The 113801-nt window shown below is 53.6% G+C and carries 118 protein-coding genes and 1 pseudogene (2 of these 119 cut by a window edge); 54 read left to right on the top strand and 65 right to left on the bottom strand.

Annotated elements, in window-relative coordinates:
* Positions 1-223, bottom strand: the 5' end (the start) of a protein-coding gene (locus HG66A1_RS31015) for a family 16 glycoside hydrolase (protein WP_145193340.1). It extends 2321 nt beyond the left edge of the window; the window shows 223 of its 2544 coding nt (coding positions 1-223); its start codon is at positions 221-223; its stop codon lies beyond the left edge, outside the window.
* A gap of 75 nt (positions 224-298) precedes the next feature.
* Positions 299-1591 carry a Gfo/Idh/MocA family protein gene (locus HG66A1_RS31020; RefSeq protein ID WP_145193342.1) on the bottom strand — a complete coding sequence of 431 codons (1293 nt, stop codon included), beginning with the start codon at positions 1589-1591 and terminating at the stop codon, positions 299-301.
* A 301-nt stretch (positions 1592-1892) separates the two neighbouring features.
* Between HG66A1_RS31020 and HG66A1_RS31025 the strand changes: the two genes are divergently transcribed.
* The 7 genes from HG66A1_RS31025 (at position 1893) to HG66A1_RS31055 (ending at position 7717) form a co-directional block, all read left to right on the top strand.
* Positions 1893-2441 carry a pyridoxamine 5'-phosphate oxidase family protein gene (locus HG66A1_RS31025; protein WP_145193344.1) on the top strand — a complete coding sequence of 183 codons (549 nt, stop codon included), beginning with the start codon at positions 1893-1895 and terminating at the stop codon, positions 2439-2441.
* Positions 2441-2995, top strand: coding sequence for a hypothetical protein (locus HG66A1_RS31030; RefSeq protein WP_197996896.1), 555 nt, complete (start codon positions 2441-2443; stop codon positions 2993-2995). The genes HG66A1_RS31025 and HG66A1_RS31030 overlap by 1 nt, the downstream gene beginning before the upstream one ends.
* Positions 2996-3184: 189 nt before the next feature.
* The gene (locus tag HG66A1_RS31035) at positions 3185-4168 is read left to right on the top strand and encodes a hypothetical protein (protein ID WP_145193346.1); all 984 of its coding nucleotides are present in this window, start codon (positions 3185-3187) and stop codon (positions 4166-4168) included.
* A 41-nt stretch (positions 4169-4209) separates the two neighbouring features.
* On the top strand, positions 4210-5520 hold the full coding sequence (locus HG66A1_RS31040) for an EDR1-related protein (RefSeq protein WP_145193348.1): 1311 nt from the start codon (positions 4210-4212) through the stop codon (positions 5518-5520).
* 655 nt (positions 5521-6175) lie between these two features.
* Complete coding sequence (locus tag HG66A1_RS31045; protein WP_145193350.1) at positions 6176-6907, top strand: TIGR04255 family protein; 732 nt, start codon at positions 6176-6178, stop codon at positions 6905-6907.
* Positions 6907-7188, top strand: coding sequence for a hypothetical protein (locus tag HG66A1_RS31050; protein ID WP_145193352.1), 282 nt, complete (start codon positions 6907-6909; stop codon positions 7186-7188). The genes HG66A1_RS31045 and HG66A1_RS31050 overlap by 1 nt, the downstream gene beginning before the upstream one ends.
* A 4-nt stretch (positions 7189-7192) precedes the next feature.
* Positions 7193-7717 carry a hypothetical protein gene (locus tag HG66A1_RS31055; RefSeq protein WP_145193354.1) on the top strand — a complete coding sequence of 175 codons (525 nt, stop codon included), beginning with the start codon at positions 7193-7195 and terminating at the stop codon, positions 7715-7717.
* Between the two features lie 257 nt (positions 7718-7974).
* Here HG66A1_RS31055 and HG66A1_RS31060 read toward each other — a convergent pair whose 3' ends face one another.
* Positions 7975-8724 (bottom strand): anthrax toxin lethal factor-related metalloendopeptidase, encoded by a 750-nt coding sequence (locus HG66A1_RS31060; RefSeq protein ID WP_197996897.1) that lies wholly within the window; start codon positions 8722-8724, stop codon positions 7975-7977.
* 175 nt (positions 8725-8899) lie between these two features.
* On the opposite strand from HG66A1_RS31060, the gene HG66A1_RS31065 reads away from it, so the two are divergent.
* Positions 8900-9916 (top strand): alpha/beta hydrolase, encoded by a 1017-nt coding sequence (locus HG66A1_RS31065; RefSeq protein ID WP_145193356.1) that lies wholly within the window; start codon positions 8900-8902, stop codon positions 9914-9916.
* Position 9917: 1 nt separating this feature from the next.
* Here the strand turns inward: HG66A1_RS31065 and HG66A1_RS31070 are convergent, their stop codons facing one another.
* Positions 9918-10898 carry an AraC family transcriptional regulator gene (locus HG66A1_RS31070; protein ID WP_145193358.1) on the bottom strand — a complete coding sequence of 327 codons (981 nt, stop codon included), beginning with the start codon at positions 10896-10898 and terminating at the stop codon, positions 9918-9920.
* A 549-nt stretch (positions 10899-11447) separates the two neighbouring features.
* Here HG66A1_RS31070 and HG66A1_RS31075 point away from each other — a divergent pair.
* The 4 genes from HG66A1_RS31075 (at position 11448) to HG66A1_RS31090 (ending at position 16205) form a co-directional block, all read left to right on the top strand.
* Positions 11448-12437, top strand: a complete 990-nt coding sequence (locus HG66A1_RS31075) for a DUF1559 domain-containing protein (protein WP_145193360.1) — start codon at positions 11448-11450, stop codon at positions 12435-12437.
* A 79-nt stretch (positions 12438-12516) separates the two neighbouring features.
* Positions 12517-12948 (top strand): hypothetical protein, encoded by a 432-nt coding sequence (locus tag HG66A1_RS31080; protein WP_145193363.1) that lies wholly within the window; start codon positions 12517-12519, stop codon positions 12946-12948.
* Positions 12949-13098: 150 nt separating this feature from the next.
* Positions 13099-14649 carry a hypothetical protein gene (locus tag HG66A1_RS31085; protein WP_145193365.1) on the top strand — a complete coding sequence of 517 codons (1551 nt, stop codon included), beginning with the start codon at positions 13099-13101 and terminating at the stop codon, positions 14647-14649.
* A gap of 257 nt (positions 14650-14906) precedes the next feature.
* A complete protein-coding gene (locus tag HG66A1_RS31090) occupies positions 14907-16205 on the top strand; it encodes a DUF1573 domain-containing protein (protein ID WP_145193367.1) in 1299 nt (432 codons plus the stop codon).
* Positions 16206-16335: 130 nt separating this feature from the next.
* Here the strand turns inward: HG66A1_RS31090 and HG66A1_RS31095 are convergent, their stop codons facing one another.
* The 6 genes from HG66A1_RS31095 to HG66A1_RS31120 all read right to left on the bottom strand — a co-directional run bounded on the left by HG66A1_RS31095 (position 16336) and on the right by HG66A1_RS31120 (position 24534).
* Positions 16336-17298 (bottom strand): hypothetical protein, encoded by a 963-nt coding sequence (locus tag HG66A1_RS31095; RefSeq protein WP_145193369.1) that lies wholly within the window; start codon positions 17296-17298, stop codon positions 16336-16338.
* Between the two features lie 51 nt (positions 17299-17349).
* On the bottom strand, positions 17350-17763 hold the full coding sequence (locus tag HG66A1_RS31100) for a hypothetical protein (protein WP_145193371.1): 414 nt from the start codon (positions 17761-17763) through the stop codon (positions 17350-17352).
* Positions 17764-18094: 331 nt separating this feature from the next.
* The gene (locus tag HG66A1_RS31105; RefSeq protein WP_197996899.1) at positions 18095-19786 is read right to left on the bottom strand and encodes a PPC domain-containing protein; all 1692 of its coding nucleotides are present in this window, start codon (positions 19784-19786) and stop codon (positions 18095-18097) included.
* 36 nt (positions 19787-19822) lie between these two features.
* Complete coding sequence (locus HG66A1_RS31110; RefSeq protein WP_197996900.1) at positions 19823-21160, bottom strand: DUF1501 domain-containing protein; 1338 nt, start codon at positions 21158-21160, stop codon at positions 19823-19825.
* A gap of 55 nt (positions 21161-21215) precedes the next feature.
* On the bottom strand, positions 21216-23672 hold the full coding sequence (locus HG66A1_RS31115) for a DUF1549 domain-containing protein (RefSeq protein WP_145193375.1): 2457 nt from the start codon (positions 23670-23672) through the stop codon (positions 21216-21218).
* A gap of 319 nt (positions 23673-23991) precedes the next feature.
* The gene (locus tag HG66A1_RS31120) at positions 23992-24534 is read right to left on the bottom strand and encodes a 5' nucleotidase, NT5C type (protein WP_145045675.1); all 543 of its coding nucleotides are present in this window, start codon (positions 24532-24534) and stop codon (positions 23992-23994) included.
* 122 nt (positions 24535-24656) lie between these two features.
* On the opposite strand from HG66A1_RS31120, the gene HG66A1_RS31125 reads away from it, so the two are divergent.
* Genes HG66A1_RS31125 through HG66A1_RS31135 form a run of 3 tightly spaced genes read left to right on the top strand, consistent with a single transcriptional unit; the run spans position 24657 to position 27688 of the window.
* The gene (locus tag HG66A1_RS31125) at positions 24657-25490 is read left to right on the top strand and encodes a Rieske 2Fe-2S domain-containing protein (protein WP_145193377.1); all 834 of its coding nucleotides are present in this window, start codon (positions 24657-24659) and stop codon (positions 25488-25490) included.
* Between the two features lie 58 nt (positions 25491-25548).
* Positions 25549-26883 (top strand): dipeptidase, encoded by a 1335-nt coding sequence (locus tag HG66A1_RS31130; RefSeq protein WP_197996901.1) that lies wholly within the window; start codon positions 25549-25551, stop codon positions 26881-26883.
* 37 nt (positions 26884-26920) lie between these two features.
* Positions 26921-27688, top strand: a complete 768-nt coding sequence (locus HG66A1_RS31135; RefSeq protein WP_145193379.1) for an NAD-dependent epimerase/dehydratase family protein — start codon at positions 26921-26923, stop codon at positions 27686-27688.
* Positions 27689-27694: 6 nt separating this feature from the next.
* Here the strand turns inward: HG66A1_RS31135 and HG66A1_RS31140 are convergent, their stop codons facing one another.
* From HG66A1_RS31140 to HG66A1_RS31165, 6 genes are all read right to left on the bottom strand, one after another.
* The gene (locus HG66A1_RS31140) at positions 27695-28624 is read right to left on the bottom strand and encodes a leucine-rich repeat domain-containing protein (RefSeq protein ID WP_145193381.1); all 930 of its coding nucleotides are present in this window, start codon (positions 28622-28624) and stop codon (positions 27695-27697) included.
* A gap of 237 nt (positions 28625-28861) precedes the next feature.
* On the bottom strand, positions 28862-31150 hold the full coding sequence (locus tag HG66A1_RS31145; protein WP_145193383.1) for an alpha/beta hydrolase family protein: 2289 nt from the start codon (positions 31148-31150) through the stop codon (positions 28862-28864).
* Positions 31151-31224: 74 nt separating this feature from the next.
* A complete protein-coding gene (locus HG66A1_RS31150; RefSeq protein ID WP_145193385.1) occupies positions 31225-31959 on the bottom strand; it encodes a hypothetical protein in 735 nt (244 codons plus the stop codon).
* A gap of 129 nt (positions 31960-32088) precedes the next feature.
* Complete coding sequence (locus HG66A1_RS31155) at positions 32089-33417, bottom strand: hypothetical protein (protein ID WP_145193387.1); 1329 nt, start codon at positions 33415-33417, stop codon at positions 32089-32091.
* The gene (locus HG66A1_RS31160) at positions 33398-33919 is read right to left on the bottom strand and encodes an anti-sigma factor family protein (protein ID WP_145193389.1); all 522 of its coding nucleotides are present in this window, start codon (positions 33917-33919) and stop codon (positions 33398-33400) included. Before HG66A1_RS31160 ends, HG66A1_RS31155 begins: the two co-directional genes overlap by 20 nt.
* A gap of 8 nt (positions 33920-33927) precedes the next feature.
* Positions 33928-34488 (bottom strand): RNA polymerase sigma factor, encoded by a 561-nt coding sequence (locus HG66A1_RS31165; protein ID WP_145193391.1) that lies wholly within the window; start codon positions 34486-34488, stop codon positions 33928-33930.
* Positions 34489-34875: 387 nt separating this feature from the next.
* Between HG66A1_RS31165 and eboE the strand changes: the two genes are divergently transcribed.
* Together eboE and HG66A1_RS31175 are read left to right on the top strand one after the other, a co-directional pair.
* Entirely contained in the window at positions 34876-36042 is a 1167-nt protein-coding gene (gene eboE, locus HG66A1_RS31170) for a metabolite traffic protein EboE (protein WP_145193393.1), read from the top strand.
* Positions 36043-36061: 19 nt separating this feature from the next.
* On the top strand, positions 36062-37159 hold the full coding sequence (locus tag HG66A1_RS31175; protein WP_145193395.1) for an XdhC family protein: 1098 nt from the start codon (positions 36062-36064) through the stop codon (positions 37157-37159).
* 31 nt (positions 37160-37190) lie between these two features.
* Here HG66A1_RS31175 and HG66A1_RS31180 read toward each other — a convergent pair whose 3' ends face one another.
* The gene (locus HG66A1_RS31180) at positions 37191-37550 is read right to left on the bottom strand and encodes a co-chaperone GroES (protein WP_145193397.1); all 360 of its coding nucleotides are present in this window, start codon (positions 37548-37550) and stop codon (positions 37191-37193) included.
* Between the two features lie 408 nt (positions 37551-37958).
* Between HG66A1_RS31180 and HG66A1_RS31185 the strand changes: the two genes are divergently transcribed.
* Positions 37959-38384 (top strand): bacterioferritin, encoded by a 426-nt coding sequence (locus HG66A1_RS31185; protein WP_145193399.1) that lies wholly within the window; start codon positions 37959-37961, stop codon positions 38382-38384.
* 75 nt (positions 38385-38459) lie between these two features.
* Here HG66A1_RS31185 and HG66A1_RS31190 read toward each other — a convergent pair whose 3' ends face one another.
* The 3 genes from HG66A1_RS31190 to HG66A1_RS31200 form a co-directional block, all read right to left on the bottom strand.
* On the bottom strand, positions 38460-39674 hold the full coding sequence (locus tag HG66A1_RS31190; RefSeq protein ID WP_145193401.1) for a cofactor-independent phosphoglycerate mutase: 1215 nt from the start codon (positions 39672-39674) through the stop codon (positions 38460-38462).
* 169 nt (positions 39675-39843) lie between these two features.
* A complete protein-coding gene (locus tag HG66A1_RS31195; RefSeq protein ID WP_145193404.1) occupies positions 39844-41211 on the bottom strand; it encodes a hypothetical protein in 1368 nt (455 codons plus the stop codon).
* 185 nt (positions 41212-41396) lie between these two features.
* Entirely contained in the window at positions 41397-42764 is a 1368-nt protein-coding gene (locus HG66A1_RS31200) for a hypothetical protein (RefSeq protein ID WP_145193406.1), read from the bottom strand.
* Positions 42765-42926: 162 nt separating this feature from the next.
* Between HG66A1_RS31200 and HG66A1_RS31205 the strand changes: the two genes are divergently transcribed.
* Positions 42927-43475, top strand: a complete 549-nt coding sequence (locus tag HG66A1_RS31205) for a hypothetical protein (RefSeq protein WP_145193408.1) — start codon at positions 42927-42929, stop codon at positions 43473-43475.
* Positions 43476-43533: 58 nt separating this feature from the next.
* On the opposite strand, the gene HG66A1_RS31210 is transcribed toward HG66A1_RS31205, so the two are convergent.
* The 5 genes from HG66A1_RS31210 to HG66A1_RS31230 all read right to left on the bottom strand — a co-directional run bounded on the left by HG66A1_RS31210 (position 43534) and on the right by HG66A1_RS31230 (position 47456).
* Positions 43534-43926: a hypothetical protein gene (locus HG66A1_RS31210; RefSeq protein WP_145193411.1), complete on the bottom strand. Its 393-nt coding sequence runs from the start codon at positions 43924-43926 to the stop codon at positions 43534-43536.
* A gap of 66 nt (positions 43927-43992) precedes the next feature.
* Positions 43993-44787, bottom strand: a complete 795-nt coding sequence (locus HG66A1_RS31215) for a hypothetical protein (protein ID WP_145193413.1) — start codon at positions 44785-44787, stop codon at positions 43993-43995.
* 64 nt (positions 44788-44851) lie between these two features.
* Complete coding sequence (locus tag HG66A1_RS31220) at positions 44852-45319, bottom strand: hypothetical protein (RefSeq protein ID WP_145193415.1); 468 nt, start codon at positions 45317-45319, stop codon at positions 44852-44854.
* A gap of 180 nt (positions 45320-45499) precedes the next feature.
* Entirely contained in the window at positions 45500-46411 is a 912-nt protein-coding gene (locus HG66A1_RS31225; RefSeq protein WP_145193417.1) for a formylglycine-generating enzyme family protein, read from the bottom strand.
* A 214-nt stretch (positions 46412-46625) separates the two neighbouring features.
* Positions 46626-47456, bottom strand: a complete 831-nt coding sequence (locus tag HG66A1_RS31230) for a hypothetical protein (protein WP_145193419.1) — start codon at positions 47454-47456, stop codon at positions 46626-46628.
* 561 nt (positions 47457-48017) lie between these two features.
* Between HG66A1_RS31230 and HG66A1_RS31235 the strand changes: the two genes are divergently transcribed.
* Positions 48018-48392: a hypothetical protein gene (locus tag HG66A1_RS31235; protein ID WP_145193421.1), complete on the top strand. Its 375-nt coding sequence runs from the start codon at positions 48018-48020 to the stop codon at positions 48390-48392.
* 123 nt (positions 48393-48515) lie between these two features.
* Here the strand turns inward: HG66A1_RS31235 and HG66A1_RS31240 are convergent, their stop codons facing one another.
* The 3 genes from HG66A1_RS31240 to HG66A1_RS31250 all read right to left on the bottom strand — a co-directional run bounded on the left by HG66A1_RS31240 (position 48516) and on the right by HG66A1_RS31250 (position 51822).
* Complete coding sequence (locus tag HG66A1_RS31240; RefSeq protein ID WP_145193423.1) at positions 48516-49616, bottom strand: hypothetical protein; 1101 nt, start codon at positions 49614-49616, stop codon at positions 48516-48518.
* A gap of 248 nt (positions 49617-49864) precedes the next feature.
* Positions 49865-51232, bottom strand: coding sequence for a PQQ-binding-like beta-propeller repeat protein (locus HG66A1_RS31245; protein WP_145193426.1), 1368 nt, complete (start codon positions 51230-51232; stop codon positions 49865-49867).
* A gap of 308 nt (positions 51233-51540) precedes the next feature.
* On the bottom strand, positions 51541-51822 hold the full coding sequence (locus tag HG66A1_RS31250) for a hypothetical protein (RefSeq protein WP_145045726.1): 282 nt from the start codon (positions 51820-51822) through the stop codon (positions 51541-51543).
* 215 nt (positions 51823-52037) lie between these two features.
* Between HG66A1_RS31250 and HG66A1_RS31255 the strand changes: the two genes are divergently transcribed.
* From HG66A1_RS31255 to HG66A1_RS31275, 5 genes are all read left to right on the top strand, one after another.
* Positions 52038-52811, top strand: a complete 774-nt coding sequence (locus tag HG66A1_RS31255; RefSeq protein ID WP_145193428.1) for an SdiA-regulated domain-containing protein — start codon at positions 52038-52040, stop codon at positions 52809-52811.
* 402 nt (positions 52812-53213) lie between these two features.
* Positions 53214-54533 (top strand): DUF1552 domain-containing protein, encoded by a 1320-nt coding sequence (locus HG66A1_RS31260; protein ID WP_145193430.1) that lies wholly within the window; start codon positions 53214-53216, stop codon positions 54531-54533.
* Positions 54530-57001 (top strand): DUF1588 domain-containing protein, encoded by a 2472-nt coding sequence (locus tag HG66A1_RS31265; protein WP_145193432.1) that lies wholly within the window; start codon positions 54530-54532, stop codon positions 56999-57001. Before HG66A1_RS31260 ends, HG66A1_RS31265 begins: the two co-directional genes overlap by 4 nt.
* Positions 57002-57106: 105 nt before the next feature.
* Complete coding sequence (locus tag HG66A1_RS31270; protein ID WP_145193435.1) at positions 57107-57550, top strand: hypothetical protein; 444 nt, start codon at positions 57107-57109, stop codon at positions 57548-57550.
* A 114-nt stretch (positions 57551-57664) separates the two neighbouring features.
* A complete protein-coding gene (locus HG66A1_RS31275) occupies positions 57665-58414 on the top strand; it encodes a hypothetical protein (protein WP_145193437.1) in 750 nt (249 codons plus the stop codon).
* 48 nt (positions 58415-58462) lie between these two features.
* On the opposite strand, the gene HG66A1_RS31280 is transcribed toward HG66A1_RS31275, so the two are convergent.
* The 3 genes and pseudogenes from HG66A1_RS31280 to HG66A1_RS32970 form a co-directional block, all read right to left on the bottom strand.
* Positions 58463-59896 (bottom strand): arylsulfatase, encoded by a 1434-nt coding sequence (locus HG66A1_RS31280; RefSeq protein ID WP_197996902.1) that lies wholly within the window; start codon positions 59894-59896, stop codon positions 58463-58465.
* Positions 59862-61223, bottom strand: a complete 1362-nt coding sequence (locus HG66A1_RS31285) for a sulfatase (protein WP_145193439.1) — start codon at positions 61221-61223, stop codon at positions 59862-59864. Before HG66A1_RS31285 ends, HG66A1_RS31280 begins: the two co-directional genes overlap by 35 nt.
* A 139-nt stretch (positions 61224-61362) precedes the next feature.
* A pseudogene (locus tag HG66A1_RS32970) lies at positions 61363-62230 on the bottom strand (cyclase family protein).
* A 261-nt stretch (positions 62231-62491) separates the two neighbouring features.
* On the opposite strand from HG66A1_RS32970, the gene HG66A1_RS31295 reads away from it, so the two are divergent.
* The 4 genes from HG66A1_RS31295 to HG66A1_RS31310 all read left to right on the top strand — a co-directional run bounded on the left by HG66A1_RS31295 (position 62492) and on the right by HG66A1_RS31310 (position 65602).
* Complete coding sequence (locus HG66A1_RS31295; protein WP_145193441.1) at positions 62492-63838, top strand: dienelactone hydrolase family protein; 1347 nt, start codon at positions 62492-62494, stop codon at positions 63836-63838.
* Positions 63839-64127: 289 nt separating this feature from the next.
* Positions 64128-64625 carry a hypothetical protein gene (locus HG66A1_RS31300; RefSeq protein WP_145193443.1) on the top strand — a complete coding sequence of 166 codons (498 nt, stop codon included), beginning with the start codon at positions 64128-64130 and terminating at the stop codon, positions 64623-64625.
* A gap of 7 nt (positions 64626-64632) precedes the next feature.
* Entirely contained in the window at positions 64633-64869 is a 237-nt protein-coding gene (locus HG66A1_RS31305) for a hypothetical protein (RefSeq protein ID WP_145193445.1), read from the top strand.
* Positions 64870-64909: 40 nt separating this feature from the next.
* Entirely contained in the window at positions 64910-65602 is a 693-nt protein-coding gene (locus tag HG66A1_RS31310) for a DUF1559 domain-containing protein (RefSeq protein ID WP_145193446.1), read from the top strand.
* A gap of 28 nt (positions 65603-65630) precedes the next feature.
* Here the strand turns inward: HG66A1_RS31310 and HG66A1_RS31315 are convergent, their stop codons facing one another.
* Positions 65631-66230, bottom strand: coding sequence for an SMI1/KNR4 family protein (locus tag HG66A1_RS31315; protein ID WP_145193448.1), 600 nt, complete (start codon positions 66228-66230; stop codon positions 65631-65633).
* 358 nt (positions 66231-66588) lie between these two features.
* On the opposite strand from HG66A1_RS31315, the gene HG66A1_RS31320 reads away from it, so the two are divergent.
* Both HG66A1_RS31320 and HG66A1_RS31325 read left to right on the top strand, forming a co-directional pair.
* Positions 66589-67074: a hypothetical protein gene (locus HG66A1_RS31320; protein WP_145193450.1), complete on the top strand. Its 486-nt coding sequence runs from the start codon at positions 66589-66591 to the stop codon at positions 67072-67074.
* Between the two features lie 220 nt (positions 67075-67294).
* Positions 67295-68227: a DUF1559 domain-containing protein gene (locus HG66A1_RS31325; RefSeq protein WP_145193452.1), complete on the top strand. Its 933-nt coding sequence runs from the start codon at positions 67295-67297 to the stop codon at positions 68225-68227.
* 66 nt (positions 68228-68293) lie between these two features.
* On the opposite strand, the gene HG66A1_RS31330 is transcribed toward HG66A1_RS31325, so the two are convergent.
* From HG66A1_RS31330 to HG66A1_RS31345, 4 genes are all read right to left on the bottom strand, one after another.
* Positions 68294-69118, bottom strand: coding sequence for an SUMF1/EgtB/PvdO family nonheme iron enzyme (locus HG66A1_RS31330; RefSeq protein WP_145193454.1), 825 nt, complete (start codon positions 69116-69118; stop codon positions 68294-68296).
* On the bottom strand, positions 69115-69864 hold the full coding sequence (locus tag HG66A1_RS31335) for a hypothetical protein (RefSeq protein WP_145193456.1): 750 nt from the start codon (positions 69862-69864) through the stop codon (positions 69115-69117). The genes HG66A1_RS31330 and HG66A1_RS31335 overlap by 4 nt, the downstream gene beginning before the upstream one ends.
* A gap of 5 nt (positions 69865-69869) precedes the next feature.
* A complete protein-coding gene (locus HG66A1_RS31340) occupies positions 69870-70214 on the bottom strand; it encodes a hypothetical protein (RefSeq protein ID WP_145193458.1) in 345 nt (114 codons plus the stop codon).
* Positions 70215-70283: 69 nt separating this feature from the next.
* Positions 70284-71351 (bottom strand): alpha/beta hydrolase, encoded by a 1068-nt coding sequence (locus HG66A1_RS31345; protein ID WP_145193460.1) that lies wholly within the window; start codon positions 71349-71351, stop codon positions 70284-70286.
* A gap of 149 nt (positions 71352-71500) precedes the next feature.
* On the opposite strand from HG66A1_RS31345, the gene HG66A1_RS31350 reads away from it, so the two are divergent.
* From HG66A1_RS31350 to HG66A1_RS31360, 3 genes are all read left to right on the top strand, one after another.
* Complete coding sequence (locus tag HG66A1_RS31350; RefSeq protein ID WP_145193462.1) at positions 71501-71746, top strand: hypothetical protein; 246 nt, start codon at positions 71501-71503, stop codon at positions 71744-71746.
* Between the two features lie 6 nt (positions 71747-71752).
* Positions 71753-72205 (top strand): hypothetical protein, encoded by a 453-nt coding sequence (locus HG66A1_RS31355; RefSeq protein WP_145193464.1) that lies wholly within the window; start codon positions 71753-71755, stop codon positions 72203-72205.
* Between the two features lie 129 nt (positions 72206-72334).
* Positions 72335-74014 (top strand): transglutaminase-like domain-containing protein, encoded by a 1680-nt coding sequence (locus HG66A1_RS31360; RefSeq protein WP_145193466.1) that lies wholly within the window; start codon positions 72335-72337, stop codon positions 74012-74014.
* 175 nt (positions 74015-74189) lie between these two features.
* On the opposite strand, the gene HG66A1_RS31365 is transcribed toward HG66A1_RS31360, so the two are convergent.
* Positions 74190-75605 carry a sulfatase gene (locus tag HG66A1_RS31365; protein WP_145193468.1) on the bottom strand — a complete coding sequence of 472 codons (1416 nt, stop codon included), beginning with the start codon at positions 75603-75605 and terminating at the stop codon, positions 74190-74192.
* 299 nt (positions 75606-75904) lie between these two features.
* Between HG66A1_RS31365 and HG66A1_RS31370 the strand changes: the two genes are divergently transcribed.
* Both HG66A1_RS31370 and HG66A1_RS31375 read left to right on the top strand, forming a co-directional pair.
* Positions 75905-76243 (top strand): zinc ribbon domain-containing protein YjdM, encoded by a 339-nt coding sequence (locus HG66A1_RS31370; protein ID WP_145193470.1) that lies wholly within the window; start codon positions 75905-75907, stop codon positions 76241-76243.
* 20 nt (positions 76244-76263) lie between these two features.
* Complete coding sequence (locus HG66A1_RS31375; RefSeq protein ID WP_145193472.1) at positions 76264-76947, top strand: trimeric intracellular cation channel family protein; 684 nt, start codon at positions 76264-76266, stop codon at positions 76945-76947.
* Here HG66A1_RS31375 and HG66A1_RS31380 read toward each other — a convergent pair whose 3' ends face one another.
* The 5 genes from HG66A1_RS31380 to HG66A1_RS31400 all read right to left on the bottom strand — a co-directional run bounded on the left by HG66A1_RS31380 (position 76948) and on the right by HG66A1_RS31400 (position 80696).
* Positions 76948-77976, bottom strand: a complete 1029-nt coding sequence (locus tag HG66A1_RS31380; protein WP_197996903.1) for a phosphotransferase enzyme family protein — start codon at positions 77974-77976, stop codon at positions 76948-76950. It lies immediately after the preceding gene.
* A gap of 90 nt (positions 77977-78066) precedes the next feature.
* Positions 78067-78534 carry a hypothetical protein gene (locus HG66A1_RS31385; RefSeq protein ID WP_145193475.1) on the bottom strand — a complete coding sequence of 156 codons (468 nt, stop codon included), beginning with the start codon at positions 78532-78534 and terminating at the stop codon, positions 78067-78069.
* Between the two features lie 26 nt (positions 78535-78560).
* Positions 78561-79505, bottom strand: coding sequence for a hypothetical protein (locus HG66A1_RS31390; protein ID WP_145193478.1), 945 nt, complete (start codon positions 79503-79505; stop codon positions 78561-78563).
* A gap of 170 nt (positions 79506-79675) precedes the next feature.
* On the bottom strand, positions 79676-79984 hold the full coding sequence (locus HG66A1_RS31395) for a hypothetical protein (RefSeq protein WP_145193481.1): 309 nt from the start codon (positions 79982-79984) through the stop codon (positions 79676-79678).
* Positions 79985-80009: 25 nt separating this feature from the next.
* Positions 80010-80696: an ankyrin repeat domain-containing protein gene (locus HG66A1_RS31400; RefSeq protein WP_145193483.1), complete on the bottom strand. Its 687-nt coding sequence runs from the start codon at positions 80694-80696 to the stop codon at positions 80010-80012.
* 246 nt (positions 80697-80942) lie between these two features.
* Between HG66A1_RS31400 and HG66A1_RS31405 the strand changes: the two genes are divergently transcribed.
* The 3 genes from HG66A1_RS31405 (at position 80943) to HG66A1_RS31415 (ending at position 83059) form a co-directional block, all read left to right on the top strand.
* A complete protein-coding gene (locus tag HG66A1_RS31405; protein WP_145193485.1) occupies positions 80943-81746 on the top strand; it encodes a HEAT repeat domain-containing protein in 804 nt (267 codons plus the stop codon).
* Positions 81747-81846: 100 nt separating this feature from the next.
* Positions 81847-82110 (top strand): hypothetical protein, encoded by a 264-nt coding sequence (locus tag HG66A1_RS31410; RefSeq protein ID WP_145193487.1) that lies wholly within the window; start codon positions 81847-81849, stop codon positions 82108-82110.
* A 115-nt stretch (positions 82111-82225) separates the two neighbouring features.
* Positions 82226-83059 carry an AraC family transcriptional regulator gene (locus tag HG66A1_RS31415; RefSeq protein ID WP_145193489.1) on the top strand — a complete coding sequence of 278 codons (834 nt, stop codon included), beginning with the start codon at positions 82226-82228 and terminating at the stop codon, positions 83057-83059.
* Between the two features lie 172 nt (positions 83060-83231).
* On the opposite strand, the gene HG66A1_RS31420 is transcribed toward HG66A1_RS31415, so the two are convergent.
* Both HG66A1_RS31420 and HG66A1_RS31425 read right to left on the bottom strand, forming a co-directional pair.
* Entirely contained in the window at positions 83232-84563 is a 1332-nt protein-coding gene (locus HG66A1_RS31420; protein WP_145193491.1) for a PQQ-binding-like beta-propeller repeat protein, read from the bottom strand.
* Positions 84564-84731: 168 nt separating this feature from the next.
* Positions 84732-85277, bottom strand: coding sequence for a GNAT family N-acetyltransferase (locus HG66A1_RS31425; protein WP_145193493.1), 546 nt, complete (start codon positions 85275-85277; stop codon positions 84732-84734).
* A gap of 247 nt (positions 85278-85524) precedes the next feature.
* Here HG66A1_RS31425 and HG66A1_RS31430 point away from each other — a divergent pair, with 247 nt between their 5' ends.
* Complete coding sequence (locus HG66A1_RS31430; protein ID WP_145193496.1) at positions 85525-86049, top strand: RNA polymerase sigma factor; 525 nt, start codon at positions 85525-85527, stop codon at positions 86047-86049.
* Entirely contained in the window at positions 86039-87190 is a 1152-nt protein-coding gene (locus tag HG66A1_RS31435; protein WP_145193498.1) for a hypothetical protein, read from the top strand. Before HG66A1_RS31430 ends, HG66A1_RS31435 begins: the two co-directional genes overlap by 11 nt.
* A gap of 65 nt (positions 87191-87255) precedes the next feature.
* Here HG66A1_RS31435 and HG66A1_RS31440 read toward each other — a convergent pair whose 3' ends face one another.
* Entirely contained in the window at positions 87256-87669 is a 414-nt protein-coding gene (locus HG66A1_RS31440) for a hypothetical protein (RefSeq protein ID WP_145193500.1), read from the bottom strand.
* A 35-nt stretch (positions 87670-87704) separates the two neighbouring features.
* On the opposite strand from HG66A1_RS31440, the gene HG66A1_RS31445 reads away from it, so the two are divergent.
* The gene (locus HG66A1_RS31445) at positions 87705-88064 is read left to right on the top strand and encodes an ArsR/SmtB family transcription factor (protein WP_197996904.1); all 360 of its coding nucleotides are present in this window, start codon (positions 87705-87707) and stop codon (positions 88062-88064) included.
* Positions 88065-88092: 28 nt separating this feature from the next.
* Complete coding sequence (locus HG66A1_RS31450) at positions 88093-88491, top strand: rhodanese-like domain-containing protein (RefSeq protein ID WP_145193502.1); 399 nt, start codon at positions 88093-88095, stop codon at positions 88489-88491.
* A gap of 95 nt (positions 88492-88586) precedes the next feature.
* Here the strand turns inward: HG66A1_RS31450 and HG66A1_RS31455 are convergent, their stop codons facing one another.
* On the bottom strand, positions 88587-89918 hold the full coding sequence (locus HG66A1_RS31455) for a PQQ-binding-like beta-propeller repeat protein (protein ID WP_145193504.1): 1332 nt from the start codon (positions 89916-89918) through the stop codon (positions 88587-88589).
* Positions 89919-90421: 503 nt separating this feature from the next.
* On the opposite strand from HG66A1_RS31455, the gene HG66A1_RS31460 reads away from it, so the two are divergent.
* Positions 90422-90736 (top strand): hypothetical protein, encoded by a 315-nt coding sequence (locus tag HG66A1_RS31460; protein ID WP_145193506.1) that lies wholly within the window; start codon positions 90422-90424, stop codon positions 90734-90736.
* A gap of 103 nt (positions 90737-90839) precedes the next feature.
* Here the strand turns inward: HG66A1_RS31460 and HG66A1_RS31465 are convergent, their stop codons facing one another.
* Positions 90840-92012: an isocitrate/isopropylmalate dehydrogenase family protein gene (locus HG66A1_RS31465; protein WP_145193508.1), complete on the bottom strand. Its 1173-nt coding sequence runs from the start codon at positions 92010-92012 to the stop codon at positions 90840-90842.
* A gap of 219 nt (positions 92013-92231) precedes the next feature.
* On the opposite strand from HG66A1_RS31465, the gene HG66A1_RS31470 reads away from it, so the two are divergent.
* From HG66A1_RS31470 to HG66A1_RS31495, 6 genes are all read left to right on the top strand, one after another.
* Positions 92232-92549 carry a DUF962 domain-containing protein gene (locus HG66A1_RS31470; RefSeq protein ID WP_145193510.1) on the top strand — a complete coding sequence of 106 codons (318 nt, stop codon included), beginning with the start codon at positions 92232-92234 and terminating at the stop codon, positions 92547-92549.
* Between the two features lie 193 nt (positions 92550-92742).
* Positions 92743-95079 carry a TolC family protein gene (locus tag HG66A1_RS31475; RefSeq protein ID WP_145193512.1) on the top strand — a complete coding sequence of 779 codons (2337 nt, stop codon included), beginning with the start codon at positions 92743-92745 and terminating at the stop codon, positions 95077-95079.
* A 351-nt stretch (positions 95080-95430) separates the two neighbouring features.
* Positions 95431-96405: a helix-turn-helix transcriptional regulator gene (locus tag HG66A1_RS31480; protein WP_145193514.1), complete on the top strand. Its 975-nt coding sequence runs from the start codon at positions 95431-95433 to the stop codon at positions 96403-96405.
* Positions 96406-96840: 435 nt separating this feature from the next.
* Positions 96841-97326, top strand: a complete 486-nt coding sequence (gene hisI / locus HG66A1_RS31485; protein WP_145045806.1) for a phosphoribosyl-AMP cyclohydrolase — start codon at positions 96841-96843, stop codon at positions 97324-97326.
* Between the two features lie 27 nt (positions 97327-97353).
* Positions 97354-98757 (top strand): hypothetical protein, encoded by a 1404-nt coding sequence (locus HG66A1_RS31490; RefSeq protein WP_145193516.1) that lies wholly within the window; start codon positions 97354-97356, stop codon positions 98755-98757.
* 52 nt (positions 98758-98809) lie between these two features.
* Positions 98810-99310 carry a 6-pyruvoyl trahydropterin synthase family protein gene (locus tag HG66A1_RS31495; protein ID WP_145193518.1) on the top strand — a complete coding sequence of 167 codons (501 nt, stop codon included), beginning with the start codon at positions 98810-98812 and terminating at the stop codon, positions 99308-99310.
* A gap of 99 nt (positions 99311-99409) precedes the next feature.
* On the opposite strand, the gene rpsR is transcribed toward HG66A1_RS31495, so the two are convergent.
* From rpsR to HG66A1_RS31510, 3 genes are all read right to left on the bottom strand, one after another.
* Positions 99410-99691: a 30S ribosomal protein S18 gene (gene rpsR / locus HG66A1_RS31500; RefSeq protein ID WP_044236819.1), complete on the bottom strand. Its 282-nt coding sequence runs from the start codon at positions 99689-99691 to the stop codon at positions 99410-99412.
* Between the two features lie 111 nt (positions 99692-99802).
* Entirely contained in the window at positions 99803-100072 is a 270-nt protein-coding gene (gene rpsN / locus HG66A1_RS31505; RefSeq protein WP_145193520.1) for a 30S ribosomal protein S14, read from the bottom strand.
* Between the two features lie 166 nt (positions 100073-100238).
* Positions 100239-101045 (bottom strand): SDR family NAD(P)-dependent oxidoreductase, encoded by an 807-nt coding sequence (locus HG66A1_RS31510; protein ID WP_228030747.1) that lies wholly within the window; start codon positions 101043-101045, stop codon positions 100239-100241.
* 207 nt (positions 101046-101252) lie between these two features.
* On the opposite strand from HG66A1_RS31510, the gene HG66A1_RS31515 reads away from it, so the two are divergent.
* The 4 genes from HG66A1_RS31515 to HG66A1_RS31530 all read left to right on the top strand — a co-directional run bounded on the left by HG66A1_RS31515 (position 101253) and on the right by HG66A1_RS31530 (position 104342).
* A complete protein-coding gene (locus HG66A1_RS31515) occupies positions 101253-101936 on the top strand; it encodes an NAD(P)H-hydrate epimerase (RefSeq protein ID WP_145193525.1) in 684 nt (227 codons plus the stop codon).
* 212 nt (positions 101937-102148) lie between these two features.
* Positions 102149-102904 (top strand): Crp/Fnr family transcriptional regulator, encoded by a 756-nt coding sequence (locus HG66A1_RS31520; protein WP_145045822.1) that lies wholly within the window; start codon positions 102149-102151, stop codon positions 102902-102904.
* Positions 102905-103062: 158 nt separating this feature from the next.
* On the top strand, positions 103063-103539 hold the full coding sequence (locus tag HG66A1_RS31525; RefSeq protein ID WP_145193527.1) for a zf-HC2 domain-containing protein: 477 nt from the start codon (positions 103063-103065) through the stop codon (positions 103537-103539).
* Positions 103540-103577: 38 nt separating this feature from the next.
* Entirely contained in the window at positions 103578-104342 is a 765-nt protein-coding gene (locus HG66A1_RS31530; protein WP_145193529.1) for an SMC-Scp complex subunit ScpB, read from the top strand.
* A 38-nt stretch (positions 104343-104380) separates the two neighbouring features.
* Here the strand turns inward: HG66A1_RS31530 and HG66A1_RS31535 are convergent, their stop codons facing one another.
* The 15 genes from HG66A1_RS31535 to aroE form a co-directional block, all read right to left on the bottom strand.
* The gene (locus tag HG66A1_RS31535; RefSeq protein WP_145193531.1) at positions 104381-105250 is read right to left on the bottom strand and encodes a hypothetical protein; all 870 of its coding nucleotides are present in this window, start codon (positions 105248-105250) and stop codon (positions 104381-104383) included.
* A complete protein-coding gene (locus HG66A1_RS31540; protein WP_145193533.1) occupies positions 105234-106103 on the bottom strand; it encodes a hypothetical protein in 870 nt (289 codons plus the stop codon). The genes HG66A1_RS31535 and HG66A1_RS31540 overlap by 17 nt, the downstream gene beginning before the upstream one ends.
* Positions 106104-106112: 9 nt before the next feature.
* The gene (locus HG66A1_RS31545) at positions 106113-106979 is read right to left on the bottom strand and encodes a hypothetical protein (RefSeq protein WP_145193535.1); all 867 of its coding nucleotides are present in this window, start codon (positions 106977-106979) and stop codon (positions 106113-106115) included.
* A 136-nt stretch (positions 106980-107115) separates the two neighbouring features.
* Complete coding sequence (locus tag HG66A1_RS31550; protein WP_197996905.1) at positions 107116-107418, bottom strand: hypothetical protein; 303 nt, start codon at positions 107416-107418, stop codon at positions 107116-107118.
* Positions 107419-107427: 9 nt separating this feature from the next.
* Entirely contained in the window at positions 107428-107670 is a 243-nt protein-coding gene (locus tag HG66A1_RS31555) for a hypothetical protein (protein WP_145193537.1), read from the bottom strand.
* Between the two features lie 112 nt (positions 107671-107782).
* On the bottom strand, positions 107783-108496 hold the full coding sequence (locus HG66A1_RS31560) for an alpha-ketoglutarate-dependent dioxygenase AlkB family protein (protein WP_197996906.1): 714 nt from the start codon (positions 108494-108496) through the stop codon (positions 107783-107785).
* Positions 108465-108950, bottom strand: coding sequence for a macro domain-containing protein (locus HG66A1_RS31565; protein ID WP_145193539.1), 486 nt, complete (start codon positions 108948-108950; stop codon positions 108465-108467). Before HG66A1_RS31565 ends, HG66A1_RS31560 begins: the two co-directional genes overlap by 32 nt.
* Positions 108951-109010: 60 nt before the next feature.
* The gene (locus tag HG66A1_RS31570) at positions 109011-109319 is read right to left on the bottom strand and encodes a hypothetical protein (protein ID WP_145193541.1); all 309 of its coding nucleotides are present in this window, start codon (positions 109317-109319) and stop codon (positions 109011-109013) included.
* 96 nt (positions 109320-109415) lie between these two features.
* Entirely contained in the window at positions 109416-109847 is a 432-nt protein-coding gene (locus HG66A1_RS31575; protein ID WP_145193543.1) for an NUDIX hydrolase, read from the bottom strand.
* Between the two features lie 44 nt (positions 109848-109891).
* Positions 109892-110332, bottom strand: coding sequence for a DUF6188 family protein (locus tag HG66A1_RS31580; protein WP_145193545.1), 441 nt, complete (start codon positions 110330-110332; stop codon positions 109892-109894).
* Positions 110329-110778, bottom strand: coding sequence for a hypothetical protein (locus HG66A1_RS32295; RefSeq protein WP_197996907.1), 450 nt, complete (start codon positions 110776-110778; stop codon positions 110329-110331). The genes HG66A1_RS31580 and HG66A1_RS32295 overlap by 4 nt, the downstream gene beginning before the upstream one ends.
* Positions 110759-111580 (bottom strand): ADP-ribosylglycohydrolase family protein, encoded by an 822-nt coding sequence (locus tag HG66A1_RS31590; RefSeq protein WP_145193547.1) that lies wholly within the window; start codon positions 111578-111580, stop codon positions 110759-110761. The genes HG66A1_RS32295 and HG66A1_RS31590 overlap by 20 nt, the downstream gene beginning before the upstream one ends.
* A 94-nt stretch (positions 111581-111674) precedes the next feature.
* Complete coding sequence (locus HG66A1_RS31595) at positions 111675-112112, bottom strand: SMI1/KNR4 family protein (RefSeq protein ID WP_145193550.1); 438 nt, start codon at positions 112110-112112, stop codon at positions 111675-111677.
* 67 nt (positions 112113-112179) lie between these two features.
* Complete coding sequence (locus HG66A1_RS31600; RefSeq protein WP_145193552.1) at positions 112180-112854, bottom strand: SIMPL domain-containing protein; 675 nt, start codon at positions 112852-112854, stop codon at positions 112180-112182.
* Positions 112855-113140: 286 nt separating this feature from the next.
* Positions 113141-113801, bottom strand: partial view of a shikimate dehydrogenase gene (gene aroE / locus HG66A1_RS31605; protein ID WP_145193562.1) — the 3' portion only. Its footprint extends 197 nt past the window's final position; 661 of the gene's 858 nt are visible here — the last part of the coding sequence; its start codon lies off the right edge, out of view; its stop codon occupies positions 113141-113143.

Genomic DNA, 113801 nt, shown 5'->3' on the forward strand with positions numbered 1-113801 from the left:
CATCACCGAGATATTTGGCAATCGCAGGCACCGACTTCGCATCGCCAATCGCCGCCAGTCGGCGACAGGCCATCGCTTTATCGTAAGTGGAAGCATCGGAATTAAGAACGTTGACCAGCCGGGTTGCTTCCGAATCGGATTTCTCCGCGGCGGAAACCAGGTTGGCAGAACAGAACAGACTGACAGAAAGAATTGTGAGCAGACAGAATCTGAACGAGAACATGAGTGAGGATCCCTCAAGTGCTGAAGTAGTTAAAGCTGATTCAGGAAAACGGATGACGACGGTCAGCGGCGTAGACTAAACGGTCCACGGCTCCCGCATGGCGCGGCTCCGCATGCGGTTCGCTTCATCATCATTCACGAATTCTTCTTTGACCGGATCAAATTGGACTTTGCGACCCAGCTTCCAGGCAATCGCAGCCGCGTGGCAGGCGATGTGCGAACGGGCCATCACGTCTTCATTCGCAGCCGGCTGCGAACGGGTTTTCACACAGTTAAAGAAATCACGTACATGGAACTTGGGCGATGTTCCCGGAATCGCACTCGGCGAGGGCAGGGAGGCCCGCAAACGGTTCGAGGAAACCGCCGTCTGTCCCGAGTCACCAGTTTCGACCCAGCCTTCTTCCCCTTCGAAACGGACCGGACAGGTTCCCAGACCCATCCAGCCATTCCGCCGCATGACCAGCTTCACGCCGTTTTCGTAGACGCACTCAATCACATTGTCGTTGGGCACATCCATCGGTTCATAGGTCACGGGCATCGTGTCATCCGCTTCCAGCGCCCACTGGCAGATATCCAGTGTATGCGCGCCCCAGTCGAGCAGCTTGGCCCCGGAATCGAAATCGTAATGACCGCGCCAGGCACCATCTACATACGCATGGTTATACGGACGCCACGGTGCAGGGCCGAGCCACATGTTCCAGTCGACCACTTCCGGATCGGGTTCGGGTTCGGCAGGCAGCCAGTCGTGACGATCGATCAACTGGTAGATCGAAGCATGCACGGTATGAATCTTCCCCAGCTGACCGGACTGTGCCAGATGAGCCGCATGCGCGAAGTTTGACACATTCCGCCGCTGAGTCCCCGCCTGGAATACACGGCCGGTACGCTGAATCGTCTGCTGCAGCTTGCGGGCCAGTTCAATGGAAATCGCACATGGCTTCTCGGAGTAAACGTCTTTCCCCGCTTCCGCAGCCATCATTGAAGCGGTCGCGTGCCAGCGGTCCCCCGTGGCAATCAGCACGGCGTCAATGTCATCCCGCGCGAGCAGCTCGCGAAAATCGCGATAGGTTTCGCATTTCTGATCGCCGTTGGCTTTGTCGGCCATTTCCTTTACGGTCTTCCGCTGATCCGCACGCACATCGGCGATCGCCACAAACTGCACATCGGGCTGTTCGAGCATGTGGCTCAGCACGTAGCCGCCCCGCCGACGAATGCCGATTCCCCCCAGGATAATTCGCTCACTGGGAGCAACGGTGCCGTTCAGGCCCAGCGCGGTGCCGGGAATGATCAGGGGGGCAGAAAAGACCGTGCTGGCGGCAGCAGCGGTTTTAATAAAATCACGACGATTAAGCGCACTGGAATTCGTCATCGGTTTCTCCTCAAAAGCCATCTGAGAACAGGCTGAGTTCGGGTATGTCGTCTCTGTGAGAGTACCAAAGGATGGAAACAGGCGGGATGCTGTTTCATTTATTGTAATGGTCCCGGCGGCGTGCGTCTCTGAAATTGGCCCCATTTTGTGCAGATTTGATGCTTTCCAAACTTAAGGAAACTTATAAATACCACGCTGCGTTCCGCCTCCCGCCGAACCGATTTTGCCCTCGAATTGTCCCTCTGCTATGATGCTCCCGCCCGACGACCGCTGACCTCCTTTTCCCTGTGAAAGACGAACCATGGGACAACGTTTTAACGAACTCTCCGAAAAACTGATCGACTTCATCAACGACCAGCGGCTGTTCTTCGTCGGCACTGCCACCGCCGACAGCCGCATCAATGTCTCCCCCAAAGGGATGGACTCCTTCCGCGTCCTGGGCCCCAACCGCGTGATCTGGCTCAACATGACCGGCAGCGGCAACGAAACCTCGGCCCACATCCAGCAGGACGGCCGCATGACCGTCATGTTCTGTGCCTTCACCGGCAAACCTTTGATCCTCCGGCTCTACGGACAGGCCCGCGTGATCCATCCCTACGACAGCGACTGGACGGAACTCTCCGCCCACTTCCCCCCGATCCCCGGCGCCCGCCAGGTCTTCGATATGCACGTCGATCTGGTCCAGACCTCCTGCGGCATGGCTGTCCCCTATTTCGATTACGTCGAAGAACGCGAACAGCTCAAAACCTGGGCCACCAAACAGGGCACCGCAGGCATCCAGCAATACTGGCACGACAAAAACCAGCAAAGCCTGGACGGCATCCCCACGCACATCCTGCAAGACCAGTAATGCCCGGCATGGTTCCCGCCGGCTATCTGGCCAAACGTGTCGCGACAGAGACCAGTTGGCTCGCCAACACTCAGGTCGAGGACATCTACGCGCTCAGTAACTGCATCTCCGACGACTTCGGCGACTACACTCAATTCTGGAAACACAACAATTACTGGCTCTTCAACTCCCCCGCAGTCCTCCTCGATCTGGCAGAGGAAGCGGGCCTCGATCTGACGGGCACGAAGCTGTTCTACTACGAAGTCTTTGAGCAACAGTACCATGCAACAGGTTCCTGGCAACCCTTCACCGTCGACAACGGACTGCCCACCCGCGTCGAAGTCCCCCCGACAAAACAGCTGGAAGGCTTCGACATCGTGACCTTCTCCCTGGGCCCTGTGCCGGAATGCTCCTGCCTTTCCTGTAACCTCATGGCAGAACTCGTGCCCGTCAATCGCCACTGCCTGCTGCAAACCTTCGAGGAAGCATATACCCTCTTGTCCGCAGACGTTTTCAAAGACTGCGAACCAGGCCCCTATCGCATCTTTGCCGTGTATTCGGTGACAGAACAATAAACGGGGTAACCCCGAATCAAATTCGGGCCGAGCGCCAGCCCCGATTCCTCACTCGGTTCCCTTTCCCAGTCCAACCTCCCCCGAATATGAATTACACGCAAATCACCTTGACCTTCGTCCCTCAACCAGATAAACATTCAGACAGATCAAAGCTCGTTTAGCCCCTGTTCCACGAAAGTTCACAGGTCCATGCAACAACTTAGGCTGATTCTCTTTCTGGTCGTTTCTCAGTTACTCTGGATCCCACTGGCGATGGCGGAGACAGACTCCGCATCGGCACCCCTCACAGCAAAAAAACCGCAGCACATTGAATTCGAGCGTTGGCGGTCGATCCTCAATGACTGGCGGGCGCGCCGCGATCAACTCCGCACCGCCCGGGTAAAGGTCCGCGGTGAAGAACAATGGTCTTACACCGAGAAGTTGGCCGCAGGGAAAACGGAAACACGCATCCTGCGGCAAACTTTTAAACTGGAGGGGCGACTGGATCTGAAAAGTCAAACTCAACGCTGGTCAACAACCCGCTTCGATGCTCAAAACGAAATTCATGTCCAACTTTCAGACTTGGAGCGAATCCGGTATTGGCTCAGAAACGGCGTTGCCAGTACGGTTTCCTTCCCGCTCCGTGTCTGGGATCCCGAGTTAAAAGCGCCCCGTTCGCTCAATTACTGGAATCCACTAGACTCTGGATTCAATCAGTTTGATATCACACAAAACTGGTACGATTCACAGAGAGAAGCAGACCTCTGGTACAAAGGCTTTCTGCTCACAGGTACCACGAATCAGAAAGACTCAATCAAACTCACCAGAGACAAAGCGGCTGGCCTCCTCTATGTCAGACTAAAACGATTTTGCCCAATCAATAGAAAACCCGGAATCGTGGTGAGCGAACTCTGTTTCAATGAACGGCAGGGCTCTACGCTGATCTCGCATAAGCGCTGGATATATCCCGAAAAACAGAAGCAACCCGAACATCCGTTTCGAGAGGTCACTGTCAGCTGGGAACAGGTCGATTCGATCTGGGTCCCCACCTCCGTGACGACCGTCCGCAGCCAGGGCCAAAATATTTCCAACCTCGAACTCGAATGGAGTGATCTCAATCTCCCGCCCAGGCAGAAAGCGCCTCGTGCCATCGACGACACCCCACTGGACTGGTCCAAGATTATGATTCTCTAATAGTCTCTTTTCTCACTCACAACAGCTTCAGCGAAACAACGATGAGCATCATCTCCACACCACACATCCGCCTTCCCCTAACCGGCCTGCTGTTCCTGGTCAGCCTCTGCCTGCAGGCGCTGCCCGTACAGGGGGAAGTCACCTTGATCCCTTCCGGCAAGGCCAGCATCTGGAAATATTACGACGACGCCACTCCGCCCCGGGCCGACTGGATGTTGTCGACTTTCGATGACCAGCCCTGGTCGTCCGGCCCCGCACCACTCGGCTTTGGCGAACCGGGAATCAACACACCGGCAGGCGTGGGCACCGATCCACAGCACCGACAGATCACCGCCTACTTCCGGCACACCTTTACCGTTCCCGCCGACTCCGGCCTCCGCCAGCTGGTCCTGTTGATCCGCAGCGATGGCGGCGTCGTCGTCTACCTCAATGGCACCGAGATCGCCCGCAACAATCTGCCCGCCGGACAGGTCACTCCCCAGACCACCGCCGTCAATGCTCTGGGAGGCGTGCTGGAGCGACTCTATCAACGCTTCACAATCCCGGCTGACAACCTCAAGGCCGGCACCAACCTGCTCGCTGTGGAACTGCATCAGGCGAATCCCCGCAGCACCGATCTGTATCTGGACCTGATGCTCCGCGGCTATCAGAGTGCCGCCGAGCTCCGGCCCATCCTCAAAACCGAACAGCAACAGGCGGCCCGCGATTACCACACGCAACATTACATCGCTCCCCAGCTCAAAATCCTGGACGGCTACATTGACGGCGGTCGAGGCATGCAGGTCGATCCCCGGGGACAGACCCGCTCCCGTCGGGAACTGATCATCGTCGACCGCCAGCGGGATCCCTCTCTGCAGAAACACCTGGAATACGCCCGCTCCCAGGAGGTCATGTCGCTGCCGCCGGAGAAACGGGCACTGAAACTCGCCCAGTACATTGACCAGAGCATGTCACTGGATCAGCAGAACCGTGCCACCATGGCAGCGGTCGTCCTGCTGACAGACGAGTACGCCAACCAGGGCGTCCTGATCGGCGAAGTGACCCAGCTCTGCGGTGCCGGCGTCTGTCGACATCGGGCGCTGCTCTTCAAGATCCTCGCCGATGAAGCGGGCCTCGACGTCGCCCTCGTTCGCGGCAACTACGGAGACGCCACCCGCCACGCCGGACATGCCTGGAACGAACTGCACCTCAAAGACGGCCGACGTCTGATTGTCGATGTGATGCACCGCCGCGTCGAACCACTGACCCCCACCGGCTCCCCGATCACCGCCCGCTACCTGACCATCGACAACAAACCCTGGTACGGCACGAAAGAACCAGAGACAGAGACTCCCCCCACCGAATCAGAATAATACTTCAGAGGAGCCCCCCCAAAGCTCTCCCCCCTCCACCGGGTGGGCTCGAATGCAATTCGAGCCGAGCGCAGCGAGCAAGAGGTCTTAGAGAATGCAATCCTGCACAAAACAATCGCCCCAGTTTTCATGCACGTAGACCGCCGGAAAGCCAAATCAGCCCCAGGACATCAGCCCCGGTTGAAACGATTTTGGTATGCACCGTTCGAAAAAAAGATCGGGTGGCCCCGAATGCAATTCGGGGTTGTCACAGACAACTGGAAACTGTCAGAGCTCGCGCACAACCCGGAAAGCGAACACCGACCTCTGTCGATCCCGTTGTCGCCGTTTCGTTCAATATTAAGCGGTAAGTAAATAGACGCAATCTGAAGTAGGGAAAAGGCTTATGTTTTGATCTATGATCACCGTGAGGCCGTAATGTGCATTGGCATTAATGCGTAAATTTGATTACTATAGTACTCCGCCAAGGCCAAAAATATCCTAAATAAGTTACCTAATGTATATTGATTTGACATATAATGTAGGCAACAATTAAACGTCTTGGTGCGAGATTATACTTAAGCCTTTCCAAAACAACGGCTTACTCTTTGGTGCGGTCTATGGTACAGGTGTACTTAACTTTTCTCTGTTTCGTAGTACGACTTTTGGGAATGAAATGAAAGAACCACCGCATTTTTCGAATGCACCAATTACAGAAGCTATTATCAGCATTAACGTTGAGCCAGCAGATAATATTAGTCTTAAAAAATTGGAAAAGGTTAACTTAGGGGCGTCCTATCCAAATAAACAAGAGCGAATTGAATCAAAGGTAACACTTGAACACACAGCAGATCGGCAAAATACATCAACAACAAGTGATACCCGCGGTTATTTTTTTCTGAGTGAAGATAAAAAAAACGTTTATCAAAGTTGCAAAGGGTTGTATGCATTTAGCCGGCTTAAGCCATATGATTCTTGGCAACCATTTCAAAGCGAGGCTCAAAGAATATGGAATATTTATCGCGAAACAGTCGAGCCTGAAAACATATCAAGGCTGGCTGTACGCTTTATCAATAAAGTTGAAGTACCTCTACCTTGCCCAGATATTAGTAGGTACTTCAATTTTTACCCAGAGTCCCCGGACTCAATAGAACAAATGGTCAAAATATTTATCAAATGTGTAAGCCGTCTTAATGACATCGATGCATTTGCTTCCTTGACTCTCGCTAGGATTGAATCCGAGTCTGTAAATAGCGCAGCGTTCATTCTCGATATCGAGGTTTATAGAGATGATAAAATTCCGCAATCGGAAGAAGAAATCTGGGCATTGTTCAATAAATTCAGAGATAAAAAAAACCAAATCTTTTTAGAGTCATTCAAAGAAGATTATTTGCAGGAGTTTAAATAATGGCACCCTGTGTACCTGTTGACTTGCCTCCATCTACCACATCGTCTGTACGTCGAAGCAGTACTATTCCAGTTGCCGTGAGCCACGAGGCAGGGAAAGAATTGTTCGACCTCGTAAACAGCTTAGAATGCCAACGCAAAAATACTGGAGAAGAACTTGCGCGAACATACACTGGCAATGACGATGAAACTCTGGCTATGCCAGAGGTTGTGGTTGCCAAGTTGGAGGTGGATATTGTGGATGGTGGGGTCGCGGAATTCATCGCAGCAGACGAAGACTAAGCCAATGAATGCTTGGTGGTCTACGCCTGATGGTACTGCACTGGTACAGGGGGAATTGATACGCAATTTTGATTTTCCAAGGCTTGATTCCATTCCCACGGGGAGTGATAGACCTGAGATGAAAATCATTAAGGCTGATTGTATCATCCTTACCCAGAGTTGCGACTTAGAAAATCGTAAGGTAAATGAAGTATTACTTTGTAAATGCTACTCGTTGAGAGCAATATGCGAGATACATCAGCACTATAAAGATATCAAAATGCGTGAAGACATCCGGAAGGGCAATGTCTACGCTTGTTGCATGCTAACCTCTCCAGACAATGATGAAGATCCCGAAGAGAATTTGATTGTAGATTTTAAATCTGTAGTCAGCGTTTCGAGAGAATACTTAATGCAATTCATCGAAATTAATAATGTTGAAAGAGTATGCTTGGTATCTCCCTACACTGAGTACCTGTCACAAGCGTTCGCCAAGTTCTTTATGCGTGTAGCACTTCCAGTTGGCATTGAATCCTTTAAGAAAAAATAAGCCTAAACTCTGCTCATTTTTTCTACTTCCATTCTTAGCAAACTCTGCCCCCAACATAATTCATACACTCAACTGATACTACATAGAGCGTAGCGACTTCGTATCAGATCTGACAACCCGCGAATATGAGCGGATGTCAGTAGCGATATTTCGAGGAATGGTAGGAGAGAACTAAATCTCAAACCCCGGCTCGGCCCGAATTTTATTCGGGGCCACCCTCTGATTCACTTGCTTGTGTTTAAAAGGCCCCCACCCATTCACGGTACCGGGCCCCAGATCTTTTCCAGCAGCGCAAACATCCGCGGGTCGTGCGTCTTCAGTTCCGCGCGGACGAACGGATAAAAATCGTTCACGCCGAAATACGCCTCGGTTGACTCGGCGAAATACTCCTTGTGGTTGTTCATCCCGTAGTGCTGCACCGTCTGACCGGTGTGTGACAGCACTTTTTCATACAGACCGTTTTCCTTCGCAGCATCGTAAACGGCAATCACCTCAGGCTGATCGAAACTCAAGACCTGATCGTGGTAGGCGTGTGCCAGCTCATGCAGGACCACATACGGATGCTGGGCCCACATGTTCCGGGCGAACAACTGTGCGGCCACCGGAATATGCACGTGCTTCGCCAGCCGCGGATCATGTCCGTTCGCCACGAGCCAGGCCCGGTTGGGATGGTACTGCATACGGTCCAGTTGCGGGTGCTTGAGTTCCAGCCAGATCCGCACCTCCTGTAACTGTTTCACCCGTTCCGCAGGCACGATGAACTTCACCCGCTGCAGGTGGTTCCCCAGCGCCGCGAGCGCCTGCGCTCCCACCTGCGCATGCGGCTCGGAAAACAACGCAGGATCGACGTCCACCTGCCAGCCTTCCACTTCCCGTTCCACCGGATCAAACGACGGAGCAGGGGAGTCCGCCAGTAACGGCGGACATACCAGGCTCCAACCGACAGTCACCACAATCAATGTCAGCCAGCCAGCAACCGTCCGCGAGAAAGTTTGACAATGCCGCATCAGAGGGCCCTTTTTTCTAAATGCAGGAATCACAGAGGTTTCGATTTTAATGGCTCCACAGCAGGAACGAAACGCAAAAACCGATTTCCGGTTTTCCCACTGGCATCCCACAGACGAACGTCTAAAATGAGTTCAGACGCGTCCACTTCCTGAAACGTCTTTGAGTTGCCCTGTCATGAATCTTGAAACCCAGACCGAATCGACCCCGAAACCTCCGCGCTCCTGGCGGCAGTCGCTGCCCGGCGGCCTGCTGGATAAACCGCAAAACGGAAAACAGATGCTCGTTTATTATGTCTCACGGGTGCTCGCGTTTTATGTCATCGCGATGCTCATACTCATGCTCGCACAGCGACGGCTCATTTATCAGCCGACCCGCGTCCCTGAACTTTCGACAGATCAGACCGCTGCCCCGTACGGCATCATCCACGAAATCACCACCACGACCGACGACGGCCTGGACCTCAAAGGCTGGCACTACCTCGCGGGACAGGTCGCCTGTACCGACCAGGGGGAGTGCGATGCGGAACTGGCCAAAGGCCGCCCCGTGGTGATTCTGCTCCACGGCAACGGAGGCAATCGTCTGCATCGCGTGGAAACCTGCCGTCTGCTGGCCAGCCTGAACCTGCACGTCTTCGCCTTTGACTATCGGGGCTACGCCGAAAACCCGGGCAGTCCCTCGCAAACCGGGTTACTCAACGATGCTCGTGCCTTCTGGAAATACGCGGTCCGCGAACGCAAGGTCGACCCGGGGCGGATCATCCTCATGGGAGAATCGCTGGGAGGCGGCGTCGCCACCTTACTCGCCAGCGAACTCTGTGAACAGCATACGCCACCGGCCGGGCTGATTCTGCGTTCTACCTTCAGCTCGATGGTCGATGCCGCTTCGCACCACTATCCCTGGGTGCCTGTCTCCTGGCTGCTCTGGGATCAGTACCCCAGCCAGTCAGTCATCCCCAACATCGTCTGCCCGCTGCTGGTCATCCATGGCACCGAAGACGAAATCGTCCCTTACAAGCTCGGCAAAAAACTGTTCGACGCCGCACCGGCTTCCTCGGAGACCGGGATTCCCAAGCAGCTGGTCACCATCGAGCGGGGCAGTCATAACGGGCTGATGTATGAAGCACGCCTCAAACTCAGAGACGCCTACGACGATTTCACCCGCGAACTGTTTCCGGCGCCATCCCTGCCCTGACTCAGGTGCGTTTGCTGCGAAAATCGCTGGGTGTCTCGCCGGTCAGCTTGCGAAACGTACGCGTGAAATAAGCGGGCGAAGAGAAGCCCAGCTTACGGCTGATCTGGTCAATCGTCATCGAAGGATTACAGAGCATCCGCTTCGACTGCCAGATTTTGATTTCGTTGAAGTACGCCATGATGCCGCAGCCGTATGTTTTCCGAAACGCATTTTTCGCAAGCGTCGGACTCACGTGTAACTCCCCGGCGACTTCGGAAATCGTCAGTCGGTCATTCACGCGGTTCAACAGCAGTCGGCGGATCTGCAGCGCGATATCGTCTTCACTGCTGGCAGCAGCTGCCGGTTTTAAGGAGTCGATGACCAGCGACAGAAACGACATCAGACTGCTGGCGACTTCCAGTTTCGAGTGTGAGTGTTCGGCAACCAGTTGATCGGCCATCCGCCAGAACGCATGCTGCAGTTCGGGGTTTCCCGCGGAGCTGAGGGGATGCACACCGGTCACCAGCGTTTGCAGATCATGACAGGCCTCGGCCATTCCCGAATCTTCGGGCCAGTCACCCAGTCGTTCCGGATCGACCAGGAATGCAATTGTAGAAGCGGTATGCGGGCCGCTGTTCATCCAGTGATGATCCACGCCCGGCCCGATCATGCAGAAGTCGCCTGAATCGAGCACCTGTCCGCCATCGGGGGTGAGCAGTGTTAATGGTCCCTGCAGACTCCCATGCATGGCGATCACCGCGTGGTTATGCTTCTGCGTCGTGGTTCCCGCGGGAAAGTGACCGGAGGTGAACCGGGCGAACGGCCCCGGCGTTGGATGATAATAGGCCAGGTAGCTCCAGCTCTGTTTCAGCGATCCCATCCGCTTTGGTCGCGTGGAGGGGAGGTAGTAAGACAGATCCGCCTTTTCGGCGTCCGGAGAGAGTTCACGTTGAATGAAAGGAGACAGTCGCTCCGTTTGATTGATGGAAGATTCCTGACGCATGGGTGCCCGACTCGTCTTCTCTGGTTCGTAATTCTGCGAACGCGATTCAATTTCCCTGAGCTGTTGCTGCACCCGTGGGTGCCTCTGTCAAACCAGTTCAGGGAACCTGATCTTTCAGAATTATGAGCACATTTGATTATAGTCAAATCAGACATAATCCCAACCGGTGTAAACATGTGGCCCACGAGCAATCATCATAAGCCACTATCTATCAGGAAGATAGAACAAATCCATGTCTCAGCATGTGAATGTCCGATAGTGAAATCTTTCGGTCTGATAAGGCATATCAGATTCTTTTTTTCCGAGTAGAGTGGTACGTGGCAAGACTGAGAATTTCGCGCTGACATCCGTTGTCCTGTCAGTTTCTCCCGAAACTGTCAGCAAACAGCAGTCTGCTTCCAACCAGCACCAGGGCCTGAGACAGGTGAGCACCCTCCTTCCTGTGAAACAGTCCCTCCGCGCACACGTTCTCTGCAGCCGCGCTCCATCCAGACGTGAAAGTTCATTTTTTTTAAACCTGTTATATGGTTTATAAACCTTAGAAAAAGGATGAGTCACGTGAAACGCAAAGCATTCACACTGATCGAACTTCTGGTGGTGATCGCGATTATCGCCATTCTGATTGCCCTACTGCTTCCCGCCGTGCAACAGGCCCGTGAAGCGGCTCGCCGCAGCACCTGTAAAAACAATCTCAAACAGATGGGACTCGCTTTCCACAACTATCACGACGCCTTCACGACCTTCCCGATTGGCGCTCAGGTCCCCATCTACCAGGCCAACTGGCGGGCCTCCATCCTGCCTTACATTGACCAGGCACCACTTTACAACCAGACCACCCAGACACCTGCCAACGGTCGCGGCTACAACACCTTCAACGGGTGGACCGGCGACGGTGGATACGGCACCGGAGCCGGATCGAATGAGATCCTCAACAACGCGCTGATTCCTTCCTACAAATGTCCGTCGAGTACCTTGAGCGCCTTCTTCGAAGGGACCGCCAACGGCATCTCACCAGGCCAGTCCAACGGCGACATCGGCATGACCATGGACTACGTCGGGATCGCCGGTGCTTACACCGCCTCAGCCCCCTACAACGCGAATGCTGTCGACAACACTTACTACGGCGTCATGGCACAAAATGGCATGCTGCAGATCGGCAAAGCCATCAAAATGCGTGACTGTACCGACGGAACTTCCAATACCATCATGGTCGGCGAAGACTCCGGTGTGATCGCTGGTGTCGACTACCGCAAGAACCTCTCAGGCGGCTGGTCCGGTCACCGTGGTGTCTCCACCAGTGGCGGTTCCGGATATGGCGGCGGTGGCGTCGTGACGATTCGCTATTCTCCCAATCCGAAAACGAAGCCCGCTTACACGGGTGCCGGTTTTAATAACGGACCGCTGACATCATTCCACACCGGCGGCGTACATGTGCTGCTGGCCGATGGTGCCGCCCGCTTCATCTCCGACAACATCGACTTCAACACGCTCCTCGCTTTGGGCGCGCTGAATGACGGCCAGGTTGTCGGCGAATTCTAATCGAACTTTACAGCATCTTCAGCACACACCTGCATCAGCGCCGCAGGTGTGTGCGCCGCTGATTTGAGGAACAGAGACCATGACTTTTTCACGGTTACAGAACACGATTCAAGCAAACCTGCTCCAACTGGGCGTCGCAGCCTGTCTGATCTGCCTGCTGTCAGGTTGTGGCGGTGCCCGGGCGGAGTCTCAACCTATGGGAACCGTCTCCGGTACGGTCACGCTCAAGGGACAACCACTCACGGACTGTCGCGTGAATTTCATCTCCCAGCAGGGCGGCTCCGGTGCAGGCGGCGATCTGCAGCCCGATGGCAGCTTCAGCTTTGAAGGTCCCATTCCCACCGGCACCTACAGTGTGTTTATCACCCTGCCGGAAATCTTTACACCCGCACAGGCGCAGTCGAAATCCGGTCTGGCGAGTGTTCCGAAAAAATACCACAGCCAGTCGACATCCGATCTGACGGCCACCGTCACAGAAGGCGACAACAATCTGACTCTGGAACTGAAATAGCTTTACCCTCCATGTCGGATGTTACCTGATTTTTTTCCGAAAGTACCGGTGCAGGAACCCCCGCGCACCGGTTACACTATCAGATACACAATACAACTGAGACATTGCCGAATTCCCCCTCTTTCTCACCAGGACAAGAAACCTGACACCATGCATGACACCACCCTTCACGCTCGCATCGTTTATTTTCCCTCACTGGTTCGCTGCTCACTGACACTGCTCGTGCTGTCAGTAGCCGGCATCCTGACACCGCTCAGTGCGTCTGCCGCCGAGTTGATGGCGGGAGCCGCCAAGGTGGATATCACGAACCGCGATGTGCCCCTGGTAAATGATCCGCTGTATGTGAAGGCCCTGGTCATCAAAGAGGGAGACAACACCGCCGCCATCGTCACGGTGGATGCGGTTGCCATCGGCGAAATCGGTTCGATCACCAACGAGTACCTCGACAATGTCCGCGGGCAGATCGAAAAAGATCTCAAGATCAGACCGCAGAACATCATGATCAACGCCAGCCACTGTCACGGCATCGTCTGTAACGACGTCGAACAGCGGACGGTGCAGGCGATTAAAGAGGCCGCGAAGAAACTGGTCCCCGTCAAAGTCGGGGTTGGCACCGGTCACGAAGACCGCGTTATGGAAAACCGCCGGCTGTTTCTTAAGAACGGTAAAGAAGCCGACGTCCGTCACGCCTATTCGCTCCCCCCGGATGAAGAAGTGGCCGGCATCGGTCCTATCGATCCGGAGATCGGCATTCTCAAGCTCGACACACTGGATGGCGAAACCGTGGCCGTCGTGTATAACTTCGCCTGTCACCCCATCCAGGGCGTACCCAACAAAGGGAACACCGCCGACATGAGCGGGCTGGCGTCTCAGGTCATCGAAGACAACCTCAGTAAAGATACCATCGCTCTGTTCGTGCAGGGATGTGGCGGCGACATCAACCCGGTGCAGTACAAAGACGTCGACAATCCCCGCGACGCCGAAGTCCTCGGGAACATGCTCGCGCTGAGTGCCCTGAAGGCAATCCGCAAAATCCAATGCACCGAGAACAGCGGCCTCAAAGTCATCAACGAAACTCTGACACTCCCACGTTCCAACAATGAAAAACGGATCGCGGAACTCAAGCAGGAACAGGAGCAGCTGCTCAACTCCCTGCAGGGAACCAGTCTGAACCTCAAAACATTTCTGCCGTTGATCGTGAAGTATAAGCTGTATGAAGAGAGTCCGTCCTACTATTCGCACCGTTACATGCTGGAACAGAAGCTGGGACGAGATGGCCTGAAAAAGCTGGACGCCGAGAACCGCGCCAACATGGAACGCTACATCAACAACATCTACAAGATGGAAAAGATGAGCCGCAACAAAGCGAACCTGGCACTGCTCACCAAGCACCAGACCCGCAACCAGGCCGCAGGCAAAACCATCGACGTGGAAGTGGTCGCCTTCAAGCTCGGCGACTTCCGCATGATCACCTTCCCCGCCGAACTGACGGTCAACATCGGTCTCAACATCAAGCAGAAGTCACCGTTTGAAAACACATTCGTCGCCGGCTACACCAACGGCTACAACTACTACGCCCCCACCGCGGATCAGCTGAAGAACGTCGGCAACGCCCAGGAAGACAGCGACTGCCTCTTCGCCCCCGAATGGCAAGCCATCTTCGAAGCCAAAGCCCACGAACTGATTCAGCAGCTGAAGTAAGACCAGCAAAGCATTAAATGGGTGGGCCCGAATGTAATTCGAGCCGAGCGCAGCGAGCAGGAAACTGACGGTAGGGCCTCACGTATTCAGAGCATGCTTGCGCTACTGAAATCACCTGTAAAACGTCAGAAGGCATCAGATCCGCGTCCACCTTTGCTGTGGTTTATTAGATTTTCGATAATCAAATAAACAAACTATCCTCAAACTGATTTCCTTACTCCTGTCTGAAACATTCTTGATTCGAGGAGCACGGGAATATGTCATCAGGGAAACAGTTGGGGATTGCTTTTGTGATCCGAATTGTCCTGCTTTCGGGAATTGCATCAGCAGACGCGGCTGACCCGCAGCAATCTGCACCCCGGTCGATCTCAGAGCGTGAATTTCGTGCTGCCTACGTCGACGCGGCGAAAAAATTCAACGCCGCTTACCAGAACATCCAGTGCAAGGCCCGGTGCCGTTATCGATTGGATGATCCCAATAATCTGTCCCATAAGAGACGCTATGACTTTACCGCCCATCTGCTGATGAAAGGGGACTCTGCGGTTACCATTCAGGATTACGCGCAAGAGACGCCGCGGGGAGGAACCGATACCAGCCAGGTGGCCTGCGCCACCTCGCACTACGCGTTTGAGCTTCATAAGACCAGGCGAAACCACCCCTATCAGCTGAATTATTTCACGCGCACACCAGACCGGGTTGCACGGACTCGACTGATCCTGGGGAATGATGTTGACGTCTATCTGTGTGCCGGCAGCTTTATGTACCATAATCCCTTTGAAGCGATTATCAATAAGCCATCCTTCACCGTTGTAAAACTGGAACGCCTGGCAGCAAATCCAAGCGGCACAGACAATCGCGTCACCCTGGATTTCAAACTGACCAACGACCCCTGGTCAATTTCTGGTGGTCATATCGTCTTTGCCCCGCAGTTGAACTGGGCCGTGCTGGAATACCGTTACCGCTGCGATTACTCGGACACGGATTATTCGATCTTCACAGGCAGGAACTCCTTTTCTTCACCCCGCAAGAATACGATTCTATTTCCAATGAGCTGCGAGCTTGAGGCGGTACACCATCACTCCGGCATGCAGCCCATCCGCGAACAGCACACTGCACAGCTCACCGACTTTTCGCTGGGCACGGTAGACGATGCCGTCTTCCGCTTGTCAAACTTCGGTTTATCAGACATCCCACTCGCGAAACCCACTTCAACAACAGGTAAGCAAATCATCGCGCCCCGTTGTGAATTTAAAGACATTCCCGCCAACAAAACAGCGCGGCAGAAGGTCACCATTCAAAACACCTCCAGCCTGCCAATCCAGTTACTCGGAGCTATGGTTCCCTGCACGCCCAGTGGATGCGCGTACGCCGAAGGGCTCCCCTTGCGCATTCCTGCAGGCCAGCAAGGCAGTTTTACCATCCTGTTCAAAGCCACTACTCCGGGAAAATTCAACACCGAAATCGAGCTCTATACCGACCAACCAGGGCAGACAAAAATTAGAATGCCACTCTACGGTACTGTAAAAGAGAACGCAAAAGTGCAACAGAAGAAGTGACCGATCTCAGTTCCGACATCTGCAGTTGTGTGGGCCCGAATGCAATTCGAGCCGAGCGCCGGTGCAGGAAACTGGCGGAGAGACCTCACGTGTTCAGAGTATGCTTTAGCTACTGAAATCATACCAGGTCCTATTCTCCCGCCTGGTACAGATCAGCTAATTCAAGAGCCTCGAGATAAACCTGATCAACGAATGTATTCATAAAGTTGTCTGACCCAAACACCAGCGCGCCCCCATTTTCAGTACGGGATACCTGCAATCCGTCCTGACGAGGCTCAAGACGCCACACCTCCGCGATCATTGCTGATGTCAGAGCGGGAAGCCGGGGTAACAAATCGCGAAATGAGGTCCACAGTCGCTCCCGTTCCTCGCTGGTCCGCCTGCTATTCAATGCGAAACTCATTTTTGGTCCGTCATACTCCGCAAAGGACGGAGCATCCTTGTTCCAAACCGTTTCCCCTGTAAAGATAGCCCGGATTTGCTCAAGGTCTTCTAACAACACTTCCGGGTTCGCAAAGTACGTGCAATGGGAATTGAATGGTACCTGCCAACCAGTATCAGAAAAAACCTTGATGGATTTGGGATCGAGCTGTTCGATCACCTCAGTGATGAGCGTTCGCAGATACTGCAGTCTCTGATAAACGGCTTCATTCTCTGGATCGGGGTCACCATTGGGTAAATGACGAGTCGTCCAGTATGTATAATAGCGAAAGAAGCCGATTTGAGCGTAACCATCATGGTATTTGTACTGATAGTCTGAATCCCAGGCACCAACATCGACGGCAATGGCATCAGGGAATTCCTCTGACGCAAGATCCGAAGGGTTGCTCCACAAGCCTGTTTCAACAGAATACTTTTGCGGCTGCTTGCGTCTGGGCCGAGAGAAATACTTCCGTATTTCTTCAGTAGTATTGATTTTGGAAGATTCGAATACATACCGGTTCAGTTCGTTTCCATGAATTTTAAAACTGCCCCAGTCATGCGTGAGTGGAATCGACGTGTTCTCAAACAACTCAATGAGCTGTAGAAACGTTTTTTCCCCTTCAAATTCCTGTTTACGGGGGAAAATATGAACGTCGAAACAGATCGGCATGAGGATTTTCAATTCACTGGATTAAACTGACATTAATAACTCTGGTGAACCCTACTCCCAATCAAACCATTTAGGTGATGTGGGATCATACCAGTCGCGTTTCCGCAACCACTTCTCATAGTTCAGATAGATAATTCGCAGCCCCTTTTCGTTCCGCTCATCCCAGAACTCTTTCAACATTTGATGCAGAAAAGCAATGAGAGGTTTATGGTCGGACAGCTGTGCCAGTTCATCTCGGGGTGATGCGCTGTTCGGTAAGGCGAAATGCAGAACCAGTTCTGACCACATCAGGTTTGTACTGATATCAATCTTGATCATTAACCACTCTTGAAATCCATGCAGGATTCCACCGTGGCAATTCATATTCGCGCCCATCAGATAGGCGACTGCAGAATCGTAACTGACTTCCGAAAGACACATTCCGGGGCGCGTCAGCATCACTTCGATTTCATAGGGTAAGTCCATGGCTCTCTCCTGAAGCTACGACGTCGATCATAGCATCATTGAGATGAGTGAACCATAGGGATAAGAAAGCGCTCCGGGTGCCACTGTCGGCTTGGCCTGACGAACGGTTCTTCCTGTCCCCCTGACTTGCACCCAAAGGTTGAGCGCCACCCGGCGGGCGGACACACAGGTGCTGCCCCTACGGTTCAAACTCACCATGAAAGAATGGGTGAGCCCGAATGCAATTCGGGCCGAGCGCAGCGAGCAGGAAACTGTCGGTGGGATCATGCAAGATCAGAACACAACTGCGCTGCTGACGCCAACACGTCTCGGGCAGGATTTTCTGCAAACCTTACTTCTTCTTAATCGTCAGCCACAGGTAAGGCAGTTCGAGGTCGGGTTTCGGGCGGTCGGTGTTGCGTTTGGGGCTGATCCCTTTGATGACCGCGGTCGCAGTGTGCTGCCTGGCTTTGTCTTTGACGCTCGTACCCTGGATTACCAGCGGGCCCTGAAACGTGACGTCCTTCTTCGCTTCCAGCTTCAGCTTGACCGACTTGCCCCCCTTGTCCTTGACCTGGGAGACGACCGGTTCGCAGGTCACTCCTTCAGGCAGCCCCGCGATGCTGACTTCGATGTCGTCGCTGAAACGGGGACTCTGACGGTCGATGGTCACGTCGATCTCCAGCGGCTTGTCGCCTGCGGTCAGCGTGTACTGTTCGTTGGCAGCCTGCAGGGAGAAGTCTGCTTCGGTTGGCAGAATCGAAAGCAGGTACACATAGCGGAAACCACCATGCTCGAAACGGTCGGTCACCTGCAGCCGGTATTCGCCGTCCGCGGGAATCGTATAGTCCAGCGCAGCGTCGTAGAAATTCCGCCGGGGATCGTCGATCTCTTTGAGCAGCTTGCCCTTCGCATCGAACAGCTTTATATACGGATCAAGCGGGTAACCCAGTTTGTGAGAATCAACTTTGAAGGTGAGCTTCTCGCCCTTTTTCGCAGTGAAACGATAAACGTCAATCTCCTGTGCAGCGGCCACTTTCCCCGTCACCGTGGCAGGTACCGTCAGTTGCTGACCTGCCTCAGACTGCGTCTCTTTCGTCTCCAGCACCACGGGTGTCGTGCTGAGGGGAATCGTCAGGTTGTTTCCCAGTTCCGGAGCGCTCAGCAGCGCATCCTGGCTCAAATCGGAAACCGCAGGCATCAATGTCTTGAGCTTGTCAGACAGATTCCAGCCATCCAACCTAACCGGCTGTGCCCTTGAGGGATGCCAGGCCAGGGGCAGACTGTGATCGACGAACGGCCCCGTAGTCAGCGTCAGTCTATAAATGTAAGAGGCGGCGCCTGCAAAGCGGATCGTACTGTTCGGATCAGCGGGAAACGCGAACGTGCGGATATAATACGTGCCCTCTTCGGGAGCGGTATAAACAATCCGCGGATCGAACCACAGGGTATCGTCCATCTGCTTCAGCACCGTTCCCCGATGATTCAGCAGCTGCAGCACGCTATCCATGGGAGAACCCAGTTGTTCGTTGGCGACCTGTGAGGCGACCAGCGTCTGTCCCTGCTTCAGCTTGACCTGATAGATGTCGACATCACCCGCCTTAGCCAGTACACCGTTAACCGTCACCGCTGGCTGTTCAATTTTCTGCGCGTGTTCCAGATCTTCATTCGGTTCCGCGCCTGTCACTTCGGGCAGCGTCCCGACCAGGAACGGTCGAATCTCAGAGGCCCCTTCGGCATTATGAAAGCGGAGCCAGTACAGACCCGGTTTGGCTTCAGTAGTGATTTCGACCGTGAACTGTTTCTCTTTTCCCTTGGCGGGCTTCTCGGGGATCTCGATTTTGAGACCCGGCTGCGACGTCCAGACCGAAACCGGCTGTGTCCCCAGGGTCTTGTCGACGCTGACTTCGACCTTCTGTCCGACCTGGCCTCCCGCGGGAGTCAGGTAGTTCACGCTGGGTGGAGCCGCAATGACGCTCGTCCCCAGACTGAATACCAACGAACAAGAGAGAACGGCGGACAGAATCGGGGCGTGGCAGGACATTGGTAAACTCATTCTCAGTCGAAGTGCGGGCTCGGATTAAGCGAACAGTTCCGGAATCGGTGTCGGATCGCTGACGAGGTGCGACGGACGACCTTCCGGCGTGTAGAGCACCTTGTCGGGATCGATACCCATCTTGGTGTAAACGGTGGAGACAAAGTTTTCCGGAGAGAGCACACGTTCGACTGCGGAGTAGCCGGCCTTGTCGGTAGCCCCCAGTGCCAGTCCGCCCGGTGTTCCACCGCCGGCCATCAGCACCGACATCGCGTTCGACCAGTGGTCGCGACCGGCGCCCGGATTGATTTTCGGCGTACGGCCGAATTCACCCAGGGCCAGTACCATGGTCGTATCCAGCAGACCCCGCTCATCGAGGTCTTCGATCAGCGTGGCGATCGTGTTTTCAAAGGAAGGCATCCGGCCATTGAACGTCTTGAACAGACTGCCGTGATTGTCCCAGCCCCCTTCATACAGCGTAATGAAAGGCACGCCGGCTTCCGTCAGACGACGGGCCAGCAGGGCACGTTGACCGAACGAGGTTCGACCATATTTATCACGCAGTTCGGCAGGCTCGCGATCGATCTCAAACGCGGTCTGCGCTTCGGTGGAAGCCACCAGGTTGTAACCCTGTTCGTAGTATTCATCCAGGTTCAATACCGGATCGCCGGCGACTTCGTCCCGGATCCGCTTCAACTGGTCGACCTGCTCTCGCAGATCGCGGCGGGTTTTGTAGCGGGCATCGGTCAGACCGCTGGGCAGTGCCAGGTCGCGTACGCGGAAGTTGGACGAATTCGGGTTGTCCGACATCACGAACGGAGCGTACTTGGCTCCCAGGAAGTTAGGTCCGCCTGAACGTGACATGCTGGGCATGGTGAAGTAAGCGGGAAGATTGTTGGTGGTCGGCTTTTCGTGTGCGACGACCGAACCCATGCTGGGATGGAAGCTCACGAAGGCACCACAGCCTACAGGAATTCGTGGTGGAGCACCGGTCATCATGTAGTGGTTGCCGGCACCGTGGTTCCCCTGGTTGTGACGGATCGAGCGGATCACCGAGCATTTATCGAAGATCGACGCCAGCCGCTTCATGTGCTGTGAGAACTGGACCCCGGGCACCTTGGTGGGAATCGGGTTGAATTCACCCCGGATTTCAACCGGTGCTTCCGGTTTGGGGTCAAACGTTTCGTAATGCGAAGGACCACCGTCCATCCAGATCAGGATCACGCTTTTAGCGGTCGCCTTGCGCTGGGGAGCATCGGTTCCTTTGGCCTGCGCCTGCAGACGCAGCAGATCCGTCAGCCCGAGGCCAGTCATGGCACCCAGACCCAGCTGCAGGCAATTTCGTCGTGTGATTCCATTGCAGTTTTTTGAAACGTTCATCATTTCTGATCCTGTTCGAATAGATGTCAAACAATGTTTCCTGGTGGAGCAGGGGACGTCAGTTTTTGAAGAGGTATTCCGGCGTATTGAGCAGGGCCCACATCAGGTCTTCAATCACCTGCTGTCGGCTGGCGCCTTCCTCTTCAAACAGGGAGCGCCCCAGTCGTTTTTCTTCGATGGTTGGATATCTTGAATAAGCCGTCAGATACAGTTCTTCCATAATCTGATCGGGTGTCATTTTACTTTCGGCCCACTTCGCACTGTTCGCATTCTTGGACTGAATGCGGGAATACAGATCACGAGAGTTCATCATGTGCAGCACCTGCACCACTGTGGTATCGGTCGTCCGTTCGCACGGCGGATCCTGGTTCGGGTCGGGTCGACCAAACGAATCGAGGAAGACCGAGCTCACACGATGCGTCCAGATCTGTTTGGCCGTTGAATCCTTGGGCATCGCTGAAAATGTATCGGGCACGCCGATCATTTCACTCACGCTGTCCAGCAGAACTTCAGCCCGCAGACGCTGACGGTAATGCCGCGAGTAGTTGCGGGTGTCGCCCACATTGGTTTCATTGGGGATCGCACTCAGACTGTAAACGTGCGACAGCACGATTGTCTTGATGTATTGTTTCAGATCAAATTTCTGCTCCCGGAACTTCTGACCCAGGGCTTTGATCAGCGGCTTGTTCGAAGGAGGATTACTTTCGCGAAAATCGTCAATCGGCTCGACAATCCCCCGTCCCATCAGGTCGGCCCAGACGCGGTTGGCATTCACTTCGGCGAAGAAATGATTCTGAGGCGAGATAATCCAGTCTGCCAGAATTTCGCGTGGATCCTGGTTTTCTTTGAGCTCAGGCACTTCGCCAAACAGGGGGCGTGGCGGCAGGACTTCGTTGGTCAACGGGTGCCGTACGCTACCGGAGTTGGAAGTGAAAACCATTTCCTCAGATCCCGAAATCGGGGCCGAGATCCCGCGGCCTTTACGGCCGATTTTGGCGAAGTAGGCTGCAAAGCTGTAGAAATCGTCCTGACCCCAGACTTCGTTGGGGTGGTGATGACACTGGGCACAGCTCAGTCGAATTCCCAGAAAGAGCTGACTGACAATCGTAGTGAGCTCTTCAGGTTTGCGGCGATCGCGGAACATGGTTACCGCGCCGTTGTGCCACGTTCCTCCCTTGGCGGTCAGCAATTCGTGTGTGAACTGATCGAGGGGTTTGTTCTGGTGAAACGACTCGCGAATCCAGGCATCATAATTCAAGACGGTCTTGATACCCACATGGTACGGATTGGGACGCAATAAATCGGCCCATTTGTTGGCCCAGTGATCGCCGTACTCGGGCTGTTCCAGCAGATAATCGACCAGTCGTTCCCGCTTGTTGGGAGAGGGATCCTGCAGGAAGGCCCGTGCTTCTTCTGCGGTCGGCGTACGACCAATGATGTCCAGGGAAACCCGACGCAGATAGGTCGCGTCATCAATGGGATCAGACGGTTTCAGACCGTATTTCTGCAGCTTGTCCCAGACCAGCCCGTCAATAAAGTTATTGCGGGGCAGCTTGGCATAGTATTCGTCGGCAACTTTGTGGTTGGAAGGAATCGTCACACTCAGGGAAGCAAATTTCCCCATGTAGCGGGCAATGATCGAGGCTTCGCCCATCAGAGAGCCGGCGGTGACCAGACCGTGTTCATCTACGGAAACGTAAACGCTTTCGCTGGACATGAACTCGGCCAGATCGGTGATGTCCCGGGTCGAGCCATCGCTGTAATGAGCGGTGACGACCATCTGCTGCTTTGTTTTCGGCAGCATGATCCGTTCGGTCGGTTCTGCGGAAATCTTGACGAGCTCGGGAGTCCCTTTGACTTCGCGGGTCGCCCCTTCGGAAATCCAGCGTTCGAGCAATGCATAATACTGACCGTCGGCGGGCAGTTTTTTACCACCGCCGTGAGGAACCTTACCGGCGCCTTTCAGCAGCACCAGGCTTTGTTCGGGTGCCAGCGGCGAAGCACGTCGTCCTCGCGATTCCTTAACCAGGGCGTTGTAATCGTAATCGGGATCGAAGGCGAACATCGACAACTGGAATCCCCCCTGACCACGCTGCTTCCCGTGACAGGAACCGCCATTACAGCCGAAGCGGGAAAACAGGGGATGGATGTCCCGCTCGAAATCGAGCAGGGCCTGCCGGTCGAAGTCTTTCACCTGAACCGGAATGTTAATCTTCTGCCCACCATCAATGACGGTGACTGTTGCGGTTCCATTCGCCAGGGGCTTGATTACGCCCTGGGCGTCAACCTGCACAACGGCGGGTTGCTGAGATTGAAACTGCACATCGCGGGTCAGGTCGACAAAACTCTTGTCCTGCTGACGGGTCACGATCAGTTGCTGACGGGAACGGGGTCCATTCAGTTCAACTTTATCCGGATAGACGCTGACCTTTGATTCTGCCGGGGGCGCTGCTTGCGCGGAAAGAGCGGAGAGCAGAATCAGGCAGCCGAGAACATGATAGAGTAGAGATTTCATCTCGTCTTTCTATCCCAAATCAAAGGAAGGATACGCTGTGAGGTTTGGCGGTAGTAGCGCTGCGGGGGAAAGTCGGGCAGGTCGTCTTTGAGACGTCAGATAAATATTCAGCAACCCGGCAAGCACTGCGGTATCGATAGTTTGGGCGCCAACTAATATATATTGTCTCTTATATTTCCTATTCGTCAACTTTCATTTAACAACTTTATTTATGAAACACCGCTTAGGATACCTTCCCTGAGCTGCAAAAACTACCCCTTATCCCAAAAAATGAACCGTATGTATACCTGCCTGGCGGCAAAAATGGCTGTTGTACTGCTTAAACCAGCTTTTCCAGCTCCGATCTGACGTATCCGATCCGATCTGTGATCGCAAAATTCGAATTCCAGGGCTGCGGAAACAGAATCGCCTGTCCGCCATGCTCCCGGAATTGATCGATGTTTTTGTGCTGGTCATCAATCAACACGACATCTGGTTTCGCGAGCAGGTACTTTTGAGTCCCGATCATGAAGTCCATATACAGCGGTTCCTGGAAGTGCTCTCTGAGCCATTCCACCTTGGCTGAAGCACAGGCAGCGCTGCGACTGGGAGAGGTGCTGATAGTAAATGGCGCGGTCTCTCTAAGCAGTGTCAGCAATTCATTCAGCCAGGGATAAGGTGGGAACTCGGCCCAGAAGCGGCCCCCCAGTCCGTCGACCGGTTTCCAGAATTCGTCTTTGGTCATGCCCAGCACACCCGCGTAGTCGGCTTCCCCGTCCGGCCACTTATCAGCCAGTTCGCGTTGACCGTGCAGTTCGAGGATCGCGCCCATGAAGTCGGCAATCACGCCATCCATGTCCAGTAAGATATGTCGTACAGCCATGCTGTTTTTTCGCTCCACTCAGTAACTTTGATTATAAAACAGTAGGATTACCCATCGAGCATATAATAAACTGGAACTGACAACCATTGTGGAAGTCTTTTTTAACCAGGATTGAAATACTGATGACCAACTGGATTCCGCTGGGCGATGTTTCCGAGATCAAACCCGGCAGCCGAAAACTATATACCCTCCACGGCACCGAGATCGCCGTCTTTCATGTCACCGAACCGGAACAGCCGGGAACCTTTTACGCGATTGACAATGCCTGTCCGCATCAGGGTGCCACGCTGATTGAAGGCGAAGGCTGCGGCACCGAAGTCAACTGCCCCCTGCATGACTGGACGTTCGATGTGGCCAGCGGCGAGTGTCTGGATTTCCCCGAGTTTCCGCTCACCCGCTTTGAACTGAAACAGGAATCCGATCTGCTGCTGATCAATGGAGACGCGTTCGCTGAAGCAGAAGCTCTTAACCTGTTCCTGGTCCGCTACAGCGTCATGGGCTGGGTCGATCACTTCGCCACTGACGCGGAGACGAACTATCACCACCGCGATCGCGTCATCCTGCAGACCAGTCGCGGTGAGGAAGTCGGCGAGATTCTTTCGTCCTTCACTCAACCAGACAAAAACAAAACCCCCGCGGGAACGATCCTGCGCGAGTTCACTCCCCTCGATCAGGAACAACTGCCCGGACAGGGAGACGTCAACACCCAGGTCTTCCGCGACTGTCAGCAGTTGATTCAGGAACGGGGCATGCCTGCGGAAATCATCGATTGCGAACAACTGTTTGATCAGCAGACAGTCGTCCTGTATTATCTGGGCAGCCGCCTGCCGGCCCTGGAAATTCTGGCACAGGAGCTGAATGCCCGCTATCCCTGGCGGATTGTTTTTCACCCCGTAGACGAAGCACCTGCTGCTTCGGGCTGTTCCAGCGGCGGTTGTGGCTGCGATCAGAAATAAGAAGCACACTCATTTAGACCTCACCCCAACCTGCCAACCTCACACCACGGACATCATCATGAGCAATCCCATCAACCGCCGTTCGTTCCTGGGTTCTTCACTGGCTGCCACCGGCCTCAGCGCTGCAGCTGCCTCCCTCTCCGCCGCAGAACAGACCGCCGCTAAAACCGGTAAAACACAACAGCCCATCCGCAACGAAAAGATTCTGCACGCCCGCCAGGTCGCCCTCGATATTCTCAAGCCGACCCAGAAAGAACTCGAACACGGTCTCGAACTGCACGCGAACTCGCTCGTCTTCGATTCCTACGGCTTCGCTCCCCGGGCCGCCATCGATGGTGATAAACTCGCCGCAGCCATTAACGATCACGCTTCGACCGCGGAACTGCAGGACCTCCGCGAGGACATGTCGATGACCCGCTGCGTCACCGATCCCGCCGAACAGCGCGAATTCAAAGAAGCCTTCGATGCCGCCGGCGTGACCTGTGTCTTTCAGAACGCCGGCGAGGAAGGGCAGGACCCCATGCGACTCATCAAGCGACTCGCACGGTTCACCTACACGACTGACATGCTCGCCGATTTCGTTCCCAAGGCCGTCACTCCCGATGACATCGAACAGGCTCAGAAAGAGGGACGGCACTGCCTGTACCTCACAGGCAACGGCGTTCCCCTCACACAGCAGTGGGAAACGACGACCGACGAAATGAAATACATGCGGATCTTCTTCCAGTTAGGCATCCGCATGATGCACATGACCTACAACCGCAGAAACATGCTCGGTGATGGCTGTGCCGAACCGGCCAACGCGGGACTCAGCGACTTCGGTCGCGAAGTTGTGCGGGAAATGAACCAGCTCGGCATCATCCCCGACGTCGCCCACTCCGGCTGGCAGACCAGCCTGGAGACAGCCCAGGTTTCCGAAAAACCAATGGTGGCCAGCCACTCCACCTGTGCCAGCCTGCATCACCACATCCGCAGCAAACCGGATAACGTGATCAAGGCCATCGTCGAAACCAACGGTCTGATCGGCATCTGCTGTATCCCCCGTTACCTGGGAGGCAGCGGCGATATCAGCCGACTGATCGACCACATTGATTACGTGGTGAAGAAATTCGGCATCGATCATGTCGCCATCGGCACTGATGTCGCTTACACATCTCGTAACAGTACCCTGGAAAACAAAAAGGTTCCCCGGGCACCCCGTTCGCGGACACCCTGGCGCAGCCTGTGGCCGCCCGACAGCTTCCGCACGACTTCTGAAATGAGTACCAGCGTCTCCTGGACCAACTGGCCTCTGTTTACCGTCGGTCTGGTCCAGCGGGGTTACTCCGATGAAGACATTCAGAAGATCATCGGCGGTAACATGCTGCGGGTCTGTCGCGAATCACTTTCCTGAAATGAACGACGCTCCTCTCTGAAACAAAGAAGACGCCATGCGCATTTTAATCACCGGCGCTGCCGGCTACGTGGGACGCTATTTCAGCCAGCACTGGCAGACGGATGACGAACTGGTCCTGGGTGACATCCACCCGAATCCGGACGACGCCCGCTGCATCCCACTGGACATCACCGATCCTGCGCAGACCCGGGCCGCCATGCAGGGAATCGACGCCGTCGTGCATCTGGCCAAACAGGCGGACGAAGGCCCCATGGAAGGGGATGAATTGAACAACCGGCGCTTTGATGTGAATCTCAAAGGGTCCTTCAACCTGCTTGAAGCGGCCCGCGATGCGGGTGTCAAACGCTTCATCTTTACCAGCACCATCATGACGGTACTCGGCTATCAGGCACCGGAGTGGGTTGCCTCGGATGCAGTGCCCCGGCCCGTCGGTTCGTATGCCCTGACGAAGCAACTGGGTGAAGTGATGTGCGCGCACTACGCACAGCAACACGGCATGTCCATCGTCTGTCTGCGGATTCCCAAGCCGATCGACCTGGATCATCCGCTCTGGAAAACACATCCGCTGCGGCCCCAATGGGTGCCGTTTCCGGATCTCCTGCAGGCATATCAGAAAGCGGTAACCGCTTCGATCGCAGGCTGTGAAGTCATCACCATTGTCGGTGAAAGCAAACAGCGCCGCTGGGATCTCAGCAAAGCCGAACAACTGCTCGGCTATCGACCGACGCTGATCCCGGAAGAGCTCGGTTACCAGATGGGCAGCGAAGACCAGCCGATTCCGGAAGAATCAAATTACGCGTGAGCAGGTTTACTGCTCAACGCGACAATAAGGAAGTGCCTTCTCGAGCTTGGCGATGCCCTCTTCGGTGATCTCGGTACCATCGATGTAGAGAGTGCCCAGATCTTTCATCTTCTTCAGCGAGGTAATACATTTATCGGTCACGCTGGTGTTCCGCAGATTCATATCAATAATGTTTTCCAGCACTTTAATTTCTGCAATTCCCGCGTTGCCGATTTCGGTATCGTTGAGCTCCAGCCATTCCATGTCTTTCATCTTGGCCAGATACTTCATTCCCTCATCGGTGATCTGCGTGTTGCGCAGCCAGAGTCGCTGCAGACGGGTGAGGCTCTTAATCTGCTTCAGACCTTCATCGGAAATCTGTGTATCCCGCAGTAACAGTACGCGGAGCTTTTTCAGCCCTTTGATGTGAGCCAGTCCCTCGTCGGTAATCTGGGTTTCGGAAAGTCCCAGTGTCTCCAGGCTCTTCAAATCAGACAGATGTGTCAGCCCATCGCCCGTAATTTCCAGGCCGGTCAGGAAGAGTTCCTTCAGACTGTCCAGACCTTTGAGGTGCTTGAGACCCGCATCGGTCACCTTGGTGCGCGACAGGTTGAGCACTTCCAGGTTGGTCAGCTTTTTGAATTCCGCCAGCCCGGTATCCGAAACGGGAATACCGTGCAGAGAGATTTCCCGCAGACTCTTGAGCGACTTGAGATGCGACATCCCATCATCGGTCACCTTCGATCCCGAGAGATCCAGCTTTCGCAGTTTATTCAGCCGACCGAGGTAAACCAGCCCGTTGTCGACGAGTTTGGAACCGGAAAAGGAGACCTGGGAAATATTCCCGTTGTAGTCCATCTTCAAGTTCGCACTGATTTCCTTCAGGGCTTTGATATCTGTTTCCAGAGTTGATTCCTGGGGAACTTCTTCCTCTGAACCAGTGGCAGCTTTGCTCATTGTTTAGGCCTGTTTGGAATTGAAAAGTCTGACTCTGATCAACGTGAAGCGGCTGGGGATCGACTCAGTTTTGTGCTCAAACCGGGGAGATTATATACACCCGAACACGTCCCATCCGTACACATCGTTTCATTCACCCGGATCTGGTGCCGAGCATAATATACACATAATTCTGCAATTTCGCATGTGAACGAACGATTTTTTTCCTGTGGAATCCCCCCGTATCAGGCGACAAAATCACTTTGTGGGCGTCGGTTTCCAGTTCAGATGGCGGAAAATGAAATCAAATGTACCCTGACCATTGATTGTATGCGGGCCATCGAAGTATTCAATCTCCGTTTGATCGCCGATCCCCATCTGCGTATAGAACCGCCTGACCTTTGCGTATTCGGCCGCCACCCATTCATCGGGGGCGACTCCATCATTGTGTCCCCGCTCCACCATGAACGGACGCGGCGCCATCAGGTATGAGAGCTCAGCGTAATTCGCGACGTGACCCATATTCCACTCGAAGATTTCATACTCGCCGTGAAACACGTAACTATAGCGATGCGCGCTGTCGGCATTTTTGCGGACCCATTCATTGAAGTCTCCCGAACAGATCGAAAAGACGTACTGCTTCACAAAGGGAGGCACACGCACTGCGGTCTTGCCGCCGTATGAGAGGCCGTAAAATCCGATCCGCTGCTCATCCACAAACGGCAACCCACTGAGCCACTCCAGCGTTCGTTCGTGCTGGGGAATGATGTAGCTGTAAAGCGACCGCTGCATCGGGTTCGATTTCCGCTGCAGTGTGCGAAACCGATCGCGGCCTTTATACGGGTTCTGCGGCGCATAGACAATCAGCCCCCGTTTCACTAACTGCGCGCTGAAATTTTTGTACGCGGCATACGCCCGGTCTTCCGCCTGGATGGTATCCATGGGCGTCCCCTCCAGTCCGTGCTGACAGACGACCACAGGCCGTCGTTCACCCGACTTGAGATCGCGGGGAATCAACAGAATCCCGCCAGCCACGATGTCAGGCTGCACATCCAGCATCACCTCGTAACCCACATACTGGTCCTCTTCCAGTACCTTGCGGGTTTTCACATTCATAGGAACCGCCTGCTCAGACGCCGGCAGGCGACCGATCAGTTCGTCATAGACTTTGTTTCGCAGCCGGTCAGCATCCTTTTCCCACAACGCGACCGACGTGTATTTGCCCGGCTGCCACTCTGTGTCCCGGTAGCGGGCCGAGCGATTAAGTAACTCCTGTGTGAATTCATTCATTTCATCGAACTGCTGCTCCTGCCGGTCTGCGGGATCGACCTGAATCCCGTCAGCTGTCGGCTGCAATACGACGGGAGGAATCATCTTTCTGTTCTGCCGGATGCGTAAGCCGAACAGAAATTCAGCTAGCGCCTTCCCCGAGCCGGCTGGTCCGGTTCCACCATCCGAGAAGACCAGCGAGAGGTTCCGTTGCAGGCCCAGCTGTTCGAACACGGGAAGTGCCCGCTCAAATTCCGCTTTCACAGACTCCGGTTTCGCAATCTCAATCACGCAGGACCGGGGCGCAATCATCGCCGCGATTTCCGCATCACCGAATTCGGTGAGTTGGCTCCAGACATTACGATAAATGGGCTCTTGCCAGACCTGTTCCCGCTGCTGAAAATAGCCGGCGACCCACGTCGCTTGAATTCGATAGTCGGCAGCCCCGCTGAACAACGCCAGCAATCCGCCTTCACCCACTCCCACCACGCCGACAGGTAAGATGCGGCCTTCCTGTTTATCGAGTCGTTCAAACTGATCGACGGCCGCCAGCACCTTCTGTACTTCATAACCGATCACATGCCGTCCCATCTCGAACGCCATGCGATAAATAAACTCGCGGTGCGGTTGATTGGTAAAGAAGACCTCAGGGTGACCGGAATGTCTGGCATCACGACTGATTAAAGTTGGAATTACGACCTGAATGCCGCGCGCCGCCAGTTGCAGTGGAATCAGACTTAACTCGGGGGCGCCCGATTTCAGGTGAGTAAACATCTCCGGCGTCCAGTCCGCATCGGGGAGTGCGACCACACGGGCTTTGATCTCTCCCGTGGGCTGCAGCAACAGTCCCGTCGCCGTCATCCCGTCCAGAACCTGCCAGCGGACGGCATGGATCTTAAAATTTAAGTCACCATCGACTGCGAGCACAGAAGACTTTTCGGTCGTCGTCAGCAGTTCAAAACCGGGACCACTCACACGCGGATCAACGACACCGATGATCGTCTTAAACCGCGCACGATTGTCTTTGATGCTTTCGATGAACGCTGCATGACTTGCAAAATTGTAGTTCCATTTTTGTGGTCGCAGCTGAGGCGACTCCGCCAGTGCCCGCAGTGCATAGGCATCGATGCCCGCCACCATGTGCTCGTCGAGGGGGACGCTCAGTTTCAGCGGCGCGGTTCCCGGCAGGGGATCGGGCAGGTTCAGTGTCTGCGCAGTCACGAAGGACGGAAATGGAACGAGCAATAACAGAGCCAGCAGGAGGGACGGGAATCGCATCGGGACACCTGATCGAAAAAAGGAAAAGCAGCGTCCGCCCGCTTTCACGAACCGTCGCTGCCTGGAATGAGTGCCTACTTCGCTTTGTTGCCGAACAGCAGGATTTCATCGAAGTTGCCGGTATCGTCGAACGAACCGATGCCCACCTGTCCGGTCAGGAAGGTCTTGTCGGTTGCTGTCATCACCGGTTCTTCCATGTTGTCGAAATAGACTTTGATCGAACCCGTTTTAGAATCGCGGACGATGCGGGCGTGATGCCATTCGTCGTCCCAGTCGGTCCCCGGAGTTGTTTTAGTTGAGATCTTGGTGCGGGGTTTGTCGTTGACGATGAAGATCTGGTTGGCGTGGTCGTCGGTCTTCTTACCGAGATGCACGTAATAGAAATGGGCATCGTCCTGGTAATCGAAAAACAGGCAGAGGTCCCGGTGTCCGTAATCGGGAATAGTCGACTGCAGCTTGACATCAAAGACGAAATCGCTGACCTTGATGCCCTTCAGCAGGGCCCGGTTGTAAGGCGAACGGACCGGCGGCTCGAACTTGCTGCGTTTCTTGAACAGGCTGAAGACATGGTTGTCCCCCTGCTTGATCATCTTCCAGGCTTTGTCGTCTGTAGGCAGCCAGTGATCGGAACTGCCCGACTGGAAGTTCTCATGAAACAGTAAAGGCAGCCCCTGCATGCTTTGCGGGATCTGATCTTTCTCAAATGTCTTCAGTGGAGCCGGCTCTTTCGCCTCGACCGCAGTCAGGCATGCGCCGGAAATCGGCAGCAGTCCACAAGCCAGGCTGGTGATAAGGAGGGAACGCAACATGAAAATACTCCTGTCTCTGTGAAAGTCTCCGGCAGGCGGTCAGCACCAGAAATGCACCAGACGTACCGGATGAGTTCGAAAATCCTGATTCAGTTTCAGAATCTATCAGACAGGATCAGCAGACGTTTTTCAAGCATCAGGCTGGCGATCGCGGGGACGTGGACGCTCAGCTCCCGGTTTCCGGTCCCCCGGCTCATCCTCCCGGCTGCGCTCTCCCCGCCCGCCGGGACCATTTGGTCGGCGACCATTGGGATTCAGAAAGCGACCGCCGCGTACACCACCATTGCGTTGACGCCCCGAACCATCCAAAGCACTTTTGTCACCACCACGCGCCAGGTCGATGGCCACCTGCTGTGCTTCCCGGGCGCGCTCTGTCAGCTCTCGACGGACCTCTTTGGGCAGGTTGTCTCTCAGATACATGAATTTCAACCGTTCCTGCAGTTCTTCCGGTGGATGTTTCAACAGATCCTCTTTGTCCTTACGATCCAGTCCTTCAAAGAACGTCTGCAGTTGACTTTCGGAAACGGACATCTGGTCCAATTGATCCCGAACCGACAAAATTAACTGATTCATCAGCCCTTTCGCCAGAAACAGTATGAGCCGTCCGCGCTTTTGGTCGTCCCTGAGATTCGGTAAGCGAGCAGGCCCACCGCGAAGTTCATCAGAACCTCCCTCGCGGAAGAAGTGATAGTTATCCTTTTCAATCAGCTCGAACGCGCTGTTGACAACTTCCGGCTGAGGCCAGTCCGAACCTTTCTTTCCGTCCTGCTGCTTGACCTGTGCAGCTGCCCGTAACACGGCCAGCGACTTCTGAAAATCGGTCAATTCTGATTTGGGTTTCGGATACTTCACCGGTTCAGGCAGGCTCTTTTCGATCACTCCGACCACCTGCTGATACAGCTCGGGGGAAACGGGCTGAGTCCGAGTCATAAACCACATACCGGGAGTTCGGCTGTCGATTTTCAAGATCCGCATGACTTCGAAATAATTGCGATAACGTTGCCAGCGCGAACTGTTCTGTCGCTCTGCGCGGAACTTGCGGATGAGGGCCATGCGCTCTTCCGGGGTCTCCGCTTTCCGCAGGTCTTCCTGTTCCCAGGGAGAGAGCGTGCGGACCCAGTCCTCGTAACACCGCATCACGCGATTGAGCTCGGGGCGATCCTGAATGGCTTCATGAATTTTGCGGTAGCGGGCTTTTTCCTCGGGAGACAGCTTCTGGAACTTCTCGTAGTTGCGTTTGAGCTGCGCGCGTTCTGCAGGAGTCATCGACTCGATTTTTTTGCGATTGTCCTGCTCAGTCTCTTCTGATCCCGCCGCCCCCAGCAGCAGCATCCCTGCACAGAGCAGGGCCAGCGCCAGTCCGCCGGCGCGCAACGTCAGCAGACCTGTTCCCGAGTCAACTCCGGAACGGGTGGTGACAGTGCGGCCTGACTGCGGTTTACTGCTGCGCGGTTTCATCGAAGGTCCCCGACTTTGTGAGTTCTTCCAGGAATTCCAGACTCTGCACTTCCGAGTAAGTGTCCAGATTCTCAATAAACGAGAGCTCCCTGATCAGCGGATCGGATTCGTCCGGCACCCACTGATTGGTAATCAGATATCCCAGGAAAATCGAACAGGCCAGCCCCGCGATCCAGCCGGCCGAGATCGCGACTTTGCGGAGTTGCGCCCGTGTCTTTTTCGTCATGCCGAAACCGGATGGCTGCTGATCTTCAGCGGCCTGGGCTTCCAGTTGAACGGTGCGAATGCTCGAGAGGGTTTTGTCGGTGAATTCCTCAGACGCCCTGGAGATCGGCAGACGATCCAGCATTTCCCAGGCGCGCTCCAGCCCATCGACGCGTTCACGCGTGGACTCGTCGTTCGAGAGCGCCTGCTCGACTTCGATCGCTTCCTGCTCGCTGACCTCGCCATCGAGGTAAGCCACCAGTTTCTCGAGTTCCTGTTCTGTGATGTCTTTGCTCATCGCACGTCTCAACCGTTGATATGTTTTTCCAGTTGCACCCGTAAGTTTTCCCGGGCACGTGACAGTAATGATTTCACCGCCGCCTCGGACAGCTTCATCGCGGTCCCGATGTCGGCGTAACTCATCCCTTCAAATTTGTGTAACAGCACTGCCATCTGTTGTCGTTCGTTCAAAGTTTCCAGTGCCTGGCGGACCACCGCCTGGGTCTCTTTCAGTCCGACCTGACGCGAGGGCATCATCCCGGATTTTTCCATTAACAGCTGCTCTTCCGGACGCATTCCCAGCGGGCCGGAATCGTGGGGATTGAGGGCCACCTCTCTGCGGCGTCCCTTGTTGCGGCGGGAGTTGCTGGCCAGGTTGTTGGCGATGCGAAACAGCCAGGTCGAAAATTTCGCCTTCGGCTCATACTTGTCGCGTGATCGATAAATCCGCAGAAACACTTCCTGCGCCAGATCTTCTGCTGCCTCCTGATTGCCCAGCAAATGGCAAAAGATGCCGACGATGCGGTCCTGGTACGCTGCTACCAGCTCAGTGAACGCACCTTCATCGCCGCCCTTGGCGCGCAGCATCAGCTGTACGTCAGGGTCCCGTAAGTATGGTGAATTCATGATCTCAGTAGTAACCACAGCTGACTTCAGGCTCCCCTCTATGAGGCCAGTTGCCCCACGTGTATTAAACACACAGCGTAACACAAAGTTTCTCTCAGAGTTTGGGAGAAACCCGCTTTTTAACTGTTTCGCTGCACGATTCTAACGGTTATCGTCGCTAAACCCGGCAGTGAACACAAGCTGTTCCCGAATGAAAATTGCATTTCGGATCCGCATTCCCTGCCGTATTTTATTTTAGCAGGTAGTCGCCCACAGTGGCCTGGTTATGATAACATAGTGTCTTCCGACTGATTTTCTGACCTGGTTTCTCGCCTCCTGCCAGTCCCCTGAACCCGCCGAGGACGGTCCATGACGTTAAATTCGCTCCCTTTGAGTTATTGCACGAACGTGCATCCCGGCCTGACAACCGCGGAGATTCTGCAGAAACTCGATGAATTTACCCTGCCGATTCAAGAGCAGCTGGGATCCCCGCTGGCCGCCGGTCTCTGGCTGGCGCAACCGGTGATCGAGGAAATCCTCTCAGAGCCAGAAGGCATCGCCCGCTTCGCCGAACAGCTGCAGCAGCGCAACCTGACCTGCTACACGCTCAACGCGTTCCCCTACGGCAATTTTCACAGCGAACGCGTCAAAGAGAATGTCTACCTCCCCGACTGGACAGAGCCCGAACGGCTGGAATACACCAAAGGCTGCGCCCGCGTCCTGGCGGCACTGTTGCCCGAGGGAGTCGAAGGCAGCATCTCCACGGTCCCCCTGGGCTTCAAAGGCTTCGAGCATCCCCGCGACTTCAGTCAACAATGCGTCGACCAGCTGATTGAGCTGGCCGTCTTTCTGAAACAGCTTCAGGACGAAACCGGACGCACCATTCGCCTGGCCATCGAACCCGAACCGTTCTGCGTGATTGAATTCACCCACGAACTGATCGTCTATTTCGAACGGCTCTACGAACGGGCCGCCGACAAACAGCTGCTGGGCGTGGTCCGCGAATTTATCGGGGCCTGCTACGATATCTGTCACCAGGCCGTCGAATTCGAAGACATTCCCGGCTCGATCCGGCAGATCACTCACGCGGAAATCCGCATCAACAAAATTCATATTTCCAACGCCATCGAACTCAACGATCCCTGGAATAACAAAGCAGGCCGCACGCAGCTCGCAGACTACGCCGAGCCCCGCTACCTGCACCAGACCATCATCAACCTCAAGAACGGCGACCTGCTCCGCATCCCCGACCTCGACCGCGACTTCCTGCTCGATCCGCATCCCCGTCTGCAGGAAACCGAACGCCTGCGAGTGCACTTCCACGTGCCCGTCGACGCGCAGACCCTGGGGTCGCTGGGAACCACACACCGCGAACTGAAACAGGCACTGGCCACGGTCAAGGAACTCGACTACGCGCCGCACCTCGAAGTGGAAACCTATACCTGGGAAGTCCTGCCCGGCGATCAGAAACCATCGCTGGTCGACGGATTGACGCGCGAACTGCAGGCCGCCCGCAAACTGATTGATTCGCTTTAATCAACTGAAGTCAACTATCATGCGTGAGCTATTACTCGAACTCGAACAGGCCGTCCAGCAGCAGAAACCCGTCTGCTACACCTGCCTGGTAGAAACCCGGGGCTCGACCCCGCAAAAGCCCGGGGCTGCCATGCTGATTTTCAGTGATGGTTCCCAGGTAGGAACACTCGGCGGCGGTTGTGTGGAAGCCGAGGTCAAACGCCGCGCACTCCGTGTGCTCGATTCGGATGCCCCGGAAATCATGACCTTCCAGCTCGACAACGATTACGGCTGGGATGACGGCCTGATCTGTGGCGGACGCATGAAAGTGCTCGTCGATCCGGTACGCAATGCTGATGACTTACAATACTTCCGCACGATGCTGCAGCAACTCGCCGCAGACCAGGGTTGTACTGAAGCCATCGTCCTCAACCCTGAATCGGCCGAAGGCATCGCCGAAACCGATCGCTTTCTGATCAACGCGGATGCCGAGATCGTCGCTTCGCGAGGCAATCCCCAGCCCCCCGCACAACTACAGGCCGGTCTCAAACCGATCCAGAATCGACCCCGACCTTATGTCAACGCGGGCATCGCCTATCTGACCTTTCACCAGACCTGCCAGCTCATCGTTATCGGCTGTGGTCATGTGGGACAGAAGGTCGCCGAGCTGGCCAGCGATGTCGATTTCGAAATCATCGCCGTCGATGATCGCCAGGAATACTGCAACGCCGAACGCTTCCCCTCCGCGAAACAGCTGATCGTCGGCACCTTCGATACCACGCTGGCCGACCTCCCCATCAATCGGGATACCTTCATCATCATCGTCACCCGAGGTCACAACCACGATGAAGAGGCCCTGGGTTACGTGGCGCAATCACCCGCCCGCTATATCGGTATGATCGGAAGCCGCCGCAAAGTCAAACTGATCTTCGAGGACCTGATCCGCATGGGCACACCCCGCGATGCCCTCGCCCGCGTTCACGCACCGCTCGGTTTTGAGATCGGCTCACAGACGGTCCCGGAAATTGCGCTCAGTATCGTCGCGGAACTGGTTGCCTGGCGCAACCTGGATGAAGTACCCGCCGGCTATCAGCGGACCAGCCTGGTGGAAGAATTGAAAACTCCCGATCCGGCCTGAAGCTTCAGGTCGGCATCATCATGACAGCCGGTTACTCTTCCCAGTCGTCGGGATCTTCGAATTCCTGCTCTTCGGCCTCGAGGATTTCGTTGGTTTTGGCATCGCCGCGACGGAAGACAGCCACCACATCTTCGATGGGCACCACGTAGAGCACGTTGTCCGGTTCGAAATCGACGGGGATCGCTTCGCTGGGGTTAAACAGGACCTTGTCGTACTTCTTGATCGGGAAATCATCGTCCCGCGCAATCTGCACGCTGATCTCCACCACCCGGCCGGTGATGTTTGGAATCTCCGCTTTGTCGGGGAGCACAATCCCCCCTTTGGTCGTCTGACGACTTTCATCTTTGCGGATGAGAATTCGCATTCCCAGTGGTTCAACCCAGTCTGACACTCATATCTCCCAGTCTAAAATCAATAATTCATAAACGCCTGTGGCGCTGAAGTTTTACGAAAATAAGCAGTTTTGCCCCAGATCGCAACACAGACAGCCCTCTAATCATAGGCCATCTGCACCCCGAAAAGAACCCCGAAAATCAGGTGTCCGCCCCGGGATACGCACGATTTGCCTGTAAGCGGGAAAGAATTCCGCGTCCGAACTCCATTCCTCACACGCACATCCCCCAATATTTATGATAGAGACCCGCCACCAGTGCGAACTGACCACTCGAATTTCCGAGTCCCTGTTGCATCGCCGGTTGATAATGTAAAATGTACATCTATAAAGAAAGTAACATACGCTCTGATTCACACTCTGGGAGCTGTATTCACAATTTCCCGTACTAATATTCAGGAGACCGACATGGATAAGCAGACAATGATTGAGAAACTGAATGAAGATCTGGCGAGCGAACTGGCCGCCATCATCCAATACACCACCTATGCCGCCAAGGCCACCGGACCTTACCGTCCGCAACTGACTCAATTCTACCTGGCCGAAGTCCCCGATGAACTGGGACATGCACAGTACCTGGCGAATAAAATCGTCGCCCTGGGTGGCGAACCGACCACCGTTGCCGGCAAGGTCAAAGCAGCACACAGCAACCGCGAAATGCTCGAAGCAGTCCTCGCTGCCGAAAAAGAAGCGACCGCCGGCTACACCCAACGGGCAAAAGAAGCCGAAGAACTGGGCGACAAAGGCATGGCCGTTCAGCTGGAAGACATGGTCCGCGATGAAAGCGGTCACGCGGAAGAAGTCGAACGCATTCTCATGGACTGGCCACTCTAAGCCAGCCCCTGACAGAGTCTCAAATCCAGACCCGTCCGCGTTACTGCGGGCGGGTCTGTTTTTTTGTGTCGACTCTCAGTTGGTCAGGGTGCCGAAGAAAAAGGGCATCAGCTGATGACCTTTAGGCAGCAGCAGGTTGCTGGCCCCGGCGCTGACTTCATCATACTTGTTGGACTGATCGGGACGCACTTTGGTTCCACAAATGCCGAAGGGCACATACCCGTGGCTGTGCGTTTTCGTTCTGAGGAACGTCGGATGATCGGGGCAGACCAGGATGCGATAGTCGCCCTGTTCCCGCAGATATTCGTGCACCGGCCCGACAATGTGCTGGTCGATATTTTCCAGCGCCTTGATCTTCTCGTGCACTTCCCCTTCGTGCGAGGCTTCGTCGGTCGCTTCCACATGCACCACAACGAAGTCCGTATTCTGCAGGGTCTCAATCGCGGCACGTCCCTTGGCGGCGTAATCGGTGTCGGTGTAGCCGGTGGCCCCTTCGACTTCAATCACATCCCAGCCCAGCAGGCGTCCCAGACCACGTAACAGGTCGACGGCGGTAATCACCGCGCCGCTCTTGCCGAACTGTTCCTGGAACGGCGTCAAAGCCGGGCGGCTCCCCTGGCCCCAGAGCCAGATCTGCGTCGCCGGCGGATTGCCGTCAGACCGCTTCTGATTCAACTTCGATTTGCTGAACAGCTTCTTGCTGCGTTCCATCAGATCATTCAGCAACTCGCCCCCTTTGCCTGACGGCAGGTCCTGCGCGATCGGCTGATCGGTCAGGTCGTGGGGTGGAGTCGTCGATGTTCCCCCATCGAACGGTTGATCGTCGGCGTCTTTGGCCCGGTAGACGAGCAGGTTCCGGTAGCTCACCCCCTGGTGAAACTCCCACTGCGGATCGTCGGCGGTCGCTTCCTGTAACAGGCTGATCAGTTCCGCACCGACCTCGTTGGGCAGCTGAGATGCGGTGAAGCTGGCCATGTTCCCTTTGTCGATCGTCACGAAATTGCAGCGGATGGCCCAGTCGTGCGGACCCAGCTCGATTCCCTGGGCGGCCGCTTCCAGCGGAGCCCGTCCCGTGTGAAAGACCAGTGGATCGTAGCCGAACAGGCTCATCGTCCCCACATCGCTGCCCGACGGCATCGACGCCGGCACCGTGTCGGTCCGGCCCAGAATACCTGCGGACACAACTTCATCCATATGCGGCAGAAAGGCAGCCTGCAACGGGGTCTTGCCCCCTAATGCGTCCTGCGGTTCATCCGCACAGCCATCGGGAATTACGAGCACATATTTCATGTTTTGGGACACTTACTCTCAGGCGGGATAGAAAAAGGAGTCAAAATAGACCTGTCTGGTCCTCAATATCCTGAATTTCCAGCCCGCCCGCAAGGTACCCACGCCACGAATTTTTGAACCCACTCTTATCAGACGTGCCTGTGACAGAATGACGATTTTCTTAAGCTTCTTACTCCTTCGGAGCAGGGTCCGAAACGACGAAATCCTTGTAAGGTTCCATCTCCGCCGTGATGACCTCCCACGATTTCCCCATTTCGCGGAACTGGTTGAAATCCTTCGGCTTATAGGAAAATTCGAGTTCCGGCGTTTTGATCTTCGCGTACCCCTTTTCAAAGCAGGAATGCATGGCGGCATCCAGGGCACCCGTCATCAGCAGGGTCCGCTCACAGGGATAAGGTTCCTCCTTGTTCACGAACAGATATTGAATCGCGTGCGAGAAGGCGCGGAACAGATTGCGGTTGCCCCAGGGACCGGGGAAGAAGGTCGTCGCTTTCGGCGCCGGCTCCCCTTTGATCGAACAGGCGAAGTTCCAGCGAACCCCGTTAGAGCCAATCCGCAGCATCGTGGCCCGGAAGCCGTCTTTATACTCCAGCAGAATCCCGTGCGGTTCGCGCGTCCCTTCACTGCCGATCGGATCGAACAGCCCCCGCTTCGTATCGCCCAGCTCGGCCTGCATCGCGGCTTCGGCCAGCTTCATCGACCAGCGGCCTTCCTTACCCGCTTTGATCAGGTCGTCCCCCTTGAGGAACTGCACGCTTGAAATGCCGGTCTCACCCCCTTTGCGGAACTCGACCATCGACTGCAGCACTTCCAGGCCGTGGATGTCGTACTTCTCGATCGGCCCGCCGTGAATGGAGACGGCGTCTTCGATCTCGGTGCCGTAAGGCAGCTCCAGCGGAATCGTGCGCTCCGCGAGGGGCACCGAACTGCCGACCATCATCGGGAAGCCGTACTTCCGCGAGGTGTCATACATTTCGCGGGCCCAGTCCCAGCGGTAGGAAAAATGCTTGTCACTGAAGACCGGCACAAAGCGGTCGGACTGCTCCATGACCTTGACGATCGCATCGAAGAACCGCTTGCGGGGATACTTGGTCTGCCCGTACTTCGTATCGGGATAGTCGCCGTGCTCGCCAATCGACAGCACGGCGTCGACCGCCAGTTCATCGCCGCCGTTACAGAGCGCTTCAGGGATCGTTTTGTAAATGGGAATGTCGAACTGCTTCGCGATGCCGCGGGAGAGATCGCGGTCGGTAAACTGATCGCCGTAGAAGGAAATCACATCGCACTGCGGCTCAAGCAGTTTTCCATTAAACAGGTAAGGTCCCAGGAACGGATGCAGAATGTGATAGGCGTGCGACAGATAAAAGCACTGCGTATAAATGGCAGCGACCTGCGGTCGTTTCGTTCCGGCGGCAGCCTGCCCCGGATTCAACCAGTTGAGTCCCGCGGTCCCCGCCAGGGCGGCGGCTCCCAGTTTCAACAGATCACGGCGGGAGAGCGATTCAGACAAAGGGTGCGGCAGGTTCGCAACGGACATAGGGAAGACTCCTGTGGTGGGAACAAGCGAGGCGAGAATCAGTCCCTCTATCGTATCAGATCATCTAGATCTCTCCACCTGTTTTTGGGGAGGGTGGGAATTTTTGTGCGGGAATTATTTGGGAGGTGGGCTCAACAGGTGAGGTTCGGATTGAACCAGACTTCCTTAAATTGGCCGAAATATTTTTAAGATTCGTTCCTCTTCCATGGTACATCTTTTATTGCTGATTGAATGAATTCTACATCAAGACTGCGACAGATTATCTTTCCTTGATAGCCAGCAGTTGCAAGAATAGCTTGAGCCAGTAAACCATTAATCTGGTACCACAAATCGATTCGCTCATTTGAGCCTGTAGGCCGAGAAAGCAGTTTCTCTACTTTTTTAGGCATTCCATGAACTAGAGCATTTCGAACATCCACAAGCACACAAATTAAATCATCCAAGTTAAATTCTTTAGCATATGCGTTTAGCTCAATACTCTTTGCCGGCAGACTTGTTGGGATTGAATAGAGTGACAACAATAGTCGAATCTTGTCCGATGCTGGCAATGCCTTAAAGCCATTTACACTACATAATCCGCGTTGTTCAACCACCTCAAACCACGCTAGTGTCTCTAAAGCTGCTTGCTGTAACACTATCGACCCATCGATCAGACCAGCACTCTGCTCAGCTTCAATGTACCAACCGATTCCAGTAGTTAATACTTCATATCTCTTTGGGTCGTTGTACGCGTGGTACAAACAGCGAAACAGCTCCTCAAAAGTTCCTTTTACCATAGAATAGTACCAGGATAATCCTGGTGGATTCATACTGGCCATAGTCACTCGAGGGAAAACTCGATTTAAATTTCCTGTTTCTGAATAGCCCCACGGACCAACCAAGCCCACCCAACGTCCGCACATAAAAGAAAGAGTTTTATGTAAGATTGAATCAATCAGATCAATGTCAGGATTCGAACCAATATTCTTAAATTTAACTTCGATAACATGTGTAAAAACAAATGGAGATCTAACATTTTTCTTCTTATCACTGAGTTGATCAATCACTATTTCAAAGCCATCAATTTTTGTTTCAGTCCTTCCTTTGTAGATAGAGTTACTGCCTTGAATAAATTTCCCATGTAAGCCTGGGCCATTGATTACCAAATACTTTATTGAATCGAAGAGCGAATCAGATTCGATATGATCAACAACATGTCCCGAAAAAAATGTTCTCGTCTTATTTTTATTGATTGCTGTTACATTCACAGACATAGCACCAACAGGGTCACCACAGGACATTTCATAAATCCCCGCTTCCTCGGTGTTATTAAATACGTTATGTATCTCAGCTTGATTTGGTTTCTCATTAATTTCAAATTCAAAAATCACACCTGGCTTTGGAGCTATTTCAAATAATATTTTCCCAATTCCAGATATCGATATTTCATCTCTAGAAAGAGTCGTCGCTCCAGACCAGAACTCTATCAGCCCTGTCAATAGATCATACTCACAAGGTGGAGTGAGCCTCTCTTCAAATTTTGTGGTTCTTTCAACTGACGATGGTTTATCCACAATTAAAGCTTTCTTCGTCAAAACACGATAAGTTAAACGTTGAATTCAACCGCTTTAAGAAAACAGAGGATACTATTACGTGACTTTCATCTTATGCTTTCTTTTAACTCAATAAGTACCATTCCCAAATAAATCACTAGTTTGAGTTTAGGATTATTCTCGATGGGTTTGATTTCAAAAAATATTTATCGGACCTTACAAGGCTATAATCTTACGAAGTTCGATGGACCAATTCACCGAGATCGCGGTTTCGATAAAAATAACGCACAACTATCTGAAGCTAAAAATACTCTTTATCAATTAATCGGTGATGATCAAGTAGTGTGGTTGGAGCAGTATCATCCAAAACTCTTTGACATTCATATCGATTGCTATATACATGAAATTCTTGTAGATCAGCGTGATATCATAGCTATCATTGATACATTCATCTGGAATCATTTGATTGGAAATTCACGTTATATTCCAGAAAAAGCACATGAAGTACTGAGGGATACGCTTGCGTTCAGTGAAGTTGAAGATGATTTTGATATTGTTCAATTAGAGGATAGATACTTAGCAGAAAATCTTCCTCCTAAAAATCAATTGTGGTCTAAGGTAGTTAAACCAGATATTTCTGATGATACGGACCAAATTCTTACTCAATTCCCACTTAGGTATTCTCAATTTCTCAGTATTACGAGAGTTACTAAAAAGATGGTGACCAAATAGAAAACTAGAGCACATAAAAGGTGTCAGGAACCGTTTTCAGACGCTCCCTGTTCTATCTCTAATCTTCCGGCCATAAATCGTCTACCAGCGTGCCTTTCATTTTTTCTACCATTGTCTGAGTCAACGCCAGCCAATCGCCTGAAATATCATCAACTGATTCAAAGGGCGTTCTCACACCGTACTCATGATACAAGTACCCATCAGTTAGGTTTTTACCATAATCGGTCATTACTTCTGAAATGACTTCAGCTGCATGTCTTCTGGTAATTGCCATCAAAACACACACCTTCCCTGCCTGGCCCTGTTCGCCAGCATCATCAACGGCAATGCTGTGTTTTTTCTGAAAGCAATAGGTGTGCAAGATAATCATACAAGCCAGCGCATCGGTTTCGCTGGATTTCTTATCAAGTACGGACTTGCATAACTCAACGTACAATTCGTGCTTCGTCATGGTACACCATTCATTATCACCCAGCCTGCAGGGAATAAGAAGTAAAGTCAAAATCAGCCAGTTGAATTAGATTTCTTTCCACATCCCTTCTTCTGCAATGTATGGCGTAATCATCTCATTCGTGATTTCAAACAGTTCCTGACGATCCTTGCGTTTAAAGTATTTCTTGTACCTGGTATCGATCAACATGAGAGCTTTGAGGCGCCCTTTAGCAACCATCGGCACTTTGATTGCCTGCTTCTCTATAATCGGTACCTCTGGCAGTTCTACGGACAGTGGGGAAATCGATGTACTCAAACGCCAGGATTCCAGAATCGCATCAGGAGTACTAACCAGTGCTCCATAGTCCCCATTCGGGAACCCAAAATTTGACAGTTGTTTATACCAGTCTTCATTGTATTTGAGAGGGAAGCGATTCTTTTTCCAATCGAAGTTCTCATTCACAAAGAACAAACTCAATCGATTGATTTCTATAAATTCTGTTTTTCTATCAAGTGGATGATCGGCGACAGTATTAGGAGATCTCCCCCAGACCTCTAACTGAAGTGGTACCAGGTTATGTCGAATGCTGTAGTATGCAGCTTTGATTTTCTTTGCCAGGTTTCGATTTTGTTTTCCTAAAGAAAGGGAATAGTACCCCGCGTGCTGGCGTTGCCAGTTGATGCGTCCATATTCAAAAGGATGGTCAGGGTCATCACTTAATTGTTTCAACACCTTCTCAGAAATGGCTGTGTGAAAATATGCATCTCCTGGTAGAAAATAGGGTGCAGCCAGTACATGCCTGTCAGCGGCCATCCCCCTCTGACAGAAGCAAAACAGCATCAGCATCAAACTTGTAAAATATTTGTATCGAGCGTGCATGTAATTCTTCCCCATATTACTCATCAGTCGCATTAAAGGAGTCAGGAACGAATGGCACTGTCATCTAATCCCAGCCTTCAAATGGATACTGAGTTCTTGAGACGATACCCTCATACTCAAGTGTGTCCTTGATCTCAGAGAGTGCTGCATCTCGAACCGCGTCACCATGATAAGTTTCTCCAGCCTGGGGATCGTGGTATTCGCCATCAGTATGGATGGCAAGTTCTGCGGCACAAAGACATAACAGAGCGAACTCGGTAGCAGTTCGTCCCATGGCTGAGCGAAAAAAAATGTGCTGCCCTTCAATATCAACTTCAAAGCCAGAAATGGCAGGTGACAACAAAGCCGCATCAATCAATTCAGCAGGTATCGAAATCACCTTGAATGGCAGGAAACCGCCGCTCCAGCCTTCTGGGGAGAAGTCAGGATATATTTCGCAATCGATGCCATGTGGTATCAGGAGCGCTGGCCATAGTTCCCGCAGGTTGTCCGGAACTGTTCGACCGCAACAAACGCTTAATTCAAAGGCCATCGCGGAGCCCTTCAGAGAAAAAAGGGGCCATAAAAGATGGAAGGAACCTTTTGTAGACACAAATCTATAAACGGTTCCTGACACCTTTTTCTACCCTTTTTAATCTCCCAATCGCATCCGCTGTAGCTCCCTCTGGGTGAAGAGAAGTCACCTAGAGAAAATGCATGCGAAAGGGGGGAGCTATCCATGGACTTCAATGGTCCGACAAAAACGAAAGTTACGTGATTCAGCCGCTCCTGCGATTGCCATACTTCTATGAAAACTATCATACCCGCGAGCAACACGTTCGTTATCGATATTGATCAGGTCGACGGGATCGATCAGTCGTCCTTGAACCTCCTCATCATAAGAATAAGCATCAAATACCCACTCGTTGCTAAACATATCCAAGTCATAGACCCCGAAATTGTTTGGTAGCTCAGAACCAACCGGCCAGGGCCGTCCAATATTGATCTTCCAGTCGGGGCGGCGCCTCTCATTTCCGTAAAAATAAACTGTTGTCGTTCCCGCCCGGGCAACCCATTCCCATTCTGCACTGGTCAATAAACGGTAGCCTGGACCTCCGATAATTTCGGCATCGGCTTCGTAAATGCTCCCATTTGATTCCCTGAATAAATATTCACCAAATCGATAATAAGCAGGCAGCCCCTCGCGTTCGCTCATGTTGTTGCAGGCCTCGATGCAATCGTACCAGCTAACACCTTCGACTGGAAACGATCTCGTATCAAATCCCTCGATGTGTGAAGCAAGACATCCTGACTCTGCATAATGGCTTGGATTCACTCCCATGAGTTTCCAATACTGCTCCTGTGTTACTCGGTGAATCCCAACATACATTGGTTTCGTCAAAATACAATCGAACCTCGGCTCCTCGATTTTTGACAGCCCCTGACGTTCTAATTCCTGGTTGATCTCATCAGAACCACCACAGAGAAATTCGCCCGGCGGAATTAGTATGAACTCTATGCCCAGTGAATTCGTCGCGTGCAGCGGAACATGACATCCCTGCGCCCATTCTTCCTGTGCGGAAAAAGCCACTCCGTGGTCAAATGGGATCTTCAGACGCGCGAATTCCAGATTTTCAGAAGTCATGATGCATCCCGGTATTTAAAATGATAAGGACCATAAAAGGTGTCAGGAACCTTTATAGACACAAATCTATAAACGGTTCCTGACACCTTTTTCTACCCGATTTATCTAATGAATATCCTACATAGATTTTCATCTTTTAATCTCGTTCTATAAGAAGGAAACAACTCACTGACACATCCTGCTGTCCCTGTAAGTGCCTCTGTCCGAAACCTGATTACGATTCTGATGTGAAGCCGGATTGCCAGATTTTTTTATATGCCTTTGATTGAAGCACCTTCTCTAAGTACTTCAAATGATTCTGACAGCCCTTTTCGACCAAAAGTGACCTTGCCATTTCGATATGCCCGCGAATCAGCTGTTCGTCGGTTGCTGCACACCACGACTTTCCATTGTAATAGATGCCTGTTCTCTTTAATTCGTCAGAGTGTCTCGCAAATAAGACACGTATCAGGAATTCGATTACATTCGCACTTTGTTCAGGGCTTACAATGCGGTAGAGCCAATTATTTGCGAGGTAATGGAAACATGTCAGGATTGCCAGCTCTCCTCCGATCGCCTCTTGCATACAGTAGAGGATGACGTCAGGCAAGAGCTCTGGAAAGGTTGCATTGAGCTTGATTTCTCCCTCTTCAGGAATCGAAAGTCCAGGAGAATATTGGGAGACTGCATTCCAAAACAAATCACAATAAATAGACAGTGTCCGGCTAACAATCTCACTGTCCTTGCATTTTTCTTCTTCCTCAATTTCATCATTGATATAAAAAAACTGGAAGAGATCTCGCCAGATCTCATAACGTATCGCTGCCTGCTCCATTCCAGCTTCAATCGCGTCCGGGATTACTGAAATTGCAGCATAAAACGATTCCTCGAAAATAACGCTGAATGAAGATGCAACATTTGCTTCGAATGGTTTTATCTGATCAACCTCACCCGGGCTTCGCACCTGTAGTACATACTCATGCATATCTTCCTCGATGGGAAGCTGCATTTGCTCAATGTACTCTCTGAGGTCAGAAATTCGATTTTTAATATTTGTAGCAGACATTTAAGAATGGTTCTTTTTTACTGTCTATGGACAGAAAAGGGGGCAGTAATTTCTCCGAGGGGAATCTCTGCTGGAAAATCTAACAGTCTAAGATACGCGGATCCCTCACATCCCTCATGTTGTATAAGCTGAATCTTTTTTTCAGACATAATTAACCCGGCTTTTCTTGGACATTTTGTAGCAGGTGGACGCTTAAAACCGCAGACAGAAACAGAACACAATCCCCATTTTTAGATCCTGATAGAGAGCTAAACAGGGAGATTTAAAAATGCCGCAAATCATGAAATCAGGATAAATCGAAGACACTTTGAATTTTGTTGATCAGAGCCAATTCAATTTTACGGTATACAGATTGGAAGCACAGGTATCTACCTGGAAATTGAAATTCGATACCCCAAAAGACCTCTCGCAGTACTGGTATTCACAGAAGCCGAACCCTCTGGAGTTTCCAGCTGCGTTTAATTTCTTTCTTCTGAGTAGGGTTGACGTTCCTCAAATATATGCCTGTTTTCCAAGCCTGAATCCCCTAATTCTATTTTCCAATTCAAAGGAGATGCGCTGATGCCTGACGTACGTAATGATTTGAATGGCTTGCGAGTCCAACTGCCGGGAAATCCTGCAATTTATCTGATCGACGAGGGCTGTAAACGACACATCCCTAACCCATCTACCTTTGACAATCTGTTTCGTGACTGGTCTTTTACACAAGACCTGGATATCGATGAGATTCAGACCGGATCACCGATTTCTGATGGTGCAATCCTCGCGCAGGGAAAAGGACGTGCCGAGGTCTATCTGATTGATGGCGGCATGAAACGACATGTCCCCTCACCTCAATTAATGGATCGGTACAACTTTCGCTGGCCAACTGATCGCATTGATGTTGCTCTGATTGATGCGATTCCCACGGGACGCCCGATTGAAGCTCCTCACTAGAAGAATCAACCAGAAACAGGCAGCGAGAGAATAGATCACTGCCTGTTTCTATACCTTCATGAATTAAAAAGAGGTCCGCCTGCAGTTCGCCAGCCGCAGGATGTTGCGCCACGCAACGGAGATCTAATGCGTTTCCGTTGCAGGGACGGCCGCCGGTGTTGCTGCGGCAGCAGCGGGGGCGGGGGGATTGGGCTTGAAGCGGGTCACCAGAACCACGCCGCAGGCTCCGATCAGAATCGTCGTGATCAGCTGACCGAGTGGGAAACCTTCCGGGGCCGACCAGTTGTTGGCGGAGAAAATCGGCATCAGAAAGACGAGCGTGTTGACAGCGGGCGTTCCTGAGAAGACCAGCGGAGGCACGGTCAGCGGTCCGGTGGGCCCCAGGCGGTTGATCGCCAGGATGATACACAGGTTACCGCCGACGCCGAACAGCCCCGCGATAAGGGCTTTCACACATCCGTCCACAGAAAACTGCTCGCTGACCGGCGCACCGCTCAGAAACAGCACATAGATTCCCAGCGCCACCACGGCAACCAGGAAGTAGCCTTCGCCGACATGCGTGAGCGCTCGCAGGCTCTTGCACAACTTGTTCTGGCCTTTCATCGCCACGCTGCCGGAATGGATCAGCGCGACGTAAAGCCCCCAGCTGAGGACCGTCCAGGCAGTTGCGATTTTCCAGGCCTGGTTCGGCGCCGCGGACCCGTGATGTCCCGTGGCGGCGATTTCTTTAAGACCGATCATGTGCCAGCCGAAGACCAGCAGCAGAATGAAACCGATCGCGAAGAGCGCCTTGTATTTCACCGGCCAGCTCTCCCTGGTCGGAGGCTTCGTGATGAGCGCGTAGAGGATACTCACCAGGGGAACCCCGCAGAACACAAGCGGCATCACCTGGCCGTGTCCGCTGGGACAGTACTTCAAAGCATAGGAAAGTGTCACCGCGCCACTGGCAACGAACAGACCGGCGATCCGTCCGATCCGGTTCCCTTTCGGCGTGAAATCTCCGTCGTCGATGCCTTTCTGTTTCAAGATTGGCAATACGACGTACCGCACCAGCAGCCAGGCCACCAGCAGGTAGGAGATGCCGACTCCGATGGCGGCCATCCAGTTGTTGCCCTGCAACGCCCCGGTGGCTCTGCCGAACCGGGAGCCGTACAGCCCCCAGCAAATCCAGACGCCGACGACATAGGTGAACCAGAAGCCAAAAATCGCGTGAGCTATATTCACCGCTCGTACTTTCCTGTTGATATGATAAAGACCCGACGGATAGCGCTATTCATTTCGCACGTGGCCCGGATTTTATCAGAGACGGCGAATGTTTTCTACTTGCCCGGCCAGATTTTGCATGGTGTGAAACAGAGCGCCACTGGAAATCCATTTTCAGCTGAACAGGCGCGGTGCATTCACGTCAATGGAACGAGAATCGGACACTACACGATTTTACCCAAGATTAAAGCGGGCGACCTGCCCCCCATTCACCGCCCCGCATCAATCCGATACAGGTTGTCGACCGTGCGGATAAAGATGCTGCCGTCGGCGATCGCGGGCGTACCCCAGGCTTGCTGGTCGAGCTTATTCACGGCCACCACCTGCAGTTCGTCACCAGCCGCGATGACATGCGTGTTGCCATTGGAATCCAGCGCGAACAGGTGTTTGCCATCGGTCCAGGGCGACGACCAGAACGCGCGGGCACCCGGGACGCGGCTCTCGTATTCCAGTCGCCCCGTTTCCATATCGACACAACGAATGATGCCCCGGCGGCGTTCGAAGAAATACAGGTTGCCAGCCAAATAAGTCGGCGACGCCATTTGAATGCCCGAGCCGTCCATCCGCCACTCCACGAACGCGCCCTGTTTGCCGTCGCCCGGCGGAGTGATATCGCCCGTGCCACCCGGTTTGACAGAGTAGAGCCGTCCGCCGCCGTCATCATCGCCGCCCCGATTGCGCAGTTCGTTCCCGATGATCAGTCGATCGCCCACCGCAACGGGGGTCGCCGACGAACGCCCTTTATTCATATCCAGCGTCCAGAGCAACTTTCCGGTCGCCGGATCGTAGGAGCGATAGACCGTGCCTCCCACAATCAGTTCATTCCGCAATGAATTCTTCCAGATCATGGGGCTGCTGTATTGCGACTTTTCCTCGCGGTTGACCTTCCAGATTTCGTCTCCGGTTTTCGTATCCAGGGCGACGAGGAACGACTGCTCCTGGTTATCAACCTGAATAAACAGCCGATCTTCGAAGAGCACCGGTGAGCTCGATGTGCCCCAGCCGGCCCGCATCTCATACACACCCAGATCTTTCTGCCACAACACGTCGCCTTTCAGGTCGAGACAATACACGCCGTTCATGCCGAAGTACGCGTAAATCCGTTTCCCGTCTGTCACCGGCGTTTCCGTGGCATAGGTATTGGTGCTGTGCCGCGGCATCGGCGGCTTGCCTTCTTTCACCGTCTTCTTCCAGATCTGCTCACCAGTGGCAGCATCCAGACAGACCACCTGGTATTGAAACAGCACGTTGACCAGATCGTTACGATCGCGGCCGTAGCCACCTCTGTTGGATTCCGGCCGGGCAATGTTCTTCTTAGCAGGATTCGCAGGCACCGCAGCCGTCATGTAAACGCGGTTCTCCCAGACAATCGGCTGCGACCAGCCTTCACCCTCAAGCGGCTTCTTCCAGCGGATATTGGTTTGTTCTCCCGCAGCATCCGACCAGTTGACGGGCAGCGGTTTCGCGGACACCGCATTGGAATTCGCACCGCGGAACTGAGGGTAGTTTTCAGCCAGGCACGTTTGACCCACGGCCAGCACGACGAACAGCACGGTAAGTTGATAAGTGAAATGCATAAAACTCTTCCTGACATCCATAACACAAACAGCTGCTATGAATCATTGAGAACCATACGAGAAATTATCTGACTTACAGATAGTGTAGAGGCTACCAACGAGAAAGAAATAGCAATTCTGCATGAAGGAAAACAGGAGTGACAGGTCTGGTTCCAGATCGCGTTTATTGCAACCTGCTTAGAGTATTTCGACCGCAGAACAGACCCATTAGCCGCAGGGCATTAGCCCCGGTTGAAACGTCTTTGTCAGGTAACGTTCACATTAAAAAACGCGACCTGGCGGAATTCATCCAGATGTCGCGCGAACGGTTATTTCCACTCCATCAGAAATAAGAAAGGCAGCGAGCCGCCCAGGATCGCCCCTCCCAGCATGCCTGCGGGAACGGTGAAAATAATGAGCACCCAGTCAGCCTCCCCGAGACCGCCTCCCAGGAAGTGGCAGAAATAGATGAGACCATAAAACCCCACAAAGGCACCAACGATAAGACCAATGCCTGCTGTGGTAATGGCTGCTATAATCGTCAAAATAGATGTCAGGGCGGTGTCGATTTCGTCGTCAATTCCACCCTGGATTTCGTTAACGTCTGACATGGGAAAGCCTCGGGATTAATCTGGTAAAATAGAGCGGTTTCATTTTCTCGTACAGTTAACAGGCGTAGAAGCAGATCAGATATCACGCATGGAATGAAAATTATTCCGGATTAAAGAAAAAAGATGTCTACAGCCACCAGGTGATCGATTACAGTACGGGGAACCACGCTGAGACTCAAAAATCCTCTTTCATCCCCACCCGGAAAGTCACTTCCATGTCCATTGCTTCGCTACAATTCGAAGCTGCCTGTTCGATCAAAAACAAAGCACTCGGACTCCGCGAACCATCGGGGCTCACCATCGATCCGGAAGGGAAGCTCTGGACCGTCTGTGATCAATCGAGGAAACTCTTTCAGCTCGACACCAACGGTCAGATCCTCTCGACACGGGAGGTGGACAACAAAGGTCTCGAGGGCATCACCTTCGATTCCCGGGGGCATTTCCTGGTCGTCGATGAAGATGCCGGCAAGATCCTGAAGTACGATCCCGCCACGGGAAAGGAAATCGCAGACCGCCGGCTGAAGGACATGCAGGGCTTCGCTGCCGTCTCCCTCTGTTTCGAAGAGGCCGACAACAATGGACTGGAAGGCATTACCCATGACTCTACGCGTTCCGAAATCCTGCTGCTCAAGGAAGCCGATCCGGGGCTGCTGATCGCCGTCAGCGACGATCTGGAACGCATCGTCACCGTCGATCACCTGGACGAGAGTCGGGGATTCGTCGACGAGGAACTGGATGCTGAAGCCATCGATTTCTCGGGCATCTGCTATGACCGCGTCCGCGATCTCTGCTGGATTGTCAGCGACCAGGCCGGACAGGTCTTCATTTACGATCGGCACAACGGCAGAGTCACCCAGCGTTTCTCCTTCGAGGCTGCAGGAAAAACGATACGCAAAGCCGAGGGAGTCACACTGGATCGCGAGTCAAAGTATCTCTACATCGTCTGCGATCAAGACGCAGAACTGGTACGGTTTCGGATTGTGGATTGAAGTCGCGCAAGTCAGATCCTGTTTACTTCGAGCCTGAATCAAGCCTGACAAAAACCAGGGCGATATGAGAGATCCCAACCCGAGCATTTCATGGGCCTTGTAACCTGTTTTATATGTTGAAGTTATAGAAATCATTCTGGTGAGATACTTAAAGTGGCTCAAACCGGCTCTCCTCCGGATAAAGCTTGAAGTCGCACGAAAATCAGTTAAAATATCGTTGATGCGTAAGGCGTTTCCGATTCAACACGTCTGATGCTACCAGCCGATACTATTCCAGACTACCTGCCACGACCTACTGATCCATAAAAACGCGTTTCGCTGCTCGAAGAGATGGAGAGCCTCACTCCCGCGACGCGTCGAGATCACAGCTGAACCACCGGATTGTTTTCTGAAAGATCGACTATGCTCAATCGTAGACAAATGATGCAAACCCTGGCCGCCGGTGCCGGTGCCGCCTTTGGACTTCCCCTCCTGCCCGAACGTCTGCTCGCCATGCCGACCAGTAAAGACACTCCCAAGCGGATTGTCTTCTTCATGCAGAACCAGGGATTCGATCCGGCGACCTGTATTCCCGAAGGCATGAAACGGAGCGGCTCACTGGCGAAGGTCAAACTCCCCGAACCGATCAGCCCGCTGGAACCTTACAAAGATCGTCTGCACATCATCAACGGTCTGCACGGCATTCACACCAGTCCTTCGCACAGCGCCTTCTTCGGCGCGCTGGGTGGCTACCGCGGAAGTGACGGCGTCCCGCCGAGTGCATCGACCATTGATTACGAGTTGAGCAAAATCCTGCCGCAGACACTGCTGCCGCATCTCTGCATCGGCATGGACTCCATCGAGAACATGCGGACCAAGCCGACCATCGCGACGCTGTCAGCCAGTGGCGCCGGTCAGCCGATCTTCATGCACTCCAATCCGAACCACCTGTATCAGATGCTGTATGGCGGCATCTCTACCGGCGATATTCGACGTCAGCATGAAGCCCGTTCCAATATCTTTAATCAGATCGAACAGCTGGCCGCCGCGAAAGGCAATGCACTGCCCACCGCCGACCAGCAGCGGTACGGTCAATTCGTCGACGGCTTCAAAGAAGTCAACGGTCTGCGCGATCGTCTCGATTCGGTTGCCGGTCACTTGAGCAAATTCGCACCCAAAGTGGACAGTCGCTATACCAGCCCTGAGCACGAAACCGACTGGCACGATGTGCTGCTGGACCTCGGTATCTCCTCGCTCACTTCAGGTATCACGAACACGCTGACCATCGGTTCGGGACGCGGTGAAATCTTTGGTGCCTGGAAAGGGCTGGGCATTGAACAGCAGGGCCACAACCTGGGCCACATGGAACAGCCGGGCAATCCGATCTGGATTAAGATTCGTCAATACAACAGCCGCATGCTGGTGCGGATCATCGAAGCCCTCGAATCGATCCCCGAAGGGAGCGGCACGATGATGGATCACACACTCATCGTTTACACCAGCAACAACGCCGACAAACAGCACACCAGCGGTGCCAACTGGCCGGTGATGCTGCTGGGCAATTTCGACGGTGCTTTCAAGACCGGCTGCTTCACCCAACTGGACGGCAAACGGCCGATCAACTCGTTGTACGCGACGCTGCTGGAAGCTGCCGGCGTTCCCTGTGAGCACTTCAACATGAATGAGAAGCTGGCCCGCAAGTTCGATTCCGGTTCCGGCCCGCTGCAGGAACTGCTGGCATGATCGGGTTTCGTCTCGTCGCCGCTCTCACAGTTTTGTTAAGTCTGCTCGCTGTCACTCACGGCGAGACGTACACGCCCGGGCAGAAGGTTTCTAAAGACTACCAGAGTTTTGCGAAAACCTTTCTGAAGACCCATTGTGTCGACTGTCATGGCGCGACCGACCCGGAAGGGAATCTTTCGCTGCACGATCTCGGTCCCGTGGATGAAGTCAACGCGGCGACCTGGCGGAGTGTCTGGGCACAGGTCACGCTGAAAGAGATGCCGCCTCGAGACATGACTCAGCCGGAAGTCATCGAACGGCTGCAGTTCTCGGACTGGATTGTCGGCGAACTGACAAACGCGATGCGCGACAAAGGCGGATTCCACGATCACCTGGATCCGAACAAAGCCAACTATGTCGACCACGAGCTACTTTTTGGCCCGCTGCCGGCTAACATCAAACTCGTTCCGACCGCATCCCCGGCACGACTCTGGCGGTTAACACCTCAAGAGCATATGACGCGTCTGAATGAACTGATCAACAAAGAGCCCGAATACGATCCGAACAAGCCGGGACTGCGGACGCACGGCGATGACGTTCCCACCAATCACGGCGGCGAACTCAAACTCTATTTCGGAGTCGATCGCATTATCAAATGGCAAGGCGGAACGGTGGCGTATGCGACCGCAGTCAAGAGCGTCCCCGCCATTCTGTCGTCAGCTCGCACACACGGGCTGGAAAACTATCCCGACTTCTACACCGTCAACAGTGCGGAAGCGACACAGATCCTGAGTATGGCGGCGGATATTTTGCGGTACATGGCATACGGTCCGTTGAGTATTGCCAAGCCGTACCAGATCAGCGATGATCCGCGTCCCGTCATGAAAAAATGGAATGGGGATATTCGCGGGCTGCCGACGAGTATCGTTTACAGCACGAAAGTCATGCGGCCGCTGACACCCGTTTATGATCTGATGGAGCAGGAAGATACCACCGATGCCAGCCTGCAGGCTGCCATCAGTTATCTGTTCGAAATGCTGACCTTCCGCCCGCCGACCCCGAAAGAGTCAGATCAGTACTTGACCATCGTGAAACAGTCGATCGACAAACTCGGTAAGAAAGACGGCGTCGTTCTGGGGTTGTCAGCTTTGTTTCTCGATCGCGATGCCCTCTTCCGCCCCGAACTGGCCGCCGCCGGTCAACCCGATCAATACGGTCGCGTGATGCTGCAGGACTGGGAACTGGGACTGGCCGTCAATCACGCCCTGCGCTACATCAAACCTGACGCAGAGCTGCGTGCCGCGATTGTCGAAGGTCGCATGCGGACCCGCGCAGACGTGAAACGCGAAGTCGAACGAATGCTGGCGGACGACACTGTCCGCAAGCCGCGGGTCCTGCGTTTCTTCCGCGATTACTTTGACTACGATCTGGGCGGTTACATCTGTAAGGATGCGAAAGCACTCGCTGACACAGGGGTGAGCAACCGGGGTCAGGCCCATTATCGGGCCATGTTCGATTCAACGGCCAGTACAGATCGTCTGATCGAACTGATCCTGAAAGATGATCGCGATGTCTTCCAGCGTCTGTTGACGACGAACCAGGTCGTCGCGACCAAAGCAGATGAAATCTATTTTGGTGAGCGACGAACCCGCAAGGAAGAGATCGCCGCCCGCAAAGCGGCGCAGGAGCAGGCGGCCAAAGAAGCGGCCAAAACCGGAAAGGAACCCAGCAAGGCCGACAAGCGAAAAGCCGCGCAGGTCAACCATAAAGTCACACCGACGCAGCTCACAGGACCGGAGATCTTTGCCCGCGTCAGTCGTCGCAGTTTTGGTACAGGCTCGATGGAACCGGAACGAATCCTGGCAAAAATACCTGAAGATCAGCGTCTGGGCATCCTGACGCATCCCAGCTGGCTCGTTTCGCATTCCGACGCGATGGACAATCACGCCATTCGTCGCGGCCGCTGGATTCGCGAACGATTACTGGGTGGCGGCATTCCCGATGTGCCGATCACCGTCGATGCCATGCTGCCCGATGAACCGGATAAGACACTCCGCGAACGGATGCGGGTGACTCGCGAAGAATACTGCTGGACCTGCCACAAAAAGATGGATCCGCTGGGCCTGCCCTTCGAGATGTATAACCATGCGGGTCTGTATCGCGAGACCGAACTCGAAAAACCGGTCGACACCACCGGCGCAATCATCGATTCCGGCGACCCCAAACTGGATGGCGAAGTCGCGAACGCGATTGAGTTGATCGAAAAAATCGCGGCCAGCGAGCGGGCCGAGCAGGTCTTTGTCCGCCATGCATTCCGCTTCTGGATGGGTCGCAACGAAACATTGAACGATGCCCCGGTGCTGCAGGCAGCCCATCGCGTCTACAAAGAGAACGGCGGCAGCATGAATGCACTCATCGTCTCCCTGCTGACGTCAGACGCCTTTCTCTACCGCACCCGCAACGACGCCGCGCTGGTGGAATCTGACTGAGCCGATGATGAGAGTCGCGGTATAAACCGTGATGGACACTGCGATCTATGAACGTGCACTGTGTGTCTCGACTCATCCCGTTGTTTTAACGCTCTGAAATGAAGGATGAATTTTATTTTTCAGATAGCGAAAAAGACGGTCGCGATTTTGGGGTTCACGATGTTTGTGAATACGCTCACTGTGATTCTGTTTTTCAATATCTCGTTTCGTCGAGATGACCCCTATATAATTGGTTTTCTTCCGGCAATGCTCATCTTGCCGGGGTGGATTTTGTATTTCATTTTTGAACGCTATCCAAAACGATTTCTGAATCAAAATTCTGCTTTTCTCTGCTATTCTCCTTTTCCACTCCTGTTCTTCATTATTCCTGGTGTGCTAGTGAGAGGCGAAGGTTCCGGGTATATGTTCCTTTTTGGAGTCTACTTTGTGGCGGGTGTGTTATTGTCCCTGCCAGTATTAAAGCAAATGGAAAAGCAGTCTGTCGTTTATGTATTGATCGCTTTCGGATTGATCTATCTTTTGGGGTTCGTGTTATCTATTTGGTTATAATGTCATTCTTGATATGATCGAATTGAAATCAACGCAGCATTCGTGATCTGTCTGTTGTGTTGAGCGGATCAAAAGAAATCCTTCAATCAAGAATGAAATAACCAGCAGCAAATTATGGGTGAATCCACCAAAGCCGTGTGTGCGTTACTGATGATCGTGAGCGGTATCGCTGCTGCTTTCGCCTGGATGGCCGATCGCCCTGATGCTGTGACATGGGGAATTCGTATCGGCGGCTTTGTCAGTGCAATGCTGATGCTGGGGGTGATTCTCAAGCTGCACTTTCGTGCGGACCTGGAACACGATTATTTGCGTCAACTGACGGGAACGTATTTCAATCGTGATGACTTCTGTTTTGCGTTTCTCGTAACTCCCCATGACGGCCTCGCGTTCATGGATGCGTATTTTCAAACGCAGAGGGACCAACCATGTATGGGGCAAATTGCCTTGCGGCCCGCGCGAGGTTTCTTTCTGACTCGTGCCAATTTTGATGCCATTACATTTGAGGTCGAATGTCCGCCTGCCGGATTTGGCTTCGCTCGAATTGCCATTCCGATTCCCGAAAAACTTCAGGGAAAACGGCTCTCGTTCGAGGTAGGTGCATGTGTACGTTATCCGGAGGGCAAAGGGCGTCGCGTCCGTTTTCATGACGGCATTTTCCTGAGATCCAATTCGAATTTTGGGAATTCGTTTGGGACCGCCCTGACCGCTGCAGGGGCGGCTACCGGATCCCTCGTTCTCTCCAGCCCCGCAACAGCAAACATTGAATTGCCCGCTGACGTTGCCGAAGAGATTCCCAATGACCTCGCTCCAGAAATAAAAATACTTTGGCAACTGGGGGAACCGCCACTGGAAAATGTTGGCTGACAACGCGGACTTAAGTTTACCTGCTGTCACTCTTTTGTATGCTTGCGTTTACGGCTGCCACAGCGCTTTGCCGCGATAGCGGGTGCCGATGGGATACCGCTCGCTGGGGACCGCAGCGGTCTCCATGATCTGTGCGATCCGCTGCACGACTTCGGGATGTTGTTTCGCGACGTCCGTGGTCTCTCCCAGATCCTGTTTCAAATCATAGAGCGCAATCGCTGCCTGCTGGCCGTGGCGAATTCCTTTCCAGTCTTTCCAGCGCACCGCCTGATCGTAGCGGGCTCGGCAGTGGCCGTAGTCCCAGTACAGAAAGTCATGTTTCTCAGGCAGCGGTTTTCCCTGAAGCGTCTGCACGAGGGAGACGCCGTCGAGTTCTTTAGGAACCGGGGCAACCGCCAGTTCCGTAAATGTGGGCAGCATATCCTGGAAGGCGATGACTTCCTCATTAACTGTGTCTGCAGGAATCACGCCGGGCCAGCGGGCAATCAGAGGCACGCGGATGCCTCCTTCGGTGAGATCCCGTTTAAAACCCCGTAAGGGTCCGTTCGTCTGGAATCGTTTGGGAACTCCTTTATGTCCGCCATTATCGCTGGTGAAGATGATCAGCGTTCGCTCGCGTAGCTGGAGCTCATCCACCAGACGCATGATTCGTCCCACATCGCGATCCAGCCGATGGATCATCGCGGCATATTTTTTCGATTTGGCATCCCAGTCCCGGTCGGAGTAAGGTTCGGTCGAAGGGACTGCCAGCCCGTGCGGATCTTCCTCCTTCGCGGAGAAGTGGGGTACGGTATAAGCGGCATACAGGAAGAAGGGATCCGCAGTCGAAGTGCGAATGAATTTCAAAGCGCGATCGGTCAGCAGATCGTGACTGTATTGCTGACGCGATTCCCGGTTCCCCGTCAGCTCCAGGCGGCCTTCGTTATCGTCCAGGTACTCGGTGAAATAATAATGCGCGTGATCCTGGTTCAGATAGCCGAACCACATATCGAATCCCTGGTTCGTAGCTTGACCGACCGTGCCTGCATCGCCGAGCGACCATTTCCCCACGCCGCCACAGCGATAACCTGACTTCTTCAACACCTCAGCGATCGTTACATCGTCCGCCTGCAGGTAGGTCGGATAGTGGGGGATATTGTCCCGCGCAGGCGTATGCCCGTTATGCAGCCCGGTCATCAAGACGGCCCGTGAAGCCGTGCAAACCGAGGCCCCCGCGTAAGCCTGCGTGAACCGCATTCCCTGGGCGGCCAGCTGATCGATGTGCGGTGTCTGGATCAGTTTCTGTCCGTAGCAACCCAGATCACCATACCCCAGATCATCGGCCATGATGAAAATGATATTCGGACGCTGCTGCTCTGCGGCCTGTACCGCAGTCGGCACACTGAGCAGACAGATCATCAGCCAGAACACTACGGAGGCAAACGGAAATCGCAGTCCGCCGCTGATATTAGTGTTTAAGTTTCTGAGCGCTCGTATCGACATCCGCTTCCCATCCCTTCAAAGCCTGGTTCAGTTTGTTAACGATTTCCGGATGCGCCACTGCCTGGTTCTGCTGTTCGCCGAGATCGGTTTCCAGATTGAACAGTTCGCGGCGCTGATTGGTGACGCACAGTTTCCACTTCCCACTGCGCACCGCGCTGCGATTTCCCATCCGCCAGAACAGACTACGGTCGGCCAGCTTCTGTTTGCCCTGCCAGAGCGGTGCCAGATCGACGCCGTCAGTCTGGTAATCCACATCGGGAATCCCTGCGATGCTGGCGAAGGTCGGGAGCAGATCAATGGAATGCGCGGTCTGATCTGTGACGCCGGGACGAATGGTGCCCGGCCAGGACATCAGACAGGGCACGCGATGCCCGCCTTCGTACAACGTCCCCTTTTGACCGCGGAGGGGGCCATTGCTGGAGATGTGCTGAAACTGTTTTCCATAGTTGAGATAGCCGCCATTATCCGAAGAGAAAATGACGAGCGTGTTCTTTTCCAGTTGCAGGCGCTGGAGCGCGGCCATAATTTGTCCCACACTCTGGTCCAGCGATTCAATCATCGCCCGCGTATGCGGACTGACATTTCCCGGCTCGGGAATGATGCCCCATTTGTCCGCATGGTATGACTGTCCCGCTTGCCGATGAGGCGGATCGTTCGGTCCCTGCCAGGGAAAGTGTATCGCCAGATGAGGCACATAAAGAAAGAAGGGCCGCTCGCGATTGGCTTCGATAAACTCTACGCTATACCTGCTCAACAGGTCGGCGGTGTAACCTTTTTCCATCTGGATCGCATTGTTGTGCCACCAGTCCTCATTGCCCGAACGATCGACGTGCGTGTGATGATCGCCGTCTCCCGAGGCCAGACCTCGAAACACATCAAAACCCTGACTGGTGGGCAGCCAGGGGGGCTGGTAACCCAGATGCCACTTCCCGAAACAGGCTGTCGCGTAACCCCGCTGCTTCAGCAACTCGGCCATCGTCAGTGCCTGATGGGGGAGACCGATGTCGCGATCTGCTTTGCCTGAGAGGGCGCCTTCAAACTCGGTACCAAATCGCTGTTGATACTGCCCCGTCAACATCGCGGCCCGGGTCGGCGTGCACATGGCGCCGGCAGAATGGAAGTCCGTAAATTTCAAGCCACCCGCGGCCAGGCGATCGATGTGAGGCGTCTGGACCTGTTTGTTTCCATAACAGGCCAGGTCACCGTAGCCGAGATCATCGGCCAGGATCAACACAATATTCGGCGGTTGTTGCTCGGCAGCCTGAGAAACCAGGCCAGTCAACACATAACATACCGCGATCAGCAGAAACATAAGAGGAGAGCGCATGACGTCTTAGATTCCAACGAAACAGCAGGGAGTGAATTCAATATCCGTGCTCTTCACTATAGCGGCAGTCCCTCATCAATCACAACTTAAAACCGTGACAGAGAGGCAGGGCTGCATCTGACATGGTTTACTGCCACTCTCAGGGTAGAATCGCAAACACGCGTGCCGGGAAGCCTGAGCCTCCTTTGGGTTTGGGAAACGTGACCACCGCCAGGGCTCCCGATTCGGGCAGTTGATCCAGGTTCGTTAACAGCTCAATCTGATAATGATTCTGGCTCAGAATGTAGGTCTCCAGGGAATAGTCGTCCTGCGATGTGGCAACACCCGGATCCGTGTCGGTGGTTTCATGCCCCGAAGCGGTGATGCCACGCTCTTCGTAGAGGTACTGCAACACCTCCCGGCTCCAACCCGGATAGTGGGCGATGCCGGCCTGGTCTCTGTTGTGCATGGCAGCATCATCGGGCCAGCGTTTTGACCAGTCGGTCCGCATCACGGCAAATGCGTTTGGGGGGAACCGGTCCATACTTCGCCTCCCACTGGCGGATATCGTCCATCGTAATCGTGTAATCGGGATTCTGTTCTACCGCGGCATGCACGTCAAATAACACCAGCGGCATGATCATTTCTTTGACATCGATCTGATCCAGCGTGCGGCCCCCTTTGACAAAGTGCGCGGGAGGATCGGCGTGCGTCCCCCACTGACCAACGTGACAATACAGCTGCGCGAAGAATCCGCTGCCCAGCGTGTCGGGCTGTTTGTCATACCAGTAGATGGTCTTCACCGTTTCATTGGGAAAGCCGGGCCAGTGTGGAATCCCCGGCTCAAAAGCATGCGTCAGATCGACGAACTTCTTCTGCTGCAGCACCTCATACGCCTGCGTCAGAGTGATCTCTGCCACCGCGTCCGCCTCTGGAGCGACAGCCTTCTCTCCGCAACCAGAGAGACACAGGGTCAGATAAAACAAGATCACCAGCGGATAGAGACAACCAGGGCAGGAGATTCTCATGAGATTGGTTCCCGTTTCAGATCAGAAGGGATTCGACTCCCCGATTGTCCGGAATGACCCCGCACCGCACAAGCACTTTTATCAAATCAAGTCACCCGGATGCTCAAACAGCCCTTTAGTGATTTAGACAGCATATCGGATTCTTCGGTACGGACTCCGATTCCCCTAAGGGGTTTCTTTCCAGCGATTAAAACCAGTACACTGAATAAAACTTGAATCCAGACTACCATTCATCTTTCTGGCTACAACAGGGGATCTCGCATGCTCATCAACCTGAATGTCTCCCGGTATTTCGCTGCCATCTGTTTCTTCATCTGCTGCCTGTTCCTTCTCTACTGCGAACAAACAGTCCAGGCAGCCGACCAGAGTGCCAACATTACGCGACTGTCCGAAATCCTACCTGATAAGCCATGGCTCGAACGACGTAAAGAGATCCAGCGACGCTGGCTGGAACTTCTGGGACCTTTTCCCGATAAAGTACTCCCGCTTGAAAGCAAGCTGGAAGAGGTAGAACAGAAAGATGGTCTGACTCGTTATCATGTCAGTTTTCAGACCGAAGCAGATGACCGGGTCACCGGCTGGCTGCTGGTTCCGGATGAGGCAAAGAATAAACCGACTCCCGCGATCATCTGTATTCACAGCACAACCTGGGGCTCGGGAAAAGATGCCACCATCGGGCTTTCGGGGCGCCGTCCCGTCGATCCGCCACGCGACCCGCAGGTGGGAGCCGCCTATGGATTGACTCTGGCCCAGCATGGCTTTGTCACACTGAGCATCGATCTGCTGACCGATGGCGAACGCATCGATCCCCGGCATCGAGTGATGGATACCCGACCGTTTTATCAAAAGCACCCGGAATGGTCGATCGTGGGCAAGAATACATGGGATATTATGCGCAGCGTCGATTTTCTGCAAACGCTGGACTTTGTCGACCACGGCCAGATCGGTTGTACGGGCTGGTCGCTGGGAGGACACACGGCCCTCTTTGCGGCGGCCTTTGACGAGCGGATCACTGCCACCGTCAGTAACGGCGGTGTTCTGGACTGGTGGCGACAGACGGCGGCGTGGTCCCGCAAACCATCCAGTTGGACTCCCTGGCGCAAGGGCATCGATGCGCCTACCAGCAGTAAAAAACTGGAACGCCGATTTGGTTTCAAAACCAATAGTGGCCCTTATGTCTATATCAAAAGTTTTCGCCCGTATATCGACGATCCCACCAGGCAGATTCCGATCGACTTTGACAGCCTGATGGCCCTGGTCGCGCCGCGTCCCCTGCTGATCATCTCGACGGAACACGAATTCTATCGGCACCGGTTCTTCCCCAAAGCACAACAGACACTGGAAATCTACGCCAACTGGAAAGATGCAGACGGTCTGCCCAGCGTCCTCAAAGCCAGACAGGAGCGACGGGGCTATGCAGAGACACTCGAATACTATGGAACGCAACACCTGATGAAGCCGGAAAAAATTGAGCGGCAGCTGGGAGAATTCGGAGCAGGGGACTGCTTCAGCTGGTTTTCATTTCCGGGTGGTCACAGCTTTCCGGGTGTTGCCCGCAGGATGACCTTCGCCTGGTTTGATCGCTGGCTGGGTCGGACCCTGTATTGAAACAGGGAGAGACAGATCAGGTTGGTGAAATGGTATCTCAATCCTTCGCAGGTCTTACTTTGTCCCACAATTCCAGCAGCAGAAAGTACGGAACTGCCATGATCATAGAGAACAACAGCAGCTGGATCATTTCTTTGACTTCGATCTGAATCATCTCTGGTCTCGGACTTTAGAAGTTATATTGCAGCCAGCTGAAAATAAATTTGCTCTCCGTTGATTTTCCTGCAATGATGCGCTCTCTACAAGTATTTATTGCTCCCGGAAGCAGTACCGACTTCAGGAAAGAAAAGTGAAAGGTAATCTGATGAGTTGCAGAACCAGCCTGGGTAACTTTTGTTTGCTGACAGCATTTGCTTTCTCCCTGTCATGCGGAGCTCGTTTGTTCGCTCAATCAGAGCCGACCGCGCCTGTGGTGATCGAATTGAATGACGAGTACTTTGATCCGGAAACGGGGATCCTGAAAGTCCATGTGACTCTGCAAAATCAACAGAACATTCCCATCTATCTGGTGGCAAACCAGTGGACTTTTCTCAAAGGAGCCCCCGGCAGTAATACTCATCATTTGACGGTGCAGAGACAGAAAGACCTGCTCATTTTCGATTTATCACACCTGCCAGTCACCGAACGTTTCTGGAATGCCATCCACGAGGTCGGCCTGATCTTGATGGTATTACAGTCAAACCATCAAGATCAGGCCGCACAGAAGCCATCATTTTGTGCTGGCATTTCAACTTCCGCTCCAGCTGAGTTGGGAATTATCCGATGTCGACATAGTCAACGTGCCTGAGCATCCTGTGAAAGTGCAATTCCGATTTGGCTGGGCGCGGGAAGACATGGAGGATTTTGTTCAAAGAGAACTATTGCCGAAAACATCCCCTGCTAAAATTGAGTCGCCCAAGTTCACGGCCAGACAGGCGCATCAACAAAACCAGAAACGGCTGAAGCTTGAGGAAAAACGAATTTTGACAGAGTGGCAGCACACCGTATTGAGTGATCCAATGACGGTCGACTTGACTCCTGCAAACGACTGAATGGGCAAACGCGCTTCCCGATTCCGCAGAAGGCTCCCTGATGACGAACTCACCACTTCGCAAGAAAATCGGTTACACAGTGCTGATTCTCCTGGTTCTGGTTGTGGCATTTGATCAGTTCCTGCGCTATTGTCAGAGTCGCCTTGAACCTTATAACGGCGATCCCCCGCTCAAAAACACGATGAAAATGTTGGGGCTGGCATTCCATAATTTTCAAGAGCAACATGGTTCACTGCCAGGCAACATCAGGGACGCATCGACGGGCCAGAACCTGCTCAGTTGGCGAGTGCTTCTGCCTGAAGAAGTGGGCGAGACGCTGCCTGGTTATCAAAATTCCGAACCGTGGGACGCCCCCGACAATCGCGAGCTGACGGGCTTTCTTCCCGATCTGTATCAACATGCGGGCAATGGCTGGCCGGTCACTCTGAGTGACCAGCGTGTGGCAGGCCTGACGAGTGCCTTGGGGGTGAAAAATCCAAGCGGCAATTGGAACGGCACAGACCCGGACAGCGAGCCGGTGCTTTATATTAACAACAAAGCGGTCCTTTGCATCGGCGTCGCTGCAGCGGAACGCGTCCCCTGGACAAAACCCGTCGATTATTCGATCTCCGAGGTAATCGAACAGCTGCAGCAGGACCAGGGCAGTACCTCACCCACGATCCTATTCGCCCTCTTCGCAGACGGCTACGTCATCCCGCCCCCGTTCACCTGGAAGCTGAACGAGCCTGAATAATCATAGGCAACATGCTGAAAGTGACATTTCATTTCCGGACAGGTCTCAGTTTGTCCCATAATTCCAGCAGTAGAAAGTATGGGACTGCGATGATCATGGAGAACAACAGCAACAGCAGCATGACCGGTGCGAGCAAAAGACTCAGGCAGATACTAAGTGTCTCCATCAGCTTTCCCGGGGGTTGATAGACCCTTGTGTCATCCAGCTCACGCTCGTACTGAATTGCTTCCTCGTAGAGAAAGACGACGTACTCAATGTACTCCTGCAGGCTGTCAGCATCGGGCAGGGGGTTCCCTGCTGCATCCTCCGGGTACTCACCAGGATGTGGGCCGCCCATATAGACGGGAACAGCAGAGGACTGAGTGTCGATCGCGTACACGTCTCCATTCCCATTTTCGCCAATGACAAAATAGTGGGGTGGAAAAAACATGCGCACGTACTCCGCCTGGTCTACATTCATCCGGACCAGCGATTCCTGGTTATGAGTAAGCAGCTCCAGTTCTTCGACGCCGAGTGTCGCCGCCAGTTCCTTTAACCGTTGCGGATAATTTAGCAACAGCTCCCGATAAGTGGTCGGCAATATACAGCCGGTCTCGGTTTCCAGTTCCTGGATTTCGGTTTCGGTCATGCGGTGAGCTCGAAGAACGTAATGCGATTTCGCATGTCTCAGGTAAAGAAAACCAGTGGCATGCACGTGAGGGAGCGGGTATAAACAATTTGCTGCTCCGCCTATTCTAACATTCACTCCAGCGGGATCGAAATTATCGGCATGGATATTTCTTTGGGTGACATTTTATTTCGCACAATGAATCCGCCGACTATGGAGGCGCAGATTTTTGCTTTTGAATGATGGCTTTCGAAATACGACCAGCGAATTTCGCTGAGGTTCCCGTCAAAGTGATTGAAGGCAATGCTCACCTTGAGGTTACGAGCCCCCCTGATACGTTACAATGAAGTACTCAAGGTCTGCAGACAGGAACACTGAGATGTCAACAGAGACTCCCCCCGTCAAACCCAGCCGTCTTCGCCAGCTCTCAGGCGTGGTGAGCCTGGGTGTTCTGTTTGCCCTCTCATACTGGGTGATGGGCTACATCATGGTGTCGCCTTACAACGCCCATGACTACCTGCTACGAATCGTCTTTTCAGCACTTCCGCTGGGAGTGCCGGTCCTGCTCTATCAATGGGTTACCATCCGCCGCGCCGAACCGGCGGTCATGCTCTGGGGCGCTTACGCGGGAGTCTGGCTGCTGTTACTCTTACAGGGACAGTACGGGAGCAATTATGTCACCGTTCTACTTTTGTTGTTATTTGTCGGCTGTTCTTTCGTGGTCTTTCTCGTTGCGACATTTCTGTTGAGCGCAGACATCCGGGACCGCCGCTTCCAGGGTACCACGCTGCTGGCGAACCTGGTAATCCTGTTCGCCAGCGGACAGGTCCTGGTAGAGATTGTGTTTAACCCCATCGTGATCTGAAGAACTCAAAGCGACTGCCACAACAGTCGGCTGCTCATCCGCATTCCGCTCGGCTACACACTCACACAGCTCCGCATCTGTACTTTTTCACACAACCTACTCTTTTGCAATTAATTTGTATTTAATATTGACTTTCACAATTGTTTTGCAACAATATTTCTATTGTCTAAATGAGACGCTCTGTTTTAACTGATCACCCTTTGCCCCTGGAGTCCTGACGATGTACAGAGAGAACTCCACCCGCCAAACAACACTTACCCGCCACGGATTTACTTTAATCGAACTACTGGTCGTGATTGCGATCATCGCGATCCTGATTGCCCTGCTTCTGCCTGCAGTCCAACAGGCACGGGAAGCCGCTCGACGTAGCCAGTGCAAAAACAACCTGAAGCAGATCGGAATTGCGCTGCACAACTATCATGATGTGCATTCGGTCTTTCCTCCTGGATGGGTCGGCGTTGTGAGTCGTCAGCCGAACGTCGGAGGCGAGAGTGGCTTTTCCTGGGGCACGATGATTCTTCCCTACATCGATCAGGCAAATCTCTACAATCAGTTCAATTTCAGTCTGGCTATGGACGTCGCCCCCAATCGAGCTTTGCTCAGCCAGCGATTGACCGTTTTCCAGTGCCCCAGCGATCCCAAACCTGATACCTTCATGGCGGAAGACCGCAACGCCGCACAGGTTCAGATGGCAACCGCCAACTATGCAGCTGTGTTCGGTTCGGTCGAACTGGATGACTGTTACACGGTCTCGCCGGGAACGCCTCCGCTATCCGCGCAGGGACAATGTGTGAGTAACGGCATTTTCTATCACAACAGCAAAGTCCGCATGCGGGACATTACCGACGGTACGAGTAACACACTGATGGTGGGGGAGCGAACCACCTACAACGATCCCGTAGAGGGTCCCTGGTACGGCACCTGGTCTGGAGCACTCCCGCTGACAGACGATGCCCCGGCCCGCGTGATCGGTCACGCAGAGCACCTGCCCAATGGTGGTGACGATCCCGAAGACTTTGGCAGCTTCCATGTCGGCGGTGCCCACTTTATCCTGGGAGATGGACACGTCAGATTTCTGAGCGAAAATATGAATCAGGAAATCTTCGAAGCCCTGGGGACACGGGCAGGAGGCGAAGTCATCGGCGAGTTCTGATCACTTCTGTGGCTGGTGGGGCGCCTTGCATGAAATAGTCCCGCCAGCACATCTGGAACTCTGATTCTACAGTTCTACCGTCAGCGCCCGACGTACGTCATCACCCAGAACCGGACGGTCAAAGTCATCCTTGTAGATGTATGCTGTCGCCAGCATCAGCCACCCGAGCATATAGGGCATTCCGCCTCCACAGCTCATCCCGCCACCATCGCCGCCTCTGCGGAAGCCAGGCTCGTGAATCGCTTCCCACTGCCAGGGATTATTCGCGATGGTGAGACCAAAGGCATTGGGTCCGCTTTGCAGCCAGCCCCGGTCTTCTGAAGGGCTCCAGTCCATCGGGGCATCCTCTCCCCAGCGATAGAGAGTTCTCACGCCCGCGCCGCAGGCATATTCCCATTCATCCGAGGTCGGCAATCTGAAGCCCTGGGATGCCAGTTGGGCGCGCGCTCTGGCATGATGTGGAAATGGTGCAGACTCATCAACAGCAGCGCCTTTGAGCTTCTGATCTACCAGTCGTTTTATTTTTGTTTCCAGCAGAAACGCATCCAGGGAAACGTCGCGAGGCGGCGTCATGATTTCTTCGAGATAGTCATCGAACGACATCGGCGTCTCGAATTCTTCCAGTGCTATTTCCCACAGTTCTACCTGTTCCGAAGTGAGCGGAAAGGGGCGTTCCCACTCATAGCCGAGCTGAACCGTGTCTCCCGGAATGAGTACGAATTCGGAGTTGTCATAATTGAAAACCGCCAGCGAATTTTCCTGACCCTGGTATTGAAAGGTTCTGATGCCCGAAAAAGCAAAGGGAACAGGCAGTGATCTGCGCACCTCGAGAGCCAGATCAACCCGCTCTGAGTTGGTGAGTCTGTTCCATGTTTCGCGATGAATGGTCATGAAGTTCCGCCGTTGCTCACCGTGTCTGCATTCTGATTTTCACCTGTCCGTCGACGAAGCGGGTATTCCAGAAACAGACCGACTACAGCCAGGCACAGAAGTAACGGATAGGTCCAGCCCAGGTGCACACCGAGCAGGATCCGAAAGAAAGAAAGTCCATCGACATACAGATACGAACAATATAATACCGCAGCGAAGATCAGAAAGGAAAACCAGACCACGGACTGCCTGATTTTACCGGGAGAGCAGCAGATCAGCCCCAAAGCAATCAGGGCGGCACACAGATTCGAAAACGCAAAGATCCGCAGGTCGGCAATCAGTGCCGCCAGCGTCTGATCGTAATACGTCCGGATCCTCTCCTTGGTCTCGCTGACTTTTCGGAGCAGGGGATTCAATCGCTGCGGAGCCGGTGGCAGTTTTTTCTGACGCGTCAGATTGGCAATATAAGCAGCAGGATCGTTGCGGTATTCCTGGATCTGCTGATTGATGGCGGCTTCCTGATCGTCGTTCAACAGTTTTTTGATCAGCGGCGAACGCATGCCCTCTTCCACCGCATCAACCAGAGGCAGGGAGTAGGCAATCGTCTTTTCCGTCACGAACTGACGCGCCAGCCCCTCCAGGTGCTGCTGCCCCACAAAAGTGTAGATCAGGAACCCCACAAAGAACACCGCCACGAAGACATTGAGACCCAGTGTGAGCTGTCGCATGAGGTTGCCTGCCTCTTTGGTTTCTTTGAGCGCTACCATTCTGATTATTGCGGCGGAGCGTTGTCCGGCACCAGTTCCAGGTTGATAATCCGTTCGCGGGGAATCAGCAGTGGTGCATCCAGGCTGTCAATTCGTTTGAATTCCACCCAGTCCTCGAACACGACCACCCGTCCGATCGGTTTAAGCGGTTTTGATGGATCCCGTTTCCTGGCACTAGAAAACCCTGTGACATTATCCAGGCCTTTCTGCCACTGAATCGAGCTGACGCCACCCCGATAAATGACCGTATGTTCTGACGACGCTCGATCAGAATAGTACGCAGCTCCTGCACCGACCAGCAAAATCATCAAGCCAGCCAGAACGGATAGATACTCCAGTTTTTTAATCATGGCAGCGCTCCTTTCAATACGGAATCGTTAGCTTTCTCAGACCGGGTTAGCAGCGACAACATTAACGAATTACTCGCCGTGATATCCTTGCCACATCCAGAGCAGGGTGTCGGCCAGCGTCTGTTCGAAGACCTTGCGGTCGCAGTGCCGGGTCCCCTTGCTGAAGACGTAGCGATAATCGTAACCCTTGGCCTTGAGGGCCTCAGCCGTCCGTTCGTTGGCCATCACCCAGTTGTGGTACGTCTCTTCCGGATCGTCGGCCCGGTTGTCGTTTTCCGCCACGTGGGTGAAGATCCGTAGCGGCTTGGGGTCGCTGTTATCAATCAGCTTCATGCTCGAATGATATTCCCACGCACCCAGGGGATACTCTGCTTCCTGGGGTGCGTCGTCGTCCTGCTGATCGACGAAGGTACCGGAATAGGTAATCAGGCGGCGGAACAGATCGGGTCGGAACCAGCCCATCGTCAACGCAGCCGCACCGCCGGAACTGCAGCCCATCGTGGCCTTCCCCCAGGGATTATTGGTGAACGCGATGTGCGGATACGCGGCGCGGATCTGTTTGTTATTCAGCACGGCCGACAGGACTTCGTCATTGATAAACCGGGCGTAACGATCGGACATCGTATCGTACTCCAGGCCGCGTTCGCTCCCTTTACCGTCGTTACCGCCATTCTGGACTGCAATCACAATAAACGCCGGCAGCCGCTGTGCTGGATCTTTCGATATCGTCAGATTGTCCAGGGCATTACAGACCAGGTCCATCCGGCTCGGTCCGTCCTGCATGACCAGAATCGGCGCCTTGGTTCCATCTTTATAGGCTGCGGGAACATAGACAAAGATCTTGCGGGTTTTTCGCACCTCTTTTTTCGGGTCGAGCGTCTCGTCGGTGCCGGGAAAAATTTTACTCTCCGCCAAAGGCATCTTAAACTCGAAGCGCTTCCCCTTGGGATTACCCTTATCAGTGAGTCGGGGATCGATCTTGTAGTTGGGCCCGACAACATAGCTGCCGTTCCCTTTCGTACCCGGCTGCTCAGTATATTTTTCAGCTGCAGCCAAAAATGAAGTCGTCAGCCCACTGACAACAAAGGCGAAAGCAAAACAGATGAGACGCGCGGACAGCCTGGATTGATTGAGCATTATTGATTCCAAGGTTTACAGGGGGAATAGTTTAAATTGAAAGCGATGACTCAAACATGAGCCTACTCGATCTATTGCTGACTTTCAATTTTCGCGCTGGAAATGGCAGGCAGGCCCCTGAAACGTGTATCATTGAAAAGGAATTACGGATGAGGAATCTGACTGACATGTACTATCGAATTTTAACTGCACCGCCGGGATATCCTCCCGATCAGAATTTCATGCTCGTTCAATATCGAAGTCTCGAATATGCTTCCAATTGCGGGGGTGTCAAGAACAGAAACGGCACAGAGTTTTTTGAGACCATCGAGGAAGCGCGACAATATTTACCATTGACTGCCAGGAAGCTGCCTTTCGAACCCGAACACCAGTTCCTGGAACTCTGGGAGGGATGAACGATCATGGGCTTCTTTAGCAGGTTACGCAAATGGTTTCAGCCTGAAGAGTATCACGACCCAGACTTAGGTCGACTGATATCAGTCGGCAGCGGGGACTGGAACGGCTCATGGACGCTGGAACCAGGCGGAAAAGTGGTTCCTTTTTCGATCACAGTCCGACCTGAATCCATTCCCGGCGATCAGCGCACTTTCATGCTGCAAGTAAAAGACCGCTTCATCGAAATCGAACAGGAACTGGCGCGAACCATGTTCCGGGGGATTGATCCCCGCAACGATGGTTCCACCCCCGAGGAAGTCTTCTCCCACATGCAACTCGATACGATCTATTTTGTCCACCTGGAACGATCACCGCGGGAATGGCAAATCTGGTATGTGAACGATCTGGATCCCGCCGGTCATGCCATTTGTGTGGAAATGAAGGACTGGCAGTATGACGGTTTCTCGGTGAACGGCTGACCGTTCCAGACATCTGCCTGCGGACAACAGACTAATTTTCCAGTTGAGTCTTCCGAAGCCTGATACAGCCTGCTCTAATGCAGTCACTCTCATGATTTGAATTCAGCCCTTTTTTACAGGTCGATCAATATGAAGCTTCTATCTCAGTTCCTCTGCCCAACGGTCATGCTGCTCACAAGCTTTGTCCCGTTCTCTCCGGTGTGGGGTGATTCGGGCACCCAGGCGGCACGTCCGTCCGTAAAAACGGTTCGTCCCGAAATCCGCTCGCAGACGAAAACCGGGCAGGTTCGCGAACTGATTACGCCCGCCGCGATCACACATGAGATCGGCGTCGGCTACGTGGCCCGCCTCAAACTTCCGCATGAAGCTGACAGTAAATCGCGGTCCACCTGCATCCTGCTGGAAGATGGCCAACCGCTGCCGCATCCTCACGCGCTGCATAAGCTGATCCGCGAAACAGGGAAAGGGCACTATAGTCACTGGACGCCGACGACACTCTATTTTTCCGCCAGCGATTCTTCCGATCCCCGCACTAATGGACACAAGTATGAACTGGTCTGCCCGGAAACCTATACCGAACAGTCCGCGCAATTCGTGCTGACCGACGCCGACTCGCTGATCTCATTTCCCGACATCTCCGGCAAACGCGTGCAACCCGTCAAGCTGGTCTGGGAAAACCGGGATCCACAGCAACGCATCCAGCTGAACTGGAAACGCCAGGGGGCCCCCGATCTCTCCAGCCAGCAGGCCATGCTCACCAGCATTCTCAAACCGGGGATGACGGACGAAGAGAAATCGCTGGCGATCTGGAAATTCCTGGTCGACTGGCGGTATCACTTCTATCCGGCAGAACCGGGAGATGAAGTACACGACCCCGTGAAGTTTCTCAATGTTTACGGCTACGGCTTCTGTGATGACTGTGCCTCGAACTTCGCGGTTCTGGCCCGCAAAGCAGGTGTGCGAAGTCGAATATGGGGACTCTCAGGACACGTTGTTGCGGAAGCCTTCTATGACGGTAAGTGGCACATGTTCGATCCCGATCATGAGGTCTTTTATCGCAATGACCAGGGAGTGATCGCGAGCGTTGAGGAACTGGCACAGCACCCCGAACTGATTACAAAAACGCCCCTGGATCCGATCGGCAGTCCCTCGCAGGCAATCGCCGGCCTCTACACAACGACCGCCGACAATCGGCCCTCCGAGCGCAAACCGGCGATTCGGGATTCGAATCTGGCTCCCACTCTGGAACCCGGTGACCGCCTCGAGTTTGACTATACCACTGCACAAGACGTGCATCGACGCAACATGCCAGACGAAGGTTTCCCCCCCGTCGCCGGGAACGGCACTCTGAAACGCAGCATCACAAAGCTGGAGTCGTTGAAACAACCGCATCCCCACCAGCGGGACTGGCACTTCACCTGGCCCTATGTGCTGCTGAAGGGTGCACTGGAACTCAAGCTCGCACCAGGTCAGTCAGCTCCCACAATCTCCGTCTCCTCGAACGGGACTTCCTGGACACCTCTGGAGACGACCCTCAATGCGGAGAAACTCACGGCTTCCCTCGATGCCTGGATCAAGCAACAACCCACTGCCGTCTATGGATTCTATCTCCGTTGTGAAAACACGAACGGCGACGACCCTGCAGCGTCAGTCGCGCAGTTGAATTCCGAATTCCTGTTCCAGTTCGCACCCCGCGCACTGGCACACATGCAAAACAAGAACAATCACTTCGAGATGAAATTATCTCCTCCACTACCAGCCAGCAGTCAAGGCTTGGCTGTGCAGCTGGAGTGGAAAGTAGTTGAGTGAGTATTTTAATTAAGAACCACGAAAGGCACTGAATATACAAAATACTTCTATGTCGTCAGGACTGAATCTGTTGGAAGAAAGAGCTGCCCCTAAAACTGCAGGGTTTCAGGGCTCTCCCCCTTTTCGTGACTTTCGTGCTTTTCGTGGTAGTCAAATCAAACCCCTGTTTCGCGGTTCAATTCGTATAAGGTACCGTCCCGGTTTTCGGGTCCACCTGGTAACCGAATTTTTCAATGTACTGACTCCCCTGCAGAAACTCGTCCTTCTGGGCGGCCAGTTTTTTGTTGAGCAGCGCATCGAGTTTTGCCTGGATCGGGGCAGCTTCCGGATCGTTGCAGAGATTTTTCAGCTGATACGGGTCTGTCTCATTATCGTACAATAGCCAGGGTCCACTGAGATCGCGGACGTACGTGTAGCGGGTCGTTCTCAAGCCGCGGTATTCCTTTCCGCCCCGGCTCCGCTGCCATTCACCAAAGGGAGAAGGGCAGGTGATGACCGTCGCCCCGTCTGAAGGATTTTTCCCGCCTCGCAGGTAGCCGCTATAATCCAGCCCTTCCACGGTGTCGGGAATCGAAACTTGACAGAGTCCCAGCAGTGTGGGCATCAGGTCTTCGGAATTGATGGGGGAATCGACGGTGCGACCTTGCGCGTGCTCCGCGCCATTCAACCGGAACAGCATCGGTACCCGCAGCGATTCGTCCCACGGTTTCTGCTTGCGGATCTGCCCGTGCGAACGCAGCATGTCGCCGTGGTCAGAGGTGAAGACGACGATCGTGTTTTCATCGATGCCGGTCTCTTTGAGTGTCGCTAATAAATCGCTGACACAATCATCCAGTGCCGAACAATGAGCAAAGTAGCCGGCGAGTTCTTTTTGCGCAGTTGCCCGCTGATCTTTGGGCACATTGGGACGCACTTTGATCTTCTCCGGCTCATACATGCTCTGATATTCGGGCGGCGCGGTGTGATACGGGTTATGTGGAGAGCCGTACGACATCACCAGCAGAAACGGTTGCCCCTTCTGGGACTGGTCCCGAATGAACTGCCGGGCCACGCGCGTCTGGGCAAACGCGTCGTAACCTTCCCAGGTCTGTCGCTGAGGAGAATCGCCGTAGTAAAACGAACGGTTGTAATTGTGCGTGCATTCCAGGGCCCGCCAGAACTCAAAGCCCTGTCGACGTTCCGGCGGCGTAAACGCTGAGCGCCCCCGACCATCCAGATGCCATTTCCCGATGAAACCGGTCTCATAACCGGCGTTATCCAGCACTTCAGCAATCGTCACCGCCTTCGCGGGCAGTTGCACATCGTTCAGAAACACGCCGTGCGTCAACGGACGCTGGCCGGTCATCAACGAGCCCCGGAAGGGACAGCAGACCGGACAGCCGGAAACCGCGTTCTGAAAATTTACACTCTGTCGGGCCAACGCATCAATATTCGGCGTCTTCACCTGTTCGTTACCCGCGTAACCCAGGGACTGTGCCCGCCACTGATCGGTCAGAATAAACAAAATGTTCGGCTGCTTAGTTTCAGCCTGAACCCGACCGGGGATCATCACAAAACAGAGTAACAGAAAAACGGAAATACGAGCCAGCATGGTGAGCGTCCTTAGCAATATTGTCGTGTTCGAATTCCCGACACGACCGGTCTTATGGTATAGGAATGGAAGTCTTCAATTATCTGTCAGAGCCGACGCTGATTGCAACGCAAATGATGCGAATGGCACTGGAAAAGAACCAGTGAAGAATATTAAACGTTGTTAAGAGCTGCTTTTCCAGTTGGCTTTCCGCGCCTCTTCCTGTTCTCTAAATCAGTCTCTCGTTATTCTTATATCATCAGGCGCCGGGTGGAGTTGCGGTGCTGCAATACTGATCAGACAAGCTGCAGGATACAAACATGAGCGAATTACCGAATTGCCCGGAATGTGATGGGGAATATACCTACGAAGACAGAGGCCTGCTGGTTTGTCCGTCATGCGGTCACGAATGGAATCCGGAGAGTGCAACCGAAACTCCCACCGGCCCCGTCGTGCGGGACGCCAACGGCAACATCCTGCAAAATGGCGATTCCGTCACCGTCATCAAAGACCTTAAAGTGAAGGGCTCTTCGTCGGTCGTCAAGGTGGGAACGAAGGTCAAGAACATCCGCCTGGTCGAAGGGGATCATGACATCGACTGCAAAATTCCAGGGATTGGTTCAATGGGACTGAAATCCGAATTCGTGAAGAAAGCCTGACCCGCATCGCGAGGTTCACTATGAGCGTTGCAGACTTACAATACCTCCTCGGAATGATTGGCACAGTTGCCTTTGCGGTGACGGGTGTGCTGGCAGTCTCGCCGCGCGGTGTCGATTTCTTCGGTGCCTGTGTGCTGGGGCTGATCACTGCGATCGGCGGCGGCACCATTCGTGATGTGATCCTGGGGGTACCGGTCTTCTGGGCCGCGGATCTGAATTACATCTGGGTTGCGCTGGGGGCCAGCTTTCTGGCGTTTCTCATGAACCGGCACATGACGCGCAGAGAGATCTTCAAAACCATGCTTTATCTCGACGCACTGGGGGTCTCGATGTTTGCGATCCAGGCAGCGCAAAAAGTCATCTGGATCGACTTCGGTATGCCGGTCGCGCCGGTCCTGCTGGGTGTGTTGACGGCAATCGGTGGCGGCCTGCTGCGTGACGTTCTCGCGGGACAGCCCACGCTGTTAATGCGGCGGGAGATCTATGCCATCCCGGTCACCCTGGGTTGCATCCTGTTTGTCGCGCTGGTCACCTGGCTGCCCCAACATGCTGTCCTGATTGGCGTCGGCTGCTCTGCTTTGATCATGAGTCTGCGGAGCGCCGTGATCCACTGGGACCTGCACGTCCCACTCTGGCTGACCATTCAATCGAAAGAGAATGCCATGCATTCGAAGCAGGATTCTGACAGCCCGCCTGCCAATTAATCACAGCTCGAGTTCGATCTGAAGTTTCCGGTTGTCCAGCCAGAGTTGCTCGATCCAGGTCAGGCTCTCCATGACTGTGATGCGCGGGTTGCCCATCGCGGCCTGCCAGTGTTCCGGGTCGGGTAGCATGAGAAAATAGTTGTTGATCGTATTCAACATCATCATGTCGGCGACCGTTGCCAGCTGATCGCGGTCGAGCGTAAATTCCTCGCGATAGCCCTCTACCAGCTTGGCCAGCACATGGCCGGCCAGCTCTGGCGTCGCGCCAGGCACGCGGAGGCTGGGATAATAATAGTAAATGAACAGCAGGACGGCTAAATCCATCGTCCGCCAGCCGTAACAGCCCAGATCGAAATCGATGATCTGTACGTCCTCGTTCTCGACCAGAAAATTTCCCGCATGCAGATCCCGGTGCACCAGTCCATAGTGTCCTGCAGGGGTAGAACGGCTCCGCCAGTCATCGTAATACCCGCGCATCGCTTCGACGACCTCGGGGTGAAAATAGTCGGGCAGCGGATCCGGAAACTGTCCGAGCCTGATTTCATGCCACGAGAGACGATCGTGATCGGTCGGGAGCTGTAATTCATCCGAAGCCCGATGGATGCGACCAATCTCCCGTCCTAGTTTCAGAAAGAGTTCCTCATTCCACTGGGCGTCGGTCGCCGGGTCGAGTTGTCGCCCCCCGAAACGCTCAAAACAACAGACATGCATCGTACCTGCGTCGACTTCAATCGATTCCAGCAGTTCACCGCCACGCGAAGGGATCGGCGTCGTAACCGTGCATCCATGAGAGATCAGATGCTCCAGCCAGAGCAGTTCGCCCAGCACTTCGCCTCGCTCACGGAGATTGCCGTCACTGATCCGGATAATGACCGGTGCACCATTAACGAACTCGGTGGCAAAGACGTGGTTCACACCATCGCGGACTAATTCTGTCTTCTCAGGCACCAGTCCCCAGTGATCAATACACTGAGTCAGCGCGTTATAATAAGGCAACGAATCGTCTACCAGCAAATGATTGGGATCCACGAACGGCTCCTGAAATAAACCCCGGAAAGTTTCCAAACGCAGCACGACTATACGGGCCTGCCTCGGGTTCTGGAAGAGTGGATCAGAAATTCAACGGTCCATCTGCTTCGTCCACAGCCATTTCCCATCCGGATGTTGCTCGTCGACGGGATGATTCAGCGTCATCGTTCGGCCGTCCTCCAGGAAATCAATCTGCCAGGAGTATTGCTCCTCCTCAAAATGACGCTGCAGACTGTTCCACGATAACCGGATGCTGGAAAGGCTGAGCGAACGCGGCAGTTCAAACAGTTCCCAGGCAACAACTTTTAACTTCCCCTCTTCAATGTGCCAGCGTCCGGCGTACTGACTATTCGACGTGGAGATGGTCCGATCTGCATGGAAACTGCGCGTCATCGTGGAAGTGCCATCGCTCCATTCTCCCACCAGCTGTTGCTCCTCGGCTGTCAGGGGACGAGGTTCCTCACCGGTAAAACAATACGCGCACACCCCCAGTAAGAGACCTGCCAGACAAACCAGCAGGGCGCGTCTGCGCTTCGGTTGGAGCGATTCCGTTTTCATAAAATTCTTTTGCCTTGCGTGCGCAGTCATTCTGTCTGCCTTCCTGGCTCGGGACTGCTCCTCCGATATGATGCAGCTAATTCTACATCCCAGGGGCGTTGCCGATATTCGTAGACGTTTTCTTTTATGGCCGTTCCTTTGGAATCGAAACTGCGAACGCACACAACTCTCAGATCTGAAGCACGACTGATGAGAAAACAACCCACCAGCTTTGACTTTGAAAGAGGAGCGCTTTTCACTTGTGCCAGACCAGATTGAAGAAACGAATTCAGCGGAGGAGACTCCAGATCAATATCAAGTCTGTCTGGCAGCTGGTACGTCTCATAAGGATTGTCAGATTCGGGAAACCGTTGAGGATGATAGAAGCCTCCATTACGTCGTGTACGATGTGCAATCTGAATGAGAGTCCCGTCTGCTCCATAAGCTGCGTAAAGTAAATCAGAGGAAGCGTATAAATAAACGAGATACGTTGCGACCGTCTTCACTTCACTCACAGATAATTGAGAGATGACAGGCGTCTCACCTGTTGACGCTGATATCGTAAATTCAGGCCAGTTGCCTGGTGAAGGTTTCGGAAAGAATCGATCATGAAGAACCAGCCTCTGATTGAGGAATCGTTCACTGTCGGGAAGAGAAATCGGGATCGCTTTATATTCATTCCAGTCGATCAGTCTTCCCCCACTGAATAAGAATTTCCGTTCGAAACAGAGATTATCGGTCAGCCGATTATTGGAATCATAGATATTAAAAACTCTGAACCGGTGGGGCTGCTCTTTTGTATTTAACTCAGATGTATTCTGGTGATCCACATTGATTAGCGAATAGTCTTTGAAGTTAAGCGTAAGCGCTCCATACCGGGCTTGAGGGGCAGAAAATAATTCCAACAGGAATAAACAGACAACCGTGATAGAACTAATGGCCAGCACCGCAATTGCCAGCGGGACAAACTGACGTTCGAATAAATTCTTCATCAGCAATATACCCTGGAAAGCTTAGATGCCTCTTAAATGTCCTGACGCAATTCGCCCGCATGAGCACTGTCAGACAGCTCAGCGGGACACTCCAGCATTTCCGTTGGAATGCATGCCTTCTCATCACAAGAGCTCGGCAGTATCCCGCACTTAGGCTCCAGCTCGTGTTTTTAACTTCTAATCAAAATCGCCAGCACTACCAGTGCCAGCAGAAACAGAACGACATTAATCCCGAGCGTTGCAATAAAGAAATCGTTAGAAATGCGATTTCGATATAAGCGCACAATCAAGATCGTATTATCAATCATCACTGCAGGCATACTCAAAAGTGTTACCCAAAGACAAATCAAAGTCAGCCCCCAACCGCCACTGCCAAAAGGTTCCACACTGCTCATGACATAAGGAACCAGCAGTACGAAGAAGCACACTGTAGTAATCCACAAAGTAATCCGCCAGATTGACCACTTGACGTGCAGCATGCGACTTCCCGTTTTAAATGCCAGATTACTCAGTCAACAGCTTTTGAATTTCTGGTAAATCCAAACGTTTCGCGATATCGAGGGGCGTTTCATTGTTCTTATCGACAACAGATGTATCTGAACCGTGTTTAAGAAGAACTTCTACCGCATTGATATTCTCGGCTTCAACAGCCGTGTGCAGAGGAGTTTGGCCTCTTTCATTTTGAGTCTCTATATTTGCCCCATGCTCAATCAGTTCATTGATTAATCGAGCGTTTCCATTAGATGCAAAATGATTCAAAACAGAATTTTCGTAATACTTTGACTTTGAGTTAATATCGGCTCCTGATGCAAGTAAAAAGTCAAAGCACTCGACATCTCTGGTCCGTGCAAGACTGGAGTTGCCAACTACCCACATCAGCGGCGTTTTTCCGGTTTCATCATCGGGGCGATTCGGGTCAACACCTTTATTCAGGATGAATTGCAACAGGCGCTGATTAGATTGCATCGCTGCTGCATGTATGGGATAGATTCCACGACAGGGCTGATCTACCAGACCTTGATTGATCAGTCTCTCTGCATTCGAAACGTCATCGAACCTGATGGATTCATATAATGCGCAAGGACTCTGTCTTGCTTTCACGATCCGCAGGGACAGAAACAGTACCGGAAGCGAAAGCATAATCAGCAGAGCCAGAATTCTTAAGTGCTTCAACCAACGTGGGTGATTCATAGATCTTTTCTCTTGACCTCATTTTGTTATGAGTCACTGCCCGCCATCAATTTGTCTTAAAAATGATGCTATTCCTTAATTTAAACCGAACGAGGCAGGTCGGCCAGTACTTTTTTGCATTCACTCCCTTTAATTCCGTAGCACCGACGGAATGAACAAGATTCGGCTTGTTCACCAACACTTCATCTGTCATCTTGTACGAACAATGCATCAGCAATTCGTGAACGTTCATAGAAAGTAACCGCGATGAACGATGACAGCGAGTTTTCTCATCCAAAGCTCTCGTTTTGCGAAGGTGCCAGTCAGACCGCAGTCCACTTTAAGGAGCAGCTGTCGACTTTCGAACCGGGGAGCGACGCGCGGAAAGAGTTTCTCAAAACGCATTGCGACAGCCAGAACCATGTCTTACAGATCACGTCGATTCAGGAAATCGGCAAAAGCGGGGATCCCGAGTGGCTCAATTTTCTGCAGGCACGGTTGCACGCAGAAACGGGGCCTTTTGAATGGACTCTGCTCCTGTGTGCCATCGGTGAGTTGGGAGGATTCCGGTCTTGGGAAGATTACGCTCCCTATCTTGAATCAGAGGATGAGCATGTGCGTACGATGGCGTTGTTCATCCCTCTCTACCTGCCCCGTGAAGAGGCGCTCGCGATTCTCGTCGACAAGCTGAATCACGACCCCAGCCTCGGTGTGCGCCAGACCGCTGCGAGAAGACTGGTGGATCTGGACTCTGATGCAGGCCTCCCGCTGCTGCTGGAAGAATTTCATCAGGAGGAACAGCAGTATTCTGAAAAAACAAGGCTCGCCTTTCTACTGACCGTATTACGTCATCCGGAAGGTCTCCAGTTTCTGCAGCAGCAGATCGGCATGCATCCCAGTTTATCCCGACAGGATCGTACGCTGCTTTTTTCTGCCGTCTGTGATGTGTTTTTACATGAGGGACTGGAGCTGCCCCCCTGCGAGCGGCCGGCGGACTTACCGCTGGAGATAATCTTTCAGCGGGCTACCGACTGGCTGGAAGCACAGCTTGGCGCGATTGCTGAGGAATAAACGGTTGAAGGTCATCTCCAAGATTCATTTCGTTGTTGCAATCTGCCTGTTGAGTCTCGCTTTCGTTTTTTTAACTCAGCCGGGACAACATCAGACGCCAATGAGTTCTTTCGTCGACTTCCCCTTCTGGTTCCTGGGCAGTTTTCTGATTCAACCTGCCTTTTGTTGGGCGCTGGTTCAGCAATACGATTTTGACTTTTTCGCTATCCTGGTACTTGTCATCAACGCTGCATTTTTTACGAACGTTTACTACACAGTCTGGAGATCTCAGAAACCTCCGAAGTCCGTGATCATTCAGAATTATCTCATCGGACTCGTCATCAATTTTGGTAATTTCGTACTGGCCCTGATGAGTTCCGTTTAATCTTCATTCAGAAGCGGCGAAAATTCTCTCAATACCGCAAGAATGATCAAGCAGGCTTTTTCTTCATCGGTTAAGATCGCGGCCCACCTGTTGAATCGAGAATAGAGGATCGTTGATGGCTCCTGTTCAGAAAGCATTATGGTATGTGGAAAGTCATTCCCGCGACGTGCTCAGCCTGGAAGCGGTGGCACGCGCCAGTTGTGTCTCCCCTTATCATCTGACCCGTTCGTTCGCGGAAGTCTTCGGCATTTCTTTAATGCGTTACACACGCCAGCGTCGCCTTTCCGAAGCGGCGAAGCAGCTGGCGGCAGGAGCACCTGACATTCTTTCTATCGCCTTTGATTACGGGTACGGATCGCACGAGGCATTCTCGCGTGCGTTTAAAAAAGAATTTGGAGTGACTCCCGAACGGGTGCGCACTCTGGCCGACCTGTCTCTATTACAGCTAAAGGAACCGATTGTCATGGACTCTACCCAACTGCCCCGGCTGAACCCGCCGCGTGAAGAAACACTGCCCGCACTTGCGTTTGCAGGGTTGGTCGAACGCTACGACTGCCAGTCATCAGCGGGAATCCCCAACCAGTGGCAGCGCACCTCACCCCTGCTGGGAAGTATTTCCCCACTGGTCAGTCAGGACGCCTATGGGATTTGCTTCAACTTTGATGAAACCGACGGCAAGTTTGACTACATGGCCGGCGTGCCCGTCGAGCAGGGGACCACGCTACCCCCGGGCCTGGTGCGCTTCGATCTGCCAACGCATAAGTATGCCGTCTTCCAACACGGCGGACATATCTCGGAGATACGTTCGGTCATCGCAGCGATCTGGGCCGATGCCCTCTCTCAAGCGAATCAGGAACCCGTCAGCGGACCGGTTCTCGAAAAGTACGGTCCCGAATTCGACCCGCAAACAGGCCGGGGAGGTTTTGAAATCTGGATTCCCGTTAAGTAGTACCTGAAGGACATGATGCCAAAGCGCTGGTCGCCGATCACGCAACGGATTCTGTTTATCCTGCGCGGTCATCCTTGTCCCCTGTCGCGTCGCCTTTCAAACAAAAGTGGTCAGCGTCTGTTTATGAAACGCTGACCACTTTTTAATTTCGTCGTTCCTGCCTCACCAGAGATCAGGTATCCTGTTTAATGTCATAACAGAACAGCAGATCCTGATCGCGGAGATAGAGTCGGCCGTTAGAGATGACGGGCCGGGCCCAGACTTTGCCGAGGATGCTCTGTTTTTCCGTGCGTTCCGGAATCGTAAAGCGGCCCGTTTCTTTGAATCCTTTCGGGGTAGCTTCAATGCAGACCAGTACGCCGTCGTCCTGCGTAAAACAGTAGAGGTGACCAGCCGCAGCCATCACGGCACCCGCGGGAGCGGCGCGACCTTCCATCCAGACGCTCTCGCCGGTTTCCAGATCCTGACAGACCCAGCGACCGCGGGAAGTGGTTTTACCAGTCCAGCCGTAAATCTTCCCGTCGATCAGCACGACGCCGCCGTGGTGATTGCTCATAGTCTTGTTTTTGTAGAGCACCTTGGCTGTGAACTGATCGCCGTCTTTCTTGACTTCGACGAGTCCGCAACCGGCGTCGTAATCGCAGGTCGTGTAGACCCGGTTCCCGGTCACGATGGGCGTGGGAATCACGGCGACTTCATTCACGGGAACTTCGGCGGTCCAGAGCAGTTTGCCATCGGAGGCGCGAACACTCGCCAGCTGTTTGGCGGTCAGCACGACGTATTGTTTCACCCCGCCAAAGTCCGCGATCACGGTCGAGGAATAACTACAGGGGTCGGTCAGTTCTTTGGACTGCCAGACCAGTTTGCCGGTCGCCGCTTCGAGGGCAACGACCGCGCCCTGCTCACCGCCGGGTGTGCAGATGACATGGTTGCCGTCCACCAGGGGAGACTCACAATAGCCCCAGGTATTCTCCGGTTTGCCCCGCGCACCACTGAGCATGCTGCCGTAGGTTTCACGGAGATTCGCTTTCCAGAGCAGTTTGCCGGTTTTCTGATCCAGGGCGAACAGGTCGCCGTTGGCGCCGAGTCCAAACAGACGGCCGTCGGCGATAGAGGGCGTACTCCGCGGACCGTGGCCCCATTTGGTCAGCATGATGCCTTCCTTGTAGTGGGCGACTTCCTGCTTCCAGAGCTGCTTGCCGCTGGGATCCAGTGCCAGCACAAATTCAGTGTAGTCGCCGTTCTCCTGTTTGTCGGCACCCAGCATGTAGGCAATGTTATCGACCACTGCAGGAGCGGAGTAACCGATGCCGCAGTCCTTGAAGGACCACACGGGCTTGAAGTCTTCGGGGAAAGTGGAGCGGAGTCCGGTCTCGGCGGAAATGGAGTCGCGGTTCGGTCCCTGCCACTGCGGCCAGTCGGCGGCGCGCGTGGAGGCGGAGATGAGTAACAAGGTGGTCGTCAATAACGTGGCTGTCCACAAAGGACGTTTCAAACGTAGCATGATCTATTCGTTTCCTGGTCTTTCGCTGGTGGTATTGAGTCGCTTCTCAAGAGGAACGCTTAGCGTCAATTCTATGTAGACGGCAGCAGGGTTTACAGGCCCTGATTCATGAATTTTTGAGGCAACCTTTCGCATTGCCGAATGAAACTGATTCCGGCCCCGGCACCTTTAGAATAAATGTCCCAAAAGATCGATGGTCTGTGTTTCATTCCAGTCGATCTCTCCGCTGATCCGCTTGACCAGCATGCAGTCTGTGACCTGTCGCTCAATCAACCCGGTGCTCTGGCCATCGTCAATGCCCAGCCAGATACAATTGTTTTTTGTATGTCTGTAGCCCAGCTTCTGGTAGAAATCATGCTCATCAGCAAACAGCAGGCAAAAGTGAATGTCGTGCGTTTTTGCGGTTTGCTCAACGGTTTTCATGAGTGCCGTGGCCACGCCCTGTCGCCGCTCCTTTTCTCTGACGCAGAGATCAACCACACCGAAGATTGTCGCACACTGATCGCCGACCCGAATTGCCCGATGTTCCAGCCCCAGTTGTCCGACCAGGGTTCCATCCACATAAGCCAGCAGCCGCTGTTGAGACATTTGTTTAAAGAAGTGCCGCTCTTCAAAGTAACCGGGAAAACAATCCTTGAGCAGAGCCAGAATTTGAGCCCGCTGCGCCGCGCTCAATTCATATTCGTTCATCTGGACGATCTCGAGTTCTGTCATGCCTCTGAGCTTCTTTCACGTAGCTGAGATCTGCAAGCATCTACTTTAACAAGGCAGATATTGTAGTCGCCTCAGCTGAATCGAACCATTGCTGTTTGGGCGGCTGCCTGCGAAGACTCTCGACATGGAGCCGGATTCCTATTTTTATGAACAATCCATTTTTTCACAAGAAATCCGCATACAACACCTTTTTTCTGTAAGTCGCCCCCCGCAGCGGGTACTAATACCAGTGGAAAGGGGTGTTCTCGTGCATGACCAATCACAGGAATCGCTGTTTACGGACTGGCTCGACGCGCATGGTGCGTCGGTCTGGAAAGTGGCACGCGCCTACACCCTGACCACGGAAGAGACTCAGGATCTGGCGCAGGAGATTCTGTTGCAGGCCTGGAAGTCACTGCCGCAGTTCGAACAGAAGTCGAGCCCGGCTACCTGGTTCTATCGCGTGGCATTACACACGGCGATGAACTGGCGCAGAAAGGAAGCACCGTGGCGGGTCCGACAGAAACCGTTGCTGGAAGTGCAGATGCTGACAGCCGCAGAGGCCGACAGCGCCGCCACCGCACAGCAGCGTGATCTGGTCGAACAGCTTTACAAGGCGATTCACCAGTTGCCGAAAACCGATGCGGCGCTGGTGCTGCTTTACCTGGAAGAGTTGAGTTATCGCGAGATGGCCGACGTCTTGGGAATTTCTGAAAACTACGTTGGCGTGAAACTGAATCGAGCCAGGCAGGCATTGAACGAACTGATGAAAGGGGAAAGCGATGGCTCCTGATGAATTCCAGCAAGCCTGGCAGGCACACTCCGCGCAGACGCGGGTGATCATTGATGCGGACCTGCTCCGTGAGGAAGTGCAGCGCGATCAGCGCCAATTTAACACGATGATTTCCTATCGCGATTTCGGTGAAGTCGGGGTCGCGGTCATCATGATTCCTGTCTGGTTCGTGATGGGCTACCTGCTGAATCTCCCCTGGACATGGTATCTGAGTGTGCCGGTGTTTCTGTGGATCGCCGGGTTCATGCTGCTCTATCGCAAACGTCATCAGCCAGAGCCCGATGAATCAGAAGGACCACTGCTGCAACAATATGTGGAGCGTTCCCTGGCTGAAGTGGAACAACAGATCTGGCTGCTCAAGAATATCCTCTGGTGGTACCTGCTGCCGCCCACGCTCTCCATCACGGCTTTCTTCGCACAGGTCTCCTGGCAGTCGCGGGACTCAGGCTGGCTGTACGCCCTCATTTTCTTCGTCCTGCTGGAAGGCTTTGTCCTGGCCCTGTATGGCGGGATTTATGTTTTGAATAAACGCGTCGTGCGTGAACAGCTCATCCCGCGGCGGGAAGAATTACAGAAACTGCGCGCCAGCCTTGAGCAGGAAACGACCGATGAAGGCGTGAACTCACAGATCGCACTGCCGAACCTTCCCTTTCCGGGGAAGATTCCGCCGGCTCCGTGTGCCTCGCCGGTTCAGTTGATTGTTGGCCTGGTGCTGTTCATCGCCCTCATGCTGCTTGTGTTCTTCTTTATCTACCAGGCGAAGAACGGGGACTCTGGCAACGGTCATGATTATCCGAAGCGTTCCCCCTTCGCGGCGGTTCGCTGGGAGGACTCGCAACCGGAGGTCAAAGTGGATGACCAATGGTTCAAACTGATCTCACTCAACCGCATTCCTGCAAAAGAGATCGTTGACTTCAGCAAAGAGACTTACGGCGAGAAATGGCAGAAACGCTTTGAGGAAGACCTCGTGGAGCTAATGGCCCGCATGGGACATCCACCAGAAAAGACCGTGACGCTGGAAGTGCAGTCGTTAACTTCGTCTGAGAAACAGACCCTGAAAGAAGTCCGCATGACCTATGCCAACCGCGCCGCCATCCGGTCAGCAGCCCAGGCACGCGAACGGGACGCTGCTGGTGAGTGAAACTCAACAGACACCAGTTCAATAAACCTACTGTTGCTTCCTTATTATTGTGATAAAACCGTAAATTAACCGATTTCCTCTTCTAACAGCAGTGCAACAAAGCTTCGATAGGATTCTGGATGATCAAGGTGTTTACGAATTTCCCCTGAAGTCAGGCCTTGCTGTTCCAGCCACGACTCAAAATGAGCCAGAAGCAGATTCAAACCTTCCTCTCGTGTGATCAGTCCGCGTGCTACTTTGAGATGGATCTGTTGACTCTCGATTAATTGCGAAAGAAATCGCAATGCCTCTTCGACAGAGACCTGCTCTGAACGATTTAGAAACTGCAGTCTGCTACGGACTCGATCCAGATGCTGATTGCTTTGCTCGTTCATTCGACCAGTAGTACAGGTATTAGGTAATTGCAAAATTCGCCAAGAACTCGAACAGGTATTGGGGGCTTGTCCGTTTTCTCGCCTGGTATTATAATATTCGAACATTCGAATATCCATAACCAATTTGAACTGAATCACTCATGATGGAAACGGAAACTGCGGCGGAGACACTGAAGGCGTTTTCGCATCCCACCCGGCTCTCGATTCTGCAGGAACTGCTGGCCGGCCCCAAGTGCGTTACCGACATGGAAGAGTTATTACCTGTGCGACAGGCGAACCTTTCACAGCATCTGTGCGTGTTGCGAAATGCGAAGCTCGTGGACTTCGCCCAGGAAGGTGCTCTGCGGTGCTACTACCTTTCGCGCCCCAGGCTGGTGGGAGACATGCTGAAATTACTCGGCCGTGAAGAACCCGTTATCAAACGCTCGCCTGCCCAGTTGAAGGCGGATAAACAACGCCGGGAACGAGCCCGGCAGAGGCTGAAAATCCCTTTTGTTTAATGATCAACTTCAAAGGAGTTTATTTAAGATGGATCTCTGTAAGTCATGTTTACTGTCGCTGGCCTGCACTTTATTGCTGGTGAGTGTTGGAAATGGGGCAGATCCCACTGAAGATTCTCTGGAGACGGTCAAAAAGAATCTGAATAACAAGCAAGCCGTCCTGGTCGATGTTCGCGAAAAGTCTGAGTGGGATAATGGTCACATTTCCGGTGCGACTTTTCTACCCCTCAGTACGCTGAGCAATGGAATCACCCCCAAAGCATTGAATATGAAGCTTTCCAAGAAACACATCATCTACACGCATTGCGCAGCCGGTTTCCGTTCCTGTAAGGCGGCTGATGTTCTCTTGATGCACGGGTACGACGTGCGGCCACTCGAGCCCGGATATGATGACCTGATTGACGCCGGCTTTAAGAAAGCCAAATAGGCAACCGTATGATCAATTGATAAAATGAATGAGGGGCAGGGACCGATGTTACCGGTTCCTGCCCCTGTTTTGTTTTCCTGAAACAGCTTCACTACTTAAGGCTGCAGGCAATACAGCTGGCTACCCGTTCTGAGAACCAGGTAGCCGTTCACAATCGCTGCACCGTACAGAGTCGGTCGCGAGAACATGGCAACGCCCTGGCGGCGTTCGGCTGAGGTTTCCTCGGCGGTGGGAACGTTGTTGACCGGTGGATTGTCTTCGGTCCAGAGTTCATTCTCGGCAAGGACTTCGAATTCATTACCCGCTTTCAAAACGGTCGTCACGCCGTTTTTACCGAAGAAGTAGACACGGTCGCCGATGCCGACTGGCGTCGCCCAGCACGACTCTTTAATCCGGCTGGTATAGACTGACTCTCCGTCTTTGGCATTCAGACAGTAAACCACGCCGACGCGGTTCACCCAGTAGGCATTCCCCTGGTAGACGATGGGCGTTCCCCAGGAGGGCGTCGGGCTGGCATTGGTCCACGCGAACTGGGGCTCCCAATCATCGCCCTGCTGTTTGACCACGAACAGACCGTTCGATTTTTTCGCCAGCTCGTTGTTATCTCCCTCCCGACCCGGTGAAGCGCCGATCAGGAATTCGCCGTTGCCTGCGGGAATCGGGCTGGTCTTGTTATTGCCGCCCACTTCGTCGTAGGTCCAAAGCTGTTTACCCGTCTTCGGATCGTAGCCGTCGATGGAACCCGCCGAACTGCAGACCACCTGCTGTGCCTCGCCCACTGGGACAATCATCGGCGAACTCCAGCTGACGCGACTCTTACGATCGGTCTTCCAGAGCTCACTACCATCCGCTTTGCTGACCGCGGTGATGTAAGACGGACCTTCATCGTCGATGAGTACAATCACGCGATCCTGCCACTGCACGGGAGACGCTGACAGACCGAACTTGTTTTTCGGTGCCCCGTAACGTTTCGTCAGTGAGGCAGCCCACTTCAATTCGCCGGCATGCGAGAGGGCCACGATGTCGCCACTTTCGAAGTAAGCGTAAATGCCGTTCTCATCCAGTACAGGCGTCGGTGCGGCCCGGCTGATGTAGACACTGTTCTTCTCGGGATAGGTTGAAGGCTGAATGTGATCCCAAAGCTGTTTGCCGGACTTAAGCGAAAAACAGACGACGTGCAGCTGCTCCTTGTCTGGCCCTGCGACCGAAGTGACATACACCTGGTCGCCCCAGATCACCGGGCTGGACTGTCCATAGCCGGGGATTCCTGCTTTCCAGGCGACATTCTTTTCCGCCGACCACTGCGTGGGAATGGTCTCCGCCTTGAGGGGAGAAGCACCCGCTCCCAGAAAACCGGGCCACTGTTCCTGCGCGGAGAGGGTGAGGGGCAATGACAATACAAACAAAACAAACAGCAGCGGTCTCATAGTCGTCGTCCTGAATTTCATGATAGCGGGTCTCGTCTCAAGGCAGACAAACATGTTTGTCAAACTGATGTGGTCTGCAAGTTATCAGCCATTATGTGCAGGCCGGTAGCAATGGCTCAAACGAGGCCAAGGTCATCTAAAGGGATTTACCAACACTACACAAAGAAATACCGATCGAATCGGTGATTCTCGAGACCGGAAAGAGCCAGGCCACTCTCCGTCTCAGGGAATTGTAGACAGAAATCTGGAATTTCTTAACATTTTTACAAAAAAGCCTGCCAATCGCGGGAGAGACGATTGACGTCTCTGGGTTTTCTGCGATCATCAGCACTGCTTTATGAAAAAAGCAGCACCCACCAAAGTCACCCCGCGCTCCAGCTGGTTCATTTGAAACCAGCGTCAACTGATTTCCTGCCTTACCTGTAGATCTATCCCGATCCAGCCTGACAGTGCGCCCATTGATGGTCACGCCAGGATACAGGAGCGCCCAGAGGAGCCATTCCGTGAACTTCAAAGTCCTGTTTGTACTATTGCTGACCGTCTTATCTGTGGCAGTAGTACCTGGTTTAAAAGGGGATGCGCCAGTCATGAAAGTGGATCAGATGACCGGCGAAGTCTGGCAAGGTCGCTTTGATGCTCAGGGGAGACAGCATGGTTACTGTACCCGGCACGATCGCGATGGGAATCTGATTCAGGAAGATGAATTCCAGCATGGCATGTGCGTATTTCGCCGGCGATATGATAGAGCTGGCAACCTGACCCTCGAACTCCGCGAGGGAGAGGACTATCACCTGGTTCAGATCTTTCCCCAGGATTAATTCTTGAAGTGGCGACAATGTCGCACACCACAAACAAAAAAACGATGCAGAGCAAACGGGCTGCTCTGCATCGTTGATTTTTTCGTCGAATCGTTCTCAGTGATTACTGCATCTTACGGCAGATAGCTTCTGCCATTTCCTGAGTACCGACGGCGGTCGGATCGTTGCGGTCAGGCTTGAGGTCGTAGGTGACGTCTTTACCTTCTTCGATGACATCGGCAACAGCCTGATCCAGTTTGGCGGCTGCTTCGTGCTCGCCCAGGTAGTCCAGCATCATTTTACCGGAGAGAATCAGGGCGACCGGGTTAACCTTGTTCTGGCCTTTGTACTTCGGAGCAGAACCGTGGGTTGCTTCGAAGATGGCAGCTTCGGTACCGATGTTGGAACCAGGAGCGACGCCCAGACCACCGACCAGACCGGCACAGAGGTCACTCAGAATGTCGCCGTACAGGTTGGAAGTAACGAGCACATCGTACAGTTCGGGCTTCTGAACCAGCTGCATGCACATGTTGTCGATCAGACGCTCATTGTATTCAATGCTGCCGCCACAATCGGGAACGTTACCAGCCAGCTTGGCATCTGGTTCGACGCCTTCTGCCAGGTCTTCCCATTCGAACTTGGCACCATAGGCTTTCGCAACAGCCCGGGTTTCATCGTACCACAGACCGTCGGTGAACTTCATGATGTTGGCTTTGCAGATCGAGGTGACTGCTTTGCGTTTGTTGTCAACGGCGTATTTGAACGCGTAGTTACAGATATCACGGGTTCCCTGGTAAGACATCGGCTTGATGCTGACGCCGGTCTCATCGAGAGGTGTGTTGATCTTCTTACCGGTCGCGAACTCGTTGATCGTCTTGATCAGCTCAGCGGTCTTTTCTTCGCCCGCCTGGAATTCAACGCCAGCGTAGAGGTCTTCGGTGTTTTCGCGAACGACGACCAGGTCGACGTTGGAATCAGCAAAGTAAGTCCGAACCCCTTTGTAGGTTTTACAGGGACGAATGCAGGCATACAGTCCGAGTTCCTGACGCAGGAACACGTTGACGCTGCGGAAACCTTTTCCAATCGGGGTGGTGATTGGTGCCTTGAGGGCAATTTTGTTCGCCCGGATCGATTCCATGACCCGATCGGGAACACCGCCCTCGGCTTCAATGACTTCGATTCCACATTCCTGAACATCCCAGTCGATTTTGACTCCTGTCGCATCAACACATTTTCTGGTAGCCTCGGCGATTTCGGGACCAACACCATCGCCCGGGATTAATGTGACTTTATACATCGTTTCCTCTAATACTTCTGACAAAAAGGGAATGTGACCGGGATCTCAATTGCACCAATAACAAGGCGAGGGGCCTCATGTCGCTTGAAACCAGAGGCCTGACTGGTTGATACTGATGAAATGATTCACAGATAAGCAGTGACCGTAGCAAATCAGATATCGCTTTTCAACTATACGAGAGAGCCGTCCCCCGGTTTTCAACTCAATCCGAGCACCCCGATGATCCAGCGTTTTCTTCATAATTACCTGCTTCGACACCAGAACCGCGCCAATCAGATCCTGCACCTGATCGGTGTGCCTCTCACATTCGGGGGACTCATCGGATTCGGCATCGCGGGAGAGTGGATTTATGCCTGGTCCGCATTCGTCGCGGGGTATGTGCTGCAGTTTCTGGGGCATGCCATTGAGCAGAATGACGCCGGCGAACTCATTCTGATTAAGAAATTACTGGGAATCCCCTACAGGGAGTTCGGTCCACAGACCCAATCTCAACAGAATTTTGACCAACCGTCAAAAAAGTCAAGTTGTAACGATTGAAGCGCCGATACCGAATGTAGTGATTTTATCGCTTGCACTGTCTGTCTTGCGCTCCCGTGTGTTCGTAACCTGTGGGGCAGACTGTTTCAGGCGGTAGATTCTCCCTGAACGCTACTTCGATTATGAAACATAAGCTGTTTAAATAAAACACTTTACGACCATAATTGACGTTCATGTCTTTAAGGATGGATACATGAACCTACGCCGGAATTTACGCCTGATTCTCTGTGGATGCATGATGACCACTCAAATAATGGGTTGTCATGGTCTGGGAACCGATACCGATCTGCACTATCTGGGTGACAAGGAGCTTCAATACTATGAAGACGTCGCCACAAAGATAGAATATCCCGCAGTTTACGAAGAAACACCCGAGGAGATTACCTTCTCGGGCAAGCCGCGGACGCTGGTCGATCGCTCCCAGGATCAGATCTGGGACTTGCCTCTGATGGACGCCGTCCACCTCGGTCTCGCGAACAGTGAGGTGATTCGTGTGTCCGGCGCATTGGGAACGAACGGCAACTCATTGCTGAATAATCCGGACGGAACACCTTCGATTTTCGACCCGGCAATCCAGGAGACCAACGTGCTGCTGGGTGGTGCCCGTGGTGTGGAAGCAGCGTTATCCGCCTTCGATACCACATTTACCGCAAATATGTTGTGGGGTCGTTCCGAACAGGTTCAAAACAGTCCCTTCTTTGGTGGCGTCCCTGGCGGAACTCTGATTCAGGAAACCGGTCAGTTTCAGTCCGGGCTCTCCAAGAACTTCGCCAACGGTGGTCAGTTTGCCATCAATCATAACTGGAATTACACCGGCAGTAATGCCTCCAGCCAGTTGTTCCCCTCGAACTATGCCGGGAACCTCGGGCTGTCATATCGTCAACCTATGCTGGCGGGAGCCGGGGTCGAATACACCCGCATCGCCGGTCCGATCGGAACCAGCTTCTCCGGGATTACCGGGGTGAGCCAGGGGGTCGTGATTGCCCGGATCAACAATGACCAGGCACTCGCGGACTTTGAACGCAACGTGCGAAACCTGATCTCTGATATCGAAGAGAGCTACTGGCAGCTGTACCTGGCTTATCGTCTGTACGATACGCAGGTCGTCGCCCGTAACTCCGCCTTACGCAGCTGGCGTGAAGCACATGCCAAGCTGGAAGCCGGTGGTACACGTAACTTCAAGCCGGCTGATGAAGCCCAGGCCAAAGACCGTCTGTTTGAAACCCAGGCACTCGTCCAGGCAACCCGCAGTGAGATCTATACTGCAGAAAGCCGATTCCGTCGTCTGGTCGGTCTGCCCGTTAACGATGGTAAAATCATCCGACCTATCGATGATCCCATCGCCGCAGAGTTCTCGCCGGACTGGAGCATGTGTCTCACTGAAGCTCTCGTTCACCGCGTTGAGCTTCGCAAACAGAAATGGAATATCAAGAGTCTCGAACTGCAGGCTCTGGCAGCAACCAGCCTGACCAAACCCCGGTTCGACTTCGTTTCCAGTTACCAGGTGAACGGCTTCGGCGACCGTCTGCTGAGTCAGAAGAATACAGATGGTATCACAGGCCAGGGCCTGCACAGTGCCTATGGAACCATGATGGATAATGACCAGGACAGCTGGACCCTCGGCTGGGAATTCAGCATGCCCCTCGGTTTCCGTTCGGCACATGCTCAGGTCGAGAATCTCGAATTCCGTCTGTCGAAAGCCCGTGCGATTCTGCAGGCACAGGAAATGGATGTGAGCCAGGAGCTCGCAATCACCTTCCAGGACCTGACCAAAAACTATGCGACCGCTCAGTCCAACTTCAACCGCTGGCGTGCGGCCCGCAGACGTGTGGAACTGTTCGACGCGGAAGTCCAGGCGGGTACCACGACTCTGGATACCCTGCTGCGTGCTCAGTCCAGTCTGGCACAGGCAGAAACCGAATACTACCGTTCGCTGGTGGCTTACAACATCGCGATCAAGAACCTCCACAAGTGGAAGGGAACCTTACTCAAACACAACAACATTCACCTGATGGAAGGCGAATGGAATCCGATCGCCTATCAGCAGGCACTGCGGAAAGCCTGGGCTCGTACCCACGGTATCGAAGCTCACAAACTGCAGCATAAGCCGGCTCCCTTCGTGGCCGATGGCTATGTGGGCGAAGTGGGCGTGATGCCTGCACCGGCCCAGGAAGGAACCTACTCTTCCGAGCAGGAAGGTATGACACCTGAATTCCAGCCTGTTCCGGAACCGGGCATGTCACCTGAATATGCACCACCGGTCACACCACCTCCACAGCCCGAGGCACGCATCCAGCTCAACGGGCAGGGCGGCACCAACCCGCTCGCCCCGACCTCGGTCGATCGGGCGGTGAAAGTGGCACTGGAATCGGATCAACCCCAGAGCGACCTGTATGTGACACCGATTGGCGGAACTCTGGATCAGTTGCCTGTTCCACAGGAAGAAATCCCGAGTTCACAGGCAGAACTGCCGATTGCCAATCCGGAAGACAACCTCGATCTGGAATTTCGATCGGCCGACAGTTTTTAGTACTGAAACACTAAACGATTGAGCGGGTCGCTTTATTCAGGTCATACCGCTTTCACCGACAAACAGGACGGGCGTCCCTGTTTTTTATGGTCGTGTTTGATTTTCTGTATCCTTTGCGAGCAGTGGATGTTAGGTTTGAGCGTCACAAGTGAGTGAAATACCTGCAGCCGCTTAACTTTCATTTGTGAATCGTTGTGTCGATGCCCATCTCCATCGATTGTTGTTTTCCATAGTTGAGGTCTCTACCGTTTCTGGCTCTGACTCAGAGACGTGCTGGAGCTGCAACTCAAGTTTCGGGTTTGAAAACCCGCCACTGACCAGGCCTGTGGAAAAGCATTGAAAAGTTAGTCAATGGTGGCAGGACGAATCCATCGTCTCCTGAAGCTGATTGCGCTGTTACAATCGGGACGAGTTTTTAATTCCGCACAACTTGCGAGCGAATGTGAAGTCAGTCGAAGGACTGTATTCCGCGATCTGAGAACGCTGCAGGAATCGGGTATCTATGTACTCTTCGACGAGGAGAAACAGGGGTATTCTCTTCCCTGGAGAACCATCGTTCCCTTCAAGGACCTGACCTTTGAAGAAGCACTAGCCCTCTTTGTGTTGTGCCAGGATCTCGACCAGACCACAGTCGGCCTCCCCTTTGACCAGTTTGCCCGCTCCGCTTCCGCCAAGGTTCTGAACAGTCTGCCCGACGCACTTCGCGAAAACGTCATCGATGCAGCTCAGACCATTTCCGTCTGGGGCACCCCGGTGAATCCGAGTGAGCTCAGTGCCAGTCACCACAAGAACCTGTTTCAGGCTGCCATCTCGCGGAAGAATATCCGCATTCAATACACTGTGCCCGGGGAGAAGAAACCACAGTCCACGATGCTCAGCCCCTATCATATTCTGTACGCCAACCGTCAATGGTACACGGTGGGACGCTCTTCCGTAGACCGCGGGATCAAAGCGTTTCCCGTTCTAATCATTGTTAAATCCGAAATCCTGGATGAAACCTTCAGTCGCCCCTCCCGCTTCAAACTGGATCGCTACCTGGGCAATTCGTGGGACCCGATTAGAGGGAATGGAAAACGCGTGTCGGTGAAGATCCGCTTTCAGAGCACTCTGGCCCAGAAAGTGTCCCAGATCATGTGGGACCCTTCCCAGGAGATCAGGAAGCTGAAGGGGGGTATGATTGAATTCCGGGCCCGGGTCGACACGCTGGAGGAACTCGTCGGCTGGGTCCTGAGCTTTGGCGATCAGGCGGAAGTGGTCTCGCCACGAGCGTTATGCGATCTGATTCAGCAGCAGGCCTCCGCGATCGTACAAATTTACAGTAAATAAGGATTGAAAATCGGCGAACCCAGGGTCTGGAAACAGGGTCATCAGACAAAACAAACCCCTTTACTCAGCCCCTGATTCAAAGTGTCAGATTGCGCATGTATACTATTCGCCGGCTTCGCGTCGATTATTCTGCGAAACCTCTTAAAATCCCGGCTGAAACTGCTGACCTGCCCCACCATTGGGTTTACTATTTCGGTTAAGAAACCGTACCCGCAGGCAGGAAATCTCTCGTTTTCCGCTTGAACAGCGCCTGAGACGATGTGTCTCGCTGATCGCATTGCGTATGATATCATCAGGAGCGCTGATTTCCCGAAGGGAGCGATGCGCAACCGCATCCGCTGGAAGACCTGCCCACCCGGAAACAACCGTCTCTAGTGGAGAGAAACTCTCCAGAGTCATATATCAAGATCGTATTGAAGTGAGGAAAGACAAATCATGTCAGATGGAATTCAATTCGCTGGAAGGACTTCAGTCGAGCAGGTAGAAGAAGGAAACGAACTGGCCCCCAAGTTTGACCAGGACGGTTTGATTCCGGTTGTCACCACCGACTACACCTCAGGTGAATTGCTGATGCATGCCTACATGAATGAGGAAGCACTCAAGAAGACCATTGAACTGGGTGAAGCCGTCTACTGGAGCCGCAGCCGACAGGTGCTCTGGCACAAAGGTGCTACCAGCGGGCTGGTCCAGAAAGTCAAAGAGCTGCTGATCGACGACGACCAGGATACGGTCTGGCTGCGTGTCGATGTCATGGGAGGCGGGGCCAGCTGTCACGTTGGTTATCGCTCCTGTTTCTATCGCCGTGTGCCCGTTGGTGAAGAAGGCAAAGAGAAAGGCCTGGCGCTCGAATTTACGGAAACCGAAAAGGTTTTCGATCCGAAAGAGGTTTATGGAGACGCTCCCAATCCAACCAAACTGTAAATCGGTTTTAGTCACGACAGGTGTAATATGAGTCATTTCAGTCGACGTGATTTCCTGGCTGCTTCGCTGGCGGCTGCGGGATCTGCTTATTCGCTCGAAGAGTGGGCGTTTGCCAACCAGAGCGAAACAGCCAACCATCCGAATCTGCACATCGCCCCCTTCCGGTTCGATGTTTCGCCTCCCAAAGGGCATTCCCTCTGTGGTGGCTGGATTAAACCGGTCGTCGGCTACGATGATTCACTGGAAGCGATCGGCTATGTCCTGCTGGGTGCGGGCAAGCCGATTGTGGTCTGCGCGGTCGACTGGACCGGCTTGCTCAACGATGCTCACATCAACTGGCGACAGGCTTTAGCAGAAGCCGCCGGAACGAGCATTGATCGCGTGGCCGTGCAGTGCGTGCATCAGCACAATGCTCCTTTCGCCTGTCTGAACGCCGAACAGATTGTCCTGGAACAGGGAGATCTGCCGCATATCGTCGAGCTGGATTTCTACAACGAATGCCTGGACAAGGGCCGCAAAGCAGTTTCCGCAGCGATTACGAAGGCCGAGCCGGTCACGCACATCGCCCACAGCCAGGGCAGAGTCGACAAGGTCGCTTCCAACCGCCGGATCAACCGCGACAAGGAAGGCAAGATCATCAGCATGCGGGGTAGCAGCTGCCGGGACGAACGTCTGCGGAGCATGACGGAAGGCACCATCGACCCCTTCCTGAAAACGGTTGCCTTCTACAACAAAGACAAAAAGCTGGTCTCCTGTCACTACTACGCCACGCATCCGATGAGCTATTACGGTGACGGTCGCGTGAGCAGCGACTTTACCGGCATGGCCCGTAAACAGCGTCAGCAGGAAGAACCGGGTTGCACGCACATTTACTTCACCGGCTGTTCCGGAAACATTTCCGCGGGTAAGTACAATGACGGCTCCAAGCCGATGCGGGCTATTCTGGCTCGACGGATTTACGACGGCATCGTCGCTTCCGAAAAAGGGCTCAAACCGGAGCCGGTCGGCAAACTGACCTGGAAAACGCATGACATTTTACCTCCCGTTCGGAGCAGTTTCAGCGTAGAAGAATTAACGAAGACGATTTCCAACAAAAGTAACAGCGTTGTGAATCGCAATCGTCCTTCCTTCATGCTGGCCTGGATGCAGCGGATCGAGAAGCAGATTCCGATCACCCTGAGTTCATTGCAGGTCAACGATATCAAAACGCTGCACCTGCCCGCCGAGAGTTTCATTGAATACCAGCTGCGCGCCCAGAAAATCCAGCCGGATGAATTCATCGCCACAGCCGCTTACGGGGACGGGGGACCATGGTACATCCCGGTTGCCGAAGAGTACCCCGCCGGCGGATATGAAGTCAGCGTCGCTTTCTGCAATCCCGGGGTCGACGCCATCATGACGCAGGGCATGCAGTCCCTGTTGAAGAGTTAACCGAATTTCAGAATCGTTCAGCAAACCCCAGTTGAGAGGTTGAGTGAGTCACATGGGTATGACAATTATGCGACGGGTCAAGTTTAACGCCGGACACCGTCTGTTTCGCCACGAAGGAAAATGCCAGTTCTTTCACGGCCATAATTACATCGCTGATTTTTACGTCACCGGCCCGGAAACGGACGCCGTGGGTCGGATTATCGACTTTGCGCAACTCAAGGCGCTGCTGAAAGGCTGGATCGACGAAAACTGGGATCACGGCTTCCTGCTCAACATCGAAGACGAAAATGGCCTGAACGCAATTCGCATGGTCGAACCGACCAAGTACTTCGTACTGCCTTACAATCCGACCGCGGAAAACATGGCCCGCTACCTGCTGGACGAAGTCTGCCCGAATCTGCTCAACGACCTGGGAGTACAGGCCGTCAAAGTCGTGATCTGGGAAACCGAAGAGTCCTGTGCCGAAGCGACTCTGGACCAGAAAGACAAAACGGACGCCGGCCTGCTCGATGCTTTTGAAACCGATTCATTCCCGACCGGGTTTCACTGGTAATAAACCTCACTGAAGATATTGTTCTTCACAACGCGCAATAAAAAAGCTCTGGACCAGATCAGTCCAGAGCTTTTACTTTTGTCTCTTCTCTTCAGCCGCTTAGTCTTCTGCAACGTAAGGCAGCAGACCGATGAAGCGGGCCCGCAGAACGGCTTTCCGCACTGCACGCTGGTAGAGGGCAGAAGTCCCTGTCCGACGACGGGGCAGGATACGTCCTTCGCGATCCAGGAGAGAACGCAGGGTTCTCAGATCCTTGTAATCGACATAGACGGGACGTGGAATGTTACCATCCGGGCAGAACCGGCATTTGAGCTTCTTTTTCAGACGAGCTCGTTTTTTCCGACGTTTGACAATCTCTTTACGGGATAAACCGACTGACATAGTGTTGTTCCTTTTTCATGCGTCGTAAGAACTTAGGACACCCGAGACCGGGGCGACGCTGATTTCAGTGTGCTGGCAGGGGCCGCGACTCACACAGTGCGGCCGGTTCGCTTACCAGCTGGATTTTTTCATGCCGGGGATCAGGCCATCTAAAGCCATATCCCGCAGAGCGATACGCGAAATCTGGAACTTACGGTAGTTACCACGAGGACGACCTGTCAGCTGACAGAGACGACGCATACGGGTGCGGCTGGAGTTACGAGGCAGTTTGGCAAGGCCTTCGTAGTCCCCTTTAGCAATCAGCTCAGCCCGCTTTTCAGCATGCTTTTCTACCAGAGCGTAAATTCTCTTCTGTTTTTCAATCTTCGATTTGGATGCCATTTATATACCTTCTTCGACAAATTCCAAAATTAGGAACGACTGTTATACTGGCTCTCCCGCCAGATCGTCAACTTGCCGGACTGTTTTTGCTCTGAAATGAGCTAAAAAAAGCAATCATTCCGAAATTCTTTACAGCCCCTGGTTGACACACATGTTCATGCGCGCTCTATTTTTTCTCTTTCTGAGGCTGCGGGCGGAAATATTTCATCGATTCGACCACCACCGTGCGGCGGGTCGCGATGCGGACCAGCAGAGAGAGCAGGTAATTGCCCCAGCCGGAAACCATATACTGGCGTTTCTTTTCCAGGGCTTTGAGGCCGGTCTTGACCACCTGATCGACGGTCTGATAGCGATGCTTCTTCAGCCAGCCTTCCACGCCAGCCACATCGAAGAACTCGGTCTGCGTCGTTCCGGGGCAGAGTGCAGTCACTGTCACCCCTTTGTCGCGGGCTTCCGCCCAGAGTCCCTCGGTGAAGTGCAGTACGTAACTTTTGCTGGCAGCATAGGCGGACATGTAGGCCACCGGCTGAAACGCGGCGACCGAGGCGATATTGATGATTCCGCCGTGTCCCCGTTCCATCATTTCGGGCAGATAGAGGTAAGTCAGATCGGTCAATGCGCCCATATTCAGCTGCACCATCTGCATCACCCGTTCCCGGTCGGTCGAGGCAATATCCGAAACCACGCTGAAACCGGCATTGTTGATCAGCAGTTCGATCTGCACACCACGTGCGTTGATCTCATCGTAGAGTTTTCGGGGTGCCTCCGGTTCAGAAAGGTCCAGCACGACGACTTCTGTTTTGGTTCCATGCCGGGTCAGCAGGTCGGCAGCCAGCTCTTCCAGCTGCTCCTGACGACGTGCCGTCAGTACCAGATGCATTCCCCGTGCGGCCAGCCGGTGCGCAAATTCAAGGCCGATTCCGGATGAAGCACCCGTAATCAGAGCCCATCGATCAGAATATTCGTCTATCACAGCTGACTCTCCAGAAGTATCCTGTTGGAGACTTAGATTTTCCATTGAAAAGAGGCCGGGAAGAAGTGCTGCCCGCGTCAGGGGGAATCGTAATTGAATTTGTGTCTGGTGAAAACCCCGTAACCACTGTTTATACCCCCGCTTTGATCGATTTTTCGCCGTTTCAAATTGAAGTCAAAGCGGTTTTTTGACCAAATGAGGAGCATAATGTCACCGATCGAACGACTCAGCCGGGAAGAAGTTCGCAGCGTCGACCAGCGTACGATTGAAGAATTCGGGCTCCCCGGAATTGCCCTGATGGAGAATGCCGGCCGCGGCGTGTTCGAGTTACTCGTCTCGCTCAAAGCCCAGGGTCCCATCAAAATCTGTGCGGGTAAGGGGAATAACGGCGGGGATGGCTTCGTCATCGCCCGTCACCTGGACAACGCCGGCATCCCCGTTGAACTCTATCTGCTCACCGATCCCGAACAGCTCACCGGCGATGCCGCCACGAATTACCAGGTCGCTTCGCGGATGGGTCTCTCGATTCAAGCCGACCCCGATCTGCAGGATCCGGAACGATTTCGTGCGTTCCTCGATTCAGCCGAGTGGATCGTCGACGCCTTATTGGGGACCGGCGTGCAGGGAGAGGTGCGCGAACCTTTCGCCACCGCCATCCGGATGATGAATGCAGCACCCGCCAACATCCTGGCCATCGATCTTCCTTCGGGCCTCGACTGTGACACGGGACAGCCTTTGGGAGAATGCATCATCGCATCGCAAACGGCGACCATGGTGGCGGAAAAGCTGGGTTTCGCGGAACCGAAGTCGCAGCAATTTACGGGCACCGTACATGTGCTGGGGATCGGTGCACCGCGACAGATCATCACGGAACTCCTGCAAAAACAGTAGTTTCTGTCCGCTCAGCGGCTCTCACTTCCCAGCTGTCATCAGCCGGCAAAATGGAAAAAACAGCCGATTCACAAAAACGGGGGTTCTCAAATCCGCCGTAAACCCGATATATTATAGTTTGCCCGATAACCCGAGTGAGTGGGCCTGTTTGACTGACCGTTGACTACTGCTACCGGTACCTGCATCAAAACGCAGGGATGAGATTTAGGTCCATGGACAAAAACTTCTGGTTTCTCAAGAACTGTGACCTCTTCGAACGACTGAGCGAAGATCAAATCGCCCAGGTCGAACGGAATGCGTCCGTCAAGCAGTTCGCGCGTGGAAACATGGTTTATCTCCCGACCGAAACCAGCGACTCGGTCTACCTGCTGCTCAACGGCAGAATCAAGCTCTACCACATCACGGGAGAAGGCAAACAGGCTCTGCTGGCACTGATCGAGCCGGGTGAGCTGTTTGGGGAACTGGCGATCCTCGGCGGCGGCGAACGTGAAGAATATGCCGAAGCCATGCTGAAATCGACCATTCTTCGCATCCCCGGAGTCGTGATTCAGGATCTGATGCACCAGCATCCTGAAGTCTCTCTGGGTGTGACCAAGCTGATGGGACTCCGACGACAACGGGTGGAACAGCGGCTCAAATCCCTGCTGTTTCGTTCCAACCGCGACCGGCTGACGCACCTGCTGCTGGAACTGGCGGAAAAATATGGCCGGTTTACCCCCGAAGGCGTTCTGATCAATATCAAACTCTCGCACCAGGAACTGGCGAGTATTATCGGCAGCACACGTGAAACCGTGACTGTCCTGCTGGGCGAACTGCAGGACGAACGCAGTATCGATATCCAGAAACGACACATCATCCTCAGAAAGGCCCGCTATCTGGCTCATTCGATTGATTTCAAACTCACCCCCGCCTTTCAGTCCAAACCGGATCAGTCGGGAGAATTTGTCTTAAGAGGAGCGGAAGCCTGAACTTAGATTGTCCATCCCCAGATATGCTCATCAGAAATGTGCAGGAAGTGTAAGCTATCTCACAGATCACACCAGAGCAGACTACGATAATAAACACAGGGTATCACCCCGCTCGAGAACTGGTACAAATCCTACTGTGACAGTAGGAGGTTTAAAAAATGAATACACAACTTACATCCGAAACTGAATCAGAATCTGAATGGAAGGCCTGCGCGCCGGGCGACCTGGAACAATTTGTCACCGTGATGAAGAAGCGGCGTAAAGTCAGCCACATGATCACCGGGGCCGAGATCCTCACCGCCTGTCTGGCCGTCGGGCTGGTTGGCTTTTTTGGTCTGAACTCGTTCTCAGGCTCTGCAGAACCGCCAACCGAGCAGGTCGCGAAGAAGGTAGGTAAGAAGTGCCCGGGCGGATTGTACTGTGATGAAGCGCTGAACCATGCGGAAGCTTTCGTCGCTCACAAGCTCGACGCTGAAACAACCAGTAAAATGAAGGAACATCTGGCCCATTGTCCCGGCTGCCAGAAAAAGGTTGATCAACTTCGCATAAACATGCACAATAACGCCACTGCCCACATCGGTCCGTTACAGGAAGAGTCCGAGTGGGATGCGTTTGTGTTGACCTTAAATCAGTAACCGACTGATTTCTCCGGTTCCCTGAAAGGATTGAGGGAATGTCCCAGGAAGAAGAAACCCCTGCCGACGACGATCGGCTCTCCAGCGAAGATGACTTCCTGGCTGCCTTTTCGTCATCAGGTCAGGTCGATGAAGAAATCGACGCCGACTACGAACGGACGCTCGAAGCGCTGGAAGCTGTCGAACGGGATCTGGAACTCCCCGAAGAACCTGAGACAGACGAGCCTGTCGCAGCGGCTGCCGTCAAAACCAGTTCCCAGACCGCCACCAAACGGGAAACCCGGATTCCTCCGCGTGCCATCATCGAAGCCGCGCTGTTTGTCGGCGGCAAGCCATTGACCACGAAGAAACTCTGCTCGCTGCTCAACGACGAGTACTCAACGTCTTACGTCGACGATCTGCTCGACGATCTGAACCGCCAGTACAACGACGAAGCCCGCCCGTACGAAATCCGCATGGAGGAGGGGGGCTATCGCCTGATTCTCCGTCACGACTTCGAACGCATCCGCAACCGCGTGTATGGTTTCGGCCCGAAAGAGGTCAAGCTGACCCAGGACGCGCTGGAAGTCCTCGCGCTGGTCGCTTATCGCCAGCCGATCACCAAGGACGAGATCATCGCCGCCGGCAAAGACAAGGCGGCCGGTATCCTGCGACAACTAATCCGTCGCGAACTGATCGCCATTGAGCGCAACGAAGACAAGAAAGCCGAAGTCAAATACATCACGACCAGCCGCTTCCTGCAGGTCTTCGGCCTGGGTAACATCGAAGAATTACCTTACAGTGAATCGCTGAATCACAAATAGTTCCGGCGCTGCAAACAGCCAGAGTACAGAGAGAACTATTATGGACTCTCATTCTGAGTGGCAGTCTTCTGCGGACGATTCCTTCGAAACAGATAGAGCAGCATGGCAGTCACAAGCAGGATGCCCAGTAGTATTTTCGCTACGGCATTTGATTGAAGCTGCTTCTCATCTGGTATCTGCGGCTTCTCCGGACTTTTCTCTGGTGCTGCCGGATTTACTTTCATGATCGCCTGCGCCCATTCCAGTGAAGCTTCCCGGTTCCAGGCCAGTTCATCATGCGGCGCGTAACAGTAAAGGTAGATCACCTTCCCGGCCGGATTCAGAAACGTGGTCGTGCAAGACTGAAACTCCGTTCGGCTCCGAACGCCGTCAGACACGGTCCCTTCAAAGAGCATTGAGAAGGAAAAGATGTTCGACGAAGCATGGTGCTCTTTGAAGGGGATAAACTGAGAGAACTTCAGATCCAGGTCTGATCCCGTCTCCTGTTTGACCTGCTCTACAATCCGATCATAAAATTTCGGATCGCGGGAACGGAAATCCTCTATCACAGGATCGTTATTCGCGCGCGTGTTCTCCTGAATTTCCTGAAATCGATCATCTCCCGTAATCGGTTGGGCCATGTTTTTCATCAGACGCAGAAAAAATTTACGTCGAATTTCCGGCGACTCACCGGCCCGGGCTGCAGCGGCATCTTCTTCTGTTATGTAAAACCCCAGCTGTTCAAATTTGGGATCTGCTTTAGCCAGCATTTCCGCCATCTGGTAAACACGCGGCAAGTCCGGAGTCACGCGTACAAACCCGGCGGGCGGAGGAACTTCAATCTCAGTTTCCCATACCTTGAACTTCTCGGCGTAAACACTTGAACTGAGACAAACAAATATCAACAGGATTTCACGCAACCGTTTCATTTTTATCCTCTGAGGAAGCCACCTGCTTCCGTCTCCGTTTCACTATGATGGCGAGCACCGCCATCATAGCCAGGGTCACCAGCGTTGCAATCGGAATCAGGTTTTCGCGACTGTTATCCGGGAGGCGATCCGGGAATGGAGACGGCTCGGGATTCTGTGACAGGATCGCCTTTGCCCAGGCGCGGGAGGTGGTGCGCGTCCATTCCAGATCCTTGTAAGGCGCGATGGCCCCCAGGGCGATCAGCTTTCGCTTCACGTTCAGGAAGGTGAGCGTATTGACATTCGCATCCTGGACCTCATCTGCGCCCTCGATCTGCACCCCATAGGACACATACTTAGAGCTGGATAATTCATTGATCGATTCATAATGCGGTTCGAGGGCGACCGTATTTGAAATCTGAAACGCGACATTCAGATCCAGCTCACGGCTGAGATCACGACTCAAATTGTCGCGGGTCTGCTTCAGCTTCTCGGCCAGCATGTCCCGGTATTCCTGGTTCCTCTCTTTTGTCGTCAGCTTGAACATCGCGAAATCGGAAGCACTGTAAGAACGTTGTCTGGATTTCTCCGGGATCTGCAGAATCAGGTACCGCGCAGGTTCGACCGGTTCTCCCTGGCGCAGTTGAGCAGCCAGCGCTTCGGTCAGATAGAAATACACGTCCATCCCCTGCCGTTTCGTTTCAGCCATCATCTGATCGAAGGGGAACAGCTCCCTGATCTCCGGAGTCACATTCACAAAACCGGCAGGCGGTGGAATCTCCAGGCGGCTTGTCCCCAGCTGAAAAGATTCTGCCTGTAATAAGTTTCCGCAGCACAGGATCAGTGCCAGCCAGCAGAAAGATGCGTGCTTCATGGAGTGCCTTCAGTCGGTCTTGATCCGGTTCTTTTTCACGAAGATCGCCAGAGCCACCAGCACAGCAGCTCCGATGAGAATCCATTTGGCGATTTTGTCTCCCTGATCAGGCTTCAGCGGATCAAAGTTTGAAGGATAGGAAGACGCGACAGGAGGCTTGTCGTTGGCAGCGATGATTGCTTTCGTCCAGTCACGGGAAGCGGTGCGAGTCCATTCCAGATCATCCTGGGGTGCGTAACAAAACAGAAACAGCAGCTTACCCTCCACGTTCATCACGGTCGCGGTCGCGGCAGAGATCTCCTCTACCGGTTCTGCTTCCTCTGCTGCCCCCTCTTCTGGTGGCAGATAGATTGTGAGAAACATCGATACGGCCAGCGCATGCGAGGATTCAAAATGAGGCTCAAACGGGACCAGCTGAGAAACTTCGATCGCGGTCGCCAGGTCGAACTGCTCCTGAATGCCGGTATTGAGCCGCTCGTAAATTTTGGGATCCTTGGCTTTGATTTCCTGAATGATCTGCCGGTATTCGCGCTTGGTCGCTTTTTTCAATTCCAGAAAATTGACGAGACCGACGACCTTGTCTTTGAGTTTTCGGTTGGCCTTCAGAATGAATGTCCGCTTGAGTTCCGGCAGTTCCCCCTGCAAAGCAGCCGGTGCTTCTGCTGCGGAGATATAATAGGCTACGTTTTCATTCAACAGGTCGGCAGAGTCCACCAGCTGGCTGTAATGGTAAACTTCTTCCATCGCGGGAGTCACCAATACGAAACCTTCTGGTGCGGGTATCTCCAGAGTCTTCCCGCCGACCTCAAACTCATCTGCAGTAACGGTTCCCAGTAAACACATCACTGCAAACAAGCTCAGCAGCACAAACTTCATTCCGCATCCCTTCAACCAGACCTGATACACAATTGAACAGACATCATGTCACATCGCAGGGGGAGACCGCAAGCAGTAACCGACGAAAACAGGGAGATCGTCGTTGATTCAAGAGCACCGTTGGTCAGCCGCATCGTTACATCAGCAGCAGGGCACCCACAAAAATGGCCGCCGCCAGCAGAAGCACCACCAACAGGACCGTGAGATAGACTCGAGGCGAAAGATTACCCGGATCGTCGTCCGCCGTGATCCTGCCTCCACTGATCTGCAGCAGCCAGTCAGGCAGCTGACCATAGATCGTATACAGCGTGCCGAGGATTATCCCCAGGGCCAGCAACAGTTGCAGTTTGAGATCACCCCCGCCACGGATCAGCGTCCAGCCGAGCAGGGACGCTAACAAAATCACCAGCAGTCCGGCTGCGATCTGTCTGGGAGTCATTGAGAGCGATTACTCCGAGTGTGTCTGCCGCGTAATCCAAAGCATCGCGCCAGACCAGACTGCGATCCCGAGCCAGGCGAGCGTTCCCAAGCCCAGAGACCGGAACATGGCAACGCGTCCGGCCATGCCCCCTGAATTGTTTGGCAGACAGAGCTCGGCAATCACCAGGCTCACAACTCCGAGCAGGGCACACAGGGAAAAGACGATCAGAAAGACCCAGTATTGTTTACGTGAAATGGAAAACGATTTCATCAGAGAACCTCAGGTTTACCAGCGAGTCGAAACTTCGTAACTGTGTTATCCGGTTTGATTATGTCTGGCTGTTGTTTCTGAAATCAAGTTTTTTCTGCAAACGGAAATCAGGTTAGTCGGCAATCTCGCGAAATGTGAGACTGATCCGCGGACCGGCGTCCGCGTCGCGAGGAATCGCGTGCTGCCAATCGTCCTGGATCTCATTCCGCATATACAACAGATCGCCGTTTTGTAATTCGTAGGAATACTTTTCTTGCGGATCCTGTCTGCTGCGAAACGAAATTGCTCTGGTCGCACCCAGCGAAACAATGACTACACCAGTCCCCGCCTGCAGCTCCTCTGTAGAATCGCTGTGATAGCCCATTGTGGACGTTCCATCGGCATAATAATTCAGCAGACAGTTGTTTGGCAGGAAACCGATCTCCTCCGCGATGCGCTCACAGACCGGTTCTAACGCGGGCAGCATGACGGTCCACGGATAAGTGATTCCCGAATAGTTGTAAGCCACACCAAAGCTGGCAGTCTTACGGGCTTTCATTCTCTCATCCCAGACGACCTGCTCACGCAGCAACGTAAATAACTCCGTCGCCTGATCCAGAAAGGCGGGAATGAGCTCCAGCTGTGGTTCCGGCATGGCAGATTGTCTCCGTTGAATACTGGTCAGTCCAATCACTGTCCCAGCAACTGACCAGCGCCGCAGTGAAACCGCTTTGATTTTCCATTCTGCATGATAGACCGGATTTCCACCGATTCGGTTCGCCCTGGCAGAACAGTCTGCATTCACATCCCGGTACTCAGGTCGATGCAGGACTCGAATGCGGTTCAAATTTGACAATTCTGACCTGCGCGGGACTGTCGATCTTCGCCAGGGCATGTTGCATGACGCCGAGCGACCAGTCTTTGCCCCGATTCCCGGACCCCGAACCAATCAGGGGAAAAGCGACGCTCTGGAATTCATGTTCGTCGACCAGCTTCATCGCGTTGATGACGGACTGCGTGACCGAGTACTCGGTTGCGAACCAGAGCAGGTTGATCCCGGCGACGTGGATGATACCGCGATAAGGTAGACGTCCTGCGGATGTCAGCCGGGCTTCTCCCAGGGGGATCGCACCTTGTTTCGCGACCTCTTTAAAGGGCGTCGTTCCTCCCTGTTTCTTGATCGCCCCCGAAACGCCTTGAGGTAACAACAACCACCAGGGAATCACGTTGCGGTTCCAGCTGTTGACGATCACTTCCACAGGTTGCTCAAGAATATTCCCGCTGACAATTTCCACATTCATCGATTCGACCAGCTCCAAAGGTGTCTGTTATAAGAGGGGACGACCTCTCCCTCCTGTCAATCAGACACACTCAGGCTCATTTTTTGTGCCTGTTTCCTGATTAATTCCCCGAACCTGGTCGCGCCAGGGAAGTGATCTGCGGGCATCGTCGCCGGAATAGTATTTTTGAATCTGGTCTACGGTCACTTCGGGAGCCAGCTGGTTTACGATCCGGGAGACGCGATACCATTCACCGCCGAGAATAAACAGCATCCAGATCAGCCCGAACGGAACGCCGTAAATTTTGTACTCGATGTATAAGCCGAACAGCAGCGCAAGGCAGATCGCCATCCAGTTAATTAACGTAGGATACAGGTCAAACCGTTTCATCGAAGGGCTTCCCCTTTTTTCAATCCATGTTACCGCACGGTTTCCGACTCATCCAGAGCGATTTAGTCGGCTGTCCCGGTCTGAATCTGTAAGTCTCTACTGCAACTGAGATTGGAGTGGTTCATAAATCCCGGGCGGTACCAGCTGCTGTTTGACCGTCGCCAGTTCATCCCGCGAAAACCACAATACTTTGAAAGGGACTCCATCCGATTCCGTTCCGGTTTCGGGCAGTGCCTCGCGCACTGAGTCGTCTATTGAGCAGAGATAGTGGAACATGATTTCATGTTCCGGAATCCCTTGATATTCAAAGTGGGATTCATGAAAACCGAGGAACTGCAGCGCGTGCGCTGTGATGCCCAGTTCTTCAAACAGTTCCCGTTTCGCGGCTGCTTCCAGGGTCTCGCCGAACTCCAGACCGCCACCCACGGGAATATAGAACAGAAACTCGCGGTGCGGATCATAGCCCTCCGCCAATAGAACCTGCCCCTGATGGATCACGGAAATGATGACTTTGTTACGGATCTGCATGCCTGGAGTATGTCTTATTCAAGGTTGATGGTCGGTGTTGACAATCAGGACGAAATAATCAGTTTTCCGTGATCTCCGTATACGGAAATGGGATGTTGCTTCGTTGAAGTCTGTGGCAGCGGACACTGAAAATGCCAGGCTTCGTAACCGGTCGTCGATTGTACTTCCAGACGGGCTCCGGTTTCAAACTCCAATGTCAAACAACCGTCATGCCGGGCAATTGCTGACATCAGCCGGTAACCGAGCAGGTAGTCGAGCCGTTCCAGATCCGCGCGCCAGAAACCGGCCCCCGGCTTCGTCCCCCGCAGCGTGCGCGAGCCGTCGACATCGGTGATTTGCAGTTCGTCCTCGAACTCAATCAGTGACCTCACAGCTTCTTCGTCTGCGAAGACGAGGCCCGTCAGCCCGGTCTCCTGAAATGCGATCAACGTATCACCGGCGAGGGGCAGCAGCAGATTGCGTCCGCTATAGCTGAGCGTTTTCATTGATCTACCTGATACGCCTCCCCGCTCTGAGGGGTCTCTGGTTCATACTCAATTCCGGCTTGATGTAAGGCGGCCATCGAACGAAAGGCCACTTCGCCCCATTTTTTTCGAACCGTTTCGGGCGCATTCGGGGGGATCTTACGCCACTCATTCGCGAGGAACCGGATCTGATTCGGTTCCAGCCAGAGTGCCAGTCGCCCTTTTTGCTGTTCTTGATCCGCATTTGTGAGCCCGGCGTCATCGCGAAGCCGATCACGGGCAGTCGCCAGTTGTTGTTGATAGTTTTCCTGGAATAGCTCAAGCAACACCTGTTCCAATATTGCCTGAAGGTTCCAGAGCACACGCTGCTCCGCCTGATCGGCAATTCCTAAAATCGAATCTTCCGAGAATCGGGAGAGCAGTTCGAAGAGTACCAGTGCCTCATCTTCAGTCAGATTCAGTTGCATCGTTTTGATTTCTATCTGAGTTTTGGAGACCGCCGGTGACAAAGCGATCATGAAACGTCTGCACGGTCGTTCGTAATCGGTCGTCCAGCAGTGGCAAAACCTGTTGCGAAATTTCTGCAGGGACGCCGCCATAAAAGGGTTCGGCGATCGCACCGGCGATACAGGCCATGGTATCGGCATCACCGCCCAGTGAGATTGCGTTGCGGATGGCCGATTCGAAATCGGTCGATTCCAGAAAAGCGATGATCGACTCTGGTACCGAGCCCTGGCAGGAAACATCAAACACATAATGGGGACGGATCTCTTCCAGCGTTCTCTGCAGATCGTACTGAAATTCATGCTCGACAAAGTCCTGAATCTCTGCTTTCGACTTTCCAGTACGTGCCAGAAAGACACAGGCCGCTGTGGCCTGAGCCCCATAAATTCCCTGCTGATGGTTGTGGGTCACCTCGGCGGACTTTTTTGCCAGGTAGAGGCAGTCGGCCATTGTTTCTGCAGCATAAGCCACGGGGCTGACCCGCATGGCAGAACCGTTCCCCCAACTCTGGTAGGGCATGCGCTGTCGCAACTGAGCCCAGGTCAGAAACGTGTGTCCGTAGCCGGCATCCGGATAGCGTCTGACATATCGCTGCAGCGTGCTGACCAGATCAGAGTCATGTAACAGCCAGTCCGCAACCGCGGCTGTGAGCACTGTATCGTCGGTGAATGTCGACTCTTCGCGAAACAGATAGAACTGCGTCGACTTCGTCGGCACATGCTCGAAATAAGAACCGATCACATCACCGGCAATAGCACCCCACATTACGGAATCCTCACTGCGACAGGGCAACGGAATTTGTTATTCATCTCAAGGCAGATCATAGAATCCTCTTGATTTAAATGACGACTGGGAGCCCTCACAACAGCAGCTCTCCAGTGAGCCACCATTCCAGATACTTCGACAGTGAGGGAGCGCAACAGGTTCGACTGTCCTCTTCGTGGCTCCATACAAATACATCAGGCCGGCGGATGGCTCCGGCCTGAATTGGAAAAGCGAACTGATCTCCATTCCCGGCGTCGGCAAAGAACAGCAGGTGATCGAAGGGCATATACAGTTCGGGAAAGTCCGGGTTCTCACGAAAGGCCTGGTTTTCCTGGACGATGCGTTCCAGCTGCCAGATCAGCCCCAGACCGTATTCGCCTTCGACGCCATTCGATTCCTGCAGCAGGCTCGCCAGGTCTTCCGGCAGTACCACGCCCAGTTCTGCTTCCGCCTGCTGAATCTCGTGCCGTTTGGCACCGGGGAAGAATTCTGCAGCGCTACATAACTTCAGAATCTGTTCTTTCCATGACATAGTTCTATTTCCCGACTCCTGGAAATTCGAGTACATCCATTCCGAGTGCGTTCTGGTGATACTGAGTTTATTCGACTGCAAAACGGACCCGGAACTGACGACGGGCCAATTTGCGTTGCGGCGTTAAAACCGTGTAATTCTCGCTCAACTCCAGATCCATCAGATCATCGTCATCCGCTGTCAGGCTGTTCCCACTTCTGTTGCTGCCGGAATCCGAATCCTCGATCACTGTCAATACGCCGCTGATCTGCAGTCCTGCTGCTGAGGCAAGACTGTCTGCTTTTTTACGCGCCTCCATCACGATGGAATGCAGGACTTCCTCAATCGTCTGATTTTGACTCGAGTAACAGGCCTGAGGTGCCTTCATTGTAAAAGACCTCTTCAACGGTGAGAAAAATGATCTCTTCTTTGCTGAAAACATCTGCTCGACTTTTCCCATGGCTTTGATCAGTTTAGTGATGTCTTTGTGACTGATCTGCAGGGAATGAGCGATCCTTCTCCAGTTCTCATCATAATACCAGTCTCGATCTCCATTCCCCTCCAGAATATTTTCTTCCGGGATGCCGGATTGTTTCAGCACCGAGATGACCTCGTCTCGTAATTTCAATGATTCCTCGAAACAGGATTCTCGACCGGGTTTACGACTGTTGACGACGACCTGAACTTCAGCCTGATACGAGTCGACACAACGGTCAGTCGCAGATTGTGCGATGACTTCGATAAAGCGAGCGGATTCGGACATGAAAGACAGCCTTTGTGAAGGGCCCGTTGATGTGAGTGGATTGATGAATCTTGAGAAGTGTCTTTCACTTCAGAATAGCAGCGGCAATTGCTGTGCTCAAGAAAATTATCAATGTCACTTTTACCAGTCAGGATTGAGAACGACAGACGCCCAGCAGACAGGACGTGCGACTCTCTTTTGTGCGCGTGAACTGAGATTTCCTGCTCGCTGCGCTCGGCCCGAATTGCATTCGGGCTCACCCCGATTTTTGGGGATTCGTTCCCGTTAAACCCGGCGTGCGTTTTACTCAGACGCCGAAGACTTCTTCGAGGGCGGCGCGCATCACCTGGGGATCGGGGTCCACGCCGGTCCAGAGCTGGAAACCGATCACGCCCTGGTTGACGAGCATGCCCAGACCGTCGAGGGTGGTGCAGCCGGCTTTGGCGGCTTCGCGGAGCAGGTGGGTCTCGGGAGGATTAGGAATCACGTCCGAGACAATCATGTTCGATTTGAGAGAAGCGAAGTCGAGCGGGAAGACGGCGTCGACATCGGGAAAGAGACCGATCGAAGTGGCGTTGATGACGACGTCCACATCGTCCGCGAGGGTATAGTCGCCTTCCCATTTCGTGAACGTGGTGGGAACGCGGGTCTTTTCCTGCAGCAGCTGCGCGAGCGCTTCGCCACGCTCGGTACTGCGGTTGACGATCGTGATTTCAGCTGCTCCTGCGAGGGCGGTTTCCACGCCGATCGCGCGGGCCGCGCCACCGGCACCAAACATCACGATCTTTTTACCGGACGGGTCAGTCACTTCTTTTAACGACTGCACGAAACCTTTGCCGTCGGTGTTCTCGCCCAGCAGCTGATGGTCTTTGCGGACGATACAGTTCACGGCCCCCATCATCGCGGCGGCATCGCTGATGCCATCGAGGTACTGGATGACTTCGACTTTATGCGGGATCGTCAGATTC

This window comes from Gimesia chilikensis (assembly GCF_007744075.1).
Lineage (GTDB): Bacteria > Planctomycetota > Planctomycetia > Planctomycetales > Planctomycetaceae > Gimesia > Gimesia chilikensis_A.

Excerpts from the sequence above, each read along its gene's own strand:
- HG66A1_RS31535 (WP_145193531.1), bottom strand. The coding sequence starts at position 105,250 with ATGAAACGGTTGCGTGAAATCCTGTTGATATTTGTTTGTCTCAGTTCA.
- HG66A1_RS31025 (WP_145193344.1), top strand. The coding sequence starts at position 1,893 with ATGGGACAACGTTTTAACGAACTCTCCGAAAAACTGATCGACTTCATC.
- HG66A1_RS31330 (WP_145193454.1), bottom strand. The coding sequence starts at position 69,118 with ATGACCATTCATCGCGAAACATGGAACAGACTCACCAACTCAGAGCGG.
- HG66A1_RS31545 (WP_145193535.1), bottom strand. The coding sequence starts at position 106,979 with ATGAAGTTTGTGCTGCTGAGCTTGTTTGCAGTGATGTGTTTACTGGGA.
- HG66A1_RS31065 (WP_145193356.1), top strand. The coding sequence starts at position 8,900 with ATGAATCTTGAAACCCAGACCGAATCGACCCCGAAACCTCCGCGCTCC.
- HG66A1_RS31385 (WP_145193475.1), bottom strand. The coding sequence starts at position 78,534 with ATGAAAACGGAATCGCTCCAACCGAAGCGCAGACGCGCCCTGCTGGTT.
- HG66A1_RS31405 (WP_145193485.1), top strand. The coding sequence starts at position 80,943 with ATGAACGATGACAGCGAGTTTTCTCATCCAAAGCTCTCGTTTTGCGAA.
- HG66A1_RS31185 (WP_145193399.1), top strand. The coding sequence starts at position 37,959 with ATGGATAAGCAGACAATGATTGAGAAACTGAATGAAGATCTGGCGAGC.
- rpsN (WP_145193520.1), bottom strand. The coding sequence starts at position 100,072 with ATGGCATCCAAATCGAAGATTGAAAAACAGAAGAGAATTTACGCTCTG.
- HG66A1_RS31225 (WP_145193417.1), bottom strand. The coding sequence starts at position 46,411 with ATGACTTCTGAAAATCTGGAATTCGCGCGTCTGAAGATCCCATTTGAC.
- HG66A1_RS31420 (WP_145193491.1), bottom strand. The coding sequence starts at position 84,563 with ATGCTACGTTTGAAACGTCCTTTGTGGACAGCCACGTTATTGACGACC.
- HG66A1_RS31070 (WP_145193358.1), bottom strand. The coding sequence starts at position 10,898 with ATGCGTCAGGAATCTTCCATCAATCAAACGGAGCGACTGTCTCCTTTC.
- HG66A1_RS31455 (WP_145193504.1), bottom strand. The coding sequence starts at position 89,918 with ATGAGACCGCTGCTGTTTGTTTTGTTTGTATTGTCATTGCCCCTCACC.
- HG66A1_RS31075 (WP_145193360.1), top strand. The coding sequence starts at position 11,448 with ATGAGTCACGTGAAACGCAAAGCATTCACACTGATCGAACTTCTGGTG.
- HG66A1_RS31040 (WP_145193348.1), top strand. The coding sequence starts at position 4,210 with ATGAGCATCATCTCCACACCACACATCCGCCTTCCCCTAACCGGCCTG.
- HG66A1_RS31265 (WP_145193432.1), top strand. The coding sequence starts at position 54,530 with ATGATCGGGTTTCGTCTCGTCGCCGCTCTCACAGTTTTGTTAAGTCTG.
- HG66A1_RS31255 (WP_145193428.1), top strand. The coding sequence starts at position 52,038 with ATGTCCATTGCTTCGCTACAATTCGAAGCTGCCTGTTCGATCAAAAAC.
- HG66A1_RS31080 (WP_145193363.1), top strand. The coding sequence starts at position 12,517 with ATGACTTTTTCACGGTTACAGAACACGATTCAAGCAAACCTGCTCCAA.
- HG66A1_RS31195 (WP_145193404.1), bottom strand. The coding sequence starts at position 41,211 with ATGTCCGTTGCGAACCTGCCGCACCCTTTGTCTGAATCGCTCTCCCGC.
- HG66A1_RS31090 (WP_145193367.1), top strand. The coding sequence starts at position 14,907 with ATGTCATCAGGGAAACAGTTGGGGATTGCTTTTGTGATCCGAATTGTC.
- HG66A1_RS31425 (WP_145193493.1), bottom strand. The coding sequence starts at position 85,277 with ATGACAGAACTCGAGATCGTCCAGATGAACGAATATGAATTGAGCGCG.
- HG66A1_RS31275 (WP_145193437.1), top strand. The coding sequence starts at position 57,665 with ATGGGTGAATCCACCAAAGCCGTGTGTGCGTTACTGATGATCGTGAGC.
- HG66A1_RS31595 (WP_145193550.1), bottom strand. The coding sequence starts at position 112,112 with ATGTCATGGAAAGAACAGATTCTGAAGTTATGTAGCGCTGCAGAATTC.
- HG66A1_RS31565 (WP_145193539.1), bottom strand. The coding sequence starts at position 108,950 with ATGAATGTGGAAATTGTCAGCGGGAATATTCTTGAGCAACCTGTGGAA.
- HG66A1_RS31310 (WP_145193446.1), top strand. The coding sequence starts at position 64,910 with ATGACGAACTCACCACTTCGCAAGAAAATCGGTTACACAGTGCTGATT.
- HG66A1_RS31550 (WP_197996905.1), bottom strand. The coding sequence starts at position 107,418 with ATGACTCCCAGACAGATCGCAGCCGGACTGCTGGTGATTTTGTTAGCG.
- HG66A1_RS31540 (WP_145193533.1), bottom strand. The coding sequence starts at position 106,103 with ATGAAGCACGCATCTTTCTGCTGGCTGGCACTGATCCTGTGCTGCGGA.
- HG66A1_RS31035 (WP_145193346.1), top strand. The coding sequence starts at position 3,185 with ATGCAACAACTTAGGCTGATTCTCTTTCTGGTCGTTTCTCAGTTACTC.
- HG66A1_RS31055 (WP_145193354.1), top strand. The coding sequence starts at position 7,193 with ATGAATGCTTGGTGGTCTACGCCTGATGGTACTGCACTGGTACAGGGG.
- HG66A1_RS31160 (WP_145193389.1), bottom strand. The coding sequence starts at position 33,919 with ATGAGCAAAGACATCACAGAACAGGAACTCGAGAAACTGGTGGCTTAC.
- HG66A1_RS31465 (WP_145193508.1), bottom strand. The coding sequence starts at position 92,012 with ATGTATAAAGTCACATTAATCCCGGGCGATGGTGTTGGTCCCGAAATC.
- HG66A1_RS31245 (WP_145193426.1), bottom strand. The coding sequence starts at position 51,232 with ATGCATTTCACTTATCAACTTACCGTGCTGTTCGTCGTGCTGGCCGTG.
- HG66A1_RS31235 (WP_145193421.1), top strand. The coding sequence starts at position 48,018 with ATGCCTGACGTACGTAATGATTTGAATGGCTTGCGAGTCCAACTGCCG.
- HG66A1_RS31190 (WP_145193401.1), bottom strand. The coding sequence starts at position 39,674 with ATGAAATATGTGCTCGTAATTCCCGATGGCTGTGCGGATGAACCGCAG.
- HG66A1_RS31520 (WP_145045822.1), top strand. The coding sequence starts at position 102,149 with ATGGACAAAAACTTCTGGTTTCTCAAGAACTGTGACCTCTTCGAACGA.
- HG66A1_RS31360 (WP_145193466.1), top strand. The coding sequence starts at position 72,335 with ATGAAGCTTCTATCTCAGTTCCTCTGCCCAACGGTCATGCTGCTCACA.
- HG66A1_RS31515 (WP_145193525.1), top strand. The coding sequence starts at position 101,253 with ATGTCACCGATCGAACGACTCAGCCGGGAAGAAGTTCGCAGCGTCGAC.
- HG66A1_RS31020 (WP_145193342.1), bottom strand. The coding sequence starts at position 1,591 with ATGACGAATTCCAGTGCGCTTAATCGTCGTGATTTTATTAAAACCGCT.
- HG66A1_RS31570 (WP_145193541.1), bottom strand. The coding sequence starts at position 109,319 with ATGAAACGGTTTGACCTGTATCCTACGTTAATTAACTGGATGGCGATC.
- HG66A1_RS31365 (WP_145193468.1), bottom strand. The coding sequence starts at position 75,605 with ATGCTGGCTCGTATTTCCGTTTTTCTGTTACTCTGTTTTGTGATGATC.
- HG66A1_RS31205 (WP_145193408.1), top strand. The coding sequence starts at position 42,927 with ATGGGTTTGATTTCAAAAAATATTTATCGGACCTTACAAGGCTATAAT.
- HG66A1_RS31345 (WP_145193460.1), bottom strand. The coding sequence starts at position 71,351 with ATGCTCAATCAATCCAGGCTGTCCGCGCGTCTCATCTGTTTTGCTTTC.
- HG66A1_RS31105 (WP_197996899.1), bottom strand. The coding sequence starts at position 19,786 with ATGTCCTGCCACGCCCCGATTCTGTCCGCCGTTCTCTCTTGTTCGTTG.
- hisI (WP_145045806.1), top strand. The coding sequence starts at position 96,841 with ATGTCAGATGGAATTCAATTCGCTGGAAGGACTTCAGTCGAGCAGGTA.
- HG66A1_RS31230 (WP_145193419.1), bottom strand. The coding sequence starts at position 47,456 with ATGTCTGCTACAAATATTAAAAATCGAATTTCTGACCTCAGAGAGTAC.
- HG66A1_RS31155 (WP_145193387.1), bottom strand. The coding sequence starts at position 33,417 with ATGAAACCGCGCAGCAGTAAACCGCAGTCAGGCCGCACTGTCACCACC.
- HG66A1_RS31440 (WP_145193500.1), bottom strand. The coding sequence starts at position 87,669 with ATGTTCGAATATTATAATACCAGGCGAGAAAACGGACAAGCCCCCAAT.
- HG66A1_RS31145 (WP_145193383.1), bottom strand. The coding sequence starts at position 31,150 with ATGCGATTCCCGTCCCTCCTGCTGGCTCTGTTATTGCTCGTTCCATTT.
- HG66A1_RS31050 (WP_145193352.1), top strand. The coding sequence starts at position 6,907 with ATGGCACCCTGTGTACCTGTTGACTTGCCTCCATCTACCACATCGTCT.
- HG66A1_RS31445 (WP_197996904.1), top strand. The coding sequence starts at position 87,705 with ATGATGGAAACGGAAACTGCGGCGGAGACACTGAAGGCGTTTTCGCAT.
- HG66A1_RS31270 (WP_145193435.1), top strand. The coding sequence starts at position 57,107 with ATGAATTTTATTTTTCAGATAGCGAAAAAGACGGTCGCGATTTTGGGG.
- HG66A1_RS31315 (WP_145193448.1), bottom strand. The coding sequence starts at position 66,230 with ATGACCGAAACCGAAATCCAGGAACTGGAAACCGAGACCGGCTGTATA.
- HG66A1_RS31045 (WP_145193350.1), top strand. The coding sequence starts at position 6,176 with ATGAAAGAACCACCGCATTTTTCGAATGCACCAATTACAGAAGCTATT.
- HG66A1_RS31530 (WP_145193529.1), top strand. The coding sequence starts at position 103,578 with ATGTCCCAGGAAGAAGAAACCCCTGCCGACGACGATCGGCTCTCCAGC.
- HG66A1_RS31220 (WP_145193415.1), bottom strand. The coding sequence starts at position 45,319 with ATGGCCTTTGAATTAAGCGTTTGTTGCGGTCGAACAGTTCCGGACAAC.
- HG66A1_RS31350 (WP_145193462.1), top strand. The coding sequence starts at position 71,501 with ATGAGGAATCTGACTGACATGTACTATCGAATTTTAACTGCACCGCCG.
- eboE (WP_145193393.1), top strand. The coding sequence starts at position 34,876 with ATGACGTTAAATTCGCTCCCTTTGAGTTATTGCACGAACGTGCATCCC.
- HG66A1_RS31555 (WP_145193537.1), bottom strand. The coding sequence starts at position 107,670 with ATGAAATCGTTTTCCATTTCACGTAAACAATACTGGGTCTTTCTGATC.
- HG66A1_RS31470 (WP_145193510.1), top strand. The coding sequence starts at position 92,232 with ATGATCCAGCGTTTTCTTCATAATTACCTGCTTCGACACCAGAACCGC.
- HG66A1_RS31325 (WP_145193452.1), top strand. The coding sequence starts at position 67,295 with ATGTACAGAGAGAACTCCACCCGCCAAACAACACTTACCCGCCACGGA.
- HG66A1_RS31165 (WP_145193391.1), bottom strand. The coding sequence starts at position 34,488 with ATGCTGCGCGCCAAGGGCGGCGATGAAGGTGCGTTCACTGAGCTGGTA.
- HG66A1_RS31480 (WP_145193514.1), top strand. The coding sequence starts at position 95,431 with ATGGTGGCAGGACGAATCCATCGTCTCCTGAAGCTGATTGCGCTGTTA.
- HG66A1_RS31250 (WP_145045726.1), bottom strand. The coding sequence starts at position 51,822 with ATGTCAGACGTTAACGAAATCCAGGGTGGAATTGACGACGAAATCGAC.
- HG66A1_RS31580 (WP_145193545.1), bottom strand. The coding sequence starts at position 110,332 with ATGAAAACGCTCAGCTATAGCGGACGCAATCTGCTGCTGCCCCTCGCC.
- HG66A1_RS31435 (WP_145193498.1), top strand. The coding sequence starts at position 86,039 with ATGGCTCCTGATGAATTCCAGCAAGCCTGGCAGGCACACTCCGCGCAG.
- HG66A1_RS31100 (WP_145193371.1), bottom strand. The coding sequence starts at position 17,763 with ATGGACTTACCCTATGAAATCGAAGTGATGCTGACGCGCCCCGGAATG.
- HG66A1_RS31140 (WP_145193381.1), bottom strand. The coding sequence starts at position 28,624 with ATGAGCAAAGCTGCCACTGGTTCAGAGGAAGAAGTTCCCCAGGAATCA.
- HG66A1_RS31120 (WP_145045675.1), bottom strand. The coding sequence starts at position 24,534 with ATGGCTGTACGACATATCTTACTGGACATGGATGGCGTGATTGCCGAC.
- HG66A1_RS31260 (WP_145193430.1), top strand. The coding sequence starts at position 53,214 with ATGCTCAATCGTAGACAAATGATGCAAACCCTGGCCGCCGGTGCCGGT.
- HG66A1_RS31410 (WP_145193487.1), top strand. The coding sequence starts at position 81,847 with ATGAGTTCTTTCGTCGACTTCCCCTTCTGGTTCCTGGGCAGTTTTCTG.
- HG66A1_RS31450 (WP_145193502.1), top strand. The coding sequence starts at position 88,093 with ATGGATCTCTGTAAGTCATGTTTACTGTCGCTGGCCTGCACTTTATTG.
- HG66A1_RS31355 (WP_145193464.1), top strand. The coding sequence starts at position 71,753 with ATGGGCTTCTTTAGCAGGTTACGCAAATGGTTTCAGCCTGAAGAGTAT.
- HG66A1_RS31095 (WP_145193369.1), bottom strand. The coding sequence starts at position 17,298 with ATGCCGATCTGTTTCGACGTTCATATTTTCCCCCGTAAACAGGAATTT.
- HG66A1_RS31215 (WP_145193413.1), bottom strand. The coding sequence starts at position 44,787 with ATGCACGCTCGATACAAATATTTTACAAGTTTGATGCTGATGCTGTTT.
- HG66A1_RS31320 (WP_145193450.1), top strand. The coding sequence starts at position 66,589 with ATGTCAACAGAGACTCCCCCCGTCAAACCCAGCCGTCTTCGCCAGCTC.
- HG66A1_RS31295 (WP_145193441.1), top strand. The coding sequence starts at position 62,492 with ATGCTCATCAACCTGAATGTCTCCCGGTATTTCGCTGCCATCTGTTTC.
- HG66A1_RS31280 (WP_197996902.1), bottom strand. The coding sequence starts at position 59,896 with ATGTCGATACGAGCGCTCAGAAACTTAAACACTAATATCAGCGGCGGA.
- HG66A1_RS31415 (WP_145193489.1), top strand. The coding sequence starts at position 82,226 with ATGGCTCCTGTTCAGAAAGCATTATGGTATGTGGAAAGTCATTCCCGC.
- HG66A1_RS31600 (WP_145193552.1), bottom strand. The coding sequence starts at position 112,854 with ATGTCCGAATCCGCTCGCTTTATCGAAGTCATCGCACAATCTGCGACT.
- HG66A1_RS31400 (WP_145193483.1), bottom strand. The coding sequence starts at position 80,696 with ATGAATCACCCACGTTGGTTGAAGCACTTAAGAATTCTGGCTCTGCTG.
- HG66A1_RS31590 (WP_145193547.1), bottom strand. The coding sequence starts at position 111,580 with ATGTGGGGTGCTATTGCCGGTGATGTGATCGGTTCTTATTTCGAGCAT.
- HG66A1_RS31285 (WP_145193439.1), bottom strand. The coding sequence starts at position 61,223 with ATGCGCTCTCCTCTTATGTTTCTGCTGATCGCGGTATGTTATGTGTTG.
- HG66A1_RS31150 (WP_145193385.1), bottom strand. The coding sequence starts at position 31,959 with ATGTTGCGTTCCCTCCTTATCACCAGCCTGGCTTGTGGACTGCTGCCG.
- HG66A1_RS31135 (WP_145193379.1), top strand. The coding sequence starts at position 26,921 with ATGCGCATTTTAATCACCGGCGCTGCCGGCTACGTGGGACGCTATTTC.
- HG66A1_RS31475 (WP_145193512.1), top strand. The coding sequence starts at position 92,743 with ATGAACCTACGCCGGAATTTACGCCTGATTCTCTGTGGATGCATGATG.
- HG66A1_RS31395 (WP_145193481.1), bottom strand. The coding sequence starts at position 79,984 with ATGCTGCACGTCAAGTGGTCAATCTGGCGGATTACTTTGTGGATTACT.
- HG66A1_RS31175 (WP_145193395.1), top strand. The coding sequence starts at position 36,062 with ATGCGTGAGCTATTACTCGAACTCGAACAGGCCGTCCAGCAGCAGAAA.
- HG66A1_RS31575 (WP_145193543.1), bottom strand. The coding sequence starts at position 109,847 with ATGCAGATCCGTAACAAAGTCATCATTTCCGTGATCCATCAGGGGCAG.
- HG66A1_RS31495 (WP_145193518.1), top strand. The coding sequence starts at position 98,810 with ATGGGTATGACAATTATGCGACGGGTCAAGTTTAACGCCGGACACCGT.
- HG66A1_RS31370 (WP_145193470.1), top strand. The coding sequence starts at position 75,905 with ATGAGCGAATTACCGAATTGCCCGGAATGTGATGGGGAATATACCTAC.
- HG66A1_RS31375 (WP_145193472.1), top strand. The coding sequence starts at position 76,264 with ATGAGCGTTGCAGACTTACAATACCTCCTCGGAATGATTGGCACAGTT.
- HG66A1_RS31340 (WP_145193458.1), bottom strand. The coding sequence starts at position 70,214 with ATGATTAAAAAACTGGAGTATCTATCCGTTCTGGCTGGCTTGATGATT.
- HG66A1_RS31115 (WP_145193375.1), bottom strand. The coding sequence starts at position 23,672 with ATGAAATCTCTACTCTATCATGTTCTCGGCTGCCTGATTCTGCTCTCC.
- HG66A1_RS31490 (WP_145193516.1), top strand. The coding sequence starts at position 97,354 with ATGAGTCATTTCAGTCGACGTGATTTCCTGGCTGCTTCGCTGGCGGCT.
- HG66A1_RS31030 (WP_197996896.1), top strand. The coding sequence starts at position 2,441 with ATGCCCGGCATGGTTCCCGCCGGCTATCTGGCCAAACGTGTCGCGACA.
- HG66A1_RS32295 (WP_197996907.1), bottom strand. The coding sequence starts at position 110,778 with ATGCAACTGAATCTGACTGAAGATGAGGCACTGGTACTCTTCGAACTG.
- HG66A1_RS31210 (WP_145193411.1), bottom strand. The coding sequence starts at position 43,926 with ATGACGAAGCACGAATTGTACGTTGAGTTATGCAAGTCCGTACTTGAT.
- HG66A1_RS31085 (WP_145193365.1), top strand. The coding sequence starts at position 13,099 with ATGCATGACACCACCCTTCACGCTCGCATCGTTTATTTTCCCTCACTG.
- HG66A1_RS31335 (WP_145193456.1), bottom strand. The coding sequence starts at position 69,864 with ATGGTAGCGCTCAAAGAAACCAAAGAGGCAGGCAACCTCATGCGACAG.
- HG66A1_RS31130 (WP_197996901.1), top strand. The coding sequence starts at position 25,549 with ATGAGCAATCCCATCAACCGCCGTTCGTTCCTGGGTTCTTCACTGGCT.
- HG66A1_RS31390 (WP_145193478.1), bottom strand. The coding sequence starts at position 79,505 with ATGAAGAATTTATTCGAACGTCAGTTTGTCCCGCTGGCAATTGCGGTG.
- HG66A1_RS31110 (WP_197996900.1), bottom strand. The coding sequence starts at position 21,160 with ATGATGAACGTTTCAAAAAACTGCAATGGAATCACACGACGAAATTGC.
- rpsR (WP_044236819.1), bottom strand. The coding sequence starts at position 99,691 with ATGTCAGTCGGTTTATCCCGTAAAGAGATTGTCAAACGTCGGAAAAAA.
- HG66A1_RS31125 (WP_145193377.1), top strand. The coding sequence starts at position 24,657 with ATGACCAACTGGATTCCGCTGGGCGATGTTTCCGAGATCAAACCCGGC.
- HG66A1_RS31525 (WP_145193527.1), top strand. The coding sequence starts at position 103,063 with ATGAATACACAACTTACATCCGAAACTGAATCAGAATCTGAATGGAAG.
- HG66A1_RS31060 (WP_197996897.1), bottom strand. The coding sequence starts at position 8,724 with ATGCGGCATTGTCAAACTTTCTCGCGGACGGTTGCTGGCTGGCTGACA.